This window comes from Paenibacillus kribbensis (genome assembly GCF_002240415.1).
In the GTDB taxonomy this organism is placed as follows: Bacteria; Bacillota; Bacilli; order Paenibacillales; family Paenibacillaceae; genus Paenibacillus; species Paenibacillus kribbensis.
The window spans coordinates 3865046-3980388 of the sequence record NZ_CP020028.1 but is presented as its reverse complement, the minus strand read 5'-3'; the positions used below and the strand labels follow the sequence as shown (position 1 = coordinate 3980388).

General features: G+C 46.6%; 107 protein-coding genes, 2 pseudogenes and 1 riboswitch (1 of these 110 cut by a window edge). Of the genes and pseudogenes, 72 read left to right on the top strand and 37 right to left on the bottom strand.

Annotated elements, in window-relative coordinates:
* The first annotated feature begins 247 nt into the window (after positions 1-247).
* From pheS to zapA, 3 genes are all read left to right on the top strand, one after another.
* Positions 248-1279, top strand: a complete 1032-nt coding sequence (gene pheS, locus B4V02_RS17720; RefSeq protein ID WP_007429535.1) for a phenylalanine--tRNA ligase subunit alpha — start codon at positions 248-250, stop codon at positions 1277-1279.
* Between the two features lie 28 nt (positions 1280-1307).
* Positions 1308-3755 carry a phenylalanine--tRNA ligase subunit beta gene (pheT, locus tag B4V02_RS17715; protein ID WP_094155791.1) on the top strand — a complete coding sequence of 816 codons (2448 nt, stop codon included), beginning with the start codon at positions 1308-1310 and terminating at the stop codon, positions 3753-3755.
* 207 nt (positions 3756-3962) lie between these two features.
* A complete protein-coding gene (gene zapA / locus B4V02_RS17710; protein ID WP_094155790.1) occupies positions 3963-5987 on the top strand; it encodes a cell division protein ZapA in 2025 nt (674 codons plus the stop codon).
* 152 nt (positions 5988-6139) lie between these two features.
* Here zapA and B4V02_RS17705 read toward each other — a convergent pair whose 3' ends face one another.
* Positions 6140-6499 (bottom strand): phage holin family protein, encoded by a 360-nt coding sequence (locus B4V02_RS17705; protein WP_007429538.1) that lies wholly within the window; start codon positions 6497-6499, stop codon positions 6140-6142.
* Between the two features lie 153 nt (positions 6500-6652).
* Here B4V02_RS17705 and B4V02_RS17700 point away from each other — a divergent pair, with 153 nt between their 5' ends.
* The 4 genes from B4V02_RS17700 to B4V02_RS17685 all read left to right on the top strand — a co-directional run bounded on the left by B4V02_RS17700 (position 6653) and on the right by B4V02_RS17685 (position 11636).
* Positions 6653-9019, top strand: a complete 2367-nt coding sequence (locus B4V02_RS17700) for an endonuclease MutS2 (RefSeq protein WP_094155789.1) — start codon at positions 6653-6655, stop codon at positions 9017-9019.
* A gap of 60 nt (positions 9020-9079) precedes the next feature.
* Positions 9080-9493: a DUF350 domain-containing protein gene (locus B4V02_RS17695; protein ID WP_007429540.1), complete on the top strand. Its 414-nt coding sequence runs from the start codon at positions 9080-9082 to the stop codon at positions 9491-9493.
* Positions 9494-9548: 55 nt separating this feature from the next.
* The gene (locus B4V02_RS17690) at positions 9549-10262 is read left to right on the top strand and encodes a hypothetical protein (protein ID WP_094155788.1); all 714 of its coding nucleotides are present in this window, start codon (positions 9549-9551) and stop codon (positions 10260-10262) included.
* Between the two features lie 120 nt (positions 10263-10382).
* On the top strand, positions 10383-11636 hold the full coding sequence (locus tag B4V02_RS17685) for an MFS transporter (protein WP_094155787.1): 1254 nt from the start codon (positions 10383-10385) through the stop codon (positions 11634-11636).
* Positions 11637-11706: 70 nt separating this feature from the next.
* Here the strand turns inward: B4V02_RS17685 and B4V02_RS17680 are convergent, their stop codons facing one another.
* Complete coding sequence (locus tag B4V02_RS17680; RefSeq protein WP_094155786.1) at positions 11707-12945, bottom strand: NAD(P)/FAD-dependent oxidoreductase; 1239 nt, start codon at positions 12943-12945, stop codon at positions 11707-11709.
* A gap of 115 nt (positions 12946-13060) precedes the next feature.
* Here B4V02_RS17680 and B4V02_RS17675 point away from each other — a divergent pair, with 115 nt between their 5' ends.
* From B4V02_RS17675 to B4V02_RS17620, 12 genes are all read left to right on the top strand, one after another.
* Entirely contained in the window at positions 13061-13297 is a 237-nt protein-coding gene (locus B4V02_RS17675; protein WP_007429544.1) for a hypothetical protein, read from the top strand.
* A 32-nt stretch (positions 13298-13329) separates the two neighbouring features.
* Positions 13330-13716 (top strand): spore coat protein, encoded by a 387-nt coding sequence (locus tag B4V02_RS17670; protein ID WP_007429545.1) that lies wholly within the window; start codon positions 13330-13332, stop codon positions 13714-13716.
* Positions 13717-13859: 143 nt separating this feature from the next.
* Positions 13860-14360 carry an Lrp/AsnC family transcriptional regulator gene (locus B4V02_RS17665; RefSeq protein ID WP_094155785.1) on the top strand — a complete coding sequence of 167 codons (501 nt, stop codon included), beginning with the start codon at positions 13860-13862 and terminating at the stop codon, positions 14358-14360.
* A gap of 12 nt (positions 14361-14372) precedes the next feature.
* Positions 14373-15584: an aminotransferase class I/II-fold pyridoxal phosphate-dependent enzyme gene (locus tag B4V02_RS17660; protein WP_007429547.1), complete on the top strand. Its 1212-nt coding sequence runs from the start codon at positions 14373-14375 to the stop codon at positions 15582-15584.
* A gap of 115 nt (positions 15585-15699) precedes the next feature.
* Positions 15700-15906: an aspartyl-phosphate phosphatase Spo0E family protein gene (locus B4V02_RS17655; RefSeq protein WP_007429548.1), complete on the top strand. Its 207-nt coding sequence runs from the start codon at positions 15700-15702 to the stop codon at positions 15904-15906.
* A gap of 101 nt (positions 15907-16007) precedes the next feature.
* A complete protein-coding gene (locus tag B4V02_RS17650) occupies positions 16008-16577 on the top strand; it encodes a type 2 periplasmic-binding domain-containing protein (RefSeq protein WP_094155784.1) in 570 nt (189 codons plus the stop codon).
* Positions 16578-16595: 18 nt separating this feature from the next.
* Positions 16596-17159: a cob(I)yrinic acid a,c-diamide adenosyltransferase gene (locus B4V02_RS17645; protein WP_013370109.1), complete on the top strand. Its 564-nt coding sequence runs from the start codon at positions 16596-16598 to the stop codon at positions 17157-17159.
* A gap of 21 nt (positions 17160-17180) precedes the next feature.
* Positions 17181-18137 carry an RluA family pseudouridine synthase gene (locus tag B4V02_RS17640; protein ID WP_094155783.1) on the top strand — a complete coding sequence of 319 codons (957 nt, stop codon included), beginning with the start codon at positions 17181-17183 and terminating at the stop codon, positions 18135-18137.
* A gap of 4 nt (positions 18138-18141) precedes the next feature.
* Positions 18142-18507, top strand: a complete 366-nt coding sequence (locus tag B4V02_RS17635) for an arsenate reductase family protein (protein ID WP_094155782.1) — start codon at positions 18142-18144, stop codon at positions 18505-18507.
* A gap of 72 nt (positions 18508-18579) precedes the next feature.
* Positions 18580-19476, top strand: coding sequence for a 5'-3' exonuclease (locus B4V02_RS17630; RefSeq protein ID WP_007429553.1), 897 nt, complete (start codon positions 18580-18582; stop codon positions 19474-19476).
* A gap of 228 nt (positions 19477-19704) precedes the next feature.
* Complete coding sequence (locus B4V02_RS17625; protein WP_094155781.1) at positions 19705-20583, top strand: ROK family protein; 879 nt, start codon at positions 19705-19707, stop codon at positions 20581-20583.
* 165 nt (positions 20584-20748) lie between these two features.
* Positions 20749-21756, top strand: coding sequence for an HRDC domain-containing protein (locus B4V02_RS17620; protein ID WP_094155780.1), 1008 nt, complete (start codon positions 20749-20751; stop codon positions 21754-21756).
* A 166-nt stretch (positions 21757-21922) separates the two neighbouring features.
* On the opposite strand, the gene corA is transcribed toward B4V02_RS17620, so the two are convergent.
* Positions 21923-22858: a magnesium/cobalt transporter CorA gene (gene corA, locus B4V02_RS17615; RefSeq protein WP_094155779.1), complete on the bottom strand. Its 936-nt coding sequence runs from the start codon at positions 22856-22858 to the stop codon at positions 21923-21925.
* 549 nt (positions 22859-23407) lie between these two features.
* Positions 23408-23534, top strand: a riboswitch (SAM riboswitch).
* Positions 23535-23649: 115 nt separating this feature from the next.
* On the opposite strand from corA, the gene metA reads away from it, so the two are divergent.
* The 4 genes from metA (at position 23650) to mqnC (ending at position 28584) form a co-directional block, all read left to right on the top strand.
* A complete protein-coding gene (gene metA / locus B4V02_RS17610; protein ID WP_094155778.1) occupies positions 23650-24567 on the top strand; it encodes a homoserine O-acetyltransferase MetA in 918 nt (305 codons plus the stop codon).
* A 125-nt stretch (positions 24568-24692) separates the two neighbouring features.
* A complete protein-coding gene (locus tag B4V02_RS17605) occupies positions 24693-25877 on the top strand; it encodes a PLP-dependent transferase (protein WP_094155777.1) in 1185 nt (394 codons plus the stop codon).
* Positions 25874-27052: an aminotransferase class I/II-fold pyridoxal phosphate-dependent enzyme gene (locus B4V02_RS17600; RefSeq protein ID WP_007429570.1), complete on the top strand. Its 1179-nt coding sequence runs from the start codon at positions 25874-25876 to the stop codon at positions 27050-27052. Before B4V02_RS17605 ends, B4V02_RS17600 begins: the two co-directional genes overlap by 4 nt.
* A 398-nt stretch (positions 27053-27450) precedes the next feature.
* Positions 27451-28584, top strand: coding sequence for a cyclic dehypoxanthinyl futalosine synthase (gene mqnC / locus B4V02_RS17595; RefSeq protein ID WP_094155776.1), 1134 nt, complete (start codon positions 27451-27453; stop codon positions 28582-28584).
* 109 nt (positions 28585-28693) lie between these two features.
* Here mqnC and B4V02_RS17590 read toward each other — a convergent pair whose 3' ends face one another.
* The 6 genes from B4V02_RS17590 to B4V02_RS17565 form a co-directional block, all read right to left on the bottom strand.
* The gene (locus B4V02_RS17590; RefSeq protein ID WP_094155775.1) at positions 28694-28906 is read right to left on the bottom strand and encodes a helix-turn-helix domain-containing protein; all 213 of its coding nucleotides are present in this window, start codon (positions 28904-28906) and stop codon (positions 28694-28696) included.
* Between the two features lie 84 nt (positions 28907-28990).
* A protein-coding gene (locus B4V02_RS17585) for an IS3 family transposase (protein WP_094155774.1) occupies positions 28991-30549 on the bottom strand; the annotation gives its coding sequence in 2 pieces (ribosomal slippage) (positions 28991-29895 and positions 29895-30549; 1560 coding nt in all).
* Between the two features lie 197 nt (positions 30550-30746).
* Positions 30747-31604, bottom strand: a complete 858-nt coding sequence (locus B4V02_RS17580; protein ID WP_094157028.1) for a YitT family protein — start codon at positions 31602-31604, stop codon at positions 30747-30749.
* An 85-nt stretch (positions 31605-31689) separates the two neighbouring features.
* On the bottom strand, positions 31690-32916 hold the full coding sequence (locus B4V02_RS17575; protein ID WP_094155773.1) for a cation:proton antiporter: 1227 nt from the start codon (positions 32914-32916) through the stop codon (positions 31690-31692).
* Between the two features lie 4 nt (positions 32917-32920).
* Entirely contained in the window at positions 32921-33415 is a 495-nt protein-coding gene (locus B4V02_RS17570) for a cation:proton antiporter regulatory subunit (protein ID WP_094155772.1), read from the bottom strand.
* A gap of 210 nt (positions 33416-33625) precedes the next feature.
* Positions 33626-34021 (bottom strand): hypothetical protein, encoded by a 396-nt coding sequence (locus tag B4V02_RS17565; protein ID WP_094155771.1) that lies wholly within the window; start codon positions 34019-34021, stop codon positions 33626-33628.
* Between the two features lie 203 nt (positions 34022-34224).
* Between B4V02_RS17565 and B4V02_RS17560 the strand changes: the two genes are divergently transcribed.
* The 12 genes from B4V02_RS17560 (at position 34225) to B4V02_RS17505 (ending at position 46820) form a co-directional block, all read left to right on the top strand.
* Entirely contained in the window at positions 34225-35106 is an 882-nt protein-coding gene (locus B4V02_RS17560; protein WP_094155770.1) for a putative sporulation protein YtxC, read from the top strand.
* Positions 35107-35168: 62 nt separating this feature from the next.
* Complete coding sequence (locus tag B4V02_RS17555; RefSeq protein WP_094155769.1) at positions 35169-35744, top strand: 3D domain-containing protein; 576 nt, start codon at positions 35169-35171, stop codon at positions 35742-35744.
* A gap of 84 nt (positions 35745-35828) precedes the next feature.
* Complete coding sequence (locus B4V02_RS17550; protein WP_007429578.1) at positions 35829-36137, top strand: hypothetical protein; 309 nt, start codon at positions 35829-35831, stop codon at positions 36135-36137.
* A 184-nt stretch (positions 36138-36321) separates the two neighbouring features.
* Positions 36322-37908: a S1C family serine protease gene (locus B4V02_RS17545; protein ID WP_094155768.1), complete on the top strand. Its 1587-nt coding sequence runs from the start codon at positions 36322-36324 to the stop codon at positions 37906-37908.
* 147 nt (positions 37909-38055) lie between these two features.
* Positions 38056-38745: a response regulator transcription factor gene (locus B4V02_RS17540; protein WP_007429580.1), complete on the top strand. Its 690-nt coding sequence runs from the start codon at positions 38056-38058 to the stop codon at positions 38743-38745.
* Between the two features lies 1 nt (position 38746).
* Positions 38747-40225 (top strand): sensor histidine kinase, encoded by a 1479-nt coding sequence (locus tag B4V02_RS17535; RefSeq protein WP_094155767.1) that lies wholly within the window; start codon positions 38747-38749, stop codon positions 40223-40225.
* A gap of 111 nt (positions 40226-40336) precedes the next feature.
* Positions 40337-41293, top strand: coding sequence for a 4-hydroxy-3-methylbut-2-enyl diphosphate reductase (locus tag B4V02_RS17530; protein ID WP_094155766.1), 957 nt, complete (start codon positions 40337-40339; stop codon positions 41291-41293).
* A gap of 220 nt (positions 41294-41513) precedes the next feature.
* Positions 41514-42551, top strand: coding sequence for a 3-deoxy-7-phosphoheptulonate synthase (gene aroF / locus B4V02_RS17525; protein WP_094155765.1), 1038 nt, complete (start codon positions 41514-41516; stop codon positions 42549-42551).
* A gap of 270 nt (positions 42552-42821) precedes the next feature.
* A complete protein-coding gene (glnA, locus tag B4V02_RS17520) occupies positions 42822-44246 on the top strand; it encodes a type I glutamate--ammonia ligase (protein ID WP_007429584.1) in 1425 nt (474 codons plus the stop codon).
* 266 nt (positions 44247-44512) lie between these two features.
* Positions 44513-45604, top strand: a complete 1092-nt coding sequence (serC, locus tag B4V02_RS17515; protein ID WP_007429585.1) for a 3-phosphoserine/phosphohydroxythreonine transaminase — start codon at positions 44513-44515, stop codon at positions 45602-45604.
* A 136-nt stretch (positions 45605-45740) separates the two neighbouring features.
* The gene (gene trmL / locus B4V02_RS17510) at positions 45741-46205 is read left to right on the top strand and encodes a tRNA (uridine(34)/cytosine(34)/5-carboxymethylaminomethyluridine(34)-2'-O)-methyltransferase TrmL (protein ID WP_007429586.1); all 465 of its coding nucleotides are present in this window, start codon (positions 45741-45743) and stop codon (positions 46203-46205) included.
* Between the two features lie 366 nt (positions 46206-46571).
* Positions 46572-46820: an AbrB/MazE/SpoVT family DNA-binding domain-containing protein gene (locus B4V02_RS17505; RefSeq protein ID WP_007429587.1), complete on the top strand. Its 249-nt coding sequence runs from the start codon at positions 46572-46574 to the stop codon at positions 46818-46820.
* A gap of 74 nt (positions 46821-46894) precedes the next feature.
* Here the strand turns inward: B4V02_RS17505 and B4V02_RS17500 are convergent, their stop codons facing one another.
* A complete protein-coding gene (locus tag B4V02_RS17500; RefSeq protein ID WP_094155764.1) occupies positions 46895-47962 on the bottom strand; it encodes a phosphodiester glycosidase family protein in 1068 nt (355 codons plus the stop codon).
* Positions 47959-48366 carry a hypothetical protein gene (locus B4V02_RS17495; RefSeq protein WP_094155763.1) on the bottom strand — a complete coding sequence of 136 codons (408 nt, stop codon included), beginning with the start codon at positions 48364-48366 and terminating at the stop codon, positions 47959-47961. The genes B4V02_RS17500 and B4V02_RS17495 overlap by 4 nt, the downstream gene beginning before the upstream one ends.
* Before the next feature lie 275 nt (positions 48367-48641).
* Here B4V02_RS17495 and B4V02_RS17490 point away from each other — a divergent pair, with 275 nt between their 5' ends.
* Both B4V02_RS17490 and B4V02_RS17485 read left to right on the top strand, forming a co-directional pair.
* Positions 48642-49298 carry a response regulator transcription factor gene (locus B4V02_RS17490; RefSeq protein ID WP_007429590.1) on the top strand — a complete coding sequence of 219 codons (657 nt, stop codon included), beginning with the start codon at positions 48642-48644 and terminating at the stop codon, positions 49296-49298.
* A gap of 49 nt (positions 49299-49347) precedes the next feature.
* The gene (locus B4V02_RS17485) at positions 49348-50601 is read left to right on the top strand and encodes an aminotransferase-like domain-containing protein (protein WP_094155762.1); all 1254 of its coding nucleotides are present in this window, start codon (positions 49348-49350) and stop codon (positions 50599-50601) included.
* 29 nt (positions 50602-50630) lie between these two features.
* Here the strand turns inward: B4V02_RS17485 and B4V02_RS17480 are convergent, their stop codons facing one another.
* Positions 50631-51467 (bottom strand): DUF2161 family putative PD-(D/E)XK-type phosphodiesterase, encoded by an 837-nt coding sequence (locus tag B4V02_RS17480; RefSeq protein ID WP_094155761.1) that lies wholly within the window; start codon positions 51465-51467, stop codon positions 50631-50633.
* 281 nt (positions 51468-51748) lie between these two features.
* On the opposite strand from B4V02_RS17480, the gene B4V02_RS17475 reads away from it, so the two are divergent.
* Together B4V02_RS17475 and B4V02_RS17470 are read left to right on the top strand one after the other, a co-directional pair.
* The gene (locus tag B4V02_RS17475) at positions 51749-53644 is read left to right on the top strand and encodes a PrkA family serine protein kinase (RefSeq protein ID WP_094155760.1); all 1896 of its coding nucleotides are present in this window, start codon (positions 51749-51751) and stop codon (positions 53642-53644) included.
* A 590-nt stretch (positions 53645-54234) separates the two neighbouring features.
* Positions 54235-54903: an IS4 family transposase gene (locus tag B4V02_RS17470; protein WP_094155759.1), complete on the top strand. Its 669-nt coding sequence runs from the start codon at positions 54235-54237 to the stop codon at positions 54901-54903.
* Positions 54904-55005: 102 nt separating this feature from the next.
* Here B4V02_RS17470 and B4V02_RS17465 read toward each other — a convergent pair whose 3' ends face one another.
* Positions 55006-55200, bottom strand: a complete 195-nt coding sequence (locus tag B4V02_RS17465; protein ID WP_007430441.1) for a tautomerase family protein — start codon at positions 55198-55200, stop codon at positions 55006-55008.
* A gap of 157 nt (positions 55201-55357) precedes the next feature.
* On the opposite strand from B4V02_RS17465, the gene B4V02_RS25935 reads away from it, so the two are divergent.
* On the top strand, positions 55358-55519 hold the full coding sequence (locus tag B4V02_RS25935; RefSeq protein ID WP_157739752.1) for a hypothetical protein: 162 nt from the start codon (positions 55358-55360) through the stop codon (positions 55517-55519).
* A gap of 222 nt (positions 55520-55741) precedes the next feature.
* Here B4V02_RS25935 and B4V02_RS17460 read toward each other — a convergent pair whose 3' ends face one another.
* From B4V02_RS17460 to B4V02_RS17425, 8 genes and pseudogenes are all read right to left on the bottom strand, one after another.
* Positions 55742-57124, bottom strand: a complete 1383-nt coding sequence (locus B4V02_RS17460; protein ID WP_167383765.1) for a hypothetical protein — start codon at positions 57122-57124, stop codon at positions 55742-55744.
* Positions 57125-57321: 197 nt separating this feature from the next.
* A pseudogene (locus B4V02_RS17455) lies at positions 57322-57907 on the bottom strand (tyrosine-type recombinase/integrase); the annotation flags it as partial.
* A 381-nt stretch (positions 57908-58288) separates the two neighbouring features.
* Positions 58289-59185: a phosphotransferase gene (locus tag B4V02_RS17450; RefSeq protein WP_094155757.1), complete on the bottom strand. Its 897-nt coding sequence runs from the start codon at positions 59183-59185 to the stop codon at positions 58289-58291.
* A gap of 8 nt (positions 59186-59193) precedes the next feature.
* Entirely contained in the window at positions 59194-60210 is a 1017-nt protein-coding gene (locus tag B4V02_RS17445; protein WP_094155756.1) for an aminoglycoside phosphotransferase family protein, read from the bottom strand.
* A 142-nt stretch (positions 60211-60352) separates the two neighbouring features.
* Positions 60353-60898 carry a PepSY domain-containing protein gene (locus B4V02_RS17440; protein ID WP_094155755.1) on the bottom strand — a complete coding sequence of 182 codons (546 nt, stop codon included), beginning with the start codon at positions 60896-60898 and terminating at the stop codon, positions 60353-60355.
* A gap of 115 nt (positions 60899-61013) precedes the next feature.
* The gene (locus B4V02_RS17435; RefSeq protein WP_094155754.1) at positions 61014-61607 is read right to left on the bottom strand and encodes a PepSY domain-containing protein; all 594 of its coding nucleotides are present in this window, start codon (positions 61605-61607) and stop codon (positions 61014-61016) included.
* 22 nt (positions 61608-61629) lie between these two features.
* Positions 61630-62991, bottom strand: a complete 1362-nt coding sequence (locus B4V02_RS17430; protein WP_094155753.1) for a sensor histidine kinase — start codon at positions 62989-62991, stop codon at positions 61630-61632.
* Positions 62988-63689: a response regulator transcription factor gene (locus B4V02_RS17425; RefSeq protein WP_094155752.1), complete on the bottom strand. Its 702-nt coding sequence runs from the start codon at positions 63687-63689 to the stop codon at positions 62988-62990. Before B4V02_RS17425 ends, B4V02_RS17430 begins: the two co-directional genes overlap by 4 nt.
* 308 nt (positions 63690-63997) lie before the next feature.
* Here B4V02_RS17425 and B4V02_RS17420 point away from each other — a divergent pair, with 308 nt between their 5' ends.
* The 10 genes from B4V02_RS17420 (at position 63998) to B4V02_RS17375 (ending at position 75431) form a co-directional block, all read left to right on the top strand.
* Positions 63998-65605: an OPT/YSL family transporter gene (locus tag B4V02_RS17420; protein ID WP_094155751.1), complete on the top strand. Its 1608-nt coding sequence runs from the start codon at positions 63998-64000 to the stop codon at positions 65603-65605.
* A 10-nt stretch (positions 65606-65615) separates the two neighbouring features.
* Complete coding sequence (locus B4V02_RS17415; RefSeq protein WP_094155750.1) at positions 65616-66683, top strand: S-methyl thiohydantoin desulfurase family protein; 1068 nt, start codon at positions 65616-65618, stop codon at positions 66681-66683.
* 23 nt (positions 66684-66706) lie between these two features.
* Positions 66707-67654 (top strand): DUF1177 domain-containing protein, encoded by a 948-nt coding sequence (locus B4V02_RS17410; RefSeq protein WP_094155749.1) that lies wholly within the window; start codon positions 66707-66709, stop codon positions 67652-67654.
* Between the two features lie 55 nt (positions 67655-67709).
* A complete protein-coding gene (locus B4V02_RS17405) occupies positions 67710-68405 on the top strand; it encodes an AroM family protein (RefSeq protein WP_094155748.1) in 696 nt (231 codons plus the stop codon).
* Between the two features lie 27 nt (positions 68406-68432).
* Entirely contained in the window at positions 68433-69383 is a 951-nt protein-coding gene (locus B4V02_RS17400) for an aminopeptidase (RefSeq protein WP_094155747.1), read from the top strand.
* A 14-nt stretch (positions 69384-69397) separates the two neighbouring features.
* A complete protein-coding gene (locus tag B4V02_RS17395; RefSeq protein WP_094155746.1) occupies positions 69398-70057 on the top strand; it encodes an aspartate/glutamate racemase family protein in 660 nt (219 codons plus the stop codon).
* Positions 70058-70284: 227 nt separating this feature from the next.
* The gene (locus B4V02_RS17390) at positions 70285-71820 is read left to right on the top strand and encodes a PucR family transcriptional regulator (RefSeq protein WP_094155745.1); all 1536 of its coding nucleotides are present in this window, start codon (positions 70285-70287) and stop codon (positions 71818-71820) included.
* 34 nt (positions 71821-71854) lie between these two features.
* Positions 71855-72541: a response regulator transcription factor gene (locus B4V02_RS17385; RefSeq protein WP_094155744.1), complete on the top strand. Its 687-nt coding sequence runs from the start codon at positions 71855-71857 to the stop codon at positions 72539-72541.
* Entirely contained in the window at positions 72538-74121 is a 1584-nt protein-coding gene (locus tag B4V02_RS17380) for a sensor histidine kinase (RefSeq protein ID WP_094155743.1), read from the top strand. Before B4V02_RS17385 ends, B4V02_RS17380 begins: the two co-directional genes overlap by 4 nt.
* A 128-nt stretch (positions 74122-74249) precedes the next feature.
* Positions 74250-75431: a WD40 repeat domain-containing protein gene (locus B4V02_RS17375; protein WP_094155742.1), complete on the top strand. Its 1182-nt coding sequence runs from the start codon at positions 74250-74252 to the stop codon at positions 75429-75431.
* An 89-nt stretch (positions 75432-75520) separates the two neighbouring features.
* Here B4V02_RS17375 and B4V02_RS17370 read toward each other — a convergent pair whose 3' ends face one another.
* From B4V02_RS17370 to B4V02_RS17355, 4 genes are all read right to left on the bottom strand, one after another.
* Positions 75521-76966 carry a SpoVR family protein gene (locus B4V02_RS17370; RefSeq protein ID WP_094155741.1) on the bottom strand — a complete coding sequence of 482 codons (1446 nt, stop codon included), beginning with the start codon at positions 76964-76966 and terminating at the stop codon, positions 75521-75523.
* Positions 76963-78129 carry a sporulation protein YhbH gene (yhbH, locus tag B4V02_RS17365; RefSeq protein ID WP_007429615.1) on the bottom strand — a complete coding sequence of 389 codons (1167 nt, stop codon included), beginning with the start codon at positions 78127-78129 and terminating at the stop codon, positions 76963-76965. The genes B4V02_RS17370 and yhbH overlap by 4 nt, the downstream gene beginning before the upstream one ends.
* Positions 78130-78236: 107 nt before the next feature.
* Complete coding sequence (locus B4V02_RS17360) at positions 78237-78566, bottom strand: AzlD domain-containing protein (protein ID WP_007429616.1); 330 nt, start codon at positions 78564-78566, stop codon at positions 78237-78239.
* Positions 78563-79288 carry an AzlC family ABC transporter permease gene (locus B4V02_RS17355; protein ID WP_094155740.1) on the bottom strand — a complete coding sequence of 242 codons (726 nt, stop codon included), beginning with the start codon at positions 79286-79288 and terminating at the stop codon, positions 78563-78565. Before B4V02_RS17355 ends, B4V02_RS17360 begins: the two co-directional genes overlap by 4 nt.
* Before the next feature lie 168 nt (positions 79289-79456).
* Here B4V02_RS17355 and B4V02_RS17350 point away from each other — a divergent pair, with 168 nt between their 5' ends.
* Both B4V02_RS17350 and B4V02_RS17345 read left to right on the top strand, forming a co-directional pair.
* Positions 79457-80005: a helix-turn-helix domain-containing protein gene (locus tag B4V02_RS17350; RefSeq protein ID WP_007429618.1), complete on the top strand. Its 549-nt coding sequence runs from the start codon at positions 79457-79459 to the stop codon at positions 80003-80005.
* 102 nt (positions 80006-80107) lie between these two features.
* Positions 80108-80623, top strand: coding sequence for an acyl-CoA thioesterase (locus B4V02_RS17345; RefSeq protein ID WP_094155739.1), 516 nt, complete (start codon positions 80108-80110; stop codon positions 80621-80623).
* Positions 80624-80760: 137 nt separating this feature from the next.
* On the opposite strand, the gene B4V02_RS17340 is transcribed toward B4V02_RS17345, so the two are convergent.
* Positions 80761-82227 carry an RICIN domain-containing protein gene (locus B4V02_RS17340; protein WP_094155738.1) on the bottom strand — a complete coding sequence of 489 codons (1467 nt, stop codon included), beginning with the start codon at positions 82225-82227 and terminating at the stop codon, positions 80761-80763.
* 224 nt (positions 82228-82451) lie between these two features.
* On the opposite strand from B4V02_RS17340, the gene B4V02_RS17335 reads away from it, so the two are divergent.
* Together B4V02_RS17335 and B4V02_RS17330 are read left to right on the top strand one after the other, a co-directional pair.
* A complete protein-coding gene (locus tag B4V02_RS17335; protein WP_094155737.1) occupies positions 82452-83156 on the top strand; it encodes a 4'-phosphopantetheinyl transferase family protein in 705 nt (234 codons plus the stop codon).
* 40 nt (positions 83157-83196) lie between these two features.
* Positions 83197-84786, top strand: a complete 1590-nt coding sequence (locus tag B4V02_RS17330; protein ID WP_094155736.1) for an amidohydrolase — start codon at positions 83197-83199, stop codon at positions 84784-84786.
* 66 nt (positions 84787-84852) lie between these two features.
* Here B4V02_RS17330 and B4V02_RS17325 read toward each other — a convergent pair whose 3' ends face one another.
* The 3 genes from B4V02_RS17325 to B4V02_RS17315 all read right to left on the bottom strand — a co-directional run bounded on the left by B4V02_RS17325 (position 84853) and on the right by B4V02_RS17315 (position 87993).
* Positions 84853-86478: an S-layer homology domain-containing protein gene (locus B4V02_RS17325; RefSeq protein ID WP_094155735.1), complete on the bottom strand. Its 1626-nt coding sequence runs from the start codon at positions 86476-86478 to the stop codon at positions 84853-84855.
* Positions 86479-86635: 157 nt separating this feature from the next.
* Positions 86636-87487, bottom strand: a complete 852-nt coding sequence (locus B4V02_RS17320) for a DegV family protein (RefSeq protein WP_094155734.1) — start codon at positions 87485-87487, stop codon at positions 86636-86638.
* 32 nt (positions 87488-87519) lie between these two features.
* Complete coding sequence (locus B4V02_RS17315; RefSeq protein ID WP_094155733.1) at positions 87520-87993, bottom strand: hypothetical protein; 474 nt, start codon at positions 87991-87993, stop codon at positions 87520-87522.
* Positions 87994-88210: 217 nt separating this feature from the next.
* Between B4V02_RS17315 and B4V02_RS17310 the strand changes: the two genes are divergently transcribed.
* Positions 88211-88594: a DUF423 domain-containing protein gene (locus B4V02_RS17310; protein ID WP_094155732.1), complete on the top strand. Its 384-nt coding sequence runs from the start codon at positions 88211-88213 to the stop codon at positions 88592-88594.
* A gap of 107 nt (positions 88595-88701) precedes the next feature.
* Here the strand turns inward: B4V02_RS17310 and B4V02_RS17305 are convergent, their stop codons facing one another.
* Together B4V02_RS17305 and infC are read right to left on the bottom strand one after the other, a co-directional pair.
* Positions 88702-89247 (bottom strand): hypothetical protein, encoded by a 546-nt coding sequence (locus tag B4V02_RS17305; protein ID WP_094155731.1) that lies wholly within the window; start codon positions 89245-89247, stop codon positions 88702-88704.
* 499 nt (positions 89248-89746) lie between these two features.
* Positions 89747-90267: pseudogene (gene infC / locus B4V02_RS27110) on the bottom strand (translation initiation factor IF-3).
* A 231-nt stretch (positions 90268-90498) separates the two neighbouring features.
* Between infC and B4V02_RS17295 the strand changes: the two are divergent.
* The 5 genes from B4V02_RS17295 to B4V02_RS17275 all read left to right on the top strand — a co-directional run bounded on the left by B4V02_RS17295 (position 90499) and on the right by B4V02_RS17275 (position 96922).
* Positions 90499-91506: an ABC transporter substrate-binding protein gene (locus B4V02_RS17295; RefSeq protein ID WP_094155730.1), complete on the top strand. Its 1008-nt coding sequence runs from the start codon at positions 90499-90501 to the stop codon at positions 91504-91506.
* Positions 91503-93551, top strand: a complete 2049-nt coding sequence (locus tag B4V02_RS17290; RefSeq protein ID WP_094155729.1) for an iron ABC transporter permease — start codon at positions 91503-91505, stop codon at positions 93549-93551. Before B4V02_RS17295 ends, B4V02_RS17290 begins: the two co-directional genes overlap by 4 nt.
* Before the next feature lie 320 nt (positions 93552-93871).
* The gene (locus B4V02_RS17285; protein ID WP_094155728.1) at positions 93872-95245 is read left to right on the top strand and encodes a helix-turn-helix domain-containing protein; all 1374 of its coding nucleotides are present in this window, start codon (positions 93872-93874) and stop codon (positions 95243-95245) included.
* Between the two features lie 449 nt (positions 95246-95694).
* Positions 95695-96264: a hypothetical protein gene (locus B4V02_RS17280; RefSeq protein ID WP_094155727.1), complete on the top strand. Its 570-nt coding sequence runs from the start codon at positions 95695-95697 to the stop codon at positions 96262-96264.
* A gap of 37 nt (positions 96265-96301) precedes the next feature.
* A complete protein-coding gene (locus B4V02_RS17275) occupies positions 96302-96922 on the top strand; it encodes a hypothetical protein (protein ID WP_094155726.1) in 621 nt (206 codons plus the stop codon).
* Between the two features lie 52 nt (positions 96923-96974).
* Here the strand turns inward: B4V02_RS17275 and B4V02_RS17270 are convergent, their stop codons facing one another.
* The gene (locus tag B4V02_RS17270) at positions 96975-97388 is read right to left on the bottom strand and encodes a YhfM domain-containing protein (RefSeq protein WP_482811891.1); all 414 of its coding nucleotides are present in this window, start codon (positions 97386-97388) and stop codon (positions 96975-96977) included.
* A gap of 261 nt (positions 97389-97649) precedes the next feature.
* On the opposite strand from B4V02_RS17270, the gene B4V02_RS17265 reads away from it, so the two are divergent.
* Positions 97650-99023: a helix-turn-helix domain-containing protein gene (locus B4V02_RS17265; RefSeq protein WP_094155724.1), complete on the top strand. Its 1374-nt coding sequence runs from the start codon at positions 97650-97652 to the stop codon at positions 99021-99023.
* A 449-nt stretch (positions 99024-99472) separates the two neighbouring features.
* Here the strand turns inward: B4V02_RS17265 and B4V02_RS17260 are convergent, their stop codons facing one another.
* Entirely contained in the window at positions 99473-99835 is a 363-nt protein-coding gene (locus B4V02_RS17260) for a hypothetical protein (protein WP_425270775.1), read from the bottom strand.
* A 759-nt stretch (positions 99836-100594) separates the two neighbouring features.
* Between B4V02_RS17260 and B4V02_RS17250 the strand changes: the two genes are divergently transcribed.
* Complete coding sequence (locus B4V02_RS17250) at positions 100595-101143, top strand: RNA 2'-phosphotransferase (protein ID WP_094155722.1); 549 nt, start codon at positions 100595-100597, stop codon at positions 101141-101143.
* A 359-nt stretch (positions 101144-101502) separates the two neighbouring features.
* Positions 101503-101805, top strand: coding sequence for a YunC family protein (locus B4V02_RS17245; protein ID WP_094155721.1), 303 nt, complete (start codon positions 101503-101505; stop codon positions 101803-101805).
* A gap of 149 nt (positions 101806-101954) precedes the next feature.
* On the opposite strand, the gene mtnA is transcribed toward B4V02_RS17245, so the two are convergent.
* Positions 101955-103067 (bottom strand): S-methyl-5-thioribose-1-phosphate isomerase, encoded by a 1113-nt coding sequence (mtnA, locus tag B4V02_RS17240; RefSeq protein ID WP_094155720.1) that lies wholly within the window; start codon positions 103065-103067, stop codon positions 101955-101957.
* A gap of 5 nt (positions 103068-103072) precedes the next feature.
* Positions 103073-104296 (bottom strand): S-methyl-5-thioribose kinase, encoded by a 1224-nt coding sequence (gene mtnK / locus B4V02_RS17235; protein ID WP_094155719.1) that lies wholly within the window; start codon positions 104294-104296, stop codon positions 103073-103075.
* A gap of 273 nt (positions 104297-104569) precedes the next feature.
* On the opposite strand from mtnK, the gene B4V02_RS17230 reads away from it, so the two are divergent.
* The 6 genes from B4V02_RS17230 (at position 104570) to sufB (ending at position 110648) form a co-directional block, all read left to right on the top strand.
* Complete coding sequence (locus B4V02_RS17230; RefSeq protein WP_007429647.1) at positions 104570-105040, top strand: Dps family protein; 471 nt, start codon at positions 104570-104572, stop codon at positions 105038-105040.
* A gap of 437 nt (positions 105041-105477) precedes the next feature.
* Positions 105478-106260 (top strand): Fe-S cluster assembly ATPase SufC, encoded by a 783-nt coding sequence (gene sufC, locus B4V02_RS17225; RefSeq protein ID WP_007429648.1) that lies wholly within the window; start codon positions 105478-105480, stop codon positions 106258-106260.
* A 23-nt stretch (positions 106261-106283) separates the two neighbouring features.
* On the top strand, positions 106284-107588 hold the full coding sequence (sufD, locus tag B4V02_RS17220; protein ID WP_007429649.1) for a Fe-S cluster assembly protein SufD: 1305 nt from the start codon (positions 106284-106286) through the stop codon (positions 107586-107588).
* Positions 107585-108808: a cysteine desulfurase gene (locus tag B4V02_RS17215; protein WP_094155718.1), complete on the top strand. Its 1224-nt coding sequence runs from the start codon at positions 107585-107587 to the stop codon at positions 108806-108808. The genes sufD and B4V02_RS17215 overlap by 4 nt, the downstream gene beginning before the upstream one ends.
* Entirely contained in the window at positions 108798-109220 is a 423-nt protein-coding gene (gene sufU / locus B4V02_RS17210) for a Fe-S cluster assembly sulfur transfer protein SufU (protein ID WP_007429651.1), read from the top strand. The genes B4V02_RS17215 and sufU overlap by 11 nt, the downstream gene beginning before the upstream one ends.
* Before the next feature lie 30 nt (positions 109221-109250).
* Complete coding sequence (sufB, locus tag B4V02_RS17205; RefSeq protein WP_007429652.1) at positions 109251-110648, top strand: Fe-S cluster assembly protein SufB; 1398 nt, start codon at positions 109251-109253, stop codon at positions 110646-110648.
* Positions 110649-111088: 440 nt separating this feature from the next.
* On the opposite strand, the gene B4V02_RS17200 is transcribed toward sufB, so the two are convergent.
* Positions 111089-111442 (bottom strand): lectin, encoded by a 354-nt coding sequence (locus tag B4V02_RS17200; protein WP_094155717.1) that lies wholly within the window; start codon positions 111440-111442, stop codon positions 111089-111091.
* Positions 111443-111676: 234 nt separating this feature from the next.
* Here B4V02_RS17200 and B4V02_RS17195 point away from each other — a divergent pair, with 234 nt between their 5' ends.
* Positions 111677-112039 carry a YmaF family protein gene (locus B4V02_RS17195; protein ID WP_068497018.1) on the top strand — a complete coding sequence of 121 codons (363 nt, stop codon included), beginning with the start codon at positions 111677-111679 and terminating at the stop codon, positions 112037-112039.
* Positions 112040-112216: 177 nt separating this feature from the next.
* Here the strand turns inward: B4V02_RS17195 and B4V02_RS17190 are convergent, their stop codons facing one another.
* The gene (locus B4V02_RS17190; protein ID WP_094155716.1) at positions 112217-113281 is read right to left on the bottom strand and encodes an HD-GYP domain-containing protein; all 1065 of its coding nucleotides are present in this window, start codon (positions 113279-113281) and stop codon (positions 112217-112219) included.
* 301 nt (positions 113282-113582) lie between these two features.
* On the opposite strand from B4V02_RS17190, the gene B4V02_RS17185 reads away from it, so the two are divergent.
* Together B4V02_RS17185 and B4V02_RS17180 are read left to right on the top strand one after the other, a co-directional pair.
* Positions 113583-115037, top strand: a complete 1455-nt coding sequence (locus tag B4V02_RS17185) for a bifunctional metallophosphatase/5'-nucleotidase (protein ID WP_094155715.1) — start codon at positions 113583-113585, stop codon at positions 115035-115037.
* On the top strand, positions 114991-115343 hold the 5' portion of the coding sequence (locus B4V02_RS17180; protein ID WP_094155714.1) for an HD-GYP domain-containing protein. The gene runs 808 nt beyond the window's last position; only the first 353 of its 1161 coding nucleotides appear in the window; the start codon lies at positions 114991-114993; its stop codon lies beyond the right edge, outside the window. The genes B4V02_RS17185 and B4V02_RS17180 overlap by 47 nt, the downstream gene beginning before the upstream one ends.

The following is a 115343-nucleotide window of genomic DNA, read 5'->3' as shown; positions in this document are numbered from 1 at the left end:
AAGCGTCATGTGGATGGCGAATGGGCAAGTAGAGGATACCGGTTCACGACCGTTACAATGTGCAGAGCGAGATGATGATGCATAGCGTGAATAAGCACCTGTATTTGCCGATAGGCAGAGTAATAGGTGAGCTGAGCTTGATTGTCTAACGAGGGTGGTACCACGGTCTTTTCGTCCCTTACCGGGAGAAAGGACCTTTTTTTGTTGTCTGAAAAGCTGGAAATGAAGAAAGGGGACTGAACAGGCGATGAGCGAAACCATCCAAATGAAGGAACATTTGCTGGCCTTGAAGGAAGAAGCATTGGAAGTATTGGAGAAGGTGGCAACAGCCAAGGAGCTGGCTGACCTGCGGGTTAAGTATTCGGGTAAAAAGGGTGCGTTGACTGAGATTTTGCGCGGTATGGGTAAACTGAGTGCGGAAGAGCGTCCAGTTGTTGGACAGGTAGCCAATGAAGTGCGCGAGGCCATTGAAGAGGTAGTCAACCGCAAACAGGACGAGTTCACGAAAGCGGAAACGAATGAACGTCTGCAAGCGGAAAAAATCGACGTTACACTGCCTGGACGCGCGTTGCCGCAAGGCGGACTTCATCCGCTCAATAAAGTGATTGAGCAGATCGAAGACATTTTCACAGGCATGGGTTATCGAGTTGCAGAGGGACCACAGGCAGAGACGGATTATTACAACTTCGAAGCATTGAATTTGCCTAAAAATCACCCGGCACGCGACATGCAGGATTCGTTTTACCTGACCGAGGATCTGTTAATGCGTACCCATACGTCACCGGTTCAGATTCGCGCGATGGAAGCCATGAAAGGTGAAACACCTATAAAGGTCATTTGTCCGGGTACGGTTTTCCGTCGTGATGATGACGATGCAACACATTCCTTCCAATTCCACCAAATTGAGGGGCTTGTGATTGGAAAAGACATTCGCATGAGTGATTTGAAAGGAACCTTGCTGCAATTCGCGCGCGAAATGTTCGGGGAATCGACCGAAATTCGTCTGCGTCCAAGCTTTTTTCCATTCACCGAGCCGAGTGCTGAAGTTGACGTTACCTTTGTAAAGAAAAATGGCGAACGTGTGTGGATTGAGATTTTGGGCTGTGGCATGGTGCATCCGAAAGTACTGGAAATGGGTGGTTTTGATCCCGAGGTGTACAGTGGCTTTGCATTCGGTATGGGTGTAGAGCGGATTGCCATTTTGAAATACGGCATTGACGATATTCGTCATTTCTATAACAGCGACCTGTCGTTCTTGAAACAGTTTGCGCGTCAATAAACAACTATATCAAGGGAAGTGAACCCATATGAAAGTATCATTCGAGTGGCTGTCCGAGTATGTATCGCTGGATCAGGTGAGCGCGGAGGAGCTGGCAGAGAAAATTACCCGTTCGGGCATTGAAATAGATGAAGTTGAACATCGCAACCAAGGGATTACTGGCGTTGTTGTCGGCTACGTCAAAAGCAAGGAAAAGCATCCGGATGCGGATAAGCTGAATGTGTGTATTGTCGATGCGGGTCAGGGAGAAGATTTGCAAATCGTGTGTGGTGCCAAAAACGTGGACGCAGGTCAAAAGGTTCCTGTTGCCGTTGTGGGCGCAAAGCTGCCGGGAGATTTCCATATTAAGAAGGCCAAGCTGCGTGGTGTTGTGTCCATGGGCATGATCTGCTCGGCTAAGGAACTGGGCATGAATGACAAGCTGCTGCCAAAGGAATTGCAGGAAGGGATTCTCGTGCTGCCGGAGGATGCTGAAATTGGTACACCGATTACGAAGCTGCTGGGGCTGGATGATTACGTACTGGATTTTGATCTGACGCCAAACCGCTCGGACTGCTTGAGCATGCACGGAGCAGCCTATGAAGTAAGCGCCATTCTGGGACGTGATATTTCGCTGGCTGACCCGGCTAAGGATCTGGTGGAAATCAGTGATGCAGCGGCAGACCATCTATCCGTGAAAGTAGATACTCCTGAGCTGTGTACGCACTATGCAGCCCGTTATATTACAGGTGTAAAAGTGGGGGCTTCCCCGTTGTGGATTCAAAACCGTCTGATGGCAGCGGGTATTCGTCCGATCAATAACATCGTGGATATTACGAACTATGTCATGCTGGAATACGGTCAGCCGCTACATGCTTTTGACGCGGATAAGCTGGAAAATGGCAACATTGAAGTTCGGCTCGCTCGCGCAGGCGAAACATTAATTACGCTGGATGATCAGGAACGTAAGCTGGAGCCGCAAATGCTGCTGATTACGGACGGTGTGAAGCCGATTGCACTGGCAGGTGTAATGGGTGGGGCTAATTCGGAAGTGACCGATGCGACTGTCAGCATTGCGCTGGAATCCGCGAAGTTTGATGGCGGTACGGTGCGCAAAACCTCCCGTCAACTTGGACTTCGTTCGGAGGCGAGCCTGCGTTTTGAAAAAGAGGTCGATCCGGGTGCCGTTGTACCTGCTGTAAACCGTGCGGCAGCACTGATTCAGCGTTACGCAGGGGGAACTGTACATCAGGGTATTGTAGAATCTGCTTCTGCAAAAGCTGAAAATCGTATTATCAAGCTGTCGCTGGATAAAATAAATCGGTATTTGGGTACAGAGCTGTCACTGCTTGAGGTTAAAACGATTTTTGGCAGACTGCATTTTGGTTGCGGTGATGCGGAGCAAGGCGTGATGGAAGTTGAAGTGCCTACGCGCCGCGGGGATATTACCATTGACGTGGATCTTATCGAAGAGGTTGCACGCCTGTATGGCTACGACAACATTCCAACCACGCCGATTGAAGGGCCAACCACTCCGGGTGCATTGACGGCATCACAATCATTGCGTCGTTCTTTGCGCAAATTGCTGGTGCATGGCGGCTGGCAAGAGACAATCAGCTATTCGTTTGTACATCCGCAAAGTACGGGCTTGTTTAATGCCCTGACAGAAGGCAGCCATCCGGTTCGTTTGGCGATGCCTATGAGCGAAGACCGCAGCGTTCTGCGTACGAGCATTATTCCGCAGATGCTGGATACAGCGGTATACAACATGAACCGGAAGCAGGAAAATCTGGCGATTTTTGAAATAGGCACTGTATTTTACACAGAGGAGCAAACATTAACCCGTCAGCCGCAGGAAATTCAAGTGTTCAGTCTGCTGTTGACTGGAGCACGCCGTGAAAAGCAATGGAACATTGGTGCTGAGAAGGTTGATTTCTTTGATATTAAAGGGGCACTTGAAACGGTGTTCGACTATTTTGGGTTGAGTGCAAGCATTCGTTATGTAGCTGATCAACCGCAAAGTTATCATCCGGGACGTTCCGCTTCGGTATGGCTGGATGTGAATGGAAGCTCCCAGCGGATCGGCACGATTGGGCAGATCCATCCGGAATTGCAGCAGTCTTATGGACTGAATGATACGTATGTGGCGGAAATTGCGTTACAGCAAATCGTTGAACATGCCAACAATCACATCCAATTTAGAGAGCTGGCTCGCTTCCCGTCCGTGGAACGTGATATTGCTCTCGTGGTTGACAAAGACGTTGAGGCAGGCGAACTGCTTCGTGTTATTTACGCTGCAGGCGGAGAACTGTTGCAGGATGCACGGGTGTTTGACGTATTTACAGGCAGCAAGCTTGGTGAGGACAAGAAGAGCGTAGCTATTTCCCTGACCTACCGTCATTGGGAGCACACGCTGACGGATGAAGAAATTAATGCGGCGCATTCTCCTGTCGTTACGTCTCTGGAGCAAACTTTTGGAGCGGAATTGAGAAAGTAGCAGGAAATGCGGGAAGCCGTATCGAATCTTAGTGACAGAGGTTCGATACGGCTTTTTGGCCTATCATCATTGAAGCTCTCTACTCTGATATTCACCCGCTGCGGGGAAGCCGGACTATGGGGTTGAACGCTCCACCAAGGGCGGGGTACCATAGAATCGGACACAACTTAGAATCAACATACAGTAGTATTGAAGGAGGGCATAATTGTGACTACACCGGATCGCACTCGCGTCACTGTAGAGATCTACGGTACTTCTTATAGACTCGTCGGCAGTAATCCCGATTATATGAAACAGGTTGCCAATTATGTGGATGAACGCATGCACAATATTTCCCAAGCTCATTCACGTCTGGATATGCCCCGAATTGCCGTGCTGGCTGCAGTCCATATGGCAGAAGAGGCTGTACAAATTCAGGAAATTCAAAGCCATATGAACCGATTAGCCGCCGAACGTGCCGAACTCCGGGGAGAGCTGGCGCAACTCCAGACAGCCCTGGGAGAACAGCAGCAGAAAAATACAGATATGAAGCAGTCTCTTGTTCAATTGAAGGAAGAGAAGGAAGCGACCCAGAAGAAGCTGGCAGAAACCGAGTCTGTATCAGCCAAGGAAATTGCTGCATTGAGGATAAGGCTGGAACAGCAGGAGAAAAAAGCAGGCGAGCTTGAAAATGAGCAAAAGCAGGCTAAACGTGAATTGGAGGAGTCCCGTCAAGAAGCTTCCCGTAAATTGAAAGAGCAGCAGGAAGCGGCGAATGCCCGTATACGGCAGGCGGAGGAGCAGACGAAGAAGGAATTGGCTGAGGCGGCCAAGCAGTCCGAAGCCAAGCTTTTGGCTGCGGAGAAGGCTCATCAGGAGCGTCAACGCACAGAATTGGACAAGCAGCGTACTGCTTTGCAGCAGGAGTATAGCCAGAAGGTAACAGAATGGCAGACCAAGTGTTCCGGGCTGAATGAGCAGCTAGAGCAGGAGCGAACACAGGCGCAGCAAGAGCTGAATGAGAGAAATCTCCAGCACCAGGAAGCGGAGAAACGGGCCGAGGAAGCTGCGCTCGAGCAGGAGATTCGAATCGAGGAGCTTCAGGAGCAGTTGGACGAGGTACAGGCAGGCAAAGCAGAGCTTGCATCCCGTTTGGGAGAAGCGCAAGAGCAAGCTGCATTATTGAAGCAGCAGCAGACCGAGCTGGAGTCCCGACTGGAAACGCAGCGGCAGGCCGCAGCAGAACGGGAACAGGCGGATTCGCTTGCGCGTGAAGAGCTGCAGAACCGTTATGATCTTTTGGCTACGGAAGCCAAGGCTGTGCAGCAGCAAGCGGCTAAGCTGGAGGAAGAGCAGCGCCGGATGCACAAGCTGCTGGAGCAGGCGCACGTATCCTCTCGCAAGTTGCAAAGCGAACTGGCTGCACTGGCTGAAAGTGAGAAGTCATGGCAGAAGCTTGCTGAGGAGCGTCAGTATGCCGTCGATGAATTGGAGCTTTCGCTACAGGAGACACGAGAGCAGAAGAAAATAACGCAGGAGCAGTTACAGCATGCTGAGGCAGAAGTAGAAGCTGTTAATAGCAAGTTTGCGGCACAGCAGCAGCGTCTGTTACAGTTGGAAGCCAATATCAAAGAGCTTTCGTCTGAGCTAATACGTGTCCAGAATGAACTGAAGAAGGTAAACGGTCGTGAGCAGGAAGGAATACAGGCCTACAACGTGCTTCAGGAGCAGCATAGCAGCATGAAGAGCCGGGCTCAGCAATTGGAGCAGAACATTAAGAAACTCCAGCGTGAAGATAGCGAACGGCAGAGTGAATTGGAACGTACTGCAGAAGAATTGTTGGAATGGCAGCTTAAATATGAGCAGTTGAAGGCCGAGGTGGAACGTTGGGAGGCTGAAGACGCTGCACGTAAGGAAGAATTTGCTTCGTGGGAACGTGAAATAGCCGTAACGGTTGAACAAAAGGAGCAGCTGCAGGAGGAGATCCGTTTGGCAGTTGAAGCTGCCGAAACAGCGAAGGCTGAACAGCAATCTGTAGAGCAGGAACGGCTTGCTTTACAGTCTGAGCTTAATGAAGTGGGTCAAAAATATGAAATGGCGGCTCATCAGCTTCGTCTTTTACAAGTTCAGCAGGATGTAGATCGGGAAAATACAGAAAAGATTTCGACGGAATTGCATCAATTGCAGGAAGAATACACCAAGCTTCAAACGGAGTATAATGAATGGATTGAGCTCATCGAACAGGATCAGTAGATACGGATTATAGATGTGACGCAAATCCCCGGCTGCTTATCGCCGGGGATTATTTGTATATTGGATTCACCGTAGGTGTGTGTATGACAAAAAGCTGTCCTTTGGCAGAATAAATCTGCTTGGGACAGCTTTGCCGCGGTGTAAACTGAAAATTAATTCTTGGCCTTACGACCAGCTTCAAAAGGTGTCGTTACCGGAATGAACAGGTCGATAATCCCGATAACCAATGCAGCTAGCAATGCGCCCATCACAGAAACACTGACACTGGTCACAATATATTGAGCTACCCAGATAACCAGAGCGCTCACCAGAAAACCTACGATACCGCGTCCGAATGGAGAAACGCGCCGACCGAACATGGCCTCAATAATATAACCAATCAAGGCAATGACAATCGCAAGGATCAGCGCGCTCCAAAAGCCGCCTACACTAAATCCGGGAACGATCCAGCTTACGACCATCAGAACCAGGGCGGCCACGATGAAACGCACAATGTGCCCAAGAATGCTCACGGAATAACCTCCTTCGTTTTTTTGAAATTGCAGGGTTAGACAAAGGTTAGTGTGTGGCATAGGGAGCTTTCTTATGTGTAAAACAGTGTTGGCAAATAGCGTAAGTTTGCGGCTTTCGGTATAATATAGATATAAGTGAAAGGAGTAGTGAAGTTGGACTCTAAAATTTTTAAAACCCTTGAATACCAAAAAATTCTAAATAAACTAAGCCACTATGCCCAAACGGCAACAGGTCAGCAAACAGCTCTTTGGCTACAGCCTAGCGATGACTTGGAGCATATCAAGAAAATGTTGAAAGGCACGGATGAGGCCTATGCAGCTGATCGGCTCAAAGGAGTGCCTTCATTTAACGGGGTGGTGGACATTACTCCGGCGGTGAAACGCGCACGTATTGGCGGAACGCTGAATCCGCAGGAACTGCTTGGCATTCGGACTACAGTGCAGGCTGCACGTCGTATACAGGTGTACGTAGCAAGTCTGCATGAGGAAAATCCTGTCGAAACCTTGCTGTTTTGGAGTGAGCAGCTTTCAGAGCAGAGAAGCTTGGAAAATTCGATTAAAGGCTGCATTGACGAAAACGCAGAGGTGCTGGATTCCGCCAGTACAGAGCTTTCGCAAATTCGCCGGGAGCTGCGCTCAGGTGAAGTGCGTATTCGTGAAAAGCTGGATTCCATGATTCGTTCCTCCACCGTCTCCAAAATGCTACAGGATCAGTTGATTACAATTCGTGGAGATCGTTTTGTAATTCCGGTTAAGGCTGAATACCGCTCTTATTTTGGCGGAATTGTGCATGATCAATCCGGGTCCGGTGCAACGCTGTTTATCGAGCCTGAATCGATTGTAGCTATGAACAACAAGCTGAGGGAAACACGGCTGAGAGAAGAACGTGAAATTGAAGTCATTTTACAAAAGCTGACCGCACTTGTCGCCGAACAAGCGGATATGTTGCTGTATGATGTGGACATTTTGGGCAATCTTGACTTTATTTTTGCAAAAGCGCGTCTCGCCCGTGAAATGAAGGCTACCCTGCCTTTGATGAATGATCGCGGATACTTGAAGCTGAAAAAAGGCAGACATCCTCTAATCCCGTTGGAGCAGGTCGTTCCCATTGATGTGGAGCTGGGCAATTCCTACACCTCCATTATCGTTACGGGACCGAATACAGGGGGGAAGACAGTTACCCTGAAGACCATCGGTCTGCTAAGCTTGATGGCGATGTCAGGACTTTTTGTACCTGTTGAGGATGAAAGTCAGTTATGCGTATTTGATGCCATCTATGCGGATATTGGTGACGAGCAGAGCATTGAGCAGAATTTGAGTACCTTTTCCAGCCATATGACCAACATCATTAGCATTCTGAAAAATATGACACCTAAAAGCCTTGTGTTGCTTGATGAGGTGGGAGCAGGAACAGATCCGGCGGAAGGCTCGGCGCTGGCTGTATCGATTTTGGAGCATATGCATGCAATGGGTTGCCGTATGGTTGCGACGACTCACTATAGTGAATTGAAGGCGTATGCCTATGAGCGCAAAGGAATCATTAATGCAAGCATGGAGTTTGATGTCGCTACATTAAGTCCTACTTATCGTCTTTTGGTCGGTGTACCTGGACGAAGCAACGCTTTTGCCATTGCCGAGCGATTGGGCTTGTCGAACCGTATTTTAGACTATGCCCGTGGCGAGGTAACGGAAGAAGATCAGCGCGTCGAGCACATGATTGCGTCGCTGGAGCAGAACCGTTTGACGGCTGAGCAGGAACGGGAAAAGGCCGAGCAGCTGCGTAGGGAAATGGAAGCATTGCGCAGCCGTCACCAGACTGAGCTGGATAAGCTGGAGTCACAACGGGACCGTATGCTGGCAAAAGCAGAGGATGAAGCAAGAGTTCTAGTAGATAAGGCTCGTAGCGAAGCAGAGAAGATCATTAGCGATTTACGCAAACTGGCTCAGGAAGAAGGAGCTTCTGTTAAGGAGCATAAGCTGATTGCAGCCCGTAAAGAGCTGGATGAGGCTGAACCTAAGCAACGCAAGAAGAACACGGTCAAACGTGCTGCTACGCGGACTCGTTCTATTATGGCCGGAGATGAGGTAACTGTTCATAGTCTGAATAAAAAAGGCCACGTGGTCGAACTGTCTGGAAGCAAGGAAGCTGTCGTTCAACTGGGTATCATGAAAATGAAGGTCAGTCTGGATGATTTGGAGCTGCTGCAGCCTGCCCAAACGCCTGCACCAAGGGTCCAAAAGCCAGTCACAGGCGTCAAACGAACGAGAGATGATAATGTACGCAATGAGCTTGATCTTCGGGGAGCGAATGTCGAGGAAGCTCTAATCGAGGTAGATCGCTTCATGGATGAAGCATTTTTAGCCAATCTCGGTCAGGTTCACATTATTCATGGCAAAGGCACGGGGGTTTTGCGCACCGGCATTCAGGAATATCTTCGCAAACATAAGCATGTGAAAAGCTACCGCATTGGCAATTACAATGAAGGCGGCACAGGGGTAACTGTTGCTGAATTGGAATGAGCTACGGGTCTGCCGGCTTCTGCCGGTAATGCTCAGTAGAACGGGAGGGACGAAGTGAAGATGGCGATTGATGAATTGCTGTCACATCCGTTGGGAATGATGCTGGGCTATTTCTCGGTGGCGGTGCTGGAGCTGATTGTATTTTTGTCATGCTTTGAGCTCGTAACCCGCTATAAATGCTGGGAAGAGATCAAGCGTGGAAATATTTCGGTAGCGATGGCTACGGGCGGGAAAATGTTCGGCATCTGCAACGTGCTCCGCTTTGCCATGGAAGCCAAATCCAGTGTGTATGATACGATGATTTGGTCGTTCGTTGGCTTTTTACTGCTGCTTGCGGCGTATTTTCTGTTTGAGTTTCTGACACCGGTATTTTCTATCGATCAGGAGATTAAAGAGGATAACCGCGCTGTCGGCTTGTTCTCCATGATTATTTCGATATCGTTATCTTATGTCATTGGTGCTAGTGTGACTTGACACATCCTGTATACTAAAGCTTGGTATACGCTTGGGAACGGAAGGATGATAAAGCTTGGAAATGACTATTTGTCCATGGTGTAGCATGGAAATTATTTGGGATGAAGAACTGGGCCCTGAAGAAGAGTGTCCTTATTGCCATAATGACCTGAAGGGATACTCAGACATAAATGATGATGAAGATGAGGCAGAGTCGGCTTCTGCGTCTGTACACAGACATGCACCTGAGCATCGGCACGAGCATACAAAACACGATCATGCTGCATCTGGCAGCTCATTGCTCCATTCTCATGAGAAGGAAGCATTAAAGGGCTATCGTACACTGAGCATTCAGCTTGGCGATGATGAGGAGCAGGATATTTTATATGAAGCCGAGGATGAAGCGGTAGTTGAAAAGCCAGAGGGCGCCCCATTGTTGCAGGACAATGAGCTTCATAAGCTGCCTGTGCTGCACACCCTGCAAAAATTTGAAGAAAGCGGTGCGGATTTGATGGCTTATGAGCAAGGCGCTGAACAAATACTGGATGGACAGGATGAAGTTCTTGAATGCTCCCAGTGCGGTGAATATATGCTGCATGCGGGATCGCAAACTGTAACCGGAGAAGGCTTTGAACCGTCGCTCTCTCCTGCGCTTGGCCGACCTGTTCTGGATCTGCCGTTTGTCTTAAATGTTTATGTGTGTCCGAGCTGCTTCCATGTTCAGCAGACGCTTTCAGAGGATGACCGACTGCGGATGCTGGAGAAGCTCAGCGGTATTTCCAACAATTAAATAGTTAACTCCCCGGATAGTCCCTAGCTTGATAGGGGCATCTTAAATCGAAGAAATCTTAAAGCAAGCTGACTTGTATGTCATAAGCTGATGGGTGATTTTCGGTTAGGGGGAACTGCATTGAAATCAAACCTAAACGGACAATCCATTCTGCTGCTAAGCCTGAATGGATTGTTTGTCTTTGCAGCAGCTTTGTCCGGCACTTTTCTTAACGTGTATTTGTGGAAAAGCAGGCAGGACTACGCAATGATCGGTTGGTTTAATGTCAGCCAGCAAATTGCGCTGGGAATTATGGTCTGGGTGGCTGGAAAATGGGTCAAGGAACATAACAAAATGAATGCTCTGCGCGTAGGGACCGCCATGTCCGGCTTATTTTATTTGGTCGTATTATACACGGGACCGCAGGCTGTAAACTACATATGGCCGCTCGGGATGTTGTTGGGGGCAGCGCTGGGTTTATTTTGGCTGGCGTTTAATGTGATTTTTTTCGAAGTCACAGACCGGGTAAGCCGTGATCATTTTAACGGCTGGGTGGGCTTGCTGGGCTCATTTTCTGGCATTGTGGGTCCTTGGCTGTCCGGCTGGATTATTGCCCGAATGGAGGATGATGCCGGTTATCGCGTGATCTTCAGCATTTCACTGGCATTTTATGTCGTGGGGGTGGTGCTGAGTTTCTTTCTTCGTAAGCGCAAAACGACAGGAAAATACAATTGGAAGGAGCCTAAGCAACGATTGTCACAAAAAGAAAGTATGTGGCGTCCGTTGTCGTTATCCCTTGTTGCACAGGGCATCCGTGAAGGTGTTTTTGCCTTCCTGATTACACTGCTTGTGTATGTAGTGACAAAGCAGGAGTGGAAGCTGGCACAGTTTTCATTTATTACGTCGGCGGTTTCATTTTTCAGCTTTTGGGCTGCCGGCAAATGGCTCAAGCCCCGCTATCGATCGGCTGGAATGCTGCTGGGTGCCGTGCTGCTGGTCATTGTGATTTTACCGTTATTATGGCGTATGGAGTACAGCACCCTGCTGATTATGGGGATCGGCACCTCGTTGTTCATGCCTCTGTACTTGATACCTATGATCTCGGCAAGCTTTGATCTAATGGGAACGAGTAAAGGAGATGCCAATCAGAGAGTGGAACTTGTTGTGCTGCGTGAACTATGCCTTATGGTCGGCCGATTGACCGGAACGTTAATTTTTTTGGGTGTGTTAAGTATCAGCAAGGCTCCTGGAGCGATGATTTGGCTGCTGATTGGACTTGCATTAGTACCGGTGGGCGGATGGTTTTTTATGCGAAATGTACTAAAAATGGAACAAAAAGAAAGTCAAAGTGCGACTCGTTCCAAAACACAGCGCTGGCACAAGCAAACCGAATAGTCTGAAAAGACAATTAAAAACCTCCAGTCCACTTTAGACGTGGACTGGAGGTTTTTCGCGGTACATATGATTAAACCACTGGCTTCGTTGTATCGGGCGATGGGCTGGCGGTACGGGTTAGTGAAAAAAGCTCCATTTCTGGTCGGTGTGTGCCTGTCAGCTCATCAGCCAACAGCTGTGCGGCTATCATGCTGGTAACCGTTCCGTTTCCTCCGTATCCTTCTAAAAAGTAACAGTTCGGGAAACGCGGATGCGGACCAATATACGGCAGTCCGTCATGGGAGGAGCCGAACACGGCAGCCCATGCATAATCAATCTGAAATGGCACATCGGGAAAATGCTCTTGTAACGCTTGCAGCAGCTTTTTCTGTTGGTGCAGCAGCCTGATTTCACGCTGGTTTGAGTTCAGCACAGGCTCATCCAAACCGCCGATAATGATACGTCCTTCCCGGGTTGAGCGTATGTACAGATAGGGGCGTGCGGTTTCCCAGATCAGGCACTGCTCGTGCCACAAAGATGAATTCCCAACAGGATTGGTAACGATAGCATAAGAGCTTTCGAGTATGGCTCCGCGATCCTTTTTGATCTCCTGAGTTTCATATCCTGTGGCAAAAATGACTTTTTTCGCCCGAATGGTTCCATCGCTGGTATGGCAAACGACCTCATTTTCGCCAAATTCCAAATGCTTGGCTTCCGTATGCTCATACAAGCGTACACCAAGACGGTTCGCGGATTGCAGCAATCCTCGGGCAAACCGAAATGGATTAACCTCGGCATCCTCGTGGGTGTACAATGCCGCCGGCCTTCGAAAGGGAAACCGGGCAGCCACCTGGGGCTCGTCCCAGTATTCCACCGGGAACCCAAACCGGGTTAGCTGTTTATATTCTTCCTGCAGGATCTGTACATCCTCCGGTGTACTCGCATAGTACAGGCTGCTGCGTCGAATAAAGTAAGGATCGATTTCCAGTGTGGTGGCCAGCTTTTCCAACTGATTCAGAGCATCCTTGCACATCCGGTAAAACAGCACGCCGTTAGCCTCACCAAACGTATGGATGAAAGAGGTCAAGGTCTTATCATTGCTATGTTTCAGCAATCCGGTATTCGCTAAAGAACTTCCATGTACCAGCTTGCGTTTGTCAATAACCACGGTGTCTACCTGTCGTTCTCTCAATAGCCGAGCGCAGAGCGACCCACTTATCCCGCCTCCGATGATCAGTACGTCACAATCCAAATCCTCTGCCAAAGGCGGAAAGTCCGGCGTCTGCTTCAAGGTACTCTGCCAATAGGTAATCCGACTAATCAGATCCATATAAATTGTGCTCCTTATAGGCAAAATGTAGTATCTCATACATGTCGTACATAGTATTTCGCGAAACGGACAAGATAACCAGCGTGCAACAAAACATTTTAAGGAGGCACAGACTATGCAATCTATGAACATGCAACCTTTGACTGGCAAAGAGCTGGAGTACATCGTGGACTCCATTTCTAATGAAGAACTTTTGCTCAAGCAATGTGCGGCGACAGCAGCGTCTATTCAGCAGCCAGCCATTCAACAAGTCTGCTTGCAGTTCGCGAGAACGCACGAACACCACATGAACCTGCTCTTAAATGCCCTTCAACAGCACCAGCAGCTTGCTCCTATGCAACCGCAGCAGTAATTTAGCACTTACCATAAAGGAGGTATGACAGGATGTATCCACAGAACAATATGTCATTTATGCCCGCAGAAGATTTGCTCCATACCATTCTTGCTGATTTGAAACGTACAGTTGGGGAGTATACAACGGCGACTACCGAATCCAATTGTTCATCTGTACGCCAGATGTTCACTGACCTTACGAACGATACATTGCGTGCGCAGGGCGATTTGTATCGCCTGATGAGTCAGAACAATATGTATTCTGCCTCGTCCAAGGCACTGCGCGTCGATTTGGACAAACAGATTCAAGAGGCTCGCAAGAAACAACAGGAATGCCAGCAGTTCATTCAGCAAAAATCGTCCTCGGCAGGAGGATATGGTCAGCCTATGCATCAACAGGGCCAGCCTTCCCATCAGCACAACCCTTATTATATGTAAACGCGACATTCCATCCTTAAAGCAATTTCCCATAACAGCCGTCCGTCTGCCGGGTTTACCGGGGCGGACGGTTTTTCTTTGCAGGTTTAAAGTACGTATTGTATGATGTATAGTAATCTCTTTTGATGGAGGCCTTATGTAGAATGACAGAACTGGATGATTTGAAATTAAAAGTACTGGAATTGTTAAAAGAAGATGCAAGAAGAACACCGACTTTGCTGGCTACTTTGCTGGGGGTTGACGAGCAGGATGTGTGTAAATCAATTAAAGAGCTTGAAGACCAGCATGTGATTGTCAAATACGCCGCTGTGGTCAATTGGGATAAAGTCGACGACGAGAAGGTTACTGCTTTGATTGAAGTACAGATTACACCTGAGCGTGGAAGAGGCTTTGAAGGCATTGCCGAACGGATCTATTTGTATCCGCAAGTGAAATCGGTTTATCTCATGTCCGGGGCATACGACTTGCTGGTGGAAGTTGAAGGCCGCAACCTCCGTGAGGTCGCTAATTTTGTGTCTGAAAAGCTATCACCTATTGACTCCGTATTGTCCACCAAGACCAATTTTACGCTTAAAAAATACAAGCAGGACGGAATTATCTTTGAGGACCATCAGGAAGATAATCGTCTGATGATTTCGCCGTAAAGGAAGATCATGATGAATCTCAAATCAGAAGCATTTACCGATAGCAACAAAGCCATGAGTTCCTATTTGTCCCCGCTGGTACGTGAAATCCCTTCTTCGGGTATTCGCAAGTTTTTTGATTTGGTGGGGAGCAACAAGGATATTATTACCCTTGGGGTAGGTGAACCGGATTTCACCACCCCTTGGCATATGCGGGAAGCCTGCGTTTATTCGTTGGAGCGAGGCTTTACCAGCTATACGTCCAACGCGGGAACACCTGAATTGCGTGAAGCGATTAGTGAATATCTGAATGAGCAATTTGATGTCCGTTATGACCCGAAAAAGGAAATTATTGTGACGGTTGGTGGCAGCGAGGCGATTGATCTTGCCTTGCGCGCATTAATCGTACCCGGCGACGAAATTCTTGTCCCTGAGCCGTGCTACATTTCATATTCTCCAATCACTTCGATTGGAGGCGGGATTCCGGTAGGTATCGAAACATTTGCCAAGGATGAATTCAAACTGACCGCTGAGGCACTGGAGGCTAAAATTACACCTAAATCCAAGGTGCTGATTTTATGCTACCCGAGCAATCCGACCGGAGCTACGATGACTTATGAAGATTGGCTTCCGATTGCCGAACTCGTGGAAAAGCATGATTTAATCGTTATTTCGGATGAAATATATGCCGAATTGAATTATGGCGATAAGCATGTCAGCTTTGCTTCTGTGCCGGGTATGATGGATCGTACGATTCTCGTTAGTGGCTTTTCCAAAGCCTTTGCCATGACAGGCTGGCGTATTGGATATACATGCGGGCATCCCGACCTGATTGCTGCTATGCTCAAAATCCATCAGTACACCGTCATGTGTGCGCCCTCCATGGGGCAAGTTGCTGCCCTGGAAGGCTTGCGGAATGGTTTGGGCGAGAAGGATCGTATGGTGGAAGCCTATAATCAGCGTCGCCGTCTAATGGTAGAGGGATTCCGGGACATTGGTCTGGAATGTCACGAGCCGCGAGGAGCTTTCTACGTTTTTCCTAGTATTCAAAGCACGGGACTCAGCTCGGATGAATTTGCGCAGCGCCTTTTGACTGAGGCGAAGGTAGCGGCTGTGCCGGGGAATGTGTTCGGTTTGGGAGGAGAAGGTTACCTTCGCTGCTCATATGCGACCTCTGTCGGTCAGCTGACGGAAGCACTGGATCGGATCGGCCATTTTGTAGAAAAAGTAAAAAAAGAAGGCTAAAATTATTTTTTTATGGTTAAAAAATAGAAAATAGTCTTTTATTTCTAAATTTATATGCTATAATTTGAAATCGAAAGCAGGAAGTTCAATTTTTCAAATTGCAGGAGGAATGCTCATGTCATATGTTGGATATCATTCGTCGCGTTCAATAGGATACGACATTTCCCTGGAAGATGAAATTTTGCTTCTGCGCAATGAGATGATGCAGACGTTTCAGGAAGAACAGTCCTTCACCTCTGATCTTGTTATCGAGATCAGCTGCAAGCTCGATTTGAAAATCAATGAATACATGAAGCTGTATGGTACGGAGTGCAAGGTGTGACCGTGTGCAGTCAGTTGAACGTACGAGGAAGGCCGCAGGGCCTTCTTTTTTTGCGTTCACCACTTATGATATATTAGTGGCATGGAAGAGGGGGCGCACAGATGAGAGCAGGAATAAAATGGCTGTCACCATGGATTATCGGAATGCTGGCACTCGCACTATTGGCCGGATGTGGTGAACGGGACAAGGACAGCTTTTCCATTTTTATTATGGATAAAGGGGATGCTTCAGTCGTTCGTGATGAGCTGACACAAAAGCTTAAGGATAAGCTGGGCGGGCAGGCTCCCAATATCGAAATTTCAGTTAGCCCGCTGTACAACCAGCAGAAACTGGTCGTTGAGTATGCGGCTGGGGAGCATGATCTGTTTCTTTTACCGGAAGAGGATATGAAGCTGTATGGACAGAATGGCTCGAATCTTCCGTTAGACGATGCCTTTGACAAAAAAACGTATGCTCGGGGTGTGTTCGAGGGCGGTGTATTTGAGAAGAAGGGGCAGGGAGAAGAAGGAACAGATGTGATCAAGGAAACTCATTTATACGGGATTCCCGTGGAGCAGATGAAGATGTTCAAGGATTTAAAATATAACTCAAAAACATTATTTGCTACCGTGCCTCCACGTACAAGCAATAAGGATGAGGCCATCAAGGTGCTGAAAGCATTAACGGAATGATAAAGGGGATGGAGTACGATGGGGATTTATACGAGAACAGGTGATGAGGGACAAACTTCGGTGATCGGCGGTCGGGTGTCCAAGGATGATGACCGTGTGGAGGCATACGGTACAATCGACGAGCTGAACAGCTTTGTAGGACAAGCCATCAGCTTTGCCGAAGGAGAAAAGTTTGCGGATATCCGGACCCAATTGGAGGAAATACAGCAGGAGCTGTTTGATTGCGGCTCGGATTTGGCATTTGTCAAAATCAATGAAAGCAAATATAAGGTGAAAGACGAGCTGGCAGAGCGGCTGGAAGGCTGGATTGATGCATGTCAGGAGGAAAATCCGAAGGTGGAGCGGTTTATTATACCGGGGGGCAGCACATTGTCTTCTACGCTACATGTTTGCCGTACCGTGTGTCGCCGTGCGGAACGCCGTGCTGTCACACTGGGGAAGCACACGGATATTAATCCTGCGGTACGTCGGTATTTGAACCGTCTTTCCGATTATTTCTTTGTCGTGGCCCGCACAGCGAATGTGCGTCAGGGCGTACCCGATGTCGAATATGTGCGGAGCAAAAAAGTGTTCCGCAAATAAGGAGGCAACCGGGAATTTGTGATGGACTTGTACTATGAACCTATCGTATATATGATCCCTCCTGAGGAGGAGGGCATGCTGTTGAAGACGATTTTACAGAAAAGAATGAACATTTCACGGAAGCTGATATCCAAACTCAAGCTAACAGAGCAAGGGATCATGCTGAACGGGACACGAGTGTACATCAGCGTAAAGGTAAAGGCTGGGGATCGGGTGGAAATCCGCATGGAGCGCGAGCGTTCCGATGATATTTTACCTGAACCGATTCCTTTTGACATTTTGTATGAGGATGAGCACCTGTTGGTCGTAAACAAGGCGGCGGGAATCATTGTTCATCCGACACATGGACATTACACAGGCACTCTGGCTAACGGAGTTGTGCATTATTGGCAGTCCAAAGGAGAGCTGTTCCGGTTCCGTCCTGTTCATCGTCTCGATCAGGAGACGACAGGTGTGCTCGTTGTGGCTAAAAATCCGTATGTGCACCAGCATATTTCCGAGCAGATGATTGCGGGAACGGTGGATAAGCGCTACACAGCTCTGGTGCACGGGTGTCCTGGGCAACCGGAAGGACAGGTGGATGGACCGATTGATCGCAATCCGGATGATCCGCATATGAGAATGGTGACTCCGAGTGGTTATCCTGCTCTGACGATGTACAAGCTGGAGGAAGCCTGGAACGAAGGGAGCCGAATGGGTCTAAAACTGGAATCCGGGCGTACACACCAGATTCGTGTGCATATGACGTACATCGGGTGCCCGTTGATCGGAGACAAAATGTACCGGGCGATACCCGATGACGCAGCGCGTCGTGAGCAATATGAGCAGCTTGATGCCCAGATGCCTCGGCAAGCGCTGCATGCCTCGGAACTGTCCTTGGTGCACCCTGTGACAGGGGAGCGACTGACGTTCTGTGCTCCTCTACCGGATGATATGGCCGAAATGCAGGAGCTGTTAAGAAACAAAATGGAGGATTAACCTAATGAGCCAGTTGAAAATATACCAGTATTCCAAATGCAGCACCTGCCGTAATGCAGTAAAATGGCTGCAAAACAAAGGATATGAGCCGGAACTGATTCCTATTTTTGAGCAACCGCCCGGACCGGAGGAACTGGAAGATTTGATCCGTAAAAGCGGACTGGAGCTCAAGAAATTTTTCAATACGAGCGGTGAGGTTTACAAGGAGTTAAAGTTGAAGGACAAGCTCGGAGATATGAGCCGTGAAGAGCAAATTTCACTTCTGTCCTCGAATGGGAGATTGATCAAGCGCCCCATCGTAACAGACGGGAGCAAAGTCACGGTAGGCTTCAAAGAGGAAACATTTGAGGAGGCATGGGGTGCTCAATAACGCCCAATTCCGCTCTGCGATATGGTATACTGTTGGGGTTAAATAATATGAATGAATGGAGCAATACAATCTGTGACACAACGTAATGAACAATCCATAATGCTGGTTGACGGCATGGCTCTGCTATTCCGCGCTTATTATGCAACTGCCGCAAACGGATATATTCGTCGCACAAAAGCTGGAGTGCCAACAAACGCTATATATGGTTTTATTCGATATTTTTGGGATGCTGTCCAAACGTTTAATCCCACTCACGTTATTTGCTGCTGGGACATGGGCGGAACGACTTTTCGCGGGGAGCATTTTGCTGCGTATAAGGGAAATCGAGCTGACGCACCGGATGATTTGGTTCCCCAGTTTACATTGATTCGTGAAGTGACGGACAGCCTTGGCATTCCCAACATTGGAGCTGAAGGCTTTGAGGCGGATGATTGCATCGGCACGCTCGCACGCCATTATACGCAAAATGAGGACATGGATGTGATGATTCTCTCAGGGGATCATGATTTACTTCAATTGGTGGATGAGCGGACACGGGTCATCATTATGAAAAAAGGCCACGGCAACTATATGGTGTATACCCCGGAGACATTGTTGGCTGAAAAAGGGCTTAAGCCGCGCCAAGTAGTAGACATCAAAGGCTTAATGGGGGATGCGAGCGACAATTACCCGGGGGTACGCGGTATTGGTGAGAAAACAGCGCTCAAGCTGGTGCAGGAATATGACTCCATTGAAGGTATTCTGGAGAATCTGGATCAGTTGACGCCATCGGTGCGCAAAAAGATTGAGAGCGATCTGGATATGCTGCATCTTTCACGCAAGCTTGCTAAAATTCATTGTGATGTGCCTGTAGCGTGTGCTTTGGACAGCTGTCTGCTGACACTGGATCATGTGCAAATTGTCGACAAGTTTGAGCAGCTTGAAATGAAAAGCTTATGTACGTTGATGGGGGTTGCCACCGGATCATAGATCAATAATGAGGCAGCTATGCTTCACATGGTGTATTCAGGCAAAGTGCCTGTGAGGATGCTGACGTTTGGATCGTTAGTGTCCTTCTTTGTGCCATAGGCATCAACAAAGAAACAGTCATGTGAAGGATTATATACAATTGTGATCAGGGGATTGACCTTGAGCACGTTTCAGGTGAATATAGTGGATAGTGAAACGGACAACGATTGAGAGGGGACAGCAGAAGCTATGACAGTATTGGGAGCAATTGAAGCAGGCGGTACCAAATTTGTATGTGGAATCGGCAATGAACAGGGAGAGGTACTGGAGCGTGCGAGCTTTCCAACAGCCACACCAGCGGAAACGATGGAGAATGTCATTTCATTCTTTGAAGGGAAGGGTATTGAAGCGCTGGGAGTAGGGTCATTTGGACCGATTGATCCTATCGAGGGCAGTGATACATATGGCTATATTACGACAACACCCAAGCCGCATTGGGGGAATTACAATCTGATTGGCAAGCTGAAGGAGCATTTTGATGTACCGATGGGATTTGACACCGATGTGAACGGAGCAGCATTGGGTGAATCCATCTGGGGCGCGGCCAAGGGATTGGACAGCTGTCTGTACATTACGATAGGTACAGGGATCGGGGCAGGTGCTTTGGTTGGGGGTAAACTGATTCATGGATTATCACATCCAGAGATGGGGCATATTCTGGTGCGTCGTCATCCAGAGGATACTTATGAGGGTACATGCCCTTATCACGGAGATTGTCTGGAAGGACTGGCAGCAGGTCCTTCGCTCGAAAAAAGATGGAAGGTTAAGGGACATGAACTTTCTGTTGATCACCCGGCATGGGAAATGGAAGCGTATTATCTCGCACAGGCTTTGATGAGCTATGTATTAATCCTGTCACCGCAAAAGATTATTATGGGCGGAGGCGTAATGAAGCAGGAGCAGTTGTTCCCGCTTGTTCGCAGCAAGCTTCAAGAGCTTTTGAACGGCTATGTACAGCATCCGAGTCTGACAACAGACATTGATCAATATATCGTAAGTCCGGGATTGGGTGACAATGCCGGATTGTGTGGTGCTCTTGCCTTGGCAAAGGAAAAGCTAAGTCGTTGAGAATTTCTGGTTGACGACGCTCCAAGGTACGGTTATCATATAAACAACAGTATAGTACGGCTCAAAAAGGGAAGCACCTTTCTTGCGAATACGCGGGATAGGTGCTTTTTTTTGTGTTTTTGCGTTGTGCGGGACTGTAATCAACGATACACAGGGAGGAAAATCATGGAGATTGTATTTTTAAATCGCTTGTCCAAACGGAATGAACATGGCGATGAGAGCTTTGCCCAGGTATGGATTGGGCAACATGAAGGGATATGGAGTGCTGGCTGGAGTACGCACCATGGCTTGGATGAAAGCACGGATGATCTTTGGTATGAGGGCAGCTTGTGGCAGGAATTGCTGCATGTGTACCGCCATGAGCTGGCGCTCAAGATGGCTGAGGGCTACAGACCCTTGATCCATGGGGTTTTTCATGAGCAGGAAGGAGCAGCAGGACGGGGGCAATCGCTGCAAAAGCTGTACTGTTATTGCGATTTATTTCCGCGTGACGATGTATATGAGCAATTGACAATGTGGAGACGGCAAAAGGCAGCCGCCGAGCGCAAAGCCCCTTATTTTATTGCTACGAATCGGTTGCTCCGACTCATTAGCGTTTATCTTCCCCATACGGAAGAGGAATTGCTGGAGCTGCCCGGTGTGGGCCAGGGCAAGATGTCTCAATATGGGAAGGAGCTGCTGGCTATTACGACACAAAATGACCGGACCACATCATTTCCGTTGAATTGGGTAACCGAGACGCTGGAAGAAGAAGTTTTTTTGTCATGGATGTACAAACAAAAACAGAACCAGTACAGACAGGAGCTGAACAAATTCAGCCTGACAAAAACGATTATTGAAGGTATTTCAGACGGTCTTTCACTGGAACACATCGGAATGAAGGCAGGCTTGCATCGTAGAGAGATGATTGAAGCTGTGGAGCATCTGGACAGGGATGGATTTGATATGGAGAAGCTAATCCGTAAGGAACTGGTGAACGTATCCGAGGAAGAGCAGGCAGCCATCTGGTCTGCCTATGAAGAGTTAGGGGATACGCTGCTCAAGCCCGTCATGCTGCAAGTGTACGGCGAGGAAAAGGCGGCAGAAACAGGGCTGGATCAAGTTTATGAGCGTTTGCGTCTAATCCGTATCCGTTTCCGACATCAGGGGACAGCAGATCGACATGTGGGATAACCTAATACAAAATCGGAAGCACCGATCATTCGCCGAAAGGCAAAATAGGTCAGTGCTTTTGTGAATAGAAGTAGTGATTGTGCGGGGGAAATACACAACAATACAACAAAGCAGCAGCTATATCCTGACCGGATACGGCTGCTGCCTTGGCTACTCTTTTTCCCTTTCAAACCCAGTCCTTCTTGCGGAAAATAAAGAACATACTCACGCCCAGCGCCACCATAACACCAATAACAACGAAATAGCCATAATGTGTATGAAGCTCAGGCATATTGTCGAAGTTCATTCCATATATTCCGGTAATCACCGTCAATGGCATGAATATGGTCGTAATTGCTGTAAACACGCGCATAATATCATTGGCACGGTTGGCAATACTGGATTGATAAGCTTCTCGAAGGTTACCCATCAAGTCGCGGTAAGTTTCGAAAGTCTCCGAAATTTTCACAGCATTTTCATAAATGTCGCTAAAATACTTTTGCAATTGATCGTCGATGAGGCGTAAATCCCGTTTATTCAAGGTATTAATGACCTCTTTTTGCGGTCCCAGCACCTTTTTCAGCCACAAAATCTCACTGCGCAAGCCGATGATCTCATTCAAATGCGACTTTTTCGTATGCATTAGAATATCTTCTTCCAGCTTTTCAATGCGGACCTCAATCCGGTCACCAACCAGAAAATAATTATCGACGATCAAGTCGATCAGCAGATACATAAAACGGTCCGGCTGACTTACTTCCTGCTCCCACAGCAAAGGCTTAAGAGTGCGAAGCTCGTTGATTTTTTGCTTGGTCACCGTAATGATAAAATGACGACCGAGAAAAATGTTCAAAGCACGCAAAAATATTTCTTCATCATCAAAACGAATACTGTTTACAACGATAAAATAATGGCTTTCGTAAATTTCAATCTTCGGACGCTGCTCTTCTTCGCTCAAACAGTCCTCTACCGCAAGATCATGCATGGAGAATAAAGGCTGGAGCACTGCCAGGTCTTCAACATCGGCATCAATCCAGTAAAAGCCTTCTGCCGGTGCAGTAAGCGCCATTTCAATTTCTTCGACAGGGGTAAAAACCCCGTTGTTTACCAAACGGATTTTCATATATGTCACTCCTTATGCTCCGTCGCAACGGAAATACGTGTACCTTAAGCATAAGGAATGGACTCAGTTAGCCGGTTAGCCGGTTCGGATAAGCGAGCATTCCCATTAAAAGCCGAAGGCTTTTGGAGCATGCAGAGCCTGGCGTCCCGTCTTTCGGCAAGCTAAAGTCATTCCTATGCTGTTGTTCAGGGATCGCCGCCTATTCGGACTCGGGTCGCCTTCCATTCCGGATTCACCTCACAAATATTCTTTTTAGGTTGCCACAATAACGCAGAAAGCACTCAAAATCTGCACTGTTGCACCATTATTTTGCCTATTAGCACTTGTATAGTATAACGCTCGGCCTACGGCCTTTCAAGCGCAAAATCATGGCTGAATCAACAGTAGTGACGAGAGCTTCAGCGATAAGAGGGGGATGGTTTAACCTATGGAAAAGGTAGACAAAATGTGAATGGAGGACACGAATTTACAAGTCCCATCTTGACGAAGCCCAGCCGATGCATTAAAGTGTTTAAAAAGAACATTGTAAACCTAAAAGAATACAGCGAAATCTTATCAAGAGCAGGTGGAGGGACTAGCCCGATGATACCCGGCAACCGGCGATTCTAATCGCACGGTGCTAATTCTTGCAGGACGTGCGCTTTGTATACAAGCGTGCTGCCCTGACAGATGAGAGAGGCGCATATGGATACAAATATGACCTTTCTCTAACTGAGAAAGGTCTTTTTATTATATGCCCGGCATCTCGACAAGACGATTTTCGCAAAACTTACTAACGAGGAGTGAGTTACATGCCGATTAAGATTCCGGATACACTACCTGCCAAAGAAGTGCTGGAGGGCGAAAATATTTTCGTAATGGATGAAAGCCTGGCCTATCACCAGGATATCCGTCCGTTGCGCATCGCCATTTTGAATTTGATGCCTACAAAAGAGACGACAGAAACCCAACTGTTGCGACTGGTCGGCAATACCCCGCTGCAAGTGGACGTTACATTGGTACACATGAAGTCCCATGTATCCAAAAATACATCACAAGAATATTTGAACATGTTTTATAAAACGTTTGACGAGATCAAGAACAGTCGTTTTGACGGTATGGTTATTACAGGTGCCCCGGTAGAGCAGCTTGAGTTTGAAGATGTGAACTACTGGAAGGAAATCCAGCAAATTTTTGAATGGACGAAAACGAATGTCACTTCGACCATGCATATCTGTTGGGCCTCACAGGCAGGTCTATACCATCATTTCGGGGTCCCCAAATACGGACTCGACTTCAAATGCTTTGGCGTATTTCCACACACGGTTATTAAGCCTAAAGTGAAGCTGTTACGTGGCTTTGATGAACTTTTTCATGCTCCTCATTCCCGGCATACGGAGGTTCGGCGAGAGGATATTGATCGCATTGCCGAATTAGAGGTTTTATCCGAATCCAAGGAAGCTGGAGTGTATCTGGTCGCCACGTGTGATGGCAAACAAATTTTTGTAACTGGCCATTCCGAATATGATCCACTCTCGCTGAAATGGGAATACGATCGTGATGTGGCTAAAGGATTGGATGTTGAAGTTCCCAAAAACTATTTTCCGGACGATGATCCTAAACGCACACCGCCCTCTATCTGGCGTGCGCATGCCAATTTATTATTTTCTAATTGGCTTAACTATTATGTATACCAGGAAACACCTTACGATATCGGGCCCCAGATTTAAAAAGGGGCTTGAAATTTACCTTTCTGCAGTACCACCTTGCAGTAGCGCAGCAGTATAGTATTTGATCATCCATTTTTGCAGCATATGTTACATCATCTAATATGGAAGTTAATGGGAGGATTCATATGAGTGAGAAACAGTGGAAAATCGAAAGCAAATTGGCACAGATCGGTTCAGTGGAGGAGCCAGTAACCGGGGCTATTAATTATCCGATTTATCAAGCTACGGCGTTCCGCCATCCCCGTCTGGGCCAAAGCACAGGATTTGATTACATCCGGACGACTAATCCGACGCGAAAGGTACTGGAAGAGGCTTCCGCTGTACTGGAATCTGGTGATGCAGGCTTTGCATGCAGTTCCGGCATGGCGGCGCTGCAAACGGTATTTGCTTTGTTTGGACAGGGAGATCACCTCATTGTATCGCTGGACCTCTATGGCGGGACATATCGTTTGCTGGAGCGCATTTTATCTAAATTCGGCGTGACGGCAAGTTATGTGGATACAAATGACCTTGAAGCGCTTGAACAGTCATGTCGACCGAATACCAAAGCTGTATTCATAGAAACGCCTACGAACCCGTTGATGATGATTACGGATATTCAAGCGGTGGCTGAATGGGCATCACAACGTCAGTTGCTTACCATTGTAGATAATACGCTGCTAACACCATATTTCCAGCGTCCTTTGGAGCTGGGTGCCGATATTGTGGTACATAGCGCAACCAAATATTTGGGTGGACACAATGATGTGCTGGCAGGCTTGATTGTAACCAAGGGCAAAGAGCTGTCGGACGAAATTTCCTTCCTTCACAATTCTATAGGAGCTGTGCTTTCCCCGGGCGACAGCTATCAATTGATGAAGGGCATGAAAACGCTGGCGCTGCGTATGGATCGACATGAGCATAATGCGACGGTACTTGCTAACTATTTATTGACCCACCCTGCAGTGGCGGAAGTATTTTATCCAGGGCTCGAAGGTCATCCGGGTCGGGAGATACAAAACAGACAATCCAGCGGCAATACAGGTATTTTCTCCTTTAAAGTAAAGGATGCTCGCTATGTGGAGCCATTGCTTCGTAACATTAAGCTGATTGCTTTTGCCGAAAGTCTGGGCGGGGTAGAATCGCTGATGACCTATCCTGCTGTGCAGACACATGCCGATATACCGGCAGAAATTCGGGATGCAGTTGGGGTAGATGACAGGCTGCTGCGTTTCTCCGTAGGGATTGAGCATACAGACGATTTAATTGAAGATTTGCGTTCGGCGCTGGAAGCGGCACGTCAGGAAGTTGAAGGAGGGGAGCAACAATGATTGAGGATGCAAAGAAAATCGAGCAAACTCTGGATAAGGAGCGAAAATTCGCTACCAAGCTGCTGCATTTTGGCTCTGAAATTGACAGTGTAACAGGTGCGTCGAGTGTCCCCATCTATCAGGCTTCTACCTTTCACCATCATGATATCTATAATCCTCCACAGCATGACTATAGCCGTTCCGGTAATCCGACACGACAAGCTTTGGAGGACTATATTGCTCTGTTAGAAGGCGGGGCCAGAGGCTTTGCCTTTGCATCGGGCATGGCGGCCATTTCCACTGTATTTATGCTTCTGTCCGCCGGAGATCATGTCATTGTTACGGAAGACGTATATGGAGGAACCTATCGACTGTTGACTACCATACTGAAACGGATGAATATTGAAACGACCTTTGTTGACATGACGGACCTCAACCTCGTAAAAGAGGCCTTGCAGGAAAATACAAAGGCTGTGTATATGGAAACCCCGTCCAATCCTACACTCAAAATTACCGATGTAGCGGCAGTAGCTTCCTGGGCACAGGACAACGGACTTTTGACGCTGCTGGATAATACGTTTATGACCCCTTATTATCAGCGTCCGATTGAGCAGGGTGTTGATATTGTCCTGCACAGTGCGACCAAGTTTCTCGGCGGACACAGCGATGTGCTGGCAGGACTTGCGGTAGCACGTACCGAATCGCTCGGGAGACAAATCAAGCAGCTCCAAAACGGGATGGGGACTGTGCTGGCCCCGCAAGAGTCATGGTTGCTCATGCGCGGCATGAAGACACTGGAAGCTCGTATGGCACATAGTGAAAAGAGTGCGGCAAAGCTTGCGAACTGGCTGAACGACCGAGCCGATATTGAGGCTGTGTACTATCCGGGGCTGGAGAATCATCCGGGGCGTGCTGTTCACGAGAGCCAATCCAGCGGATACGGTGCAGTGATATCGTTTGATGTAGGTTCTGGTGAGCGGGCAAAAGAAGTTCTCAGTCGCGTGCGTATTCCAATTGTCGCGGTGAGTCTGGGAGCTGTGGAAAGCATCCTGTCTTACCCGGCGATGATGTCACACGCGGCTATGCCGCATAGTGTGCGCCTGGAGCGAGGAATTACAGATGGACTACTTCGCTTTTCAGTAGGTCTGGAGGATATTGATGACCTGATCAGCGATCTGAACGAGGCGTTAAGCTAGAGCTTCAGCACCTCAGAGCATCTTGGCGTTTTCACGCAGGAAGCGAATAGGTACAGTACTAACAGCAAGTTTCCAGTATTTCAGGAGGCTTGCTGTTTTCTATAGAATGATATGAAGGACAGTGCGAAAAATGGCTATACTTACTGTTGAAAATCAGCTGGGAGCTGCATATTTCTCAAGGTGAAAAGCAGAAAGAAGCGGGAATAAGTATGGTTCCTTACCTAAAGATATGTTAGTATTATCAATAGGTTTTACTATGCTAAATAGCACAGACAACATACAAGGCCAGTCATGAACATACATTACGGCAGGGTTCGAACGCAGGTTTGTGAAAGCATTCTCGTTCATAAGTCCTGTCTTTCATTTCGTCGCCCTGTGAAAGCAAAGGAGGATACACCATGAGTGTAATCGACCATATTTTAGATAAAGCCCTGCGCGGCGAACGCCTGAATTTAGAGGATACCGTTGCTTTGTTTGAATCAGACGAGGTAGAAAAAATCGGTCATGCAGCAAATAAGGTCATGAATCGCATGCATCCTAATCCCGTTAAAACCTTCGTCATCGGACGAAATATTAACTATACGAATGTGTGCGACGTATATTGCCGTTTTTGTGCATTTTACCGCAGACCGGGTTCAGATGAAGGCTACGTTCTACCGGATGAGGTGATCTTTCAGAAGATCAAGGAAACACAGGATGTTGGAGGCACTGAAATTTTGATGCAAGGCGGTGTAAATCCGAATCTGCCGTTCAGTTACTATACAGATTTGCTGAAAGGCATCAAGGAGCGTTTTCCCGATATTACGATGCACTCCTTCTCGCCGGCTGAAATTCATAAGATGAAAGAGAAATCCGGCCTTTCCATGGAAGAAACCATTCAAGCCATTCATGAGGCCGGACTGGATTCATTGCCCGGTGGAGGCGGAGAAATTTTGGATGACCGCACTCGCCGCAAAATCAGCCGTCTCAAAGGGTCTTGGCGGGATTGGATGGACGTGATGCAAACGGCTCACAAGGTTGGTATGAACACGACGGCTACGATGGTTATCGGCTTTGGCGAGTTGATGGAGGAGCGTGCGCTGCATTTACTGCGTGTTCGTGATGCTCAGGATGAATGTATTGAAAACAAATATAATTCTGAAGGATTTTTGGCCTTTATTCCCTGGACCTTCCAGCCAGACAACACGAACCTGAAGAAGGAGCGCCAGACGCCGGAGGAATATTTGAAAACTGTTGCGATCAGTCGACTTGTACTGGATAACATCAAGCATATTCAGTCTTCGTGGGTAACCATGGGACCGGAAATCGGCAAAAAATCTCTCTACTATGGCTGTGATGATTTTGGCAGCACGATGATTGAGGAAAACGTCGTTTCCGCCGCAGGCGCAACCTATAAGGTCAACATCGAGTCCATTTTACAGTTGATCCGCGAGACTGGTAACATCCCGGCGCAGCGTAACACCCGTTATGATATCATTCGTACATTTGACAGCGCCAGCAGTATTGAACATGATTTTATTATGCAAAATTAAGAATAGATCCGTTCATATTTTTTAATCATTAAAAACGCCTATTTAACATTAATCCGTGCAGAGGGATTAACGTAGATAAGCGTTTTTTTGATGTGTTTATAATTACATTTTATTCTTCTTCAAATCCCATTAATATAGAAATGTCTTTGATATGTAATGCATAGGCAATTTTTTCAATGTTGTTAATATTCAATTCTTGAAATTTATTGTTGCACAAATTAGATATTTTGGATTGTGGAACTCCCGAGAGTTCCTCTAATTTCTTCTGTGTTATTCCACGATCTTTTAGAACTTCTTTTAACTTAATTCTGAACTTTAACATATAAATATCCTCCGAATATAGAAAAGACTAACCAGAATTTGAACTGCTCCCCGTCAAGTAGACAGTACAAAAAATAAAAATGAGTTAAGCGGCCTTGCTCCTGAATTTCATTGGACTGAGGCCGTTTAGTTTCGCTTGTAAACGCTCGTAATTATAAAAGTGGATGTAGTCCTCGATATCCCTTTTGAGATCCTCAAAGGTGTGGTATGTATGCAAATAATACTTTTCGCATTTTAAGGTTCCCCAGAAAGATTCCATGGGACCATTGTCAATGCACCGTCCCACCCGGGACATGCTCTGGGTCATTCTATACTTATCGAGCATCGTTTTGAAATCCAGCGAGGTATACTGGAAACCACGATCGCTATGAAGCATAGGTTTGCTTCCTGGGGCCACTTGCAAGGCCCGTTTTAACGTCTGGAACACAAGCGGATTGTTATTGGAGTGCCCGAATACATAGGAGACAATGGACTTATCATAAAGATCGAGAATCGCGCTTAAATACGCTTTCTGACCATTGCCATACTTGAATTCAGTCACATCAGTTACCCACTTCTCATTTGGTGCGGCTGCATGGAAGTTACGGTCTAACAGGTTCTCAGCTACCTGTTGTGGAGTGGAATGTACATATCTCTTTTTCTTCCTGCGGATGACAGACTGGATTCCTTTCACCTTCATCAGACGGTACACGCGCTTGAGGTTAATGGTTTTTCTCGTCTGCTCCCGCATATGCAGGGTTAATTGACGATACCCAAAGGTACGCTCCACTTTCTCATAAATAGACATCATAACATGCGTAAGCTGCTCATTCTCCTGCTCATGAGAACCGGGCTTGCGATGGAGCCATTTGTAATAGCTTGACCGTGGGATTCCTGCAATTTCACAAAGAAGCTGAATGCTGACAGCTGCTTCTTCCCGAAGTGCCTGAATGGCCAGGTAGACGTTCACTTGACGATGTTGGCTTAGCTTCGCCTCCTTTGGACTTCCTGTAACTTTTTTAGAAATGCATTCTCCACCCGAAGCCGTTCTATTTCATATTGCAGCTTCTTCATATTGAGCTTCTGGAGGTCCGCTTCTGTTAACTCTTCCGGCACCTTCTTTCGTCCCCGGCCATCCTTTAACGTATCCTGACCACCATTTTCAAACTTCTTCACCCATTGGTATACCTGCGAGTAGGAGACCTGAAACTGCCCCGCCGTCTTACGGTAATCACGCTGATGTGTAAGGCAATACTGAACAATATCCATCCGTTCCTGCCAGGTTGTAGAACGCCCCTTCGTCATTGCTTTCGCTCCTCCTGTATAAGCTTTTAAGCTGCTATGACGATTATACTGCTTAATCCAGTCGGAGAGTTGTGTTCGACTTGCTATCTTGTATTTATCGATGATCTGGTACTGAGACAATTCTCCCTTCAGGTAATCCTGCACCGCCTGAAGCTTCAGTTCAGCACTGTAACTTTTATTATAAGTACGAGTTTCTAAACCTTCATAACCATACACTTTGTAACGACGCTTCCATTTCCATAAAGTCACTTTACTCACGCCGTATTTTCTGCTTGCTGCATTAAAACCGATGTCACCTCGTTCGATCTCTTCAAGGATAGCTAATTTTTCCGAAGCAGTAGTATATGATTGTCTGGACATAAAAAACTCCCCTTTCAGTAGCAGGTTTTAACTATTTCACCTGTCTACCGTAAGGGGAGCATATCAAATTCTGGTTAGTCTTTTAATACGAATAGACGCCCTCTCCAAAGGTAAACGGTCTATTTCAGTGCCTTTATTAACACAGCCACCGCTTTTATAAGCGGCTGTTGCTAGAGAGTGAGGATGCTACAACATCCTTACTCTTTTTTTAGTGTATACATCTCAGCCTGCGGGTCTGTCATTTGAATGATCGCCTTGAAGCGCTGCAAATCCAAAAGATGAACATGATAGACAATAGTCTTTTCAGTTTTTTCATCGACCAGATCTTTCTTAATCTCATTCAAGTTCTGAACAGGACTTCCCACAGACATACGTTGTATACGAAGCCTGCGGTACAGGGCATCCTCGACAGTCTGCTGGTTGTTGCTGATGACACAAACCATGCGGGTCAGACCAGTAAACATCAGCCGAGTCGTTTCGTAGGCGGCGAGGCAGGACAAGGCCGAGTACAGAGCTGGTTCCCAGCCTAGCACGAAGCCAGCCGTCATGAGCAGTAAACCATTACAAAGCATCACAATTTGTATCAGCGGAATTTTCCGTTGTGTTAGAAATAGAGCCGATGGGCGGCCATCGTCAGATTCGTTTAGCCCTAGCGAATCGAGCAGACCACCGTGACGGGCCGCTAGCCCTGCGCCAAGCCCGATACAGATTCCGCCTCCCAAAGCACATACAACCGGATGGCCGCTCACTGCCGGGAAGGGCGACAGAATAATGGCTGAGCCTGAAAAGGCGAACAAGCCGGGGAGCGCCCGAAGCAGCATGGGCTTGTGGGTAGACAGTGAATACAGCAGCATCAAGGGCAAATTCAAAACGAATAGCAGCAACCCAAAATGCTCCTGTGTATAAAGCGACACAAGTCTGGAGATGCCTGTGACGCCTCCAGCGATCATATCATGTGGATGTAAAAACAATTCCAGACCGACGGATGCTGTAATCCCGCCAATCACCGTATAAAAGACAGGGAACCTGCTCGCATCTCCTGAAGCGGACTTCACAAGCCGCTTCATAGAGCTTCGGCATGCTTTTCAATGTGCTGCATAGCCTTCCCTCCTCATGGATTGTCGTATCCAGCTTCTACAGTTATATCGTCTTACTCTCTTCCTTTCGAAGGCGAGGGTCTTTGAATTTGAATATTTTGTTCAGCATATTAAAAATAGGTTTGGATTGCTTGGTCAGCAACGGACCAAGAATCGCCAGTATGAGAACATAAATGGCTGCAAAGGGCTGAACAATATCAAGCAAACCGCCTTCTTTACCCAAATTGGCCATAATAATCGAAAATTCACCGCGCGCGACTATGGTCAAACCAATATTGGCGGATACTTTTGGGGATAAGGAGGCCGTGCGTCCAGCCAGCATCCCGGCCCAAATATTACCGAACAGCGTAAGAATGACCGCCGCCAGTGCCAGCCATATTGCGTTTCCTCCGAGGGATAACGGATCAATGGAAAGTCCAAAGCTGAAGAAGAACAGGGCGCCGAAGAAATCGCGGAAGGGCACAATTAAATGCTCAATCCGTTTGGCATGCTCTGTCTCAGCCAGTACCAGGCCGACCAGCAGGGCTCCGATGGCTTCCGCCACATGAATCGTTTCCGAAAAACCGGCCACCAGAAACAGGGAGCCAAAAACAACAAGCCCGAATACCTCATTGGAGCGAATTCGCAGAATCCGATTTAACAGAGGAACGGCCTTTCGACCGATGATAATGACTGCGAGCATAAAACCAAGCGCAATCAGCGCCGAAAGCAGCACACCCCCGAGCGAGGATGAATCGCTGAGCACCAGTCCGGAGAGGATGGAAATGTATACGGCGAGGAAAACATCCTCAAACATAATAATGCCCAAAATCATTTCGGTTTCGGCATTGGCGGTCCGCTTGAGATCCACCAGCACCTTGGCAGCAATGGCACTGGATGATATTGTCGTTATCCCGGCGATGACCAGCGTCTCCGCAACGGGGAAACCGCTTAGGAAGCCAAGAGCCAGCCCCAGTGTGAAATTGATGCCGATATAAATGGTACCGCCCAAAGCTATGGAGCGGCCTGATTTGATCAGGCGGCCTACTGAAAACTCCAGACCCAAGTAGAAGAGTAGAAACAGTACTCCGATTCTGCCCATAAAATCAATGAACGGGGCGCTTTCGATAAACCGGAAATCAAAATGCCATAGCTCCATCGCGTGCGGTCCAACGGCCATTCCAATCAGGATATAAAAAGGGATGACCGAGAAGCGCAGCCTGGAGGAAATAAGCCCGGCTGCAGCGATTAGAGCAATTGCCAACCCAACCTCAAATACCAGATGATCCATCCAATCACCCGCTTCCGTTCAAAAGAATTTGTTTAAACCGCTTTTGCTGATCACGTTCCCCGACAACGACCACAGTGGCATCCTCATTAATAACCACTTCAGGGCCAGGATTTACAAACTTCTTCCCTTTTTTCTCCATAATAGCAATGATGGTAGCGCCCGAATTTTGCCTTATATCCAGATTACCGATTGATTTGCCAACACTTGCATAGTGGGGCTCCACTTTGTACCATTCGATAATAAAATCGTCAAATGTCATTTCTACGCTTTCAAGCTGTTTGGGTTTATACGTCATGCCACCGATGATGGAGGCCACCTGTCGCGCTTCCTGATCATTCAGGGTGGTCATGGAAATGCTTTGTTCCAGATCCTCGTAATCAAAATGGTACAACTCACGCCTGCCGTCATCATGAATAATAATGACAATTCGGTCGCCGCTTTCAGCATCTATTCGATACTTAATCCCGATTCCTGGCAAAATAGACTCTCGAATATCCATTTGTAAAGCCTCCTGTACGATACGTTTATTTGAAATAAATGATATGGGAAATAAATCACATACTTTGAGTGTAATATGGAATATGAATTAATTGTATAAATTTATTAAAATTTAATAGAAAACCCTAAATAAATTTTTCTTATTAGAACTCATTGGGAAAGATCAACAAATAGACATACAAATGTGTGGTATGCATGCAAAAAGGAGAGGTTAAGCCACATAACTGGAGGTGAATTTGATGGGAAACAAGCACAACTGCTTTTTCAGCTTGCAAATGACAGGGATGAAAGGCAGACGAAGCTTGGGGATGCTCAGAAGTAGCACAAGCGCGATCAAAATGACAAAAGGGAGTGATTTGGCCGCAGCAACCACCAGATGAAGCAATGGGGAGGACTTACGAATAGCTGGTTTGGAGTGATGCTCCAGCCCATGGGAATCCGTTTCCAATGAGGAGGCCTCAGCATAAGGCATCAAAGAAGAGACCGCAGTAAACTGCAGGGATTGAGTGGTATCTTCTGCATGAAATGTCACAGGAAGGGACAAAATCTGAACGAGGCTCAATATGACGACCATACATGTACGCAGTATGTTCAGCATCGTTGGCATCTTATCCCCTCCCTCTTGTGAAAAATTCATATTACTATAACCTTAACATACCCCACCTTAAATATTCAAACGTCTTTCGGTTTTGCTCTTGATGAAACCGATTATTTCCTTATAAATATGACTTCCCGTTTCCAGTCGTTCACTTCGTATAACCCTACAGAGGCCGCCATATACTGAAAGCAGTGATCGAAAGGAGTGAGCCAATGGAACTGTTTACAGTGTGGACCAATACAGATGGAGAACAGGAAGCCGATCGTTTCTACGAGGTGGTCAAAAGTAGAACCAAGGGACTACATATGTCACGGCGCGGATTTCGATTCATTTTCAGACAGCTGGAAAACAAAGTGGCATGGACCTGCAAGGGCACGGAGAGCAATTCGGAGTTTGAAAGCTTTCTTCCCTGTGTATACAGCATCATGTCTTCAGCGATAGCGGATTATATTATCCAGGTTAAGGAGTGGGAGCTGCTTGATCAAATTCTCACCAAAGCCTGTTCGCTGCTGGAGAAAGAGGACACGACCCAAATTCGCAGCATGATTCGCTCCCTGGTAAATGATGATGGACCAAGAGGACGTTTAAAGCGCCATGGTAAACTGACCGCTCTCCTGGAAAAGGATTTCAAGGAGCTTCGTGTAATGAACTTGGAAGGGCTTATTCAATTCAGACTGCATGCGTATAAAAAAGAGCTTGAAGAAATCGTCGATTATGCCATGGAGGAATTCTGGGCAGATCGGCAGTATGAAGAATTTATGGGGCTGCTCAAATACTTTGTATTTTTTCAGGAAAGTAAAGTTCCGCTCGTGCATGTGCTTCATCAAGGCGGGCATGATTTTACCATTCTCGATAGCGCCATGGTCCCTATAGCGACTCCCGACGCGGATGACATCATAGTGGAGATGCCGGGAATTGAGCTGGAAATGGAGGTCGAGGATCGAATTGTGAGCACCCTTATTTCGATCTCCCCTGCTTCCATTATATTGCATACACACGATGAGCACACCCCCATTGTGCGAACGCTGCTGCATATTTTTGAAGATAAGGTAAAGCTGAGCAGACTCTACCCAGGTCAGGATGTTCAAAAATAATAAAATGTTTTGTATAATCCAACGGATTTCTGGAAAGCCTTTGCCTCAAGGGGAGGTTTTTTATGAGATCCATGTTGGTATGGAAACGGATTTTGGGCACCGTTCTCATTGCAGGCTGTGTGATGATGTCGGGTAATGAAGTATACGGTCACAAAGAACCGGTCCAGCATAAGAAATGGCAATCAACACCTGTTTTGGCCCCACCCGAAAACCAGGTCATTACGACCATGACGGTCACGGCAACAGGATATACAGCAGGCTATGAGTCCACTGGCAAACGGCCAAATCATCCCGGTTACGGTATTACGTATTCCGGTGTAAAAGTACGTCGTGACAAAAACACACTGTCCACGATTGCGGCTGATCCCAAGACGTTTCCCTTGGGCAGCATTTTGTATATTCCAGGTTACGGCTATGGCATTGTAGCAGATACAGGATCAGCAATTAAGGGCAACAAGATTGACTTGTATTTTAAAACAACCCGGCAGGTGTATTCCGAATGGGGTAAGAAAGACGTAAATGTCCAAATTATAAAAAAAGGGAACGGAAAATGTACGGAAAAGATGATACAATCGCTCCAAAAGGCGATCGAAACGCATAAATCCATTCCGAGCTCAACACTGGATGCTTCCATTTAATCCTTGAATATTGTCCTTTCTGACTTCACATACTATGTTGCGGGATAAGCTTATCCCATAAAACATACTGGGAGGTTGAGATTTATGCCAAATCAAGGCGGAAGCTCGAACATGAACCAAGGCGCCAAAGCAAGCGCAGGCAATCAGTTTAAAGCAGAATTTGCACAAGACAATTCGGTAGGTGTCGTTTCTCAAAAGGTGAAAAAGTCTGAACAAAATAAAATTCAAGACAACTACCAGACACCAAATGAGAAGTATAGTGAAGAATTTGCAACAGATGTGGCAGGTACAAGTGCAGTAGCGCAAAAAGTACAAAACGCCAGTCGCAACAAAATTCAAAGCAATGCTCAAACACCGAACCAAAAGTTCGATGAAAACTTTAACACGAAATAAAAAAGCATATACAATCGACAATGCCTCGGAATTCTCCGGGGCATTTCGTATGGGGAAGTACATATAGGTCTAAGGATTTATCTGCTTTTTAATTTTTTTTAAGGTGGAATTAAGGTTTAAAGTGCAAAATAAAGTCAGTTAAACAACACCACCTTGAAGCATAGGGTTTGGGAGGAGATATATAATGGACGAATTCAAAAATAATAATTCCGGACGCCGGAACGACAACGATCAGGTTGATGCTGATAGAACAATTCGACAAAATGAATCAAGCGGTTCCTCATATTATTATTCCTATGGCCCTTTTTCTTCAGTTCAATCGGACGGACAACGCAAAGAAGAGCAGTTGATGGAGAAGGACGTAGAGATTACGCCACCGCAGGCAGTAAGACCTTTTCCTCCCTCCTACCATCGAGCTGTGCCTGAGCAACAGGACGGTTCAGGTCGGAATGGTGGCAACTGGCAATTCAAGCCGAATAAGCCCAAGTCACAAATCAAAACGATTTTCCTGTCTTTTTTGGCCGGAATGCTGGTTATTACGGTTTTGATGTATACAGCTGATCGAACCAATATGTTTACACCGGAGACGGCGCTAACTTCGGCGGCAGCGGAAAGCGGCGAAACGACAAATTCAGGATCGACGGGTTCTGCGCCAAGTGCAGTTCCGGCTGTGATGCCTTCAGGTACTGCTGATGTTCAATCCGTTGTTGAAAAGGCGGGACCTGCGGTCGTCAAAATCGAAACGCTTGCCAAGCAGTCAAGTGGCAGACAAAGCAGCCCTTATTTTAATGACCCGCTGTACCAATACTTCTTTGGAAATCAGTATGGAGACAGCAATGGTAATAGCGATGGAAACAGCAGTAATAGGAACGACAGCAGCAACAGCGGACAACTGACCCCGCTTGGTATCGGTTCCGGGTTTATTTTTGATAAATCGGGCTATGTTCTGACCAACAACCATGTTGTTGAAGGTGCAAGCGTCGTTCAGGTTACTGTAGAAGGAACCAATAAACCGTATGAGGCTAAGGTGCTAGGTAAAAATGCAGACCTTGATTTGGCGGTACTTAAAATAGACGGTAAAAATAACTTCCCAACGGTAACGCTTGGGAATTCCGATAACGCTAAAGTCGGCGAGTGGATGGTAGCCATCGGTAACCCTGAAGGCTTTGAACATTCGGTCACAGCCGGAGTGTTGAGTGCAAAAGAACGTACGATCACGATTAATAGTGAATCAACTGGAAATCCGACGCAATACAAGCATCTCATACAGACGGATGCGTCCATTAATCCAGGTAACTCTGGTGGACCGCTATTGAACTTGCGAGGCCAGGTTATTGGTATGAACGTAGCTGTGAGTGCAGACGCACAGGGAATTGGTTTTGCGATTCCGTCCAATACAATTTTGGAAGTTGTCGATAAGCTGAAAAATAATCAGCCGATTCCGAAAGAACCTGTGCCTTTCATTGGTGCAAGTCTGTTAAATTTGAGCCCTGAAGTAGCCAAGGAACTGGGTACATCCCAGACTGAAGGCTCGGTTGTACGAGATATTGTTTACAAATCGCCTGCTTATCAGGCAGATCTGCGTCCTTACGATGTGATTATCGGAGCCAATGGCAAGCCTTATAGCACATCACAAGAGCTGATCCAGTTTATTCAAACACAAAAGGTAGGTACAGCACTGACGCTTAACATCGAACGGGCCGGACAGAAAAAGGACATTCAACTGAAAATAGGCAACAAAAATGATTTTAGCTCGACGCTTCAACAATAAGCTAGTAACTCTATACAAATGAGCATGGAACAAGAAACGGAAGGAAGAGCCCTTCCGTTTCTTGCTGTATGCGGCGGCAAGGTGCTACATGCGTCTACTCCTGCTACAATAGAGTGAAAAGAAGATAATAAAGGAGTTCGATCATGCATGCGTTCTACCGTTCTGATAATTGATGATGATGAGAAAATTGTGTCCATGCTGCGCAGAGGTTTGGCTTTCGAGGGCTATGAAGTGCTGACTGCTGCCAACGGAGCAGAAGGATTGAATAAAATGCTGACAGCTGAGCCTGATGTTGTCGTGCTGGATGTCATGATGCCGCAGGTGGATGGTTTTGAGGTATGCCGTCGCATGCGTGAGGGCGGAAGCACGGTGCCCGTCCTGATGCTTACAGCCAAGGACGAGGTGGAGAACCGGGTTAAGGGCTTGGATTTGGGGGCCGACGATTATCTCGTCAAGCCGTTTGCACTGGAAGAACTGCTGGCACGTGTGCGGGCGCTTTTGCGGCGTAAAACCGAACAGCAGGACAATAACGGAAACCGGCTTACCTTCGAGGACCTGCAACTGGATAACGAATCACGTGAAGTGTTTCGTGGCGGCAATCGTTTGGAGCTGACAGCAAAAGAATTTGAGCTGCTCCATCTATTTATGCAAAATCCGAAGCGTGTGCTGTCACGCGATTTGATTATGGACAAAATTTGGGGCTATGACTATAGCGGGGAATCGAATGTGCTGGAGGTGTATATTGCCATGCTGCGCCAAAAAACGGAACAGGATGGCGGCAAACGACTCATTCGCACCATACGGGGAGCCGGTTATATTTTAAGAGGTGATGTGTAATATGTCTATTCGGTGGCGGCTGACAGCTTGGTATTCGAGCATCTTGGCGATAGTGCTTGTCATTTTTGGTCTGGCTATTTACGGACTGGTTTATTATTACACATACAATGAAGTGAAAAGTCAGCTTATGACTCAGGCGCCACGGATTAATAAGCAGCTGCTGCTTACTATCAAAGGGGGATTGTTTGAAGTCCCCAATCTGGATTTGGGCTTAGTGCAGGGACGTGGAATTGATGACTCTCAGCTATATGTACAAATTTATAATTACACATCCGGGGTAACCAAAACGACTCAAAATATGAAAGACCTTAATATTACCTTCCCGGTACCATCTACAGCGGTAGGAGCAGTCCAAAATGAGGGGATTCGGCGTGTGAGTGTGGAAGGGGATTCCTTTATGATTTATCAGCAGCCGATCAAATCTGATGAATTGGGGTTGGTAGTTGGCTTTCTCCAGATAGGGCAATTTACGGGCTCACAGGATCGGCTCATGAACAGGCTGCAAAATGTGCTTGTATACGGCTCGTTATTTGCTCTACTCGCTGCCGCAACCTCAGGTCTCTTTTTGGCTCGCAAGTCCATGAAGCCGCTGGTCAAGGTGATTGAGGGGGCAAATCAGATTCAATCCAGTAATGATTTGAGTGTCCGTATCGAATATGACGGGCCGGCAGATGAAATTGGGCAGCTGATCGGGACGGTTAACAATATGCTGGAACGTACAGAGGCATTTTATAAGGAGCTGGAGGATGCATACGGTGCACAGCGCCGTTTTGTGGCCGATGCTTCCCATGAGCTGCGTACACCGCTTACGACGATTCGTGGCAATGTTGACTTTTTGGTCAAAATGTGGACCACTGAACCGGGAGAGCGACCGAATATGGATGAAGCGATGATTCGCGAGCTGTCTATCGAGGCGCTGAATGACATGGCTGATGAAGGCCAGCGGATGAGTCGTTTGGTGGGCGATATGCTGTCACTTGCGAGAGCGGATACGGGGAAAACATTCGATAAGACTCCAGTCGCGCTGGAACCGCTTGTAAACGAGGTTGCCCGTCGTGCTCAATTTCTGGAGCGAACAGCCGAATGGAATGTGGGTGACTTTTCGCTGCTGAATGGCATTTATATGGAAGGCAGCAAGGATTATTTGCAGCAGATGCTATTTATTTTTATTGATAATGCGTTCAAGTATACTCCTGAAGGCATCGTCCGATTTGATGCCATTGTTTATCAGGGGCAGGTGGGTCTGCGGATCAGTGACACAGGCATCGGGATGGACAAGAGTCAGGTTCCCTTTATTTTTGATCGCTTTTATCGGGCGGACGAGTCACGCGGCGTGACGGAGGGAATCGGTCTGGGACTGTCTATTGCCAAATGGATCATCGATGAGCATCACGGGTCAGTGGAAGTGGTTACACGTCAAGGAGAAGGGACGACATTCATCATCTGGCTTCCGGTCAGCTTTTCCGCGCCTTTGGAATAGGCTATAATAGGAAGGCAACGACATCATAGAATTGGCCGGTAGAGGCTTGGATGCCCACAGCTGTCCCGTTATTGGAGCGGCATACCGTGTCGAAGAAAGCGGGTGCTATTTTTGGAAGTACTCAGGATTTCACCCCGGGGTTACTGTTACGGCGTAGTCGATGCCATGGTATTGGCTCGTCAGGCTGCTAGAAATCTGGACTTACCTCGGCCTATTTATATACTAGGCATGATTGTGCATAACAGCCATGTCACCAATTCCTTTGAAGATGAAGGGATTATTACACTGGACGGCCCGAACCGTATGGAGATCTTAAGCCAGGTGGAGAAGGGAACCGTTATTTTTACCGCCCACGGCGTATCCCCTGAGGTCCGCAAGCTGGCAAGAGACAAGGGATTGACTACGGTTGACGCTACCTGTCCGGATGTGACGAAGACCCATGATCTGATTCGGGAGAAGTCGTCAGAAGGATACCAGATTATTTATATCGGCAAAAAGGGGCACCCTGAACCGGAGGGAGCTATCGGAATTGCACCGGATCATGTCCATCTGATTGAAAAGGAAGAGGAAATCGACACGCTTGCACTGTCTGAGGGCAAAATCCTCATTACAAATCAGACGACCATGAGTCAATGGGACATCAAGCACATTATGAAGAAGCTGCTGGAGAAATTCCCGGGTGCCGAGATACACAATGAAATCTGTCTGGCAACCCAAGTGCGTCAGGAGGCGGTAGCCGAGCAGGCTGGACAGGCGGACCTGGTGATCGTTGTCGGTGATCCGCGCAGCAATAACTCCAACAGACTTGCCCAAGTGTCTGAGGAGATTGCCGGCACTACAGCTTATCGAATTGCCGATGTAACAGAGCTGAAAAGGGAGTGGCTCGAGGGCGTTGCGAAGGTAGCGGTCACATCCGGAGCTTCCACTCCGACGCTGATTACGAAAGAAGTTATTACGTATCTGGAGCAGTATGATCCAGATATCCCGGCAACGTGGGAGATTCAGCGGACCGTTGATATGAAAAAACTGCTGCCTCCTGTACGGGAAAAGTCAAAAACAACGAAATAACTTAGGATTGACCTTAGTCGCTATTCGAGGAGAAACACCCGGATAGCGGCTTTTTTATTGTTATCATAAAGATAATCTCGAGTAATAATTAAGTCTTGACGAGTAAAGACAAAACAGGTATATTTACTTTAACGAATAAAAGCTTAAAAGCGAACAAGCGTTTAAGTGTCATAATGTCAAAGTAATCCATAAAATATGTTTTATAGAGGGGAAGAAAAATATGATCGTTATCGCTGGTGTTCAAACACCTGAAGAACATATCCATGCCATTGTTGAAGTTATTGAGAAGGAAGGCTTGCAGGCCCATGTTTCACGCGGATCGGATCGCACGATTATCGGATTGATCGGCAGCGTAGAGCCCAAGCTGGCTGAACACCTGCGTCAAATGAAGGGTGTAGAAAATGTAGTCAAAATATCGAAGTCCTACAAATTGGCTAGCCGTGATTTTCATCCCGAAAATACGGTTATATCCATTAATGGCGTAAATATCGGCGGGGGCGAGCTTGTGATTATGGGTGGGCCGTGTGCCGTGGAGTCTGCTACGCAGATTGACGAGATTGCCGCGTTGGTTAAAGCTGCGGGTGCACAAGTCCTTCGTGGAGGTGCTTTTAAGCCGCGTACGGGGCCTTACAGCTTCCAGGGAACTGGGGTAGAAGGCTTGATCATGATGGCCGAAGCGGGCAAAAAACACGATCTTCTGACTATCACAGAGGTCATGACACCGGAATACGTGGACATCTGTGCGGAATATGCGGATATTCTGCAAGTGGGTACACGCAATATGCAGAACTTCGATCTGCTGCGCAAGCTGGGAACCTGTGGCAAGCCAGTGTTGCTTAAACGCGGTTTCAGCTCGACTTATGACGAGTTTCTGAATGCTGCCGAGTACATTTTGGCAGGCGGAAATCCGAATGTTATGCTGTGTGAGCGCGGTATTCGCACATTCGAAACCTACACCAGAAATACGCTTGATTTGTCTGCGATCCCTGTTTTGCAACAGTTGAGCCATTTGCCGGTTATTGCTGATCCAAGCCATGGCACGGGACGGCGTGAGCTGGTTGTTCCTATGACGAAGGCTTCAGTAGCTGCCGGTGCTGACGGACTGATTATTGAGATGCATACAGACCCTGACAACTCGATGACGGGCGACGGCGTACAATCCCTGTTCCCTGATCAATTTGCAGATTTGCTGAAAGATTTGGAATTGCTTGCTCCTGCAGTAGGGAAAACATTCCATGCACCTAGTACCATTTCCTAATTCGAATAGTTAACATCATTGCATAAAAGTTTTGCCGCATTGCAGTAACAAGATTAAAATCACTTAAAAGCCCGATGTTTCGGGCTTTTTGTGCTTTTCAAATGTTATCAAGGGCGTGAGAATATCTAACATTAGTTTAAAAAATACCTTACATAGCTATTGACCCGTGTCATGTTTGAGATTTATAATGACGACAGCAAAAACATTCGATCATGAACATTTCAGGGTTGTATAAGACTTAATGTTCGGAAAAATTGGGAGGAAGAAGACATGTCCGTTGAAAACGTATTGAAAACAATTCAGGAAAATAATATTGAGTGGGTAGATTTTCGTTTTGTAGATTTGTCTGGTCGTGCTCACCATATTTCATTGCCAGCTTCCGAAGTAGATGCAGAAACATTTGTTAACGGTGTTGCTTTCGACGGTTCTTCCATTCCTGGCTATCGTGGCATCGAGGAATCCGACATGGTTATGCTGCCCGATCCAGAAGCGGTTTTTATCGACCCTTTCACTCAGCATCCTACACTGAATATTCTGTGTGACATTGCTACGCCAGATGGCGAAAAATACGACCGCGATCCTCGAGGTATTGCCAAAAAGGCAGAGGAATTTTTGCAATCGGCAGGAGTGGGCACAGCAGCATTTTTTGCACCTGAGTCCGAGTTTTTCATCTTTGATGATGTTCGCTACGAAAGCGGCATGAACAGTTCTTCCTTCTTCGTAGACTCCGAGGAAGCAGCTTGGAACACAAACCGTAAGGAAGAAGGCGGCAACCTGGGCTTTAAAGTGGGAGTGAAGGGCGGATATGTACCTGTAGCGCCAGTAGACACCCAACAAGACATTCGTAGTGAAATGTGCCGTCTGCTTGAAGAAGCAGGTCTGAGAATTGAGCGCCATCACCATGAGGTAGCTACAGCAGGCCAAGCGGAAATTAACTTCCGTTTTGATACACTGAAGAAAACAGCAGATAACCTGCTCGTTTATAAATACATTGTACACAACACAGCTCGTCAATATGGTAAAGTGGCAACATTCATGCCGAAACCACTCTTCGGAGACAACGGAAGCGGTATGCACGTTCACCAATCCATTTTCGATGGGGACACTCCTTTGTTCTACGAAAAAGGTGCTTATGCTAACCTGAGCGAAATGGCTCTTCATTACATTGGCGGTATTCTGTACCATGCACCTGCGCTGATCGCTTTGACAAACCCAAGCACCAACTCGTTCAAGCGTCTTGTTCCAGGCTACGAAGCGCCGGTTAACCTGGTATTCTCCAAAGGTAACCGTTCTGCGGCTGTACGTATTCCAGTAGCTGCTGTTACGCCAAAAGGCTGTCGGATCGAGTTCCGTACACCGGACTCCACAGCTAACCCTTATCTGGCTTTCTCGGCTATGCTGATGGCTGGATTGGATGGCATCAAGCGCAAACTGAACCCAATCGAATTGGGCTATGGTCCGCTTGACACGAATATCTATGAGCTGTCTGACGCTGAGAAAGGTAAAATCCGCAGCGTACCAGCTTCATTGGATGAGGCTCTTGACGCTCTGGAAGCTGACTACGAATTCTTGACTGAAGGCGGCGTATTCACAAAGGAATTTATCGACAACTATGTAGAGTTCAAACGTTCTGAAGCTAAATCGGTGAACATCCGTGTTCATCCGCACGAATACAGCCTGTATTTCGACTGCTAATAAATCGGCAGCGTAGCTGCCTTGAAGAACAAACATTAGCCTACGGATCAAAGTTATTGTTCAAGATAGGTCTCCGGTCTCATAGCCGGGGACCTTTTAACATTAAAATGAATATCACAAAGTGGAGATGTCAAATATGATAACATTCACACCTTTGTCACATCATAAATGAATTCAAAAACATTTTTGTACAAGTCTTGAACGCATTTATGAATACTGCTATCATAGCGATAATATCCACACCAGAGTAGAGAAGGGATGGGAAATTGTTGAGTAAGAGAGCCTATAATTTTAATGCAGGACCAGCGGCATTGCCGCTAAAGGTACTGGAACGTGTACAAGCTGAATTCGTGGATTTTCAGGGGACAGGAATGTCCATCATGGAAATGTCTCATCGCGGAGCCGTGTATGAATCTGTTCATAATGAGGCACAGGAACGTTTGTTATCTCTGCTGGGCAATCCTAAGGGTTATAAGGTGTTGTTCCTGCAAGGGGGCGCCAGTACGCAATTTGCAATGCTGCCTTTGAATTTCCTGAGCGAAGGACAGGTCGGAAGCTATGTAATGACAGGTAGCTGGTCCGACAAGGCATACAAAGAGGCCAAGCTGCTGGGTAAGGCTCATATTGCCGCATCCTCTGCTGATGAGAAGTACATGCGTCTTCCAAATGTGGAATCTTTGGACTTGCCTGAGCATACTGCTTATGTACATATGACGTCCAATGAGACGATTGAAGGTACACAGTTCAAGCAATTTCCAGATACGGGTTCCGTACCGTTGATTGTCGACATGTCCAGTGATATTTTTTGCAAGCCGTTTGATGTTACTCAATTTGGATTGATCTACGCAGGCGCGCAAAAAAATCTGGGACCTTCCGGTGTAACGGTCGTCGTTGCCCGTGAAGAGCTGTTGGCCTCCTCGCCGTCCAACATACCTACGATGCTGCGTTACAGCACGTATGAAAAAAATAACTCTCTCTACAATACACCGCCATCCTTCGCCATCTATATGGTGAATGAAGTGCTGAAATGGATTCAGGAGGAAGGTGGCCTGGAAGGCATTGAGCGTGTAAACCAACAGAAGGCTGCATTGCTCTACGACCGTATTGACAGCAGCGAAGGCTTCTATCGTGGCTGTGTAGACAGCAGAGATCGCTCCATTATGAATGTAACCTTCCGTCTCGCTAATGAGGATCTGGAAAAGCAATTTATTAAGGAATCCGAGCAGGCCGGGTTTATCGGATTGAAGGGACATCGCAGCGTAGGAGGGCTTCGCGCTTCGATCTACAATGCTGTTCCATTGGAGAACTGTCAAGCATTGGCGGAGTTTATGGATAGCTTCAAGCAACGTAACCGTTGATTTTACGGATATATATTTCGATACACGCGATTTGAAATCGAAAAAGTAAAAGTAAAGCCTTCCCTGAACGTGTATAGGGGAAGGCTTTTAGCAGTGTGGGGGATAGATGATAAAAAGATGAAGGGAACGAAACATAATGCCATTACATATTGTGCTAGTTGAGCCGGAAATCCCGGCTAACACAGGGAATATTGCCAGAACGTGTGCTGCAACCGGGACGCATCTGCATCTGGTGAAGCCACTGGGCTTCCGTACCGACGATGCCACGTTAAAACGGGCCGGGCTTGATTATTGGTATGCTGTCCACATTGAATACCACGAGTCTTTTGCTGAGGTACAGGAGAAGTATCAGGAAGGCCGTTTTTTTTATGCGACGACAAAAGCAAACCAGCGCTATAGCGATATTTCATTCCGGGATGGAGACTTTCTCGTATTTGGTAAAGAAACGAAGGGGTTGCCTCCTGAGCTGCTAGCAGCGAATCCGGAAACATGCATTAAGATGCCTATGTCAGATAAAGTAAGATCTCTAAACTTGTCGAATTCCGCTGCGATTATCGTTTATGAAGCGTTGAGACAAATGGATTTTCCAGGTTTATCGTGAATAAAGTCACGTAAACTGTGAATAAAGAACCAGGACCTTAGTTGCTAATGAAAGTTGCGCAATATTTGCCTAGATGAACCTGACTGCGGGGCTTGAATAAAGGTGATATTGTCGAAATTTGCAAAATTCTCTTATTAGAGCTAATGATAATTGACTTACCGGTCGATAAGAATATTATAGACATTCTGTCCCATACTTTGATAGGGTTCATGATTTTATGAAAAAATGTAATAAAATTTCCTGTGATCAGCAGGATTCGACAAAAAGACAGCGAATACTACATAAAGAATAGTGTCTTTGTACCTAGTTTTTCGCAGGGAAAGCAAACTGTAAGTTATTACTGAATAGGAGAGGTGTACGATCACGATGAAACCCGCTGGTGTAGTGCGTAAAGTTGATCAATTGGGGAGAATAGTCTTGCCTAAGTCACTGCGCAAAAGATATCAAATGAATGAGGGAGATCCTGTCGAAATTTTGGTTCAGGGTGACCATATTATTTTGGAACGTTATCGTCCGAAATGTGTATTTTGCGGTTCAATAGATCAAGTAAACGATTTTAAAGACCGTTATATTTGTGCTCAATGTCTGACAGAAATGACACAGTACTCCTCCTAATGAGGCAAAAGCATCACGACATTCGTTCGTGATGCTTTTTTTTAATTGAGCCATACTTCGACAAGCATATTTTATTATTTATAGAATAAAAAATGAGTAGGGACCGGACGAAGTTGACCATCTGACGGCTTGTTAACGATTCGACCGTTCAATATGAGCGACGAGGAGCCGCCTCCGTCCAAATTATAAGCATCCTGAACACCCAGATTGTACATCTTCCCTTGTAGTTCTTCGAGCGTTGCACCTGAACCCCCGCTTTCATTGTAGCCGTCTACGACGATAATGAGCAGTTGGTCGTCTTTATAGTTGCCGATGACCGTCCGTGGGGCCCGCAGGGGCGAGATTTTCCACTTCTCAGGGATAGGCATCTTCTGTCCCTTTTGGAGCAGAACGGGAACAAAGGTAGCCCCAAAGGCAGGTTTTAAGCTATCCAGCGCGCCTTGACTGTAAAATTTGCCCCCGATAAGCTTGCCATTGCTGCTCAGTCCGACGAATGACAAATCCTTGTAACTGGATTGAAAGCCGGTAAGGTAGTGGCCGTTCAAGACGGTAGTACTTAATGGATAGCGTTTGCCGTCTCCATCCGCAAAGCCGCCTGCATTGATGCCGGCGACAGCTCCGTGTCTCAAGACAGCACGCATAGTTGTTTCAGAGCCGCCCAATTTGTCGCTCCCCAGAGACATTTTCATAGCGGTAGGATCTTTCAGTTTAACCTTCATGGCATAGCCGTGATAAACCCCCGGGTTCACCTTGAATAATTCAATGGTAATCCGGTTGCTGTCTACATGCTCATAGGGAACCCCCAGCTTGGCGGTGATGCGTCGATCATAGATGATCGCGGGACGCTTGGACTGAGTAGAGGCTGTTTGGACAAGCTGATTCATCGTTTGGGTTGTTTGCTTATACAGCTCGGATGTCCGGCGAATCGTGGACAAAGTGTACGTTGCCGTTTGTTTGGCTTCATCAAGCTGCTTGCTTACGGATTGCGTTTGTACAATAGTTTCGGCTTTTTGCAGGCCCGGAGCAGTGGACCCGGGAAAGCTCAAAGGGGGATGCACTAACAAAATACACCCCAATAAACCGATAAAAGGAGCAAGGGCTAACATAAAGAACCGATTCACTTGTTTTGCATCTATGTTCATTTTAGCAAGTCCATTTTTTTCTGAAGTATATTAAGCTGCTGCTTGACTTCGTTTAATTGGGTATAAAGCTTGTTGCTGTTATCGGTTTTGTTATTGGCATTGTCCTTCGTAAAGGTCAGCAATTCATTGAAGGACTGCACTTTGCCCTGCAAGTCGCTAACTTCCTTGGAAAGTGTGGTTAGCTGCTTTTCATAGTCGGATTTAAGTACTTGAATCTGTTGGTCTGTATGGGCTTGCATCTCGTTTAGCATTTGCTGCTTCAAGTGATTGCTATACAGATAGGTTGCGAGAGCACCTAGAATAATAAGTATAAACCAAAATAGCAGAAATGCCTTTACGGGCAACCCCTTTCTTGAATGGCTCCGCCGAGCTTCGGCAAGAGGGCGTTCAGGTGATGCTTGCATGTGATTTTCAACTCCCGTGTAAAGTCAAATTTCCAGTCTTTATTTTGCAGTTCCAATTCTATCATGGGCCTATTTATTTCGCAAAAGCGAAATAGGAGTATAAAAAATATTTGGAAAAAGAGATTGCATCGGAAGGAAGTCCTAGGATACAATTTCCTTAAACCGTTCTCGCTTCCTATACGTTCACATTCGCGCAATTCCTACATATGCAATCTCTAATTTTAGATCCATTTTAGCGAACTATGTATTTTCTTGTAAACAGAGGAGGTTAAGACATGAGAAAAGTATGGCAGGTGGTCATTATAGATATCCATCCTACAAGTATGCTGGGAACAAAGCTTATTTTGGAAGATCAGCAAGATTTACTTGTTAGAGGGATGTCCTCCTCCGGAACGGAAGGCCTGGAACTGGCTTGTTCCATCCAGCCGGAAATTATTTTAATGGATTACAGGTTGCCCGAGGGAACTGCTGAACCGTTTTTGACCCAAATGCGGGCCTTGTCTCCGGACAGCCATATTGTTATTATGACGGATGAGGATAATATTACGTTGTTTCAGCAATTGATTTCGCTGGGGGCGAATGGAATGCTGTCCAAACAGGCGTCACCAAACCAGCTGATTCATCTGATCAACGGTTTACGCGAAGGATTTGCTTCTTTACCGATGGACTGGATTCGCTGTGGGAACTGGCCGTTTTTGCCGTTAGTGGCTTCTGAGCCTTTTGATGAATTGACACAAACCGAAGTTTTCATTATGGAACGTATTGTACAAGGCATTACATATGATAAAATTGCCATCGAGATCGAAGTGAGCCGGCGCTCCATTGATAATTATCTGCGTAAAATTTATGCAAAATTAGGCGTGTCCAGCCGGGCGCAGGCCATTGAGCGTTATGCCTTATATGCACGTCAGATGAAGCAGCTATATGCCTGACGCGTCAGCCCGGAGGCAGTGACCTATTTTCAGGAGAAGGAGGATGTTCATGCAATATTCCTTTGCTTCACGAACGGCTGCAATGTTGGCTTCTCCAGTGCGTCATATCCGGGAAAATGCGAGAAGACACTCCTTTATATCTCTGGCTGAAGAATTGCCTGCACAAGAACTGTTTCCGGTGAAGCTGCTGGAAGAAGCAGCCCATGATGTGTTTGGTTCCGGCCCTGACGCCCTCCAGTATGGTGAACCGGAGGGCTATTTTCCTTTGCGGGCATGGCTTGCGGGAGAGTGGGAGCAGCGAAAAGGAGTCAGGCTGCCCCCGGGGCAAATTCTTCTCACAACAGGCAGTCAGCAGGCCATTGACCTGATCGTAAGGCTGATGGTGGATGAGCGTGATCCGGTGTTGGTCGAAAATCCGACCTCCCCCGGATGTTTGCAGGTGCTATCTATGCAGGGGGCGCAGGTTGTGCCTGTTGAATCAGATGAGGAAGGTGTAATCCCTGATAAGCTTGAAGCTTTAATGATTCGCTATCGTCCCAAGCTTTTTTTTGCCACGCCGACGTTTGCGAACCCGACCGGTTCCTTATGGAGCGCAGCAAGACGGCAGGAAATTTTAGATTTATGCAGGCACCATCAGGTGCTGGTTGTAGAGGACGATTCTTACGGTGAATTGCATTTTAAGCAAAAAAACGAGTCCCCTGACAAGAGTCCGCATGGACAGAGTCGGAAATTTGCAGAGGCGTATCCTTCGCTGTTTGCACTGGATCATGCGGGTCAGGGCGGTCAAGTGCTATATATTGGTTCATTTAATAAAACGATCGCTCCCGGACTGCGTACCGGCTGGGCGGCTGGTCCCGCCCCGCTGATTGAAGGAATGTATGCCTTGAAGCAACTGGCCGATATGCAGTCCAGTACGATGAACCAGCGGTTGCTGTTCCAACTGTTGACCCGTTCGCGTTTCCAATGGCACGAGCACTTGGCGATGCTGAACAAAGAATATTCAACACGGCTTCAGCTCATTTTGGAGCTGCTTAAGCGTCCGTTTTGGAAGGACGTGACGTATCACATTCCATCAGGCGGCATGTATGTATGGGTGCGGCTGCCCGATGGGCTGGACAGTGCATTGCTATTAAAAGCGGCATTGCCCAAAGGCGTAGCCTTTATGCCAGGGGCGCTGTGTGCGGTTGGCAGTGAGGGTGCGTCCCATATTCGCCTTAATTTTAGCCATCCGGGCCGCGAGCAGCTGCTTATGGGCATGAATCTGATCGGTGAGACGATCAGTGAGTTTACCGCCCGAAGCTAGCAGGCATCCCGACACTCCACCGTCTAATGTCAGCCATCCTCCGTATCCGCAGCAGCGGTGGAGGAGTAAGGCGCTGGCGTTTCTGCGATTCGATGTTGCGCGTCGCCTTCGCCAGGCTCTACGGCCTTTGCTGCGGCCGTTTCAGTCCCTTGCTCTTGCAGCACCGCCGCATACTCGCTTAGAGCCGCTTCGCCGAACGGGGTCAGCTTATAGCGGCCACGGGCTACGCGCTCAAACCAGCCGTAGTAGTTGTGCTGCAGGACGGCAGCCGCTCCGCTGACGGCAGCCGTACGGGCGAGCTGCACAGGGGAGGCCTCCCCCAGGCTCTGCAAGGCTGCGGCTACACGCAGCGCTTTTTCCCGGTAGGCCGTGACCAGCTTGCGCCGGGTGCTGCCGCCAGTATTGTGGTCACCGCTGCGTGCGTGAAATTCCCGCAGCAGCCTCTCCTTGCGCGAGCCGGGGCGGACCGCTGTCGTTTTGCGCTCATGGCCGTTGGGGCCTGCAGGCTTGCACAGTATCTCTACGAGCGGTGGCTTGGTCTTAAAAAGGGTGACGGTAAGCAGACCGAGTCCCAGTTGACGGCACAATCCAACCAACTCGCTCCAGCGCTGATTGACAGCCCCTTTTTTTGCACGATTTCGTTCTACGGCCACATATACATTGCTGGTTAGTTTCAAACGTTGCATGCCTTGCAGCACAAGCGACAGATTAAACGTCTTTTTGATCTCCACAATCAGTGGCTCCTGCTGTTCTGGCTTGATACCCACCAAATCGCAGTTGCGCACCTCTCCTTTGATTTCATATCCCAAGCTCTCAAAAAAGGCTTTGATCGGAGCGTATAGCTCCGTCTCATGCCGAACCGCCATTGCTTCTTCCGCTCCTTTATCCCATTATCCCGAGTTTATATTGTACCATAATGCGTCAGGTCCGCGTCGTTGTTGTTATTTTAGCACAACATACCCCTTCGTTTTTTTGAAAAAGCAGGGAGACCTGTCACAAAAAACAGGTCACTTCTGAAATCAATCTGCATAGGTATGTATTACACTTTTTTTAGGGGATACCATCATATCCTGAAAGGCGTGACGAGTGTAGCCATCACCATCAGGAGTTGAAGATAGCCATTACGCAGCTATGGGAGGAACCGAGCATGAATATTTTTGAACGCATTGCGGAGTACCGGGCGGAAAGCAACCGTCTGGCCTGGAACGGCACTTTTAGAGAGTATATCGAGATACTCAAGAAAGACCCGGCGCCGGCGATGACCGCTCATGCACGGGTTTACAAGATGATTGAATCTTTTGGTGTAGAAGAGGTTGGGGGACATAAGCGATATAAATTTTTTGAGCAGGAGATTTTTGGGCTGGATCGTGCGCTGGAAAAGCTGGTGGAGGAATACTTCCATTCCTCAGCCAGACGGCTTGATGTACGCAAGCGTATCCTTCTTTTAATGGGTCCCGTCAGCGGGGGCAAATCGACGCTGGTCACTTTGCTAAAACGAGGTCTGGAGAAATTTTCAAGAACGGATCAGGGAGCTGTGTACGCTATACAAGGCTGCCCTATGCATGAAGATCCGCTTCATCTTATTCCTCATGAACTGCGTCCCGAGTTTGAGAAGGAACTGGGTGTGCGCATTGAAGGTAATCTCTGCCCATCCTGCCAGATGAGATTGCGTACGGAATTTGATGGCGATATCGAAAAGGTGCGCGTGGAGCGGGTATTTTTATCGGAAGAAAACCGGGTTGGCATAGGTACGTTCAGCCCTTCTGATCCGAAGTCCCAGGATATCGCTGATTTGACAGGCAGCATCGACTTTTCCACGATTACGGAGTATGGTTCGGAATCCGATCCGCGTGCATATCGTTTTGACGGAGAGCTGAACAAAGCGAATCGCGGGTTGATGGAGTTTCAGGAAATGCTGAAATGTGATGAGAAGTTTTTGTGGAATTTGTTGTCCCTGACCCAGGAGGGAAATTTCAAGGCCGGACGGTTTGCCCTCATCAGTGCAGATGAATTGATTGTGGCTCACACCAATGAGTCGGAGTATAAAAGCTTTATTGCGAATAAAAAGAACGAGGCATTGCAGTCGCGGATGATTGTAATGCCGATTCCTTATAACCTGAAAGTGTCGGAGGAAGAAAAGATTTATGCCAAGCTCATTGAGCAAAGTGACATGTGGCATATTCATATTGCTCCTCATGCGCTGCGAACGGCTGCCATTTTCTCCGTGCTTACCCGCTTGAAAGAAACGAAGAAGCAAGGTATGGATTTGGTCAAAAAGATGCGCATGTACGACGGTGAAGAGGTTGAAGGCTACAAGGAAGCCGACCTGAAGGAAATGCAAAGTGAGTTTCTGGAGGAAGGCATGTCCGGGGTAGACCCACGGTACGTCATTAATCGTATTTCCAGTGCATTAATTAAGCAAAATGTGGAATCCATCAATGCACTGGATATTTTACGAGCGATCAAGGATGGTCTGGATCAGCATGCTTCCATTACGAAGGAAGAGCGCGAGCGCTATCTGAATTTTATTTCCGTGGCCCGCAAAGAGTATGACGAGTTGGCGAAAAAAGAAGTGCAGAAGGCCTTTGTGTACTCTTTCGAGGAATCAGCCAAGACGCTGTTCGACAACTATTTGGATAACATCGAAGCCTTCTGCAATTGGACTAAAATCCGCGATCCGCTCACGGATGAGGAGCTGGACCCGGATGAGCGGCTTATGCGCTCGATTGAGGAGCAGATCGGGGTGTCAGAAAATGCGAAAAAGGCATTCCGCGAAGAAATATTAATCCGGATTTCCTCGTATTCGCGCAAGGGCCGGAAGTTTGAATATCATCATCATGATCGGCTGCGTGAGGCTATCGAGAAGAAGCTATTTGCAGATCTGAAGGACATTGTGAAGATTACGACCTCGACCAAAACGCCTGATGCTAACCAGCTTAAACGGATGAATGAGGTCATCAAGCGGCTGATTGAGGAGCATGGTTATACAGCGGCCAGCGCTAACGATTTGTTGCGGTATGTAGGCAGTCTCTTAAACCGGTAATCATTTGAGGAAAGCAAGGACAGTATACAGCACGGTTCGGTCAATGTACATCTTATAGGGAATCCGGTAAGCACAGGAAGTTTCAGGTGCTGCCGGATTTTGTTGTATTAGAAGACATACATATAAAAAAACAGACCAGTCAACTTATCAAGACCTAAAATTAAAAAATGAAGAAAAATAAAGGGTTTCATATATTAGACATGTCTAATATATGAAACCCTTTTTCTGATTGAACTATCGTGTCCCGTTTAGCTGAACCCTTGGCGGGCTTGCCTTAGCTAAAATTGACTTGTACATTTTGCTACAAATATAGATACTCGTTATGAACTACAGACTGCTCTAAATTAATTTATCAATAAAAGAAATCAAACATATTTTTTCTAACTTCTTCTGAGTATAAAGGATACTCAACAGCCCTCCATTTTGAATAGGCTACCTCATTTGTAAATAAATTCACATTTATTGTATCAGTATCAAGTTCTACCAATACGGAATTATAATCTAAGTCGTAGTAATGTTTGTAACCAAGGTGTTCGATATTTGGAAAGTTATTCTTGAATTTTTCATTATACTCGGGTTTGAAGTAATTAATAAGAGCCGCTTCAGTTCATGATGGCCCTATCGGTGAGAAGCTTGCGGACAAGGATTACATCTTAGTAAATGACCGCGCTTACGGGAAGATCAAGCGTTTTGATCAATATGTCGCGGAGAAGCAGTATTTTGTAACCCGTATCAAAGAGAACGTAACGCTTGTGAACCCACATTCCTTAAAGAACAGGAAAGTGGAAACCTCGAACGTCATACGGGATATTACTTGTTATCTCGGAACACCCCAGTGCCAGTCGGAGCTTCGACATCGCGTCGTGACCTTTCAAGATAACAGCGGCAATGAAATTCGGGTCGCAACCAATCTTGTGCATCTATCAGCCGAAGAAATTGCTGATACCTACAAGGCACGCTGGGGTATTGAAGTTTTCTTCAGATGGATAAAACAGAACCTAAATGTACCTGTTTTGTTTCGCACAACAATGAATGCCGTGTTCAATCAGCTTTTTGCCGCGTTAATGACTTACGTTATCTTGAAATGGTTATATGATCACTCAAAATCATTTGTCATCCCTTGCAAGAGAATGCCCTTGATCCGTTTCGCGGAACAAATTCAGCACGATCAACTACAAATTGAATGGATCATCGCCACTACCAAAGTGTTGGAAAAACATGTCTATTTGTCAAATCTCAAAAAAACAGTTTCTGGTTAATCAACAGGCGTGGAGATGTATGACTTGTCCTATGCAACAAAATTCCCTTCAAACCAACTTGCTCTAAGTAATTTCGAGCGGCAAGATCTACTTCTTTTGCTTTTATTGCTTTCTAAAATCATCAGTCAAAATTCCTGAAAACCCCCAGTTTTCATCCTCAATTTCTTCGATGACAATATGAATATGTTCTGGTTTTTTGTCAAGAACCCGAACCAGAGTCTCTGTAAACTCTTTAACAACTTGGGCTTTCTGATCACGAGAAGCGCCCTTTGTTATTTGAAGATTAATATAAGGCATAGTTCTTCCCTCCATATATAGGTTACTGTTGATACTTAAAGATATAGTTGATCACGCCTGTCGATTAACCAAAATAAGGTATCCAAAAGTTGAAAAAAGGCCACTCTTTCGATAAAATCGATTCCACCACAGAACCCGATTTGAAAGAGGAGACCTCATGAAAAAGTCTACCACGTTTACAAACTTTGTTCAAATTCTTCTTAAAGAAGAAGATGTGATCAGCATACTGAAAGAGTTGAACTACAAAGATACAGCACGCAAATTTATAGCACATCAGTTACTTGTATTCTTTATGCACGCAGCTTTGGCACAACAATGAATGCCGTGTTCAAATCAGCTTTTTGCCGCGTTAATGACTTACGTTATCTTGAAATGGTTATATGATCACTCAAAATCATTTGTCATCCCTTGCAAGAATGCCCTTGATCCGTTTCGCGGAACAAATTCAGCACGATCAACTACAAATTGAATGGATCATCGCCACTACCAAAGTGTTGGAAAAACATGTCTATTTGTCAAATCTCAAAAAACCAGTTTCTGGTTAATCAACAGGCGTGGACTGACCTATATATAATATCTCACAATCAAGCTCATACTGAGTTTGTTCTAGAAAAAAAGGTAGCACTCTTATTCTTATTCCATAACCTACATCGTTTATAATTTCAATTGTTTTGGATGGCTTATCAAAATTAATATTTAGTTCTCTATGGTCAACTATTGATTTTAAGTTGAATTTAAAACTCCGTGTTTTTTCTTCCTCCTCAGTTCTTACACTGACGTCAATGTAAATATAATCTTTATCAACACTCAGAGAGTCCTTAACAAAGGTCAGCTTAGGTATCAGACTTACCATCTTTTCTATATCGGTTACAATGGAATATTTGCCGTTTAGTTTGACCAAACAATCCGCAGTTAAACCTAATACATCGGAAATGCGCAATCCCGTTTTAAAAGCAACCCATACTACGGGGATGTAGTTTTTGTTTAATTCATTGAGATAAGTGAATAATTGTTCTAATACATATTCTGGAATGTAGTCGATCTGTTCAATTGATTTTTTTCGAAGCTTGGGCATGTCCTCTGGAAAAAGGAGCTTGCGCACATGCGTCATGGGGGCAATGTCATATTCGTATCGCTGAATGTCCTCCAAAAACTTCCTGATCACAAGTAAACCTTCCAAAATGTAGTTTTCGGAATGTGCATTTTTTTGCATTAACTTTTTCGCGGTATATTCATGCAACCATTGGATATATCGCTCGATGTGTGAGCGTTTTAGTCCCTTTAAATCTCGCCATGTTGGTTCCAATGAAAAAATGAATGCAATGAATCTTGATAAATATAAAATATATCTTCGAGCACTACTCCAAGAAAAGCTTTTACTGAGTAAGCGATGCTTAATGTATTTTTTGATATGTTGGTCCATATTTACTTGTTTAATATTGGTAAAATCCAATAAATAATTTGTAGAACTTTTGTTGTAATAAATTCCGTATCTCTCATGCAAAATTCTTACATCCCAACGGTCCTTCTCCCATTCTTCCCGGTTATCTGTTAACTGGTAGAGGTTTGAATGGATGTATCGCAAAAAGTTCGCTAAATGATTGTTATGTGTATATTCTGCTCCATATTGTAGGACCTGCCTATAAAATTTTATCTTGTTTCCTTGATCATTTAACCAATGCAACCACTCATGCTCCGCTTTGTCGATTTCCAGGTCAAGCAGGGAATGAAGTGCAGGGTATTTTTCATTCAAAAATCGCGCAATTTTATTCAATTTTGCTGCTTGTCCGCCAAAAATACTGGTCAATGTCCATATATCATTGAACAGCTTGTGATACCATATATATTTCAATTCTAAATTGACCGTAGGGCTTGTGATCCGAAAATAGACATTTTGATTAGAATGTCTATAATTTTTCGCCATGTCTTCAAACTGCTTGATCTCGCCAATAAATCCGAAGCTCCAAGTATTACTAACCAAGAAATATGGGTCATTCACCTGCTATAACGAAACCGTTCCGTCAATGTGTATGGTTTTTTCCGGAAAACTTGATAGTGTTTTCTCTAACCGCTTATGAAAGTTTGTTTTGTCGTGGCATGATTGCTGAAAAACGTTCATCTCTAGTCTTCATTCCTTTTTTTGATCTGAAAAGCGAGCTGTGCTTTTTCCCAATCCTCACGGATGTCTTCTTCTGAAGGATGAAGGTACAAGTTCATCGTCGTCTGTATTTGAGCATGCCCAAGACGTTCTTGGACTTGCTTAATGTCTTTGGTCCGTTGATAGAACCATCGTTGCATGGGTATGGCGAAACAAGTGAGGGTGAAGCTTGCTAATTCCGGTCTTTACCCTTAATCGCTTAAACAGGGCTTCTACGGCGGTTAGCGTAAGGGGCTTACCTTTATTTTCGCCACGGAGAATCACAAAAACGAAATTGCTTCGGAAGTCTAGCTCGTCTAGGACTTCATACAAGTAGTCGTCAAACAATTCCATTAGCGCTTGGGAAACGTATATGCCACGCTCTCCTGTTTTGAGCATGGCTCCATTTTCTAATTCTCCCCGATCCTTCAGAACAATACGATGCCCTCTGTGATCAAATTTAATATCTTCCAGATAAAGCGATAGAACTTCGCCAATGCGCAGACCTGTTTCAAATAACAGCTGGATGAGAAAACGATCTCTGATATTTGTTGTTGCATCCAGTACTTTTCCCCGTTTGATCCATGTATTTAAGGTATTTCAAAACTGGAACCACAGGGAGTCCCTCCCCATCTATTAACATGTATCTCTTAGTGTTATCCTCAAAAAGAACTTCTTGCACCCTCATAGACTTCCACCATCCACAATGACATAAATGATAACGCTCGGTAAAACCTCGCTACGCCTCCCGCTGTGGGCTACGCCTTCCAGCTATTCTTATTGAACTATAACATTATTAATATATTAAACGCTATTTTTAATACCTGTATATGGATTCTAATATGTAAAAAAATAGAGGATATATGCTCGTATACTGAACATATTATCCTCTTATTATGATACTACAATTAATTTGCTTGGTCTGTTTCCTGCTGGTTCAATCAGGCAGCTTTATAGCAGCGCTCTAAGCTCACGTCGGTATTTGTTCAATTGCGCAAATGATGGAATAACACGCTTAGCAGAACGGATGCCGGCTATTCTGATGTTGCGGACCACGTGATAGGGAGAGATTAAAAGCGCGTGAAGCAAATGTAAATCACGGGGGCTTAACGGACGATATCGTTGATAGTAGTCGACTGCGCGCAGCATTTTTGTCCCGTTCCAAAGACAATTTCGATGAAGAAGATGGGACAAGTCTTTCATTCTTACATGCAGGGAGCAATTTTCAAAATCGATTAAATGAATCTTGAGCTGTCTGTCTTTAATCAGATTGGGATAATTGTAGTCGCCATGTATAAATGCGCCGGCTTTTTGCTCCGAGTCGATGGCTTCTCGAACCTTGGGCTGCTGTAAACGATGCGTCACTTCCTCACAGAGAGCCACGAGATGTGCTGTGCCTTTGTAGGGACTGAGGCGTTTTTTGTAGCCAGCAATTTCATCACCCAAGCCTTCGTAACGTATTCTGGCTGCCGGAGCTTCGGTGACAGGAAAGCCTACAGCGCTGGAGTGAAATTTGGCCAAGGTGCAAATACCCTTTTTGAAATCTATTTTTTTTGTAAATTTTGGTCTTTGTCCATCAACCCAATTGGTTAACGTATACGAAACGCCTTCATGGGTCATATAAGCGGTTTGCTGCACTGTCGGATACACCTTTTGGCTACGGGTGAACCCGCGCTCATCCAGGAAGGACAACACATGTGTAATAAAACGAATTTCATCTTCTGGAAAATTATAGGGTTTTAAACAATAGGTCATGCTGGCGGTCTCGATCTTGTGTATGTCCTTTTTTTGACGAGCACGTTGAATTTTGATTCCGTACATCTGCTCAACGTTTGATAAAATCGACATTTTGATCCTCACTTTCTTTTATACATGGACCATTCCTGCAAAATATGAATGATTTGTAAACGAAGGGGCCACGATTGATCCCAATTATCCAGGATCTCGCGGTCTCTTGAGCGAATGGGGTGTCGAGAGGCATGCCACGCTTCTCGAGGCAATTTATACAGGGCTGTAACTATTTTTCGTTCAGTTCGGCCTAGTGGCTTGCGTTTTTGGTATCCTTTCAGCAGGGATTGCACAAATTCAGGATTGAATTGGGTCGTATTCATAAGGGCCTTTGCCAGATCCGCATAGACTGAGCCGACCTTAACCCGATCCCAATCAATGATTTTGAGTTGCCCAGTATTTGAAATAATGACATTAGGAATCGTGATGTCACTGTGTATCAAAGAGGGGGAACGCTTTTCCTTATGAAGCAGCCTGGTAATGGAGGCGTCCTGTAAATCCCTCCATGCCCGCCTGGATAAACGTTTGCAGTCTTTGCCGAAAGCGTTGTACCAGTTGCGGTATTTTGTGTCATGACGGCTGATTTGTTTTATTCTGCTTTGAAAAAGACGGTCCTGGTTTTTCCATATCCGCAATTGCTGGGACGTAGGGGATCTTCCCCTTCCAATCCGATGCGAGCCGATGGGCGTGGCATGAAGCGTGGCAAGTGCCCTTCCAAGCTTTTCAAAATCTTCCGCAGTCCCCAATCCCCGCCCTTTGATCCACTGACTCACATAAAATGGCGTTCCTTGATATAAAGTCCATAGCTTTCCGGAATGTGTCGGAAGCCACGCGGGCATGTAGCGATACTTTCTCTTTTTCAAAAGCCTAATCATGCTTGCAGCCTGCTCCATCTGTTGAATTGTATTTGAGCGGACCATCTTGGTACGGCTAAAGGGCTTTAATGCATAAGTTCCCTTTTTGGCTCTTACTTGGATAACTGCATTTTTTCGGTATAGTGATGAAACTAAGCTTGATTTTAACGGAATCAGGCCAAAACGACGGGTGATATTGCGAATCTGTGCTTTGGTATAGGATTTCGTCATAAGTACCTCACTTGACTTGTGATTAAAGAAAAAGGCAATCCTCTGTTAGTTATCAGTCTATTCATAATGAGGTAATAGGTGTGTATCGAGCAGGTCAAAAAAAACGGGAAAGCGAAAGTTCGCTGGCCCGTTTGAGTTAACTTTAGCGGTTATTATCAAAATCCTTGTCCATATCCACGATTGCTCCAGATGTAGCATGGATTTCGAATTCAACGGTGCCTTCATCGGTAAGCACCTTTACATCGTAAATGAACCGCCCGTCTTCCTTATCCAATTTAGTAGACAGAAGAGTGCCAGGCACGTTCTTGAGCGCGATTTGCCCAGCCTGCTTCTCGGTTATGGTGACGTGGTTTGGTTTGTTGAAGGAGGACTTGTCATTTGAGTCATCGTTAAGTTCAGAATGGGAACGAATGGTTTTTCCAGTGTAAGCATCTACATCGATATCCCAATCTTTATTGCCCTGCTGAAGCTCCACTTCATAGTAGACCCTTTCAATTTCACGCTCCAGTTCAACATCTTTAACTTGCGCATCATTGCCCACTGCCTTCTTGGCAATATTGGCAGCCGTTGTCGCTCCAATAAGATCCGCAGGTTTGGCAGCCCAAACGGCATTCGCTGATACACCCGTAACCGTAACTCCAAGCAGCACCGTTGCTGCCATAATTCCTAATGCATAGTGTTTTTTCATTTATAATTCCTCCCTGTGTCTGTAAGCTTGAATACAGCTTATCTTTTGAACATGAGAGGAACATAATAAAATCATGAGAAAACAATGAGAAAATATGGGAGTGATGCTAATCAGCTTATTCGTCGTTGTGGTCCTGCTTTTCTTTTTCCCAAGTGACAGAGTCGATAGAGCCCGATACTGCATTAACCTGCACGACAGCTTCACGCCCATCCTTGATCTCAACCTCAACGAGATAATAGAGACCTTTTTCGTTACGGTGAAGCTCGATATCATCGGATGTTCCGTTAACTGCCTTGGCAGCAAGCTGGGCTGCTTCCTTCTCTGTGATCACGAGAGACACTGGGTCAGGTTTGCTGATTGGACCCGATATGTCCTTACTTGGTGGCGAAACAGGACTGTGATTCTGGGGCTCCTGTCGGGTATCCGTATAAGCTTGCGTCCGCGTAATGGATTCGATGATACCGTCATAGACGTTGACCTTTATATCGTATTTTCCTTTCTCTCGTTCCAACTTGATCAGATAGTAATGATCCAGGCGTCTGGATTCCAGCACCTCGCCGGGATACTGATGCAATACGGATTGGATGACCGTTTTTTCTTCCAAGGGCGAAGCTGCCAACGACCGTGCCCAAGGCCACTGTAAAAGGCAAAAGGTGATCAATATAGCCGCCACCGTACCTCCAATGATCCACACATACATGGCTTTCATCGTTATTCCCTCCTTAAGCTTATTATTTTGGAACGGAAGGGAGGATGATCGTTGCTGTTGTGCCACTTCCCTGTATACTTTCCAGTCCAATGTGTGCGTGAATAGCTTGAGCAATTCCTGTAGCCAGTGCCAGGCCTAGACCGGCGCCACCTTCCTCACGGTTTCTGGCTTCATCTACGCGATAGAAGCGGTCAAATACTTTAGATAGCTTATCCTCTGGAATTCCAATTCCCCGATCCGTGATTCTAATACAGGGCTGGGGCGTATCGCCTACGGCATCGATGGTTAGCCGCACTGGCTCGTCACTGTATTTGCGTGCATTATCCAAAAAGATAAATAGCAGTTGCTTTAGTTTATTTTCATCGGTATAGCCGATGCAGTCTGCCTGTATGTCCAGGTGGATTTGCCGGGCAAAGGCATTTTCAAATGTAGCTTTCAATTCGGTCGCCACTTTGGTCAGGCGTACAGGCTCCAATACGACATTCCATTGTTCCTCGTTTTTGGCCAAATGAAGAAGCTGCTCTATCATGTCCTTCATTCGTATTGCCTCGGAATGGATAGCTTCAACAGACTCGGCGAAGATGTTGGGATGCTGTAGACCCCGACGTTTTAGCAGACTGGCATAACTTTCAATAATGGTAAGAGGTGTTTTCAATTCATGGGATGCATTAGAGACAAATTGTTCTTGCCGGACAAAGTTGCGTTCCAGCAATTCAATCATGTCATTAAACGTTTCTCCCATCTCGACCAGCTCGTCGCGTGATGTAGCGTCAAGCGAAAGCCGTTTGAATTTTCCACTACGTTGAATCTCTTTCATCGTGCGAATCATAGAGGTAATGGGACGTGTAATCAGTCGCCCGAGCAGTCTGCCCGATATCATGACAGGAATGAGTGCAATTCCGGTGACAGCTACAAGTACAATTCTGAGTACCTGCAGTGTCTGCATCGTCGGTTGCAGACTTTCGGTCACCTGAAGATTGACAACCTCGCCATTGGTCCAAATCATGGGGACGGAAACAAGAATGTAGCGCTTGTTTTCATGGGTAATCATGCGAACTTGTCGTGTCTCATTATAAGCACTCTTCATCAAGCTGAGAGATTGCTCCGAAGAAGAGGTGATGGGGGGGAGAAAATCACCCTTCGGATTCATTAGCCGAAGCATGCCATCCAGCGGTACATAGGCTCGAAGAAGATCCTCTGCCGCTACCGATGCCGGAGCGCGCTGAATACCGCGAATGATATTCTCCGCTGTGGCTTCTACCTGATCCTTGCGACTGTTGATAGAAAGCTGGCTGAATAGAAAATAAACCGAAAAATGAATGGCGACAAGCAAGACTGCAAGTAGCAACGAGGTGTAGGTATGGATTTTGTTTTGCAGCTTCATACGGATTCCTTCAACACATAACCAATACCCCGTACAGTATGAATTAATTCGGGGAGCTGGCGAGTGGGGTCGATTTTATTGCGCACATACCGAATATACACATCTACCACGTTGGTGTCGCCAACATAGTCTATACCCCATACATTCTCCAATAATTGCTCACGGCTCAGCACCTGCCGCTGATGTCGCAGTAAATGAACGAGCAAGTCAAATTCTCGCGGCGTAAGGTCAACGCTGTGCTCCCCCCGAAGAACCTCACGGGTACCTTCATGGAGGCGTAAATCCCCTGCACCAAGCCATGTGTCTGCCATCCGCGGAGCTGTGTCCTTCGTTGCGGCTACTCTGAGCGCGGCTCGTACACGTGCAAGGAGCTCTTCAATCACAAACGGTTTGGTAATGTAGTCGTTGGCTCCCAAATCAAGCCCCTCCACCTTATCCGCAATGGAACTTTTAGCCGTTAGTAAAATGACAGGAATGTTGGCATCATTCTTACGAATCCGTTGCAGCAGCTGGGTGCCGCTGAGACCAGGAACCATAATATCCAGTAATACCAGATCCCATGTCCCTTTGTAATACGTCTCCAGTCCGTCAATTCCGTTTTTTTCTTTAACCACTCGATATCCTTCAAATTCAAGCTCGATCTCTAGAAGCCGGGCAATTTTCTCTTCGTCTTCCACGATCAGAATGGATTGATTCATGTTCATGTCCTCCTGTAGGCGAATAGCCGATACGGAAGTATTTTAGCATATCAGGGCAGCTAAGACACTTTAAAGCAAAAGGAGAGGGAAAAGATATTTTCATACATCGTGTTATGTTTTATGACATTTAAAAGGAATAAAATGTAATGATAGCGTTCTATATTTGCTTTTTTATCTTTGGCGCACAATAAACAGGTCATTGTTTTGGTCAGGCGGAACATTGTTTATGGCAGGAAAGTTGCAGTAACATAAGTTAAACCTATTTATGAGGGATGAAAAACAATATATCTAAAACGCAGGAGGGTCATATGGAACACGAACAAGAAAAGCGCCACCCGAAAACGTTTGAGCCTTTTGCATTTATTCTGATTGTAGCTACAAGTATTCTGGGAGCGATTATCGGGATGCAGATCGTAACCAGTCTCGGCGTAACCCCGAATACGGCCATCATCGGAGCGTTAGTTGCGATGTTGATTGCACGTATTCCAGTCAACTGGTTTTTACGATATAAATCCGTTCATCGTCAAAACTTGGTACAAACCGCTATTTCCTCAGCTACTTTCGGGGCAGCCAACAGCCTGCTGATTCCTATTGGAATCCCTTATCTTATGGGAACACCTGATTTGGTTGTACCGATGCTGCTGGGGGCGGCGTTAGCTATGTTCGCAGATGCGACGATACTTTATAAAATTTTTGATTCCAAGCTGTTTCCAGCTTCAGGCACCTGGGCTCCGGGGGTTGCAACAGCGGAATCGATCAAAGCCGGTGATAAAGGCGGCAAACGTGCCGGTTTGCTAGGCATTGGGGCACTGATCGGGGTAGTCGGCTCCTACTTGAGCATCCCGATGTCTGCCTTTGGGGTCGCATTTATCGGCAATATTTGGGCGCTAGGCATGTTCGGGATGGGTCTATTGATTCGCCAGTATTCCATGCCGCTATTTCAGATTGACGTTAATGCGCTCTACATCGCCCATGGCGTGATGATCGGGGCGGGTATTGTGGCGTTAATTCAGGCGGCTATACTCGTGTTTGGCTTTTCCAAGAAGAAAAAGGACGGCACCGTCATACTTGCAGATACAGCCTCGGAGGTGGAATATACCCGTCCGATTGCAGAGGCCCGTCGTACGCTTGGACTCGGTTTTATCGCTTATCTGGTTATTTCACTGCTGATCGCCATCATCGGCGGACTGGTTACACACATGTCGGCAGGTATGTTGATCGGCTTTATCGTATTTGCAGCCTTTGCCGCGTTTGTGCATGAAATTATCGTCGGTATCGCGGCTATGCATTCCGGTTGGTTTCCTGCCTTCGCAGTCGCTTTTATCACATTGCTCGGCGGAATGATGATCGGGTTTCCACCCGTGGCGCTGGCGCTGCTGGCCGGGTTTAGCGCAGCTACAGGTCCTGCTTTTGCTGACATGGGCTACGATTTGAAAACAGGCTACATCCTGCGCGGCAATGGCAAGGATAAAGAGCTGGAACGGGAAGGCAGAAAGCAGCAGTATATAACAGCCCTGATCGCGTTTGCGGTTGCACTGGTAACGGTAGCATTGGCTTATCCGAGCTATTTTGCACAAAATCTGGTGCCGCCGATTGATAAGGTATATGTGTCGACGATTCAGGCCGGGGCTACACCGGGGATTGCAAGTCAGCTTTTGCTGTGGGCGATTCCGGGAGCGATTCTCCAACTCATCGGTGGTTCTAAGCGCCAATTGGGCGTCATGTTTGCAACAGGGCTGTTGATTGCGACAGCTAACGCATGCTGGGCCGTGCTGGTCGGCATAGCGATCCGCTATCTGGTAACCCGTTTTGGGAAAAAGGAGACGGTAGCTTCTATGACGATTCTGGCTGCCGGTTTTATCGCAGGGGATGCTCTCTATAACTTCTTTAACTCCGTATTTAAACTAAAAAAGTGAGATGATGCAGATGGACGCTTTAAAGCTGGATGAAAGGATTGTTGAATATGCCGTATATGGCGGTGCTGTCTTGGGCGGCGGAGGCGGAGGCTGGGTTGAGGAAGGGCTGCGGATCGGCAAGCTGGCTCTTGAAGCAGGACAGCCGCTGCTAGTGCCAATAGACCATTTTGCAGACGACGATCTCTTCGTTACTGTGGCTGTTGTTGGTGCTCCGGCTGCGCCGGATAAATATGTAAAGCCCGTTCATTATGTAAAAGCCCTGAATATGGTCTCTTCCATGACAGGAAAGGGCGTCCGGGCTCTGCACACGAATGAGAATGGCGGCGAAACAACGATTAATGGCTGGTTTCAGTCGGCCTTGACCGGTATCCCGGTTGTGGATTTTGCATGTAACGGGCGGGCGCATCCCACAGGAACGATGGGCTCGATGAATTTAACCGAGCTGCCGAATTACGTCAGCCATCAGGCTGCCGTAGGCGGACGCGGGGAGCACTATATAGAATTGGGCATTACAAGTTCCCTGGATCATGCCGCTTCGCTGGTTCGTAAAGCCTCGGTGGAAGCTGGAGGATTGGTAGCAGTTGCGAGGAATCCAGTGACTGCTGCTTATGCAAAAGCGAATGGTACCCCGGGAGCCATTTCCCGGGCAATCGCCGTCGGAGAAGCGATGCTGGCTCACCAAGGCGAGGCTGCGATTGCTGCCGTGACCGCCGAGCTGGGCGGCAAGGTTATCGCTACAGGTGAAGTCACAGAGTGCCGGCTTGAAACATCAGGAGGCTTTGACGCCGGGGTGGTTCATATAGCGGATAGCGGTCGGGTCTACGAAATGACCTTCTGGAATGAGTACATGTCGCTGGAGCTTGACGGGGAACGGTTAGCCACATTTCCAGACCTGATCATGACATTGGATATCGATACAGGCAGACCTGTCATCACAGCTGCCGTAAACAAAGGACAGCGGCTGGTTGTCATTGCAGTACCGAAGGAACGACTTCTGCTGAGTACGACCATGTCTAACAGCAAATTGCTGCAATCGATTGAGCCAATAATCCATAAGCCGATACTGCCCTACTTATAAAATGTACAGGAGGAACGCAGGCGATGGCACTTCAACAAACATTAACCGTATTCGAAGCGCTGGACAGCGCGTATGTGAATGGAGAGCGAGTGAAGCAGCTTTTTGCTGGATACGAGGATATTGAGGTAACCGTAAAACAGGTGACCGGAGCGAAGGGAAGCACGGATTTTATCCATGTGCTTATTCCCGGTACAGAAGGTAAAAGCTCGGGAGGTACAGCACCAACATTCGGTATTGTTGGTCGCCTGGGCGGGATCGGCGCACGACCATCCCGAATTGGCCTCGTATCTGATGCCGATGGAGCGATTGCGGCGGTGGCGGCTGCGCTAAAGCTGGCAGACATGCAGATTAAAGGTGATAGGCTGAAGGGGGATGTGATTGTCACCACCCACATTTGCCCGGATGCACCTACGCGCCCGCATGAGCCGGTTGATTTTATGGATTCACCTGTGGATATTGTGGACATGAATCGCCATGAGATTGATCCCGGGATGGAAGCTATTTTGTCCATCGACACCACCAAAGGCAATCGTGTTATTAATCATAAAGGAATCGCAATTTCACCTACGGTGAAGGAAGGCTATATTTTGCGGGTCAGTGAGGATTTATTGCGTCTGATGGAACAGACTACGGCACAATTGCCTGTTACTTTTCCGGTTACGATGCAGGATATCACGCCGTATGGCAACGACCTGTATCATATTAATTCGATTTTACAGCCTGCTGTAGCGACGGATGCACCTGTAGTCGGTGTTGCGATTACAGCACAGGCGGCTGTACCGGGATGCGGTACAGGGGCAAGTCATGAGATTGATATTGCCACTGCCGTAAGATTTTCGATTGAAACCGCCAAGGAATTTACGAATGGGACTTGTAGATTTTATGATCCGCAGGAATTTGCCAGAATCACCGCATTGTATGGCTCCATGAAAATATTGCAGACAGCAGGCAGTGCTCAAAGCCAGGGCTGATGCATAACAGGGCAGGCCGCAGGCTTGCCCTTTAACGTCAGGAGCGTAAAATAAAATGAAGCAAAGGCAGGGATTCAGGATGCATAAGCTAGGGATGATTACGATTGGACAAGCTCCCCGGTCGGATGTGGCCCCTATTGTAGAAAGGGCCTTGGAAGGCCGGGCAGAACTGGTACAGGCAGGCGCGCTGGACGGGCTTTCATCCGACTATATACAACAGCATCTATCGCCGTCGCCGGAAGAATATGTATTGACCTCGCGTCTGACAACCGGGGAGTCGGTGGTCATTTCACGTGAGAAAATCCAGCCGCTGCTTCAGGACAAAATCACACGTATGGAGGAGCAGGGAATACGTACGATTTTGCTGCTTTGTACTGGCGTATTTCCCGGATTGCACACTCGAACGGCTTTTTTAATCGAACCGGATCATGTGCTTCCGCCTGTACTTAAAGCCATGTCGAGCGGAAGAAGACTTGGACTGATTGGACCGCTCGAAGAGCAGAAGGATAACCTCAAGCTGAAATTTAGTCCTTACGGATTGAATCCCCAGTTTGCAGCGGCCTCGCCTTACAGTGGTAGTATGGAGGAATTTCGCCAAGCTGCCGGACAGTTCAAGGATCAAGCCGATCTTATTGTACTCGACTGTATGGGATATACGGAGACACATAGAGAGCTGGTGACGCGTTATGCAGGGGTTCCGGTCATATTGTCTAATGCCTTGATCGGCAAGCTCGTATCGGAAATGGTGTGAGGAGCCTAAAAATAGGAGGTAAGAAATATGAGTCAACAACGTGTTGAAATCAGTAAAAATGTATTGCAAAAATGTTTGGGACTCACCGCCGGAGAGACACTTCTCGTTGTCACCGACGATGATAAAAAGGAATTGGGCGAGTCCATATATGAAGCCGGCAAGGCACTGGGAGCAGAAGCGGCTATAATGACGATGAAGGTACGCTCCAAATCAGGCGAAGAGCCTCCGGCTCCTGTTGCCGAAGCGATGCTTCGCTCTAGCGTTGTTGTATGTGTCACCCGGTATTCACTGACACATACCCATGCCCGCAAGCAGGCCGCAGCGGCGGGAGCTCGTCTGGCGACCATGCCTGGTATGACAGATGACATGTTCATGAACGGGGCCATTGCTGCTGATTATCCCAAGGTCAAGGCGCTGACCGAAGAGGTGACCGCATTGCTGACAGCTGCCAAACAGGTACGGATTGAAAAGGATGGGTATAGCCTGAGTTTTACCATTGAAGGTCGTGACGGCGTTCCCAGCACAGGTATGTATTTGAACCCAGGCGAGTCCGGCAATCTGCCTTCCGGCGAAGCGTATATTGCTCCACTGGAAGGAACAGCTCAAGGCCAGATTGTGGTGGATGGTTCTGTGGCGGGAATCGGTGCATTAAAGGAGCCGCTCCTGCTGACAGTACAAAATGGCAGATTGATCGCTGCGGAAGGAGAAGCTGGACAGCCCCTGCTGGATATGCTGGGTGAAGGTGATGGCAGAATGCTGGCCGAGTTCGGTATTGGAACGAATGATAAAGCCCGCATTACGGGCGTTGTGCTGGAGGATGAGAAAGTATACGGCACGATCCATGTCGCTTTTGGCAGCAATAATACCTTTGGAGGAACGGTTGCCGCGGGTGTACATATTGACGGGGTCGTTCAAAAACCGGATGTATATCTGGATGATCGTCTGATTATGAAGGCTGGTCAATTGCTGGAGAGATAAAGGAGGAAATCATCATGCTTGGAATTATCAGAGTGCTCACCATGCAGGACGAAGCAGCTATCGGCCTCCACGGCCGGGTCATCGAGCAGCGCTACGGGCTGCCTGTTACCAGTGTATGTATCCCCGATCAGCCCAAGGGAATTTACGATGATATCACAGACCGGGAGGCAGTGCCCAAAATTGTGCTCGCCGCGCAACAGCTTGTTCAACAGGGCTGTACGTCTATCGGTATTAGCTGCGCGGCAGATCCAGCACTAGAGGAAACTCGCCAGGCTGTAGCTGTCCCTGTCTATGGAGCCGGATCCTGTGCAGCACATCTGGCTTTGACATCGGCCAGCCGTGTCGGCGTGTTGACCATTTTGGACGAGGCTCCACCATTAATTCGCCATATACTGGGCGAGTCTTATATCGGTACGGAGCGTCCCGAGGGTGTGCGGACGACGCTGGACCTGAACACTCCACAAGGCAAAGAGGCTGCCATGGCAGCGGCCCTGCGGCTTCAAGAGAAGGGGGCTGAGGTCATTGTGCTGGCCTGCACAGGTTTTGTAACAATGAACTTTGCACCAGAGCTGGAGCATGCGCTGGGTATTCGAGCCGTTGATCCGATTGTGGCGCTTGGTGCGGCTGCTTCGATACACTGGCAGCCCCATCATGATGAAGCCCAGGCAGGATAGTTTTTTTAACTTGTTTATAAATAGCTTAATATCGAAATAAACCGTCTTTTCCAGAAAAGGGCGGTTTATTTGTGTTCCATTGAGCTCCTAAAAATAGGATTGGCTTGGATTGGATAGACATGAACCAGCGGTAAAAGGTTTTGTTTTGTGAGCTTTTTTGGTACACTATCCTGAAAATTAGATGAAGCAAGGACTTTGCAAAATAAATAGCAGGGTGGTCTGTCATTATGAAAATACCGGGTGTAACAGTTCAGGAGCTTATGGCAATCCCCGAGTTGAAGGAGGCAAAGGTATTAAGCGGAGAACAGGGGATGAACCGGTTTGTCCGTTTTATTGACATTATGGAGGTTCCCGATCTGAAAGGCTGGATTCGGGAGGGTGTATTGTTGATGACAACCGCTTATTCTATCCGCCATGAGCCTGAGGTATTGTGTCAAATCATTCAATTGCTGCATCAGGGCGGGGCGGCGGCGCTTGCGATCAAGCCGACCCGCTTTCTCACGGAAATCCCCCGCAGTGCGCTGGAGGCAAGCAATGCCTGCGGTCTTCCAGTGATTGAAATTCCAGCCGAAATTCCATATACAGATATTACACAGCGTGTCATGGATATGGTGCTGAACCGGCAGGCAGAGCTGCTGCGGCGCTCGGAAGGAATCTATCGAACCTTAACCACGATGGTTCTGGAGAACAGTGGCATACAGGCTGTTAGTGACAATATAGCAGAATTGCTTAAAGCTCCGGTTGCTTTGATTGATAATGGAGGTCAGGCTATTGTCACTTCACCACAAGGCTGGGATTGGAAGAAGGCGCAAGATTCTCGGCATTTTCCCATTAATGTCGATAAGCGCACGGTCGCCAAGCTGGTCATTGCCCGCAATGAGCTGGATGATATGGAGCAGGTTGGCATTGAACAGGCACGTCTGGTGATGGCGCTGGAATTAATGCGTGAAAAGGCGGTAGAAGATACGGAAAGTCGGCTGCGGGGGAATTTTATAGATGAGCTCATGACACCTCCGGTGCCGCTGCGCCATGAGGTTGAGCGGAGAGGGCGTCAATTGGGATTTAACCCGGCTTATGATTGGGAGGTTGCTGTCCTGGAGAGTGCTGCGGCTCCGCCCGAAGAGACTCTTTCCGGATTGCTGAACCTGGAATCGGCCCGACGGCGGGTAGTGTCTCATATTGAGTTCCGTTCCAACCGGGCGGTATTGTTTTTGCCTACGCTTCATTCCAATGATCATCAAGACGGGGATGGTACTGAGGAGGAACGATCCTGGGCGGAAACGCTGAAGAGCTGGACAAGTGAAAAAGCTTTGGGCAAGGGTGATTATTATATAGGCATCGGAAGTACCAGAAAGCTGTGGGAGCTGCTCCAAAGCTACAATGAGGCACGGCGCGCGATTACGGTATCGCAGCGGCTGTATCCCGATCAACGTGTCTGCACATACGGCGATATAGAGATGCACTATATGCTTGGAGAAGCGATGGACACAGAGGAATTTTCAAATGTATTCGAACGCAAGCTGGGGAAACTTCAGCAATATGATCGGTCACATGGCAGCGATTTACTCAAAACGTTATTTTATTATTTGGAGAACAGGGGCAGTCTGATAGATACGGCGAATTATCTTTTTATACATCGTAATTCAGTAAAATACAGACTGGAACGGATTCGTGATATGACGGATTTTGATCTTAACGATCCACGCGAGCAGTTTATATGCCATACCTGTCTGATTCATTATTATTTGCGGGAGCATAAGTAGACGAACGTTTTGCTTTGGGGCAGGAGGGAAGAACATGGATAAAAAAATACTGGTAGCGGATGATGAGCCCAGTATTCGGAATGCGCTGGCCTATGCGTTAAAAAGGGAAGGCTTTGTGGTGGAAACCGCCGTTGATGGCGAGGACGCATTGGAAAAAGTACGTTTGTTTCACCCGGATGTGCTGGTATTAGACGTGATGATGCCCAAATTGGGCGGATATGAGGTGTGCCGCCGGTTGGAAAGTCGGAAGGGCATCGGTATTTTACTGCTGACTGCCAAAAACGATATCGTGGATAAGGTACTTGGGCTGGAACTGGGCGCGGACGATTTTATGAGCAAGCCGTTTGATCTGAGAGAGCTGCTCGCACGTATCAAGGCGTTGGTGCGGAGGCTGAAGCGAGAAGGAGCGCCTGCGCCGGAAGGAGCGGAAACGGTGCTTGGACCGTTACGGGTACGTCCGTCCAGCCGAACGGCTGAAATCGGAGCAACGACGCTGGATCTCACTCCCAAGGAATTTGATGTGCTGGCGCTGTTGGTGTCCCATGCCGGAAGAGTGTATACCCGGGACGAGCTGCTGGAGCAGGTGTGGGGCTTCGATTATGTGGGCGGAACACGGACGGTGGATATCCATATCCAGCGCCTTCGCAAGAAGCTTGGACCACATCAGGCGATATTGCAGACCGTGTATGGTATCGGCTATAAGGCAGAGAAAATAACGTGAATGAACATATATCGAATCAGCGAGGGAGCCTGTTTTCCACTGATGGACAGAAGCGCAATCGCAAGCGTACAGGCTTGAGTCTGCGTTGGAAATTTCCGCTGGTGCTGGCGGCTTTGCTGCTGTTTACGGTCGGCGTGCTGAGCTGGCTTGTACTTACCGGGATTCGTACCAGCCAGATAGAACAAATGGAGCGCGGGTTAAAGCGGCAGGCTGAAATTGTGGAAATGCGCGTAAAGCAGTCCTATTTGTTGGGAGTGAGTCCATCGTCCGAGGCTTTCATGAAAAAGCAGGCCCCCCAGCTCGCAGTAGAACTGGGCGTATCCAGTAACATGCGCGTTATTTTATATGATCGTAAGGGACATGAGGTTGGCAATTCGCTGCCGCTGGCTTACAGAACGGATGTCAGTCAGGCGCTTTCTTATGCGCTCCAAGGCAAGATTGCCTACATTACGGAAGGCAGCACCATCATCTATTTGGCTCCGCTCCAAGGTCCGGAGGGCTTGTTGGGAGTAGTGCAGCTTCATACCTCCATAGAAGCACAGCAGCAGTTCTATCAGGCCATTGCCCGCCTGTTTCTATGGACGGGCGGTGCGGTGCTGGTATTGAGCTTTATTTTGGGCTTGGGCTATGTCAGCCGACAGACGAGAGACATCGGACGGCTGACTCGTGCTTCCGAGCAGATATCGGCAGGGCATTATCCTAAAGCGAGATTGCTTCGAAGGCAGGACGAGCTGGGGAGACTGGATGAAGGAATGCTCCAGATGAGTCATGTGATCCGGGAGAGCATTACCGCGCTGGAGAACGAAAAGCTCCGGCTGGAAGAAGCGGTTCAGCGTTTGCGGGAGCTGGAGCAGCAGCAAAAATCTTTTATCGGCAATATTAGCCATGAGCTGAAAACCCCGTTAACCTCTATTCAGGCTTACGCTGATCTGCTGGATATGTATGGAGATGACCCGGAGCTGGTGCGTGAAGCCAGAGAAAGCATCCACAAGGAAGCGAAACGCTTGTACGAGCTTGTAGAAGATTCGCTGCGGCTATCCGTGCTGGATAAATATGATTTTGAATTGCATGCGGAGGAAGTGGATCTGCGCTCGTTGCTCGAAGATGCCGGGAGCCGAATCCGGGGAAAAGCAGCGAAGCGTGGACTTCATTTTTCGATAGATGCTGTTCCTGCCAAGGTATGGGGTGATCCCAAGCATCTGATGCATATTGTGCTGAATCTGCTGGATAATGCGGTGAAGTACAATCGGAATGGAGGCTGGATGACGTTATCGAGCCGGGTGGAACGGGATACCGTAATCGTGTATGTACGCAATTCCGGTCCGTGGATTCCCCGGGAAAAATGGGAAATGATATTCGAGCCGTTTGCTACCTTGAGTCATGATCGTTCCCGTCAGGATAGCGGTACAGGGCTTGGACTTCCTCTGGCGCGCAGACTGGCCGAACGTATGGGAGGGGAGCTGCATCTTACGGCCTCGGGCGATGGTGTAATAGAGAATGCCAACGAGAATGGGCAAGGGAATGAATTTTCGCTTAAGCTGCCTTTGCTGGTTTTCGATAGCTCTCTGTCAACGGATTGATCGTCAGCTACAATCGTTAGCTACAGAGGTAGCAATGCATCTTGTTTACAAGTTGGAAACAATCCGATGTATTCATGAGAAGTTAAGGTATTAAGCTGGGGATATCGTGAACAAGGAGGTCGTATGACATGATCAAGAAAAACAGAATGAACCACGTTCAAAAGAACGGCGTCCCTTGTGGCGATCATCCCCGTGCATGGCTTTTCCGATACAGAATCACGGGACTGCTCACAATGAGCGCAGTAGCTCTTGTATTGCTCAGTGCTTGCGGAATGAACGACGCAAGAGAAGGCAAACCATCTTCTGGTACGAAGCCGGGACAACAGCTTACGGTGATTGACACCGATGCAGCCCGGCAGCAGGTAACGGACGAACTGGTGGTATCGTCCATCGACAAGCTGGGAGATGTCTACGCGAGGTCTTGGCTAAGTGACGAAGAGCTGATTGTAGAGAGACAGACCCGGCTGTTGATTCATAATGTAAAGACTGGCAAGGAACGGGCTTTGCTACCGGACCGCAAGGCTCCGCAATTGCTGGCTGTGGTATCCCCGGATCAGCGCCATGTCTTTTTTACCGAGGGCAGTACCAGCAGTAAATATGATATTCGTGGCTATATTCTTGAACTAAGCAGCGGTAAGGTTACACCGATAGGCAAGCTGGATATGTCCAACGAAGTAAGCTGGGGGGATAAAGAACATCTGATTACAGGCGCACCGGACGGCAAAATTTATCTGATTGGTCTGGACGGCAAGGCCAAAGAATTGAAGTTTCAAGACCCGAATCGTACTGAACTGATTACTCATGTCGAAAAAGTGGGGAACGCCATATTTTATACAGGCAATGATAAGCAAGGGTACCGGGTGCTGAATCGGTTTACTATGGACCACCCGCAAGCTGTAACGATTGCGAATGGCGCTGCGTCCTTTGCTGTGTCGCCTGACGGTAAATGGATTGCCATTGAAAAAAGAAAATGGAACACCTCCGAACCCGCCCGCATGATTGTATTGGATGAACATGGCAAAGAGAAGGGAACCGTCGGTCAGGGGACTTTAATGAGCCGTGGAAGCTGGTCCAGTGACGGGTCCAAGCTGGCTTTTTCCATTTATGATGAGGATCAGCAGGGGATGAGAGGGTTGTATGTGTTTGATCAGTCCACGGGTAAAACAACTCCGGTCACGACCGACATCCAGTCCTATGACAGTCCTACGGTATGGAGTCCGTCGGCTCGATTTTTATCCATGTACCAGAATATTTCGGAAGGCGAAAAACAGCTGAATCAAAGCTATATTGTTCAATTCAAGGAAAAGTAGGTTCTTGATCCAGCCGTACAAAAAGGCGCATATCCGTTTTTCGGAATGCACCTTTTTTAATTCAGGCTGATTCTTTTCGTCTATACGTATTACACAAACTTGCGATGATGTTTCTTGCCGTCGTATGAGAATAAGGCGGGCTTACCCTCAATCACCGTTTCCAAATGAACAGCGCGGCCCCATAGCTGATACACATACGGGAGCGTGCGCTCCATATATTTTAAATCCAGCTCAATTCCTTCATACTGGTGCTTCAGCTTTAGCTCGCCTGTATGCAGATAATCACCGTCCTCCACGACGATATAAGGAGAACCCCCATTCACACGCGAAAATACAAGCTGATCCCGTATGTTTTCCCAGGATTTATCGGTGATTTTCCAATCCGGTCCCCGTTTCTCGAACACGTACAGATCCAGATCCTCTGTCAGCTTCTTGGTCATGTAATTGCGTATAAAAGAGGTGTCTGAGTCAAACTCCCGTACCTCGAACATTTTAGCGCGTCCTTCGCCCGGTTTGCGTCCTTGTCGCTCCTGCTCCTCACGGGTTGGGTTATCCCATCGCTTTTCAATATCTTCAAATATTTTAAGCCCCAAATAATACGGGTTCAGGCTTTGCTTGGAAGGCTGTACGACAGAAGCATTCAGCATCGCAAATTCAACGGTTTCATCCCCGGTCAAATCCAGTTCCCTGACAATCCGTTGATGCCAATAGGAGGCCCAGCCTTCATTCATGATCTTGGTCTCTATCTGGGGCCAGAAATACAACATTTCGTCACGCAGCATCGTCATAATATCCCGCTGCCAGTCCTCCAGCACCTCCGAGAATTCCTGAATAAACCAGACGATATCCTTCTCCGGTTCCGGTGGAAACTGCCATATGTGGATGCCTTCGCTTTCCGTCGAATCCGGCTGTGGCTTCACGGTGTCCAGTGACCACAGATCATCATAAGGCCCAGGGGGACGTTGGCGTTTTTCAGGTTCTTTCTGCTCCCGGATTTTGAGCTCCATGTAGCGTTGCTTATCCAGATGCCTTGGTTTGATAAGCTGTGGGTCGACATGCTCTTGTACGGCCAGTACGGCGTCGATGAAGGATTCGACGGCCTTCGAGCCGTATTCCATTTCATAGCTGCTGATTCGTTCTGCGGTGGCGGACATGCTTTCCACCATATTGCGGTTAGAGGTTGAGAAGCGGACGTTGTGCTTGAAAAAATCACAGTGCGCCAGCACATGGGCGACAATCAGCTTATTTTGAACCAATGAATTTCCTTCTAGCAGGAAGGCGTAGCAGGGATTGGAGTTGATGACCAGCTCGTAGATTTTGCTGAGGCCAAAATCGTACTGCATCTTCATTTTGTGAAATGTTTTTCCAAAGCTCCAATGGCTAAAGCGTGTGGGCATCCCATAGGCTCCGAACGTGTATACGATCTCCGCCGGACAAATCTCATACCGCATCGGATAGTAGTCGAGCCCGAATCCATCTGCAATCTCCATAATTTCTGATATCGCATATTCCAGCTCCTTCTGGTCGGTGCTCATCCTGCGGTTCCCCCTTCCCGTTTGCGAAAAAAGGTACGCAAGGCTTGGTATACCTCGCCTTTTTCCTTGATGACATAATACATGAACTGATCCTTTTTAATGTTCTTGTAGGCTGACATCAGTGTGCTGCTGCGATTATATTGATTCACTTCTCCATAGCCGAACATATTGCTTCGTTTGATAAGTTCCTCGATTAGCTTCACACACCGCTCGTTGTCAGAGGTCAGGTTATCGCCATCCGAGAAATGGAAGGGGTATATATTGTAGCTGGAAGGAGGATATCGCTTGTCAATGATCTCCAATGCCTTGATATAGGCGGAGGAGCAGATGGTGCCGCCACTTTCTCCACGGGTAAAAAATTCTTCCTCCGTAACCTCCTTGGCCTCGGTGTGATGCGCGAGAAAGACAATTTCCACCTTTTCATATTGACGGCGCAAAAAGCGTGTCATCCAGAAAAAGAAGCTGCGGGCGCAATATTTTTCAAAAGACCCCATTGAGCCTGATGTGTCCATCATAGCTATAATCACCGCGTTGGATTGGGGGATGGTTTTCTCTTCCCATGTTTTATAGCGGAGATCGTCCGGACTGATATGATGAATGCCCGGATTGCCCTCGCGGGCGTTGCGACGCAGATTTTCGAGAATGGTTCGTTTCTTGTCAATGTTCGCTTGCATGCCCTTTTTACGTATATCATTGAATACGATCGATTTAACCTCAATTTGATCCTTGTCTTTTTGCTGTAAATGTGGCAATTCCATTTCCTCGAACAGCATATCTTCCAGTTCTTCTATACTAACTTCCGTTTCCACAATATCGTGTCCGGGCTGATTGCCGGCTTTCTCGCCTTTGCCCGGTTTCTGGGCAGCAGGATCACGTCCGATGACATCTCCCACCTGACTGTCGCCATCTCCTTGGCCCACATGCTTTTGCTTTTGATAGTTATAAATGAAGCGATACTCATCCAGACTGCGAATCGGCACTTTAATAATCTGTTGACCGTCCGACATAATAATATTTTCTTCCGTTATCAGATCGGGTAGATTTTGCTTAATGACATCCTTGACCTTCTGCTGATGACGTTGCTGGTCCTGGTACCCTTTGCGATGCAGCGACCAATCTTCGCGGGATACGATGAATGAATGTGGCTGGCGTGGTTCCGGCATTTGTTAGGCACCCCCCAAGTGGATACACGGCACAGTTTGGCCTTGTTGGTTATTAAGTATATTCACGGGGATGTACGATATGTGATGGAACTCGATTTAATTTCTTTCTATCCCAGCCACAATAGTCGAACTATAGCCATACTCACAATACCGACAACGACGGTAGCCAGCAGGTTTTTGCTCCACAAGGCAGTCACCAGCGTAGGGAGGACAGCTATGAGCACTTGCCCATTCAGAGTGACCGAGGTTTCGGTCCGGACGAGCAGATTTTCCATCACGAGTGCTGTGAAAATACAAATGGGAATATAGGAGAGCCATTGCAGCACTGTCTTGGGCAGCGCCAGCTTTTGCAGCACGACGAAGGGAATGATCCTTGGGATCGCCGTGACGATCATGCCGCCGATAATGATATACAGGACATGGGGATGGATGTTCATTTGTCGGTTAACACTCCAATCGTTGCGGTAATCATCGTAGCTGCTATGACCGCGATATGCGATGGCACCCACCAAGATAAAAGGTACATCAGAACAGCCATACACAGCACGAGCAGCAGACGGTGCTTGAGCTTGGAGGCCTGTATACTTTGCAGCTGAGAAATGAGCAGGGCAAGAAACATGGCTGGCAGGGCAAAGTCCAGACCCAAAGCCTCCGGCCTGGAAATCCAGTTCCCGAGAATCCCTCCCGCCACGCAGGACGCAATCCAGACGAGATACGCCGTTATATTGAGCCCGTTCATCCAGCGATCGCTTACCTGTCCGCCTTTAGCCAATTTATCTGATGCTACCCCAAAGGATTCGTCTGTTAAAAGAACGCCGATACCTATGTTTTTCCACAGAGAATATTTAGTAAAATAAGGAGCCAGCGACGCGCTTAATAGCAGGTGGCGGGCATTCACAATGAATGTCGTTAAAATAATGACGGATGGAGGACTGGCGGTAGCCAGCATTGAACACATAATAAACTGAGACGCTCCTGCGTATACAAGTGCTGACATCAGAGCAATTTCTATCGTGCTAACCCCGGATGAGGCCCCCACTATGCCTGCTGCGAACCCAATGCATACATAGCCGAGCAATGTAGGAATACAATCTTTAACCCCCTGTAAAAAGCTGAGTGAATCGGGCTCCGTTCCACTCAACTCCGTTGCTATGGACATTTCAACCTGACCTCCAGTGCATAATTTTTATAACAGTATACAACGGAAGTTTAAAAATAATCAATATATTATACATTTGTATGTTATATTGAATATCTCCTGTGGCGAGCAAGCTGTCTTTTGTGTATTCTTCTTATATAGACTTTTGGACACGAGGAGGCACGATCTGTGGATTCAATGCAATACATTATCGGCTCTAATTTAGCCCAAATCAGGAAGACCAGAGGACTTAGTCTGGATAAGGTGGCTGAACTAACAGGGGTCAGTAAGGGTATGCTGGCTCAGATTGAGAAAGGGAAGTCCAATCCTACAGTGACCACACTTTGGAAAATTGCGAACGGCTTGCACGTATCCTTTTCCACCTTTCTCAAAGAAGACCCCCCGCAAATCACGAAAATTAGCAGGGAAGACCTGCATCCGGTTATTGATGAGGACGGTAACTATTTTGTGTACCCTGTATTCCCGTATCATTCGGAAAAGAAGTTCGAGGTGTTCACGGTAAGTCTGAAGCCGGGCTTTACACACCAGGCAGAGAAGCATCTGGGAGAAGAATCGATTCTCATGATCCGCGGGGAAATGTACTTTGAAATGCAAGGGCAACAGCTCAAACTGAGCGCAGGGGATGCCATACAATTTCAGGTGTCCGACATACATACCTACCGCAATGATTCGGATGAGGATGCGGATTTTTATGTATTGATTTATTATGCGGATTAGTGGGATGATGAGGATAGCCTGAAACAGGCTTCTGTATGAGGATTTTGCAAAGTTCTGAGATATTAAAAGATAGCAACTAGGAAAAGTGAGGAAAGAAAACCCATGGAAAGCAAGTACATCCGAGAAACCTACTGCTTCAAGACGTCCCGCGTATTTCCCAACGATGTTAACAATCATAACACACTTTTCGGAGGCAGACTGATGTCGTATATCGATGATATCGCATCAATTGCTGCTGCCAAGCTGTGTCGTACGAACACAGTTACGGCTTCTACGGATTCGGTGGATTTTCTACTGCCTATTCATCCGAGCGATTCCGTCACACTGGAGGCATTTGTTACCTGGACAGGCCGCAGCTCGATGGAGGTTTTCGTAAAGGTGATCCGCGAAGGGCTAATGACAGGTGACCGCAAAATTGCCGCTACGGCCTTTCTGACCTTCGTGGCACTGGACGAGCACAACCGTAAAGTGACCGTGCCGCAGGTGATTCCGGAAACAGAAGAGGAAATGCAATTGCACCAGACGGCTCCATCGCGGGCAGCAATACGGCGTCAGCGCAGGGAAGAAAGCAAGCAGCTGGCGAGTTTCCTGACGACAGATTATCCGTGGGAAGTGTAACGTATCAGAGATCACCAACTTCATCATTCTTTATCATTTTTACGTAAAAGAGGAGCCGGTATTCCGTTGCAATCATCCATGATTGGCTCGGAATACGGCTCCTTTTGAAATTTATGAAATTTTTAAAATAAGCTGAGCTATTCTGCTTTAACTACACGGAAATGCTGATTCGTCCCGCCATTATCGACCCATTGAATGGCCTTGGCTCCATCGGCGGTGGCACCTTCAGAAATGTCGATCAGCTTGCCGGTCGCCCGATTTTTCAGCTTGTAATAACCTCCGGTTACGGATACCAGCTGCCAATGCTGGCTGGACCAGCCTCCGTCGCTCCACTGCTCGATAACTGCACCATCCGTTGTTGCACCGCTTTCAACACCAATCAGCTTGCCGCTGTTGCGGTTCACCATTTTATAATATCCGCCGCCTGCATCCTTAAGCTGCCATTGCTGGCTGGCAGTTCCCGAGTCCGCGCGTTGCTCCAGGTCTGCGCCGTCCGTTGTCGCATTGCCAATGATGCCCAGCGGCTTATTGCTCTTGCGGCTTACCAGTTGATAGTAGGCGTCCGGGTCAATGACCATTGGCGTGGTTACACCCTCCACTACACCACTGGCGGTGTCGATATGAATGCTGTCGAACCAGTCCATGGCTAATGAAGTCGCGGTTGGAAAACGCAGCGGCAGCCACACATATTGAGAATCCTGTACAGGACCGCTCCATGCCCCTGCCCAACGGTCACCCAAATACAAGTACGAGGTCGCCTGCGTACCTTCAACTGGAATGACGTAGGCCGACTGTGAACCATAGGTTGTACTGTCCCCGAAGTTTATCGTATTGCTCCAGGTTCCTTCAATGCTGGATGCCGTAGCATACTTGGCCTGATTGGGATTCCAGCCGGTTGCCCCCGATGTAATCAGGAAATAGACATCTCCTTTTTTGAACATTGCCGGAGCTTCACGATATTGTCCCGGCCACAGTGTAGTCACCAGCGATTCAACCTGCAGAAAATCCGGTGTCAGACGATAAATGTTCAGATCGGCATTCACACGCGTCGCCGAGATCAGGTAAGCCGTTCCGTTGTCATTGTATACCGTCATATCGCGGGAATCGTGATCCAGAGGACGGAAGCTGCCTTGATACGTATAATCGCCATCCACAGTATCGGAGGTGGCAACTGCAACCCGAGCCTCGTTGTAATTTACTCCGTTTTCCTTGTGCATCCACAATACGTATTTACGTGTTTTTTCATTGTAAATCACCTTTGGACGCTCGATATTCGACACATTCAGCTCAGCTGCCGAGCTGCTGGTCAGCACATTTTTGCGAAATTCCCAGTTTTTCAAATCTGAGGAACGATAGGCGGATACCGCCTTGAACGTCCCGTTGGGATTACGATTTTCACCAAACCAATAATAGTACCCGTCCACTTTAATCATACCGCCCCCATGGGCATGGACGACGTTTCCAGCAGTATCCTTAAACTGAATGCCATTCACAATATTCGCCGAAGTTGCTGAAGCGATTTTAGGTGAAAACATTTGGAATATGCTCAACGTCAGCAAAATCGTAAGCATAATACACAGCAAGCGAACAAAATCGTATTTCATTGTTTCGTCCTCCTCTATGTGTGTTTTTTAAGCGCTTACATGAATGAGTTCTATAGAGCAGCTTTAAAGAGCTGCTCATCCCAATTGTATCCATATTGAATTGAAAGTGCTAGAGTAGTATATTGACCATGTACACGGCACACGCCATCCATATCTGACAGACTTTCAATCGAACGGTGAGTGTTGCGAACGGGCTGATATCCATTACGGCATAGGAGGCGACCATGGAAATATACGCGATTGATACAAGCAAACCGGAGGCTGAGGCTCACTATGAGCTGCTGTTAAACCAGGTTTCACTGGAAAAGCAGCAGAAGCTGGATCGTTTTTTGCATCGGGAAGACGCTCTGAGGGGCTTATACGCCGATGTGCTGTTAAGATGGCTGGCTTGTCGGCAATTGAAGATACCTAATGCCAGCCTTCAGTTTACATACAATGCTTTCGGCAAGCCTTCCTTGTTGAATACACCGGCATTCCATTTTAATGTTTCTCATTCGGGAAAATGGGTGGTATGCGCCCTTGATGATCATCCGCTCGGCATCGACATTGAACAGCTCCGTCCTATTGATTTTGAGGTAGGCAGGGTATGCTTTTCGGATACAGAGTATGCTGCGCTAATGCGTCAGGATGCAGACAGTCGCTTATCCTATTTTTATGATCTATGGACGCTTAAGGAAAGCTTTGTGAAGGCCGAGGGACAGGGATTAACACTACCTTTGAAGTCTTTTTCATTCGAGTTGAGGGCACATTCGTTCATAGGCTTCACGACCGAGGGGTTCACCACCGAGTATTGCCATTTTAAACAGTATGAGCTGGATCAAGAGTATAAACTGGCTGTCTGTGCAGCTCATGACCACTTTGCCCGGCAGATACAGCAGGTAGATATAGCTACACTACAATCGGAAGTATCGACACAGGCGCAATTATGAAGGGAATAAGTGTTATAGCTTAAAAAGGGGATGAGCAGCGTTGACGTTCGTTTTGTTCAAGCATGGCCGGTTGTATGGGGATTGGGCTTCCAAAGGAGATTCAATCGTGGTGCAGCATGGCCGCATACAGGCCATCGGATATGCATGGGAGCTTGAATTGCAGCTGTCCGGCAAGGAGTATAAAACTGTGGATTGGGAAAACGCCTATGTGCTTCCAGGCTTAACCGATTCACATATGCATTTGTCCATGCATGGGTTGAAGCTGGCGATGCTGGATCTGACATCAGCTGCCTCCAAGCAAGAGATGTTGGACATGCTGCGCAAGCGGGTCGCTGTAACACCGCCGGGAGAGTGGATTTTAGGGCTTAACTGGAACGAAAATGCATTTATTCCTGTTGAAATTCCCGGTATAGACGAGCTGGATGCCATTACAGATCAGCACCCGGTCTATTTGACCCGTACATGCTTTCATACATTCTTGGCCAATTCAGAGGCATTTCGACGTGCGGGTATTAGCGACAGCACCCCTGATCCAGCCTCGGGAGCCTACGGGCGAGATGCTGAGGGACGGTTAAACGGATTGATTTATGAGGAGGCATCCTTCGCCTTTACAAGCGTACAGCCAGAGCCGGATTATGAGATTAAAAAGGATACAATTCGACGGGCATGCCTGGATGCGCTACGTCTCGGTCTAACCGCTGCGCACACGGAGGATTTACGTTTTTTGGGCAGCGTGGAGACGATGCAGCGGATTTACAGGGAGCTGAGGGAAGAAGGCCTTGCCTTTCGTACACACCAGTTGATCTATCATCCATTTTTGAAAGAAGCGCAGGGACAAGGGCTGCGTGCAGGTGCTGGAAATGAATGGTATAAAATCGGTGCCATAAAAATGTTTGCCGATGGCGCCATTGGCGGAAGAACTGCATTATTGTCCGAGCCATACAGTGACGCTCCGCATACCCGCGGGATGGCGATTCAACCGCAGCCAGAGCTGAATCAGATGGTGGCGGCAGCCAGAGCGGCAGGCTTTCCGGTGGCTGTACATGCCATAGGCGATGGGGCGGCGCACATGATTTTGACAGCGATGGAGACCCATCCGCTTACGGAGAAAAGCGGTTTGCCGGATCGCCTGATTCACGGACAGGTGCTTACGGCTGAGTTGGTCCAGAGAATGGCGAAGCTGCCGCTGATTGCGGACATTCAGCCGCGTTTTGTCGCAAGTGACTTCCCATGGGTACTGGATCGGGTTGGAAAAGAACGGACCGAATATTTATATGCCTGGAAAAAGCTGCTGGATGCAGGGATTCCATGTGCTGGCGGCAGTGACGCACCGATTGAGCCGCTGAGCCCTTTTCTCGGGATGCATGCAGCTGTAACTCGTACCAAGCCGGAAGAAACGCACGAGGGTTATCTTCCTGCCGAAAAGTTGGATATTCATGAAGCCATTCATTTGTTTACTACGGGAAGCGCAGTGGCAGCCGGGGAGGAGGATAAAAGGGGATGGATTGCTGAAGGCAAAGCCGCTGACTTTACGGTCATTGACCGCGATGTATCGGAAAGCCCGCAAGCTTTGCTTGACGTTAAGGTACGAATGACGGTTGTGAACGGGAAAATCGCGTACCAGTCGTAGGCTGGCGATATGTATACTAAAAACCTTCAACTTCACTTTTCACGTGAGGTTGAAGGTTGTTCGCTTTTACAAGCCACGCTGTAGGAAGCGGTCTGCATTTTTTATACTGGACCACAGATCAGAGCTTGCCCCGCCCGGATACCAGTAGGCGAAGCCTGCAAATCCTTCATCCTGTCCCAATCGATACTTAAGGGTAAAGGATCGTCCTTCCTCCAGCCATAGCTTATGCCGCTGCGTGTCTTTGTAAGACACCGTATACTGCTGAACATCCTTATTCCACACCGGTTTGGAAGAGGCACGGGACATGAGCTGATTTTGCTCATTTAGTGAAATGTCAGAGGAAGCAACTGATTGGCCGCTCGCATTGAGCGTCCAATTCCTTGTAAATAAAGGCAGCGCCAATATTGCCTTGCTAGGATCGGTCGTTTGCTCAAAGCGTCTCACGCTTTCACGGAGCCATGGCAATGAGGATACGGAGCCGGGAGTCGAGCTGCCTCCCCAATGCTCGTCATATCCCATGAGGATCATATAGTCTGCCGCAGCGCCAAGCTGCTTATAATCAAAGGCGGCAGTCCAGTCCGTGCCGTAATCAGGCGATACGCAAATGGCCAGTACAGCATTCAGGCTTTTCAGCTTGGCTTTTAATTGCTGGATGAACAATGTGAGATTGGCTCGATCCTGTCCGTCTACATTTTCAAAATCAATGACAAGCCCGTCCAATTTATGGACAGATACGGCATTGACAAGCTGGTTTATAGTTTTACTCCGTAAAACCTCACTGGACAAAATTTGATGGGTCATCGTCAGGTTGGAGCGATTGCCGACCATAGCCCAGACTTTTTTATGATGCTGTTTGGACCAGGCAAGAAGCGGCGAATCCGTATAGTCGCTGAGGCTGCCTGTTTCGTTTAGAAAAAACCAGCGTGGTGACAGCGTGTTAATGTTGGACTGCAGCACGGTGTTTTCAAACTGCTGAACGGTTTGGTCATATTGCCACCCTAGTCGGATAGAAGTGGCGGAGGAAGCGGTTGGCCGGGCATGCTGCGTGGAATACGCCAGCAGACGTTCCAGTATGGCCGCTGTTTCTTCTCGGGTGAGGGAAGATGTGGGGTGAAAATACTTGTTTTCACCTTTCATAAAGCCGTAACGATTCACGGTGTTGACAGCTTCAAGCGCCCAATCTGCAATCTCATCAGCATCTGTGAAAGAGGAAGTGGCTTCTCCTGCTCCCCCCGAAGAGCGGATAAGACGTGCGATCATCAAGGCCGCTTCTTGTCGGGTTACAGAATGGTTGGGCTGGAATGTAGCGGCCGTTCCTCCTTGGACGATATCAAGCTGGGAAGCAGCTTCGATCCAGCCGTAATACCACGCCTGTTTGGATACATCCCGATAGGAAGCAACGGTCGCTTTTACAGACTGCAGACCGAGCGTGCGATCCAGTGCAGTAACCCATTCGGCTCTCGTAACTGCTTTTTTGGGGGAGAAGAAGCCTGGTTGTGTACCTGTCAAGATCCCTTTAGCGTGCAGGGAAATGATAGATTGATAGGCGTAGCTGTGTGAAATATCCTGAAACGCTACGCCGGATGCTGCTGCCGGGGCAGCTAAATATGAAGTGGATGTGGTGAATATCGTTATGGCTGTAGTCGCTGCCAGGGTGAGCCGGGTTAACCAACGTGATCGCTTGGAACTCATACCGAATAACCTTCTTTTTTTATGATAGATTGTAGATACATGGATCGTCACTCGACGAATAATACTATCAAAAATAGTAAATTTATTCATTGCTAAATTGCTGGAAAAATATCAAAAACCCCGCTACCTGTAGGGTAAGCGGAGCTAGATTTTGAAACTATGCTTTTTTGGCATACATAATACCGATGGTCTGAGGTCCACAATGACTCGATATGACGCACCCGGCTGTAGCCAACAGCACCTCTTGTGCATTCGTTTCTTCCTTCAAACGAGCTTGCAGCATGAGCGCATCTTCCTCGGCCAAAGCATGTACGACAATGATGATGTCGTTATCCATCTGATCCCGCTGGTTCAGGGCGTTTTGCAGCATCTGATCCAGTGCTTTTTCACGTTTGCCACGGACTTTGTATGCAGGCGTCATTTTTCCGTCAATGACTTTGATGACCGGACGAATTTTGAGCAGACTGCCGATCAGGTTCTGCATTCCTGAGCATCTGCCGCCTTTGTACAGATATTCGAGTGTATCAATGACAAATTCCGTATCCACCAACGGTCGGGTTTTCGTCAGCATCTCTACAATCTGCTCCATCGTATTGCCATTTGCTGCTGCGCGTACAGCTTTCATCACAAGCAGGCCAAAGCCGCATGATAAATTCAGAGAATCAAAGACCGTGATGCGGCCTTCCGGGAATTCAGAGGCAGCGAGCAGTGCATTTTGATACGTCGAAGACAGCTCAGAAGACAGACTGATATATAGAATGTCGTCCCCTTGTTCTATGTAGGGAGCAAAGGCTTGAATAAAATCAGCTGGAGAAGGTGCAGCGGTGCGCGGCAATTGTCCCTCGCGGCTTACACGCTGAAATAATTGTTCCGGCTGAATGTTCACCCCGTCCTGTAATGCTTCATCACCAAACACGGTATACAATGGTACAATGCTAATCTCGTATTGTTGGCGCCAGTCGGCAGGAATATCACTGGTACTGTCCGCAAAAATTTTGATTTTGTTCATACATAGAATCCTCTCTGTGTGATGCGGGAAAATTATAAAGATTGTACGGAGGAAGGATAAATATCCGCAGTGCTATTCGGAATGGCAAGGCCGATGGCAAGAAGTGCAATAAAGCCCACAATAATGAGTGCATTAATGATCAATCCTGTGATAGCAAAGGCCTTCTTACGGTTTTTCAATGCGATTCCAATAATACCGACCACAAGTCCGCTACAATTCAGCAACAGACTGCCTAGAAAAATAAAAGGAAGCAGCACCGTTCCGGTTTGTTGCAGAACGACTTCCGGATTCATTGTTTGGTACTGGCTGAAATGAGCAAGCAGATTAATGACCATAATAGCCATAATAATATATCCGATCAGACTGACGAGCGACATAATAAATGAAGCAATCCCGGGACCGGAGTGCTTGAGCTTGACCGGAGGCTGGAACACAGGAGCTTCTGAAAAAACAGGGTGCTCCTCAGACGCAGCAGGCTTTTGCAAATCAGGATCTTGGTAACTCATGGTTTCAACTCCTTGAACATAGTCCGAACAGGTACTAATTTTCCACAAAATAAACAAAAAAGCAAGCCATCTTACACATTACCCTCCAAAAGGCAAGGTCTAAACATCAAATTCTGCAGGAATCCAACCATGCAGGCTAGCTGGTAAACTTCATACCTATTCGATAAAATAAGAAGAACGTTGGGATTAATGAATGAGAAGAAAGGAGTACATAAATATGCAACGTAGATGGATAATTGTGGGATCCATAATGATGCTGTTGGCAGTAGCCATTGGAGCGTTTGGAGCACATATTGTGAAAGCGCGAATTGACGCGGATGCATTAGCTGTGTATGAAACAGGTGTAAAATATCATATGATTCATGCTGTCGGTTTGCTGATCATTGCATTGGCTGCCGGGCAATGGGGGGCTTCAAACCGTTTAAGATGGGCAGCGCGTCTGCTGTTCACGGGTATAATTTTGTTTTCCGGCAGCCTGTATGTGCTAAGTTTGACCGGAATCCGTGTCCTGGGTGCTATTACCCCATTGGGGGGCGTTTGTTTTATTGCAGGCTGGGTATGCCTGGCCTGGGCTGCGATGGGGCTGAAGAAAGAGGATTAGTGACCCGATTCGGGAATACGAAAAAAGAGAATCAATAGGAAAAGCGTATCGCTTTCCTATCAGTTCTCTTTTTTTCATGCTTTAGTTCGTGTTGGAAGTCATAGTGTTTACGTTGTAATTTCATCAATTTCATTCATTTTAAAGGAGTACACTTGCTTCTCATCCACATGATACACACTCAGCAAGTTGTTAGCATGATCCAGGTTGAGAATGCGGCAGGGAATGCTGCGCTGTCCGCCATAGCGATTCACGATTAAACGCACAAGTGTATTATCTTGTATATAGCGTTGAATCCATTCATATGTGTTAAGTTCTTGTTGTGTTGCAGGCTTTGGCTGTGTGCGGGATTGTTTGATCTCTTGAACGGCAGCTGGCTTAGTCATAACCGCGGCGGACTTCTTTTTAGAAAACCTCTCCGCAAGCTTAGTGGCGGGGTCCAATGAGTCGTTACCAGACTGTTTTTTTAGATACAAAGCAGCTTCGATTAAATTACCAAGTTCGATGCCAGATTGAATCCGACTATCGGCAATTTGATCATGTTGGCTCAAGAGGTTAAGCAAGAACTGAAGGGCCTCTACGTTCGAACGACCTTTAACTAATACATCAACATTAAATAAATAACTGGTTTCGTCTTGATTTGATTCCTTTTTCATACATCCTCCAGCCCAAGCCCTGGGTATATAGTCTTTTATATTATTTATCAATATATCATTAAAATGTAATCTATCATAGTACCTTAGGCCCTAATATTGGATATTAACAAAAATTAACTCTGCATAAAGACCTATGCATCAAAATTTCTTGAAACTGTCCGAATTGTAGGCTTAAAGCCCATTATAAATATATATCGAGAATAAATGAGGTGGAGGGCGAAATCAAGAGGTTTAAATTTTAAATATTTTACAGTTAGCAAAATAGGAAAAGACCCCTCAATAAAAGGGGTCTTCGACATATCCAAAACGTGGTCATATTATTATAATTGCTATGAAAACAGGTTTTAGCATGGCCCCGTATTGGACACAGGTCCATTCATGTTCATAGTCATTTCCCTTTGCTTTACTGGTTGGAGTAGACACGCACACATGGATGGGGGCCTCGGGTTTAACGGGGTACTTTTTTTCGATGCATTCGAATTCCTCCCAAAGGATTTTCTTATCGGAAGCGTGGGTTTAATTTCACCTGTGAGCCCTTGCCGCCCGTCTGGATTCCAGTGTCCTTCACTCCGGCTTCCTTTAGGTCGACCAGCAGTCGCTCCAGCACCGCTTTGGCGACAGGGGCTTCCTTCGCGCCGGATGATTTGACAACCAACTGTACTGGCTTGCCGGAACGCAGATATTTGTCTGCCTGACGCAGCTTCGTATCGTAATCATGCTCTTCAATATGAGCAGTGAAGCGCAGCTCCTTGATTTTTCCTTACCGCTCTTTCCAACAGCTCGCCCGACATTTGTTTTGCGTGCTGCGGACTCTTTTTGCGCGAGCGCTTTCCCCTTGCCCTTCGGAACCAGGGCGCAGGGCGGTGGGCTGCTCATCAATGAGGTACAGACCAGGTCCGCCCCTTTGGATTGGGCCATAGCCAAGGCTTCTGCCTTGGAGACCATACCGAGCTGCTCCCCTCCGAGTCCGGTGAGCATCACCTCGTCCGCCTTAATTTGCTCGTTGATTAATACTGCCACGTTAATGCAGCCTCCCTTTAAAACAATGATAAAGCTATCATAAACGGAACACGTTTGCGATTCAATTTGGATTTCTGACTAACGAGTAGCCGCACTTTTGCAAAAAATTGCTGCTTACACTATTTCAATAGAATCCTTATTGACAAAAATCGTTAACCCCTATACCCTTTTTAGTGATAATGATAATCATTGTCTAAGGCGACGTATACATATAGGGGTGAATGAAGAGGAATGAAGAAAAAGTGGAATGGTCTACTGTTATTTATGGTCTTTACTATTATGCTGGGTGGTCTGCTGGCTGGCTGTGGTCAGGTGGGGGATAGCTCGAAGACGGGAGCCAGTCCGGGACCTAAACAGACGACTCCAGCGGCTGGACCAGTGACGGTGCAGGATGATCATGGGGAAGTCAAGCTGGACAAGCCGGCAGAACGTGTCGTTGTACTCGAATGGACGTTTACCGAAGATCTGATTGCACTTGGGGTGCAGCCTGTCGGAAATGCGGACAATGCAGACTACAAGCTGTGGGTGACGCCAGAGGCGAAGCTGGCTGATTCCGTTACGGATATAGGCACACGGGGCGAACCGAATCTGGAAGCAATTGCGGTGCTCAAGCCGGATCTTATTATCTCTAACGCAGATAATAATGCAGCCATCTATGCACAACTTAAGGGGATCGCACCAACGATAGAATACGATCCTTATAAAGGGAACGGCTATGATTATGACCGTATGGTCGAAATTTTCAAGCAGATCGCTGTGGCTACCGGGAAAACCGAGCAGGCTGATAAAGTTCTAAGTGAGCTTGACCAGCATTATGTAGAGGCAAAGGCTGCATTGGAAAAAGCGGGAAAAACGGACTTCCACTACGCGCTGACACAGGCCTTTACGGCTCAAAATGCCGCCAGCCTACGCATGTTCAAGGACAACTCAGTTGTAGTGGAAACACTGTCGAAAATCGGCATGGTGAACGATTGGAAGTCGGACAAGACTGAGAAATACGGATTTAGCACGGTTGGCATCGAAGCCCTGCCTGCTGTACAGGACAGCAATTTCATCTACATTACGCAGAAGACGGACGATGTTTTCGGAACCGCCATGAAGAACAATTCGGTCTGGAACGGACTGAACTTCGTCAAAGGCAAACGAACCTATCCGTTGGATGGAACAACATGGACCTTCGGTGGCCCAATCTCATCCAAAGTGCTGGTTGACCAAGTGGTCGGGGTTCTGACGAAATGACCCAGACAGGCACAGCAGGATTGTCGAAGGTCTGGCGTGTAGGGGGCATCTTTGGGGGCGGTTTGGCCGTCCTTGCTGTGCTTTTTTTTGTAAGCTTGTGCTATGGAGAGTCATCCATACCATTGCGTACAGTCATTGAGGCGTTGGTCCAGCGACAGAATACACTGGACCACAATATGATTTGGGATTTGCGAATGCCACGCACGGTCATTGGAATCCTGGCTGGCGGTGCACTGGCGATTGCTGGTGCATTGTTGCAGGCGATTACCAAAAATCCGTTGGCAGCTTCTGATACACTCGGAATTAACGCTGGAGCCTACTTTGTAGTTGTGCTTGGTGCGGTGATGTTCCCTGGCTTACTGCATCAAGCGCCGTTTCTGTTCGCTGCCATAGGCGGTCTGCTGGCGGCAATGCTCGCTTATTTCATGGGCGGCGGGCGAAAGGGAAGTCCAATTCGATTGGCGCTTGCGGGCTTGATTGTATCTATGGTCCTCGGTTCGTTTACCGGAGCACTGCATATCTTTTATTCTTTTGAAACACAGGGGCTGTTTCTCTGGGGTTCCGGCTCACTGGTGCAAAACGACTGGAGCGGTACGATTTACGCCTGGCCCTGGGTCGTAGGGCTTTCAATTATTGCAATTCTGCTGTCGAGGCAGTTCGATGTTCTCGATCTGGATGAGTCCACATCCACGTCCCTGGGGCAAAGGGTTGGCTTGACGCGGGCTGTGGGTATTGTATTATCGGTACTGCTGTCGACGGTTACGGTGAGCGTCATCGGACCTATCGGGTTTGTGGGGCTGGTTGCTCCGCATTTGGTACGCTTAAGCGGCCTGAAAATGCACCGCTGGGTACTGCCCGGCACTTTCCTATGGGGAGCGCTACTGCTAACGGGCGCTGACGTGCTGGCGAAAATGGTTCACCAATCAAGCATGAATCTGCCAACTGGAGCAGTTATGGCATTGATTGGGGCCCCGTGGTTAATTTGGCTGATTCTCTGGAAGATGAAGCTGCCTTCCGGCAGTGGCGGACAGTCTTCAATGAACATAGGTGTCCGTGCACGCAAATTGCCTTTCGGCAGGCTGGCCACGCTGTTCGGGTGCGTAGCTGTGCTGTTGACCGTATTCAGCCTGATGTTTGGGGGAATGCGTATTCCGGTAGGCGATCTGCTGTCTGGATTGTTCGGCGGGGAGAGCGCGAATTCGGCCTTGCTACAGTTCCGGATTCCACGCACGCTGGTGGCGGCCGGGGCAGGCATCGCGATTGCGGTTAGCGGCGTTTTGATTCAACTGGCTGTTCGTAATCCGTTAGCCGATGCTTCGATCATCGGGGTCTCTTCAGGAGCCGGATTCGGCGCGCTTGCAGTGATTATCTTGTGGCCCGGTCTGCCCGTATATATGCTGCCAGTCGCGGCAATCGCCGGAGCAACGGTCTCGGCGGCGGTGATTTTCTTTCTGTCCTGGAACAAGCATCTGAACCCGTCTGTTGTGATATTGCTTGGGATTGCCGTATCGGCAATTGGATCAGCCGGAATTCAGGTGTTGATCATTCAGGGCTCACTGTGGGGCAGCACGGGGTATATCTGGCTGACGGGCAGTACCTACGCTCGAAGCTGGGGACAGGTGATGACGATTCTGGCCTTTCTACTCGTGCTGCTGCCAGTAGCCTGGTGGCTGGCTCGTCGCTTCGATCTTTTGGTATTTGACGATAGCAGCGCCATGGGACTGGGGCTTCCGGTGCGGCGCACCCGTTTACTGGCGATGGCAGTGGGTGTACTGCTAGCGGGCGGAGCGGTAGCCTGCGTGGGTACGATTGGCTTCATTGGATTGATTGCTCCGCATATCGTGCGCACGCTGATCGGGCACCATGTACGCCGATCCATTATTCTGTCAAGCATTTTGGGAGCGGTAATGCTGGTGCTGGCTGACACGATCGGACGGACGGTGCTTGCACCGACGGAGATTCCTTCCGGGCTGCTGATCGCCCTGATTGGCGCTCCATATTTCCTGTACTTGATGTATCGCTCCAATAAAATCAAATCAGTGTAGTGAAGCTGTACATGATAAGGCTGTTCCCAAACGGATTTTCCGAGGGGGAACAGCCTTTTTATGAATTGAGTGCAGTTGAAGTAAACGTGCGTTAAACTAGAGAGGGAAGGTAGAGAAATAACGTAAGTTTGAAAATTAATAGAGAAAATTTCTATGTAAACCCTACCAAAAGGGAGCTTAAGTAAGTATCTGAAAGGTATATGATAATGTTCCAGAAGATGGTACAATGGATTGCGGAAAGGCTATACAATCATCGGATTGCAATAGTCCTCTTTAAATGTTGATTATCCTAACAAGTTCCTGATAAGGGGTGGTTAAATTTGTCCAATACAACCACGATACTCACAGAGATAACGAAGCATATGAAAGATCATGATTTAATTCTAAGCGACCTAGCGAGAGAAGCAGGAATGAATCCGGGGACCATGAGTAGTGTTATTAATGGGAATCGTACTCTTTCAGTGGATCAGCTTGATCGAATTACGAAAGCGATGGGGCATCCTGTCGGCTATTACTACGAACGTTATGTGTCTGAATATTTAGCAGAGGCTAACCCGAATTGGCGTCGAATGAGTCCTTTCTTACATAATTGTGCAAAATTAAATAAATTGGACTGTATTCACGAAGTTGTAAATCTGTTGATGGATAAACTAGGCTATTCAGAATCCTTATTTGAGCTTGCGGAAGAACTATTTCATGAGAAGATGTACCAGGCGGCAGCCATACTTTATGAAAATGTAGCTGTAAGTGAGAAGAAACAATACTCAGAACGTTTGGCGATGTGTCAGTACCGCTTGTTCCAAACAAGGCAAGGAGACAACCAGGAGAAAAACTATGAAGCAGCAGTTCAATTTGAAATATATGTTGAACGGTTAGATGAGATAGATCAGCTAGAGGCGTTAAAGGATTTGGCGAATACATATCGTTCGTTACGTAAATGGGACAAAGTAGAATTATTCGCTAAAGCTCTAGGAAATAAGGCCAAAATTCAATATAATTTGGAGCAAAAAGGGTATCATGTAAAAAAAGGAAATGCGAAGAAACCTAATTTTCCTTTGTTTGCGTATTGGGCATTCTCGCATTTACTTCGTGCACAAGCCTGTGATGAGAGAAAAGATTATGAGAAGGCACTTCAGCATATTAGAAAGTATACTGATTTAAGCTGGGTTACGGATACAGATGAAGAAACTTTGGAATGGAAAAACAAATATGAAGACTGGGCGGTAGTAAATACGTACGTAAATAAGCTTCTTTCTGGCGATAAGAGTGTTCTTCCCAATTACGTAGCTTATATCTCTTCAAGAAAAGACGAGGTTCTGCCCGCGCTTGATAATATCCTTGAGGCGGCTAACCGATATCAATTTGATGTAGATGATATTTTAAAGCAATTCGAGGCGAATATTTCATCCTATCTGGAAGAACAGAAGGTTGAGAGCTTTTATACTCAACGTTTTATAACAGAACGCTTTGTGCATTTTTCAAAAGAAATAGCAGTTTACTATTTGACCAAAGGAAGATTTGCTGATGGCTTTCAATTTTTATTAAACTGTTTGGAAAAATCTGCATCCACCAATAATAAATCGTATATAATTAAATGTATGAGGCTGTATGAGTTTTATCAGGAGTATGCACCATCTGAGACGAAGACAGCGTACAGAAATTTAATGCACGAGGTGGATAAAGATGAAACGTAAAATATTTCTGACCTTTTTAGCAAGCAGTTTTATGTTAGTAGCGATAGTGACTATGCCCTTATATTTTTATAATCAAGGGTCCAGCCATCAATCAACTCACCATGGCGAAATGTAATCATTTCGTTTAGAAATAAGACGATATAATTAGTGAAAGGGCAAGATGGTATGATCCGTCTGGTCCTTTTTTTTATATCACCTGTTTTATTGTACATGCACCATAAGGCTGCTGCGGATACATAGAGTAAATTGAGACTAAATGGACATTTGAGCTATACATCTTCGTTAGGAATAAAGAACCAAATTCATGTCGCATTGTGGAATATATTGTTTTTAATGTAGATAAAAAGAAAAATAATCGGTATATTGGTATAGGAATGATATTCCAGCGAAAAGTCTATTTCATCAGGATTGATTAGAAGATTCCAAATTTCCTAAGAGGGGTGCTAACCTTGAAAAAACTATTGGCTTCCAAGAAAAAACTTTTTTCTATGGTCGGAATATTATCTTTTGCCGTGATTTCTATTAGTTCTATTTCTTTTGCTACTAGCTTTACCGGGGGAAGAAGCTCTGCCAATTTTAATGCATATTATGACTCCTCGGTTTCTAAAAATGGCTATACTGGTGCCTATGATACCGCACGTTCCGATTGGAACGCTGCATCTGGATCAGTAAACATTGGTAAAACGACATCGACGAGTGGGAACCCAGATAGATATTATGTCGGTTCTACAGCCACTTCGGGTTTATTGGGATTGACAACTCCGTATAAAACAACTGGTGGTGTAGCGGGAGTAAGCGATAAATGGGCATATGCCACAGTGGTGATTTATCACAACCAGATGCAGGCTTATGGTATGAACTCCGTACAAAAAACCTCCAATGCAACCCATGAGGTTGGTCATACGTTATCTCAAGCACATCCATCAACTTCTAGCAGCTCTGTTATGAAACAAGGTATCCAGTCTATCGGTGTTCAATCCTATGACAAGCAATCCTTAATTGCTAAGTGGGGAAACTAATTAGCGTAATTACTAATTTGGGAAAAGGGGTACTGTTATGACTTTTAATAAAAAAATAAAGCTGGGTATTTCTGTATTAGCGATAGGGGGATTCATTGCTTCAGGGGGTCTTTTTTTTACATCTACGAACGCTTCTCCAAAATTTTCAGAACTGAATACTCCCAAAATTTCGCTGGAAGCTTCTTATATTGATTATAAAACTGTAAGCGAATTGGACTCCAATGCAGAGCTTATTGTGATAGGGACTCCTTTGCAGGGGTTTGATAATCGACAACATATCGTTACAAGCTTTGATGATGGTACGATACAAGACTTTTATACACTTACGAATATAAAAATTGATAAAGTAATTAAATCACCCGAAGGCACAGCATTAAACGTAGAAGAGCCTCTGTCTATCGTGGAACCGATTTCTTATATTGATGATGCTGGAGGCAAGAAAAAAATAGCCTATGAGGATTATACTGAGTTGAAGCAAAATGAAAAAAGTATTATTTTTCTCAAAAAAAATACACAAGGGCAGTATAGTGTGATCAATATGGATCTTGGCAAGTTTGCTATTGAGTCATCATCTCAATCTCCCAGTTCTTCGGTGGATAAACAAGACTCCAAAGAACAATTTAGAGAATCTGTGTTGGAAAAATATGGATTAAAATAAAATCAAAAAAAGACCTGTTTTTTGAATAAAACCAAAGAACAGGTCTTTTTAGTTAATTTTTAGTTTTCATGAGTAATTTTTTTATTGAATTTGTGGAGTTGACTGATAATTTATATGCAGTATGGGGATCTTTCTTATTTATATACATAGCATTGCTGGTCGAATCGTTAGAGTTAATCCATAAATAATAAGACTCTTCAGTTTCATCCTTGTGGAAAGTAAGCTCGTAATTTGGAGAAGCTGTATTAACAATACCTGATATTTTTTCTGATGTATTCATTGCATTGATAAAAATCTTGGTGTCAGTTTTATCCTTGAATGTAGCAAGTACATCTTTTTTAGTCAGCTGTTGCAGAGTGGTGTCCTTTTGTAGTTTATAAACGATAAGCGTCTCCTGTTCCTTTGCGCTTTGAGCAATAACTTCTTTTTCTGCGATAGAGCTGTAAGTAGTTATTAACAACAGCACGATAGTCAAAAATAAGATTCTACTTTTCCGCATAATAAGAGCTACCCTCTTTCTGAATTTTGCCTATTTGCTTTATAGACGATCTATATTGGAAAAATGTTTCAGTTTGAAAAAATGGAAGAGCCTATAGCCCCGAGAAGGTATCTAAAGTAAATAACTGAAAGGTATATAGCTTTGTTCCAAAAGATGGTACAATTATGGGTGATAAATTGATTTATTCAACTACATATGGCGAGTCTACGTTGAAAGGGTGGTTTATTCATGAAAATCACACTTACGATTAGAGCAGAATTGGAACAATATCTAAAACATAAGGGTTTGAGCATGACCGAGTTTGGACACATCGTTGGTTTAAATGTAGGTACGGTTAGCAGTATTGTTACTGGAAATCGTGTTTTATCCGTTAACCAATTGGATCGCATAACTACCGGGATGGAATTACCGCCAGACTATCTTTATGAACGTTTCATTGAAGAATGTATTAAGGAAGAACCGCTGAACTGGCGAAGAATTAGTCCTTTTTTGTACCGATGCGTAGAGCTTGACCGACTTGATTGCTTGCAGCGCGTTGTATTTCTGCTGTTGGATAATCCTAAATATTTGCCATCGCTCTTTGAAGTTGCTGAAAATGTATACAAAGACGGTTACAATGAAGCAGCGGCGTTCCTGTACGAAAATGTAGCAGTAAGCGAGAAGAATCAACATTCGGATAATTTTGCAGTTTGCCAGTATCGATTGTTTACGATTCGTATTGGAGACGATCAAGAGAAAAACTATGATGCGGCTGTTCAATTTGAGCCTTACGTTGAACGGTTAGATGAGATAGATCAGTTAGAGGCGTTAAAAGATTTGGCGAATACATACCGTTCGTTACGAAAATGGGATAAATTAGAACTATTCGCTAAAGCTATGGGAGACAAGGCTAAAATTCAATACAAACTGGAGCAGCAGCGATACCATGTGAACAAAGACAATTCGAAGAAACCCAATTTTCCTTTGTTTGCTTATTGGGCATTCTCCCATTTACTTCGTGCAGAAGCTTGTGAAGGGAGGAAAGACTACGAGCAAGCACTTCAGCACACTTATGCTTACGCCGATTTGAGTTGGGTGAATGCTACGGATGAAACTGCTTTGAAGTGGAAGAGGCAATATGAAGACTGGGCAGTAGTGAATACGTTTTTAATTAAGCTTCTTTCTGGCGATAAGAGCGTTCTTCCCAATTATGTAAATTATATTTCTTCAAGAAAAGATGAAGTTCTTCCTGCACTTGATATTATTCTTAGGGCGGCAAATCGGTATCATTTTGATGTAGATGTTATTTTAAAGCAATTTGAAGGAGAAATTGCCTCTTTTCTGGAGCAGAAAAAAGTGGAAGGGTTGTATACTCAACGCTTCACAACGGAGCGATATACTCATTTCTCAAGGGAATTGGCGATCTATCTTTTGCGTAAGGGGAGGTTTTCAGACGGCTTCGCATTTTTGTTCAGTTGTTTGGAAAGGTCTGCTGAAGCTAATAATAAAATACAAGCCATCAGATGTATGAGGTTGTTTACACATTTTAAAGAACATGCATCTGCTCATACGAAGGCAGTCTACGGAAATCTGATTAAAGTGGTTAACGAAGATGAAGAGTAAGTTGATCGCCCTTCTAGGAATGTGAAAATAAAATGGTCTCAAGTTCAAGATCACAGTAGAACCTGGAAAATTGACTATGATCAAGAGGTTCAAGCATTACAAGCTTTCATAGCAATTTTTAATTTACTGATCTGTACTGTTTCATTCTATTAAAATCTTATAAACGACAGAATTTTGTGACCGCATTTGTGACCTTTTTGAGGGGGATAAGCATGTGATTGTGCATCATACTCCTGTAAGGTCTGCTCAAATGGTTGTTTGAGTTGAGTTGATCCATAACAAATCTATTGAAAGGTTATTAAAAAGAAGATATTTGTATAAATATCAGCAGGGAAGAGAATAGTAAATGAGATAATTTCAAAAGAGAGCGTTAAGCCAGCACAGGTGAGATTCACGGGGATTTTGAGACTTTCCTATTTATGACATAAATAAAGACCCCGTGCGGGGTCTTAAGAATTTTTTCTAACTGTAACTTTGGTTGTTTGAGTGTCAGAACTTTTAGTGATAATCAGTAAGTACTTAATATTGTTTTTCTCTACTGATATTACTTTGTTGCTTTCGACTTCAGTTAATTCCCACCCCTCACCTTTAAGTTCTTCTTGATATGCTGCATTAAAATTTTCAAAAGGTTGAGGAACTTCGTATTTTTTTAAATCTTTAGCAGATTTTTCATCAACTTCGATGGCCGTGCTGGGAACAGGTAAATTGTTAAGTTCTTGAACATTTTCATATTCAGTACTCACCTCTTGGGTCGAACTGTTTGTTACATTTGAGCATGATGTAAGGATCATTAATAATACTAAACAAATCAAGCGCATAAAACACCTCAGTCATTTGGGCTTCTTTTTGCAGTACCAGTTTGGGAATCAGAATAGAGAGACGCTGAAACAGTCTTATACTGCTACCACATTACAGATATCTTGACCATAAATGGAAGACTGTTGGCCTAAACGTCTCAGACGCTATCCAGGTATTTGAACATGGTAACGACGACTGGACTCGTATCATTGAGTCCCTGTACAATACCAATCTTACCACTAATGATCTGATTAACATGCTCAATATTCCTCATGAAGCAACAGGTATCCGCAATGATATGCAAGTCAACCTCAATACAGTTGAACGCCGTAATGATTTCATTAGCCTAATTAATCAACGTTAACGGTGAAAGTACATTACTTTTACTTCACCATTGAAGGACGAATACCTTCAGAGTAATCAGCTATCAGATGAACACTTCATGCAATTGTACGTTGTGAATCCTGTGGAATCATTGTCTGTGTATTTTCTTGAGTCCATTGATATTATCTCGTATTGAGAATGGCGAGAAGCTGGGGGAACATGTGAAAAGGAGATTGTTCACGCTATTGGTCGAGTATACAATAGAAGAAATTGCAGAGTGTCACCAAGTAGTAGATATGCTGTGCAGTGTTATAGACCGATTAAACAAAATCTGAGTTTCACAACAATTGAAACCGATTTATGAATCAGTATTTTATTTCACAAGACGTTATGAATCATGGGATCGGTTACTATAGATAAAACAAATATTACATTAGAAGGAGTATATAATGTTAACAACAAAACAAGAAGAAAGTCTAAGTAAATTTATGAGTAAAATTCTGAGACACACACCTGAACAATTTGGAATTGCTCTGGATCATGAGGGCTATTGTGATATTCAGGACCTGATTAAAGGGATTAGATCAGAGAATAGATGGACTGATGCCAGTGAGTCGGATATCAAGCAAGTAGTAAAGAATTGTGCAAAGCAAAGGTATGAGATTGTTAATGGGTACATAAGGGCTAATTATGGACACAGCGCAGGCAGATTAGATTATAAGGAAGCTACTCCACCAACAATTCTATATCACGGTACAAACACAAAGGTACTAAATAAAATCCTCACTGAAGGTATTAAACCAATGGGCAGAAAGTATGTACATCTGTCTGAATCCCTTGAGTTTGCAATCTTAGCGGGCAAAAGACGTGGAGAACTAGTTATTCTCGAAGTAGACACAGCAAAGGCATTGGGTAAGCAAGTGAAGTTTTATAAAGCAAACAATGGTGTTTGGCTTGCCGATCATGTACCCCCACGGTACTTAAAGAAGTTTGAATAAAGAGCAAACTTTAATTCTGATGGCTACAAAAAATAACTGTTGTTTACGTAACTTAAAAAACATGCATCTGCTCATACGAGGGAAGTCTACGGAATCTAAAGTATGAAGAGTAAGTTGGTCCCGACCTTCTAGGAATGTGAAAATAAAATGGTCTCAAGTTCAAGATCATAGTAGAACCTAGAAAATTGACTATGATCAAGAGGTTAGATGGAGTTATCCGTCTAGCCTTTTTATTGCCTGTTCTGTTATACATGAATAAGCCTCTAAATATTTTATAGGTATCCACGGACGTCCACACCCACCCGAAAATGATGCATAAAATATCCCGGATGAACAAAGAGGAGGTGCATGTAATAACCATGATACACATGGAACCTATACAAGTGGGTGAGCATACATTTATCGGAGTCGAGGTCAAACTGCCTAAAACAACGCTGTTGACGATCTCTAACTCCCGTGGTTACATCATGTGTGGTGCACTGGATGTTGGATTGCTCAATGAGCGGCTGGCGGATCGGAAAATTCTTGCTGCACGGGCTGTGGGGGTTAAAACACTGGAGCAATTGCTGGAAGCGCCGATGGAATCGGTGACGACGGAGGCGGAGCAACTGGGGATCAAGCCAGGTATGCCAGGATACGAAGCACTTTTAAAACTAGTCTAAATAAAGTTAATATACTATGCCGCACAAAAGAAGAGGAGCAAGAAACGAATAAACCGGAGCTTATTGGCTCCGGTCTTTTTGATGAGGAATCCCTATATCACTAAAGCAATTTTAGCCCTTATACGAGCTGTTTGATCTGCAAGAACAGATTAATCCGCAAACAAAGCGGTCAGACTGTCGTTAAAGGGAGCTTGGACAATCCCTTTTTCGGTAATGATGGCGGTAATGTACTCATGAGGGGTAATGTCAAAAGCCGGGTTGTAGACTTTGATGCCCTGCGGAGCTGTCCTTTTGCCAAAGCTTTCCGTAACCTCCTCCGCAGAACGTTCCTCAATGGGGATATCTGCGCCTGTTGCGGTCTGCAAATCAATTGTAGACAGCGGCGAAGCTACATAAAAAGGAATGCCATGCGCCTTTGCCAGCACAGCCAGGCTATAGGTGCCGATTTTGTTGGCCACATCGCCGTTAGCGGCCACTCGGTCCGTGCCGACAATGACGGCCTGTACCCATCCTTTGGACATCACCATGCCCGCCATATTGTCACAGAGCAGCGTTACGTCAATGCCTGCCTGCTGAAGCTCGAAAGCGGTCAGGCGCGCACCCTGCAACACAGGGCGGGTTTCGTCGGCAAATACTTTCAGGTGGATGCCATTCTCCTGCGCAAGGTACATGGGCGCGAGCGCTGTTCCGTATTTTGCTGTTGCCAATCCGCCAGCATTGCAGTGAGTGAGTACGCCCATTCCGTCCTCGAACAAAGGTAAAGCATGGATGCCGATCTGGCGGCATACTTCCTCATCCTCTGCCTGAATGGCTATCGCTTCACGCTCCAGCCCGGCATTCCAGTCCTCCACCAGTCCTCCACCAGCCTCAGCGATAAGTTCCCCGGCCCGCTTCTTCATGCGGTCCAATGCCCAGAACAGGTTCACGGCAGTTGGTCGTGATGTAGCCAAATACCCGCACACACCGTGTACATGCTCCAGCCATCCGGCAGCGTCTTCGTTGCTGTAGGCGGAAGCTCCCAGTACTACGCCGTAGGCCGCAGCCATGCCGATGGCAGGCGCACCGCGTACCTTCATCGTATGAATGCCATCCCACACTTCCTCGGCTGTGAACAAATCCAGCATGACAATCGTTTCGGGCAGCAGACGCTGATCCAGCATGGACAAGCGGTCGCCTTTCCACACCAGCGAAGACAGAGCCTGACCGCTGGATACTTCGGCTTCAGCAGAGGTTACGGGGGTGGATTGCTTCTTTTCACTCATATCCATTAAGCTCCTTTATTTTGGACAGCCGTTGCTGTCCGAACAATGTCTCCCAGTTCCTGAATCGAATGCAGCTTACGGTTGCGCAGAACTAGGTTTTTTCCGATAGATAACGCCAGACGTTCAGCGGCTTCCTTGAGGTCAGGATCGGCAATTGTATCGATATCCGCTACATGCGACAGGCTGATAATGCGGCGAATCACTTTGCAGCCTGCAAAACCGATCGTATCTTGCAGCACTTTTTGAAGATACAAATCCTGATATCCGGTCGTACGTGCCATAGGGTCGGTGACATGCTCGTCCCAAAGCTTGCGGAATCTGCCTTCAAACTGCTCCCACACCTGAATCGCTGTCTGCAAAAGCCAGTCACGGCGTTCCTGTACAGCCGTCTCCCCAGAAATCCAGCCGGGCTGGGCTGCGTAGTTCAATAGCAGATTGGCAATTACCGCTCCGATATCAAAGCCCATCGGCCCGTAGTAGGCAAATTCGGGATCAATGACTTTGGTAGACTCTGTTGTTACAAAAATACTGCCAGTGTGAAGATCGCCGTGCAGCAGCGCTTCTGTCCGTGTCAGAAACTTTTCCCGCAGCAAAGCCACTTCCAGATGAAGGGCCTGATCTGTCCGGAGTACCTCTGCTTCGTCTTCAATATACTCACCGTAGTTGTTATTATCCGAGAATCGATATGGTTCATCCAGAATAAGATCCTCCGTTATTTTACAGAGCTCCGGGTTAATAAAGCGTTTAACCAGGTCTTTTTTAGCCTGCTGATTCATGCCCAAATCGGAAGTGAAAAAGAGCGTGCGCGCCAGAAACTCTCCGATATGATCGGCAAAATGCGGATAGGTATTTCCTTCTATTAATCCCTTGCGCATGATGGTGTGTGAGCTAAGATCTTCCATCACGGTCAACGCAAGCTCGTCGTCAAAGGCTAGTACGGCAGGAACCAGTTCAGGGCAAATTTGATGTTCCTGCTGAAGTGCCTCGCGTTCAATGCGAGCACGATCCAGCGACAGCGGCCAGGATTCACCTATAATCTTCACATAGGGAAGTGCCTGTTTGGCAATGATACTCTTGTCAGATTCAGAATCCGTAATATGAAAAACCAGATTCAGGTTGCCATCACCGATTTCTCGGCATTTCAGACGGGCTTCCTGACTAAAAAATCCGGGGATGTTCTTCACGAACTCGATTGCTTCTTCTGTCGTTAAAGGATGATATTGGGACAACGAAGTCACCTCCATAAATTGTGCGCGGTAAAATACGAAAAATATTACAATATTAAACCAAGTATTTTGATAGGTTAGAGAAAGTATAACGAAAATCAGTGAAGTTTTGTACATTTTTTTTCTTGGTTTCATCGCCATGCAGAAAGGGTAATGAATAAGCAGACGTCCGGTAGGTGATCATCATGATGCCGCTAGAGTCTCCTCGTCAGCATGACGATGGATAAAGGGTAGTCGTTTATGAATGTCAATTTAATAAAAAGGAAGGGATTTATGATGGCTAAAACAACAAGTAACTCGAAAAATACACAAACCAATTCGGTGGAGGAGCTTTTAAACCGTCAAGTCGCTAACCTGAATGTGTTATATGTGAAAATTCATAATTACCACTGGTATGTGAAAGGCTCCAGTTTTTATACACTGCATGCTAAATTTGAAGAGTTGTACAATGAAATTACGTTGAAGATGGACGAGATCGCCGAGCGGCTGCTCGCATTGAAAGGTTCACCTTCCGCAACGCTAAAAGAATACCTGGAGCTGTCCTCCATTCACGAGGCAACCGGCAATGAAGATGCCCCCAAAATGGTACAAACCTTAATTGAGGACTTTGCAACTGTATGTGAAGAGTTTCAAGAAGGGATTGAGCTGGCAGAAAGCTCTTCCGATCAACCTACCGCAGATTTGCTGATCGGCTACAAAGCCGATTTGGAGAAGCATATGTGGATGCTGCGTTCCTATCTCGGCTAATCAGAAGAAATTTCGGTTAAATGTGAATTCGGGCAGTTTAATAGCACCCATACGGATGATGGGCATTCTGTAATAAACCCTTTACATGTAAAACGCTACTGACGTTCTGCTGTCAGTAGCGTTTTTATGGATAAAAGAAGAATTTTCCACCTCAAGTTAGCACAAAAGTAAGTTTATAATGATCTGGAGGATGCATTTGGCTATTTGTGTGCTGGGGAGGATGAACATTTTATGAAGAAAGGCACATAACGCGTGTCTATTGCTTGCACCATCAAAGATATTTATTATAAAATAACTTGAGAATCATTGAGAATCAGTTTAGAATGATTATAAATAAATTTTTAACTATTTTTCTGCTTGAAATCAGGGGGCTCCCCTGTTTAAATATACTTTCTGATTTCGACACCACACTACAATTTTTGGAGGGTATTCCGAATATGGCTACAAACTTTAAGATTGAAGGTCTCAAAGCGACCATTGAAGGTAAGGAAATTTTGAAAGGTATTAACCTTGAAATGAAGGGTGGAGAAATCCACGCTATCATGGGTCCTAACGGAACAGGTAAAAGTACATTGGCTTCCGCTTTGATGGGTCATCCTAAATATGAAGTCACAGAGGGCAACGTAACCTTGGATGGAGAAGACGTGCTGGACATGGAAGTGGATGAGCGCGCACGCGCGGGATTGTTCCTGGCGATGCAGTATCCGAGTGAAATTGCAGGGGTAACAAACTCTGACTTTTTGCGTAGTGCCATTAATGCACGCCGTGAAGAAGGACAAGAAATTTCCCTGATCAAGTTTATTCGTCAAATGGAAAGCAAAATGAAGGAGCTCGAAATGAATCCGGAGTTTGCTCATCGTTATTTGAACGAAGGCTTTTCCGGCGGTGAGAAAAAACGGAATGAAATTCTGCAAATGATGATGATTGACCCGAAAATTGTCATTCTTGACGAAATCGACTCCGGTCTTGATATCGATGCTTTGAGAATCGTGGCTAACGGCGTCAACGCTATGCGTTCTGAAGATCGTGGCTTCCTCGTGATTACTCACTATCAACGTCTGTTGAACTATATTAAGCCTGATTATGTTCATGTAATGATGCAAGGACGTATCGTTAAATCCGGTGGTCCTGAGCTGGCTGAGCGTCTGGAAGCGGACGGTTACGACTGGATCAAGGAAGAGCTGGGCATCGTTGATGAAACTGTAGGACAAGAGGCGTAAGCCGGAAGCGAGGAGGAAAACTGATGAGTACACAAACAATCCTTCCGGTAGATTCCGAGCAACTGCGTGTTCTGTCTGAACGTAACGGCGAGCCATCCTGGCTGATCGAAGACAGACAAAAAGCACTTGAGCTTGCAGGCAAACTGGAGCTTCCGGTATTTGAAAAAACCAAAATCGAGCGTTGGAATTTGAACGATTACGGTCAACATAAAAACAGTGAGGCCATCGCATCGCTGGGGCAGGTTCCCGCAGCAATTGCTGATCTGGTCAAAGAACAGCAGGAGGGCGGTCTGATCATTCAGCGCAACTCCGGTGCTGTATACGTAAAGCTGAACGAGGAACTGGCAGCGCAAGGTGTCATTTTCACGGATTTGCAAACAGCGGTTAAGGAACATGGCGATTTGGTTAAAGCCCACCTGAATACAGTAGTTAAGGCTGAGGAAAATTCATTGTCTGCATTGCATGCAGCACTTTGGAACGGTGGAGTATTTGCTTATGTGCCGAAAAATGTAGAGCTGAACGTTCCGCTTCAGGCTGTTTTCCTGACGGATGATGCGGCAGCGACGTTTGCGCCGCATGTACTGCTCATTGCTGAAAGCCATAGCTCTGTAACCTACGTAGACAATTATGTATCTGCGGATTTGACAACGCCTGTTATTCATAACGGTGCAGTAGAAGTGGTTGCGAATGCGGGAGCCAAAGTTCGTTATGCGACGGTTCACCAGCTAGGGGAGCAAGTAACGGATATTTCTATTCGTCGTGCTACTTTGGGCAATGATGCCGCCATCGAATGGATTGTAGGCGAAATGAACAACGGCAACACAGCCAGCAATACGATGTCTGTACTCAAAGGCAATGGCTCCAACTCGGATGCCAAGGTCATTGCCGTAGGTTCCGGCTCACAAAAGCTGAACTATACGACACAAGCACAGCATTTTGGTAAAAATTCCGCCAGTCAGATGATTACACGCGCAGTAATGCGTGAAGAAGCGTCTTCCATTATTAACGGAATTACAAAAATCGAAAAAGGGGCTACGAAAGCAGACGGTCAGCAAACAGAACGTGTTCTGATGCTTAGCCCGAAAGCGCGTGGTGACGCTAACCCGATCCTGTTGATTGATGAAGATGATGTGACGGCAGGTCACGCAGCATCGGTTGGTCAGGTTAACCGTGAGCAAGTGTATTACTTGATGTCCCGCGGGATTAGTCGTGCAGAAGCCGAACGTCTGATTATTTATGGCTTCCTGGCACCTGTCGTATCTGAAATTCCGCTCGAAGGACTTCAACAGCAGCTGCAAAGCCTTGTTGAAAGGAAGTTGGGCCAATGAATACTGCATTGATCCGTGAACAATTCCCGATTTTACATCAGGAGATTAACGGTCATCCGCTGGTTTATTTGGATAATGCGGCCACTTCGCAAAAGCCATTGGCGGTCATCGAGGCGATCAAGCACTACTACGAATATGACAATTCGAATGTTCACCGCGGTGTGCATACGCTGGGCAGCCGTGCTACGGATGCTTATGAAGGTGCACGTGAGAAGGTAGCCCGTTTTCTGAATGCGAAGCGCAGCCAGGAAATTATTTTCACAAGAGGAACAACAACAGCACTGAATCTGGTGGCTTCTTCCTATGGCAGGGCCAACTGCCAGGCGGGTGATGAAATTGTGATCACGCCGATGGAGCATCACAGCAATCTGATTCCGTGGCAGCAGGTAGCCAAAGCCACAGGTGCGACTTTAAAATATATTCCGCTTCAAGAGGATGGTAGCGTTGATCTTGCTGACGTGGAAAATACCATTACAGAAAACACCAAAATTGTAGCGATTGCGCATGTTTCCAATGTGCTTGGCGTTGTAAATCCTGTTAAAGAGATTGCAGCGATTGCGCATCGCAAAGGCGCGATTATCGTTGTTGATGGTGCGCAAAGCGTGCCACACATGAAAGTAGACGTGCAAGACATAGATGCTGACTTCTATGCTTTCTCGGGTCACAAAATGTGTGCTCCTACAGGAATTGGGGCGCTGTACGGCAAGAAGACGCTGTTGGAAAACATGGAGCCCATTGAGTTCGGCGGGGAAATGATCGACGATGTGGGATTGTATGAATCCACATGGAAGGAGCTGCCTTGGAAATTCGAAGGTGGAACCCCGATTATTGCCGGAGCTGTCGGCTTGGGGGCAGCTATTGATTTTCTGGAAAGCATCGGTCTGGACGCAATCGCACAGCATGAAAGCCGTCTGGTCAATTATGCTCTCGGGCGTCTTCGTGAAGTGGATGGCCTGAAAATTTACGGGCCTGCAGAACGTCATGTGGGACTCGTAACATTCAATTTGGATGATGTGCATCCGCATGATGTAGCTACCGTACTGGATAGCAAAGGGGTTGCGGTACGTGCAGGCCATCATTGCTGCCAGCCATTGATGCGCTGGCTGAAAGCTAGTGCAACCGCACGAGCGAGCTTTTACCTTTATAATACGGAAGCAGATGTCGACGCTTTGGTCAGCGCCTTAATCCAAACAAAGGAGTATTTTGGCGATGCAACTTGATGACTTGTACCGACGCGTAATTATGGATCATTATAAAAATCCGCGGAATCGCGGTCGTTTTGAGGATGATGCGGTCACGGTGGATTTGAATAATCCTACGTGTGGTGACCGGATTTCCCTTCAGCTTAAAACGAAAGACGGCGTGGTCGAAGATGCTCGTTTTACAGGCGAAGGCTGCTCAATTAGCATGTCCTCTGCTTCGATGATGACGGAAGCGGTCAAAGGAAAAACGATTGAGCAGGCACTGGATATGGCGAGCCGCTTCTCTTCCCTGATGCAGGGGGAAGCCGTTGAATTCGACGATTACGAAGAACTGGAAGCTTTGTCCGGCGTTAACAAGTTCCCGGCTCGCATTAAATGTGCGACACTGGCTTGGAACGCGCTGCGCAAAGGAATCGATGAAGATAAATAATTTAACTAGGATAGAGGAGGTTTGAGAAACATGGCCAAGAAAGCGCCGGAAATGGAAGAGTATAAATATGGCTTTCGTGACGAGCACAAATCCATTTTCCAAACAGGTAAGGGTCTCACTCCGGAAATTGTAAAAGAAATCTCCAAAATTAAAGGTGAACCGGATTGGATGTTGGAATTCCGTCTGAAAGCATTGAAGCAGTTTGAAAAAATGCCAATGCCAACCTGGGGCGGGGATATGGATGAGCTGGATTTCGATGATATCCAGTACTATGTAAGACCTTCCGAGAAACAAGGGAAAACATGGGAAGAGGTTCCTACGGAAATTAAGGAAACCTTTGATAAACTGGGGATTCCTGAAGCGGAGCAAAAGTTTTTGGCTGGTGTATCTGCACAGTATGAATCCGAGGTTGTTTACCATAGCATGCAAAAGGATCTGGAAGAGCAGGGCGTTATTTTCATGGACACTGATACAGCGCTGCGTGAGCATCCTGAAATTCTGAAAGAGTACTTTGCAACAGTTGTGCCTCCTGCGGACAATAAGTTTGCAGCACTAAACAGTGCGGTATGGTCAGGCGGCAGCTTTATCTACGTACCAAAAGGTGTAAAATGTGAGGTTCCATTGCAGGCATACTTCCGCATTAACTCGGAAAACATGGGACAATTTGAGCGTACGCTCATTATTGCCGATGAAGACAGCTTTGTGCATTATGTAGAAGGCTGTACGGCTCCGATTTACAGCACGAACTCGCTGCATAGCGCCGTGGTGGAAATTATTTGTAAGAAGAACGCGCGCGTTCGTTACACAACGATCCAAAACTGGGCACCAAACATCTACAACCTGGTAACCAAACGTGCGGTTGCCGAAGAAAATGCAACAATGGAATGGGTCGATGGCAACATCGGTTCCAAGCTGACGATGAAGTATCCAGCCGTTGTACTGAAAGGCCGCGGAGCCAAAGGTATGGTCTTGTCCATCGCAGTTGCAGGCAAAGGCCAGCATCAGGATGCAGGGGCAAAAATGATCCACTTGGCGCCAGATACTACATCGACCATTGTATCCAAGTCGATCAGTAAGCATGGCGGTAAAGTTACGTATCGCGGATTGGCTTCCTTCGGTCGTCAGGCTCAAGGTGCAAAATCGAATATCAAGTGCGATACGTTGATTTTGGATAACCAGTCGACCTCCGATACGATTCCTTATAATGAAATCATGAACGACGATATTACGCTTGAGCACGAGGCAACGGTGTCCAAGGTTTCAGAAGATCAGCTGTTCTATCTGATGAGCCGTGGTCTGACCGAAGCAGAAGCGACACAAATGATCGTTATGGGCTTTATCGAGCCGTTCACCAAAGAGCTGCCGATGGAGTATGCGGTGGAAATGAACCGTTTGATCAAGTTCGAGATGGAAGGGTCTATTGGATAACAAAGAAAAAACCTTTGTATATCAAGGGTTTTAAGGATTGTTATAAATTGCAAAATTGTCGGCTTGCCGATTTGATTTTATCTTTTAGTGTAGGAGGCGAACTTTGGAAGTTCGTCTTCTTCACCTTCATTCTGCGAAAATCCTAATATTGGGATAAATATGGGTATTTTTTCGAAAAAAGCAAACTTAAATAAATAGGAATTGGGTTAAAAGATTTTAGTCATACTTGCTCGCCAAAGTGTTATCTGAGATTAGTCCATTGTTTCTTCTTGCGTTGCTGAGTTTGAACCAAATAAAATTCAGCTTTCTTATTATTGGATATATCGTTCATAAGGAGTAAGGAACGTTTTCAATTTGCACAGACATGGCAGGATGTCAAGTCGAACGTTTCGCCAGCACTTTACATACTGAGCCCTAGAACTATGATACAAAACGCTTGTCTATCGAGAGGATTGATCGGTGCTGTGAAGCCTATTGGTACCGGTTGCCCATGCTGCTTTTGTACCATAAATAACTACATTACCATCGTCCTGTACAACAAGAAATGCATTGCCCCAGCCGTTCGTACCTGTAGCCCATATAGGATTTGGATATCCGTAAATGACAAAATTACCGTCTGTTTGCATGACTGCATAGTTAACTGCTCTGCCGTTAGTTTTACTACTCCATAGAGCTATTCCTCGACTGTATAATACAAGATTGCCGTCCTCTTGAAGAATAAGTGTGTATGCCCCATTTGCCGATTGCAGACTCTGTCCTTTTAGAAGCATCTGTCCGGGTAATAGTCTGTCCATATTCCCACTCCTTAACATAATATAGATTACCTTATGCTTTACCTAAAAAAACGTGATCTGAGACTATAAGAGCGTATTCCAAAATAATATAGTTAAGTGAAGATGGGCACCGGAGAGGGGAGAAGATGGGGAGGTAAAATTATTGTTAGAACTGCGGATAGTTGCCTAGCACTTATAGATGTTTGCTTAATAGGATGTTGTGAGTGACATAAACATAAGGAGGCATACCAACGGATGCAGAAGAAGAAAACTACAGTGAAGAAGAAAACTCTCACTTCTACACAGACACAGAGACACGTACATGAATTTGAAGGCAGTACCAAACTGGCTGAGGAAGGCGCAGACCGGCATAACCATCGCTTTGCAGGTGTAACGGGGCAAGCGATTCGACAAGGAAGAAGCCATATCCATGAAATTGAACTTACGAATACTGATTTCTTGAACCATTTTCATAATCTGAGAAGGATTAGAACAGGACCCGCTATTCCAGTGGGAAATGGCAAGCATGTACATTTTGTTACAGGCCAAACTACATTAAATGATGGTCATGTACACCAATTTAATTTTGCAACATTGATTCAGCAACCTCTTGTTTAATACGTTCTAGAGATGGCTTGCAAAGGATATTGAGTTGCATTTATCTATAACATAAAAAGAGGCTGTCCTTTGTAGGAAGAACCTACGGATCAAGGACAGCCTCTTTTTATTCGCGCAGCTTGTGCTTTCGGTAAAGCATTCCGTTCTACCGAAGTAATGCCGGACAGCAGTTGCAGATCAGGATTCCAAATAAATTTCATCAATGGATACATGGCGTTCTCTGGACAAATCTACATACTCATTATCGCCAATCTTCACCAAAGGTCTAAAGTAGTCAATTGGATTATTCAGAATAATCGTTCCTGTCTGACCTGTGGTTAGAAGCACCTGCTTATTAATAAAATTCGGAAGCATATGTCGGATGAAGACCTGGGTAGCTTCGGGATTCAGATGTCCAAAGCTCATGCTATGCATCTGGCGTAACACAGCGAGCAACTCTTGCTTCGTCTGATACACACGATTGGAAATCATAGCGCTATACACGTCGGCAATAGCTGTTATGCGGGCGAAAGGATGAATCTCTTCCTTAAAGAGTCCATGTGGATATCCGCTTCCATCCTCGCGCTCGTGATGCTGCAAGGCGACGATAGCTGAAATCTCATCACCGGTCGAATTGTTAATAATATCAAAGCCATAGCGGGGATGCTTTTTCATTTCCTGGAATTCCTCAGGCGTAAGTTTATCAGGCTTATTCAATATTTCATCCGGTATCATGGACTTGCCTATATCGTGCAAATATCCGGCTTTACCCGCGGCATAAGCCTCTTCCTCTGTATATCCTAGCCATGTGGCAATGTAATATGAGAGTACGCCTACTTGGAGAGAATGATTATACGTATACTGATCTCCCCGTTCCATAATTAACAGCATAGATACGACATCTTTTTGATGAGCCAGTTCTGAAACAAGGGGGCCGAATAGCTCATCAACTCGAGATTCATCAAATTTGCCAGTTGCGGAAGCTTCGAGAAACATGCTCTCAAAGCCATTGATGCTCTGCTCCATGAGGGGGACGGCGCGTTTGAGGGATTCGGGGGAAGCTGGAACATCGGGGGCAAAGTCAACCGGAATGCTCGCAGAACCAGCATCAATGTCAATATAATCGACACCATGCATGATAAGCTTGGAGATATCTTCATGCTGAAGCTCGGTGCCCTGAACTAAGACAGGTACACCGTGCGCATTGTATGTATCGGACTTGAGACGATCTCCGGGCTTGGCATCGGTAACGTGAACTCTCATGTGCTAACCTCCTTATTGTCGTAAATGTGTCAAAAATACGAAACACCCCTAATATATCAAGAATTATATGGGATGACAACGACTAATTTACTATTATTCCGAGTTGTAAAATAGGTACGAAGAACCCTCTAGATGCATGCGGAAGGTAATGTTAATGCTTTTCACTGGGTCTATGACTTGAGCCTGTAGTAAGCTGATTGCGGGTGAGGCTCCACCCACTCATATGTACCATAATGATAAAGAAAATGGTATGCTTAAACATTAGAAGCTTCAAAGTCGATATATAAAGAAGGAGGCGGTTATGGAGATGACGACTCGGCAAACGTTGACCATTTTGCATACGAATGATATACACAGTCATTTTGGCAGTATGCCTTCGATAGCCGCAATGATTAAGGAACGAAGAGCAGCATTAGGGGATGCGCTGCTCGTACTGGATATAGGAGACCACATGGACCGGATGGCCCCCGAAACAGAAGGAACGCTGGGTGGGGCAAATGTGGATGTGATCAATCTAACAGGATACGATGCGATTACGATCGGTAACAACGAAGGACTAACGTTTACCCCGGATATCATTGAACAGGCCTATGCGGGAATTCACTGTCCGGTCGTATGTGGCAATATGATAGAAAGTGCTACGGGGGTAAGACCTTCGTGGATGAAGGAATCTCTGATTTTGGACAAGGCAGGGATCAAGGTCGGTTTGCTCGGCGTGACGGCTCCTTTTACAGAGTTTTATCGATTGCTGGGCTGGGATGCTCTCGATCCGTTTGAGGTACTGGGTGAGCAGATCGCAGCGCTGAGACAGCAGGTTGATGTTTTGATCGTGATGTCTCATCTGGGTTTGCCTTCCGATGAGAAATTAGCGTCACAGTTTCCTGAAATTGATGTTATTCTTGGAGGCCACACCCATCATGTGCTGGAAAAACCGCTTCGGATCGGGAACACAGCTTTATGTGGGGCGGGTAAGTTCGGAACGCTGCTGGGTGAAGTGACACTAACACGCAGCAGCAGTCATGAACCATTTCGGGTGTCGTCAGGCGGCGTAATTCCTGTGGATCAGACGCTTTTGGACGAAAAAGTGACATCGGCCATCGCCCTGCATCGCAGACAAGCAGAGCGTGCGTTGGAGAGTACCGTAGCCGTGACGGATCGGGAACTGGGGATTGCATACGATCAGGAGTCCCCTTTCGGAAATTTGCTGGCACAATCGGTGTCACATTTTACAGGGACAGCTATTGCTCTGGTTAACGCAGGGCAACTGCTCGGCGCGTTGCCTCAAGGGGTTATCAGCAAAGGAATGCTGCATTCCTTATGTCCTTCGCCGATTAATGCCTGTGTTATGAAGTTGCGGGGAAGGGACATTCGGCTGGCACTGGAGCAATCCTTATTGCCTGAATTTGCAGACAAGCCAATGACGGGATTTGGCTTCAGAGGTAAAGTGCTCGGTACGTTGTGTGTGGAAGGTTTGGAGATAGAGTATGACCCGGATCGCGCTCCTTATGATAAAGTCATGCACATTCGTGTAGCGGGTGGTATCTTGGAAGAGCAAGAGGAATATACGGTGGGTACGCTGGATATGTTCACTTTCAGAGCAGGTTATAAGGTGCTTGCGAACGGAACGGAGCTCCGATTTATGCTTCCAGAATTTTTACGGGATTTGATTGAAATGGAGTTGAAGCGTCCGGGCGCGATGGAAGAGTGTTTTGCAGCTAGGTGGCTTCAGGTATCAAAACAATCGGGAGAGGATTAAGCTGCGACTGGTACCTGTTACATTATTAAGAGCCGGCATGAAGCTGGGCAAAAAAATATTCAATGAAAACGGAATGGTGCTGCTCTCTGAGGGTGTTGAGCTTACTCCGCGATTGATTGAACGTCTAGGCCAAGTCGGTATTGGATATGTATACATTGAGGATGCGGTGACCGAAGATATCGTGATTCCTGAAATGATCCATGAACAGACAAGGGCGGCGGCGCTACAGGAGATCAAAAAGCAGTTTCAGGGTCTGTCATCCTATTCCGTAGATCATAGAAACAAATATTTTGGAAAGTCTTTTTA

What these genes read in the sequence shown, in the direction of transcription:
- pheS (WP_007429535.1), top strand. Translation starts at nt 248, where the DNA reads ATGAGCGAAACCATCCAAATGAAGGAACATTTGCTGGCCTTGAAGGAA.
- pheT (WP_094155791.1), top strand. Translation starts at nt 1,308, where the DNA reads ATGAAAGTATCATTCGAGTGGCTGTCCGAGTATGTATCGCTGGATCAG.
- B4V02_RS17695 (WP_007429540.1), top strand. Translation starts at nt 9,080, where the DNA reads ATGGCGATTGATGAATTGCTGTCACATCCGTTGGGAATGATGCTGGGC.
- B4V02_RS17680 (WP_094155786.1), bottom strand. Translation starts at nt 12,945, where the DNA reads ATGGATCTGATTAGTCGGATTACCTATTGGCAGAGTACCTTGAAGCAG.
- B4V02_RS17675 (WP_007429544.1), top strand. Translation starts at nt 13,061, where the DNA reads ATGCAATCTATGAACATGCAACCTTTGACTGGCAAAGAGCTGGAGTAC.
- B4V02_RS17670 (WP_007429545.1), top strand. Translation starts at nt 13,330, where the DNA reads ATGTATCCACAGAACAATATGTCATTTATGCCCGCAGAAGATTTGCTC.
- B4V02_RS17665 (WP_094155785.1), top strand. Translation starts at nt 13,860, where the DNA reads ATGACAGAACTGGATGATTTGAAATTAAAAGTACTGGAATTGTTAAAA.
- B4V02_RS17660 (WP_007429547.1), top strand. Translation starts at nt 14,373, where the DNA reads ATGAATCTCAAATCAGAAGCATTTACCGATAGCAACAAAGCCATGAGT.
- B4V02_RS17655 (WP_007429548.1), top strand. Translation starts at nt 15,700, where the DNA reads ATGTCATATGTTGGATATCATTCGTCGCGTTCAATAGGATACGACATT.
- B4V02_RS17650 (WP_094155784.1), top strand. Translation starts at nt 16,008, where the DNA reads ATGAGAGCAGGAATAAAATGGCTGTCACCATGGATTATCGGAATGCTG.
- B4V02_RS17645 (WP_013370109.1), top strand. Translation starts at nt 16,596, where the DNA reads ATGGGGATTTATACGAGAACAGGTGATGAGGGACAAACTTCGGTGATC.
- B4V02_RS17640 (WP_094155783.1), top strand. Translation starts at nt 17,181, where the DNA reads ATGGACTTGTACTATGAACCTATCGTATATATGATCCCTCCTGAGGAG.
- B4V02_RS17635 (WP_094155782.1), top strand. Translation starts at nt 18,142, where the DNA reads ATGAGCCAGTTGAAAATATACCAGTATTCCAAATGCAGCACCTGCCGT.
- B4V02_RS17625 (WP_094155781.1), top strand. Translation starts at nt 19,705, where the DNA reads ATGACAGTATTGGGAGCAATTGAAGCAGGCGGTACCAAATTTGTATGT.
- B4V02_RS17620 (WP_094155780.1), top strand. Translation starts at nt 20,749, where the DNA reads ATGGAGATTGTATTTTTAAATCGCTTGTCCAAACGGAATGAACATGGC.
- corA (WP_094155779.1), bottom strand. Translation starts at nt 22,858, where the DNA reads ATGAAAATCCGTTTGGTAAACAACGGGGTTTTTACCCCTGTCGAAGAA.
- metA (WP_094155778.1), top strand. Translation starts at nt 23,650, where the DNA reads ATGCCGATTAAGATTCCGGATACACTACCTGCCAAAGAAGTGCTGGAG.
- B4V02_RS17605 (WP_094155777.1), top strand. Translation starts at nt 24,693, where the DNA reads ATGAGTGAGAAACAGTGGAAAATCGAAAGCAAATTGGCACAGATCGGT.
- B4V02_RS17600 (WP_007429570.1), top strand. Translation starts at nt 25,874, where the DNA reads ATGATTGAGGATGCAAAGAAAATCGAGCAAACTCTGGATAAGGAGCGA.
- mqnC (WP_094155776.1), top strand. Translation starts at nt 27,451, where the DNA reads ATGAGTGTAATCGACCATATTTTAGATAAAGCCCTGCGCGGCGAACGC.
- B4V02_RS17590 (WP_094155775.1), bottom strand. Translation starts at nt 28,906, where the DNA reads ATGTTAAAGTTCAGAATTAAGTTAAAAGAAGTTCTAAAAGATCGTGGA.
- B4V02_RS17575 (WP_094155773.1), bottom strand. Translation starts at nt 32,916, where the DNA reads ATGGATCATCTGGTATTTGAGGTTGGGTTGGCAATTGCTCTAATCGCT.
- B4V02_RS17570 (WP_094155772.1), bottom strand. Translation starts at nt 33,415, where the DNA reads ATGGATATTCGAGAGTCTATTTTGCCAGGAATCGGGATTAAGTATCGA.
- B4V02_RS17565 (WP_094155771.1), bottom strand. Translation starts at nt 34,021, where the DNA reads ATGCCAACGATGCTGAACATACTGCGTACATGTATGGTCGTCATATTG.
- B4V02_RS17560 (WP_094155770.1), top strand. Translation starts at nt 34,225, where the DNA reads ATGGAACTGTTTACAGTGTGGACCAATACAGATGGAGAACAGGAAGCC.
- B4V02_RS17555 (WP_094155769.1), top strand. Translation starts at nt 35,169, where the DNA reads ATGAGATCCATGTTGGTATGGAAACGGATTTTGGGCACCGTTCTCATT.
- B4V02_RS17550 (WP_007429578.1), top strand. Translation starts at nt 35,829, where the DNA reads ATGCCAAATCAAGGCGGAAGCTCGAACATGAACCAAGGCGCCAAAGCA.
- B4V02_RS17545 (WP_094155768.1), top strand. Translation starts at nt 36,322, where the DNA reads ATGGACGAATTCAAAAATAATAATTCCGGACGCCGGAACGACAACGAT.
- B4V02_RS17540 (WP_007429580.1), top strand. Translation starts at nt 38,056, where the DNA reads ATGCGTTCTACCGTTCTGATAATTGATGATGATGAGAAAATTGTGTCC.
- B4V02_RS17535 (WP_094155767.1), top strand. Translation starts at nt 38,747, where the DNA reads ATGTCTATTCGGTGGCGGCTGACAGCTTGGTATTCGAGCATCTTGGCG.
- aroF (WP_094155765.1), top strand. Translation starts at nt 41,514, where the DNA reads ATGATCGTTATCGCTGGTGTTCAAACACCTGAAGAACATATCCATGCC.
- glnA (WP_007429584.1), top strand. Translation starts at nt 42,822, where the DNA reads ATGTCCGTTGAAAACGTATTGAAAACAATTCAGGAAAATAATATTGAG.
- trmL (WP_007429586.1), top strand. Translation starts at nt 45,741, where the DNA reads ATGCCATTACATATTGTGCTAGTTGAGCCGGAAATCCCGGCTAACACA.
- B4V02_RS17505 (WP_007429587.1), top strand. Translation starts at nt 46,572, where the DNA reads ATGAAACCCGCTGGTGTAGTGCGTAAAGTTGATCAATTGGGGAGAATA.
- B4V02_RS17500 (WP_094155764.1), bottom strand. Translation starts at nt 47,962, where the DNA reads ATGAACATAGATGCAAAACAAGTGAATCGGTTCTTTATGTTAGCCCTT.
- B4V02_RS17495 (WP_094155763.1), bottom strand. Translation starts at nt 48,366, where the DNA reads ATGCAAGCATCACCTGAACGCCCTCTTGCCGAAGCTCGGCGGAGCCAT.
- B4V02_RS17490 (WP_007429590.1), top strand. Translation starts at nt 48,642, where the DNA reads ATGAGAAAAGTATGGCAGGTGGTCATTATAGATATCCATCCTACAAGT.
- B4V02_RS17485 (WP_094155762.1), top strand. Translation starts at nt 49,348, where the DNA reads ATGCAATATTCCTTTGCTTCACGAACGGCTGCAATGTTGGCTTCTCCA.
- B4V02_RS17480 (WP_094155761.1), bottom strand. Translation starts at nt 51,467, where the DNA reads ATGGCGGTTCGGCATGAGACGGAGCTATACGCTCCGATCAAAGCCTTT.
- B4V02_RS17475 (WP_094155760.1), top strand. Translation starts at nt 51,749, where the DNA reads ATGAATATTTTTGAACGCATTGCGGAGTACCGGGCGGAAAGCAACCGT.
- B4V02_RS17465 (WP_007430441.1), bottom strand. Translation starts at nt 55,200, where the DNA reads ATGCCTTATATTAATCTTCAAATAACAAAGGGCGCTTCTCGTGATCAG.
- B4V02_RS25935 (WP_157739752.1), top strand. Translation starts at nt 55,358, where the DNA reads ATGAAAAAGTCTACCACGTTTACAAACTTTGTTCAAATTCTTCTTAAA.
- B4V02_RS17460 (WP_167383765.1), bottom strand. Translation starts at nt 57,124, where the DNA reads ATGGCGAAAAATTATAGACATTCTAATCAAAATGTCTATTTTCGGATC.
- B4V02_RS17450 (WP_094155757.1), bottom strand. Translation starts at nt 59,185, where the DNA reads ATGTCGATTTTATCAAACGTTGAGCAGATGTACGGAATCAAAATTCAA.
- B4V02_RS17445 (WP_094155756.1), bottom strand. Translation starts at nt 60,210, where the DNA reads ATGACGAAATCCTATACCAAAGCACAGATTCGCAATATCACCCGTCGT.
- B4V02_RS17440 (WP_094155755.1), bottom strand. Translation starts at nt 60,898, where the DNA reads ATGAAAAAACACTATGCATTAGGAATTATGGCAGCAACGGTGCTGCTT.
- B4V02_RS17435 (WP_094155754.1), bottom strand. Translation starts at nt 61,607, where the DNA reads ATGAAAGCCATGTATGTGTGGATCATTGGAGGTACGGTGGCGGCTATA.
- B4V02_RS17430 (WP_094155753.1), bottom strand. Translation starts at nt 62,991, where the DNA reads ATGAAGCTGCAAAACAAAATCCATACCTACACCTCGTTGCTACTTGCA.
- B4V02_RS17425 (WP_094155752.1), bottom strand. Translation starts at nt 63,689, where the DNA reads ATGAATCAATCCATTCTGATCGTGGAAGACGAAGAGAAAATTGCCCGG.
- B4V02_RS17420 (WP_094155751.1), top strand. Translation starts at nt 63,998, where the DNA reads ATGGAACACGAACAAGAAAAGCGCCACCCGAAAACGTTTGAGCCTTTT.
- B4V02_RS17415 (WP_094155750.1), top strand. Translation starts at nt 65,616, where the DNA reads ATGGACGCTTTAAAGCTGGATGAAAGGATTGTTGAATATGCCGTATAT.
- B4V02_RS17410 (WP_094155749.1), top strand. Translation starts at nt 66,707, where the DNA reads ATGGCACTTCAACAAACATTAACCGTATTCGAAGCGCTGGACAGCGCG.
- B4V02_RS17405 (WP_094155748.1), top strand. Translation starts at nt 67,710, where the DNA reads ATGAAGCAAAGGCAGGGATTCAGGATGCATAAGCTAGGGATGATTACG.
- B4V02_RS17400 (WP_094155747.1), top strand. Translation starts at nt 68,433, where the DNA reads ATGAGTCAACAACGTGTTGAAATCAGTAAAAATGTATTGCAAAAATGT.
- B4V02_RS17395 (WP_094155746.1), top strand. Translation starts at nt 69,398, where the DNA reads ATGCTTGGAATTATCAGAGTGCTCACCATGCAGGACGAAGCAGCTATC.
- B4V02_RS17390 (WP_094155745.1), top strand. Translation starts at nt 70,285, where the DNA reads ATGAAAATACCGGGTGTAACAGTTCAGGAGCTTATGGCAATCCCCGAG.
- B4V02_RS17385 (WP_094155744.1), top strand. Translation starts at nt 71,855, where the DNA reads ATGGATAAAAAAATACTGGTAGCGGATGATGAGCCCAGTATTCGGAAT.
- B4V02_RS17375 (WP_094155742.1), top strand. Translation starts at nt 74,250, where the DNA reads ATGATCAAGAAAAACAGAATGAACCACGTTCAAAAGAACGGCGTCCCT.
- B4V02_RS17370 (WP_094155741.1), bottom strand. Translation starts at nt 76,966, where the DNA reads ATGAGCACCGACCAGAAGGAGCTGGAATATGCGATATCAGAAATTATG.
- yhbH (WP_007429615.1), bottom strand. Translation starts at nt 78,129, where the DNA reads ATGCCGGAACCACGCCAGCCACATTCATTCATCGTATCCCGCGAAGAT.
- B4V02_RS17360 (WP_007429616.1), bottom strand. Translation starts at nt 78,566, where the DNA reads ATGAACATCCATCCCCATGTCCTGTATATCATTATCGGCGGCATGATC.
- B4V02_RS17355 (WP_094155740.1), bottom strand. Translation starts at nt 79,288, where the DNA reads ATGTCCATAGCAACGGAGTTGAGTGGAACGGAGCCCGATTCACTCAGC.
- B4V02_RS17345 (WP_094155739.1), top strand. Translation starts at nt 80,108, where the DNA reads ATGGAAAGCAAGTACATCCGAGAAACCTACTGCTTCAAGACGTCCCGC.
- B4V02_RS17340 (WP_094155738.1), bottom strand. Translation starts at nt 82,227, where the DNA reads ATGAAATACGATTTTGTTCGCTTGCTGTGTATTATGCTTACGATTTTG.
- B4V02_RS17335 (WP_094155737.1), top strand. Translation starts at nt 82,452, where the DNA reads ATGGAAATATACGCGATTGATACAAGCAAACCGGAGGCTGAGGCTCAC.
- B4V02_RS17325 (WP_094155735.1), bottom strand. Translation starts at nt 86,478, where the DNA reads ATGAGTTCCAAGCGATCACGTTGGTTAACCCGGCTCACCCTGGCAGCG.
- B4V02_RS17320 (WP_094155734.1), bottom strand. Translation starts at nt 87,487, where the DNA reads ATGAACAAAATCAAAATTTTTGCGGACAGTACCAGTGATATTCCTGCC.
- B4V02_RS17315 (WP_094155733.1), bottom strand. Translation starts at nt 87,993, where the DNA reads ATGAGTTACCAAGATCCTGATTTGCAAAAGCCTGCTGCGTCTGAGGAG.
- B4V02_RS17310 (WP_094155732.1), top strand. Translation starts at nt 88,211, where the DNA reads ATGCAACGTAGATGGATAATTGTGGGATCCATAATGATGCTGTTGGCA.
- B4V02_RS17305 (WP_094155731.1), bottom strand. Translation starts at nt 89,247, where the DNA reads ATGAAAAAGGAATCAAATCAAGACGAAACCAGTTATTTATTTAATGTT.
- B4V02_RS17295 (WP_094155730.1), top strand. Translation starts at nt 90,499, where the DNA reads ATGAAGAAAAAGTGGAATGGTCTACTGTTATTTATGGTCTTTACTATT.
- B4V02_RS17290 (WP_094155729.1), top strand. Translation starts at nt 91,503, where the DNA reads ATGACCCAGACAGGCACAGCAGGATTGTCGAAGGTCTGGCGTGTAGGG.
- B4V02_RS17275 (WP_094155726.1), top strand. Translation starts at nt 96,302, where the DNA reads ATGACTTTTAATAAAAAAATAAAGCTGGGTATTTCTGTATTAGCGATA.
- B4V02_RS17265 (WP_094155724.1), top strand. Translation starts at nt 97,650, where the DNA reads ATGAAAATCACACTTACGATTAGAGCAGAATTGGAACAATATCTAAAA.
- B4V02_RS17250 (WP_094155722.1), top strand. Translation starts at nt 100,595, where the DNA reads ATGTTAACAACAAAACAAGAAGAAAGTCTAAGTAAATTTATGAGTAAA.
- B4V02_RS17245 (WP_094155721.1), top strand. Translation starts at nt 101,503, where the DNA reads ATGATACACATGGAACCTATACAAGTGGGTGAGCATACATTTATCGGA.
- mtnA (WP_094155720.1), bottom strand. Translation starts at nt 103,067, where the DNA reads ATGAGTGAAAAGAAGCAATCCACCCCCGTAACCTCTGCTGAAGCCGAA.
- B4V02_RS17230 (WP_007429647.1), top strand. Translation starts at nt 104,570, where the DNA reads ATGGCTAAAACAACAAGTAACTCGAAAAATACACAAACCAATTCGGTG.
- sufC (WP_007429648.1), top strand. Translation starts at nt 105,478, where the DNA reads ATGGCTACAAACTTTAAGATTGAAGGTCTCAAAGCGACCATTGAAGGT.
- sufD (WP_007429649.1), top strand. Translation starts at nt 106,284, where the DNA reads ATGAGTACACAAACAATCCTTCCGGTAGATTCCGAGCAACTGCGTGTT.
- B4V02_RS17215 (WP_094155718.1), top strand. Translation starts at nt 107,585, where the DNA reads ATGAATACTGCATTGATCCGTGAACAATTCCCGATTTTACATCAGGAG.
- sufU (WP_007429651.1), top strand. Translation starts at nt 108,798, where the DNA reads ATGCAACTTGATGACTTGTACCGACGCGTAATTATGGATCATTATAAA.
- sufB (WP_007429652.1), top strand. Translation starts at nt 109,251, where the DNA reads ATGGCCAAGAAAGCGCCGGAAATGGAAGAGTATAAATATGGCTTTCGT.
- B4V02_RS17200 (WP_094155717.1), bottom strand. Translation starts at nt 111,442, where the DNA reads ATGGACAGACTATTACCCGGACAGATGCTTCTAAAAGGACAGAGTCTG.
- B4V02_RS17195 (WP_068497018.1), top strand. Translation starts at nt 111,677, where the DNA reads ATGCAGAAGAAGAAAACTACAGTGAAGAAGAAAACTCTCACTTCTACA.
- B4V02_RS17190 (WP_094155716.1), bottom strand. Translation starts at nt 113,281, where the DNA reads ATGAGAGTTCACGTTACCGATGCCAAGCCCGGAGATCGTCTCAAGTCC.
- B4V02_RS17185 (WP_094155715.1), top strand. Translation starts at nt 113,583, where the DNA reads ATGGAGATGACGACTCGGCAAACGTTGACCATTTTGCATACGAATGAT.